86 protein-coding genes, 1 rRNA gene and 4 pseudogenes are annotated in these 99,123 nt (G+C 72.6%); 33 read left to right on the forward strand and 58 right to left on the reverse strand.

All coding sequences use genetic code 11. The features are described 5' to 3' along the window. Positions 1-31 precede the first annotated feature (31 nt). From ACFWIA_RS18905 to ACFWIA_RS18915, 3 genes are all read right to left on the reverse strand, one after another. Positions 32-1,522 (reverse strand): CitMHS family transporter, encoded by a 1,491-nt coding sequence (locus tag ACFWIA_RS18905; RefSeq protein ID WP_387006294.1) that lies wholly within the window; start codon positions 1,520-1,522, stop codon positions 32-34. A 133-nt stretch (positions 1,523-1,655) separates the two neighbouring features. Beyond that, positions 1,656-3,962: a molybdopterin-dependent oxidoreductase gene (locus ACFWIA_RS18910; protein WP_387006297.1), complete on the reverse strand. Its 2,307-nt coding sequence runs from the start codon at positions 3,960-3,962 to the stop codon at positions 1,656-1,658. 233 nt (positions 3,963-4,195) lie between these two features. Continuing rightward, on the reverse strand, positions 4,196-4,753 hold the full coding sequence (locus ACFWIA_RS18915; protein WP_387006300.1) for a hypothetical protein: 558 nt from the start codon (positions 4,751-4,753) through the stop codon (positions 4,196-4,198). Positions 4,754-4,969: 216 nt separating this feature from the next. Between ACFWIA_RS18915 and hmgA the strand changes: the two genes are divergently transcribed. From hmgA to ACFWIA_RS18930, 3 genes are all read left to right on the forward strand, one after another. Then, entirely contained in the window at positions 4,970-6,319 is a 1,350-nt protein-coding gene (gene hmgA / locus ACFWIA_RS18920; RefSeq protein WP_387006303.1) for a homogentisate 1,2-dioxygenase, read from the forward strand. A 77-nt stretch (positions 6,320-6,396) separates the two neighbouring features. Next, positions 6,397-7,155: a GntR family transcriptional regulator gene (locus ACFWIA_RS18925; RefSeq protein ID WP_387006306.1), complete on the forward strand. Its 759-nt coding sequence runs from the start codon at positions 6,397-6,399 to the stop codon at positions 7,153-7,155. A 20-nt stretch (positions 7,156-7,175) separates the two neighbouring features. After that, a complete protein-coding gene (locus ACFWIA_RS18930) occupies positions 7,176-8,399 on the forward strand; it encodes a type ISP restriction/modification enzyme (protein ID WP_387006496.1) in 1,224 nt (407 codons plus the stop codon). Positions 8,400-8,737: 338 nt separating this feature from the next. On the opposite strand, the gene ACFWIA_RS18935 is transcribed toward ACFWIA_RS18930, so the two are convergent. Then, complete coding sequence (locus ACFWIA_RS18935) at positions 8,738-9,007, reverse strand: hypothetical protein (protein WP_387006308.1); 270 nt, start codon at positions 9,005-9,007, stop codon at positions 8,738-8,740. Positions 9,008-9,287: 280 nt separating this feature from the next. Here ACFWIA_RS18935 and ACFWIA_RS18940 point away from each other — a divergent pair, with 280 nt between their 5' ends. Continuing rightward, positions 9,288-10,421 carry a serine/threonine-protein kinase gene (locus ACFWIA_RS18940; RefSeq protein ID WP_387006311.1) on the forward strand — a complete coding sequence of 378 codons (1,134 nt, stop codon included), beginning with the start codon at positions 9,288-9,290 and terminating at the stop codon, positions 10,419-10,421. A 60-nt stretch (positions 10,422-10,481) separates the two neighbouring features. Here ACFWIA_RS18940 and ACFWIA_RS18945 read toward each other — a convergent pair whose 3' ends face one another. Next, positions 10,482-11,300 (reverse strand): SGNH/GDSL hydrolase family protein, encoded by an 819-nt coding sequence (locus ACFWIA_RS18945; protein WP_387006314.1) that lies wholly within the window; start codon positions 11,298-11,300, stop codon positions 10,482-10,484. 364 nt (positions 11,301-11,664) lie between these two features. Between ACFWIA_RS18945 and ACFWIA_RS18950 the strand changes: the two genes are divergently transcribed. Beyond that, complete coding sequence (locus ACFWIA_RS18950; RefSeq protein ID WP_387006498.1) at positions 11,665-12,888, forward strand: DUF5925 domain-containing protein; 1,224 nt, start codon at positions 11,665-11,667, stop codon at positions 12,886-12,888. Positions 12,889-12,966: 78 nt separating this feature from the next. On the opposite strand, the gene ACFWIA_RS18955 is transcribed toward ACFWIA_RS18950, so the two are convergent. Next, the gene (locus ACFWIA_RS18955) at positions 12,967-13,839 is read right to left on the reverse strand and encodes an NAD(P)-dependent oxidoreductase (protein ID WP_387006316.1); all 873 of its coding nucleotides are present in this window, start codon (positions 13,837-13,839) and stop codon (positions 12,967-12,969) included. A gap of 194 nt (positions 13,840-14,033) precedes the next feature. Between ACFWIA_RS18955 and ACFWIA_RS18960 the strand changes: the two genes are divergently transcribed. Further along, positions 14,034-14,615, forward strand: coding sequence for a TetR/AcrR family transcriptional regulator (locus tag ACFWIA_RS18960; protein WP_387006500.1), 582 nt, complete (start codon positions 14,034-14,036; stop codon positions 14,613-14,615). 14 nt (positions 14,616-14,629) lie between these two features. On the opposite strand, the gene ACFWIA_RS18965 is transcribed toward ACFWIA_RS18960, so the two are convergent. Further along, positions 14,630-15,004, reverse strand: a complete 375-nt coding sequence (locus ACFWIA_RS18965; protein WP_387006318.1) for a GntR family transcriptional regulator — start codon at positions 15,002-15,004, stop codon at positions 14,630-14,632. A 141-nt stretch (positions 15,005-15,145) separates the two neighbouring features. Here ACFWIA_RS18965 and ACFWIA_RS18970 point away from each other — a divergent pair, with 141 nt between their 5' ends. Then, entirely contained in the window at positions 15,146-16,060 is a 915-nt protein-coding gene (locus ACFWIA_RS18970) for a GNAT family N-acetyltransferase (protein WP_387006320.1), read from the forward strand. Continuing rightward, the gene (locus ACFWIA_RS18975; RefSeq protein ID WP_387006322.1) at positions 16,041-16,556 is read left to right on the forward strand and encodes a DUF402 domain-containing protein; all 516 of its coding nucleotides are present in this window, start codon (positions 16,041-16,043) and stop codon (positions 16,554-16,556) included. The genes ACFWIA_RS18970 and ACFWIA_RS18975 overlap by 20 nt, the downstream gene beginning before the upstream one ends. Before the next feature lie 6 nt (positions 16,557-16,562). Here the strand turns inward: ACFWIA_RS18975 and ACFWIA_RS18980 are convergent, their stop codons facing one another. After that, positions 16,563-17,570: a HEAT repeat domain-containing protein gene (locus tag ACFWIA_RS18980; protein ID WP_387006325.1), complete on the reverse strand. Its 1,008-nt coding sequence runs from the start codon at positions 17,568-17,570 to the stop codon at positions 16,563-16,565. Between the two features lie 6 nt (positions 17,571-17,576). Next, complete coding sequence (locus ACFWIA_RS18985) at positions 17,577-18,245, reverse strand: HEAT repeat domain-containing protein (protein WP_387006328.1); 669 nt, start codon at positions 18,243-18,245, stop codon at positions 17,577-17,579. Positions 18,246-18,550: 305 nt separating this feature from the next. Between ACFWIA_RS18985 and ACFWIA_RS18990 the strand changes: the two genes are divergently transcribed. Next, positions 18,551-18,691: a hypothetical protein gene (locus tag ACFWIA_RS18990; RefSeq protein ID WP_385495171.1), complete on the forward strand. Its 141-nt coding sequence runs from the start codon at positions 18,551-18,553 to the stop codon at positions 18,689-18,691. A gap of 72 nt (positions 18,692-18,763) precedes the next feature. Here ACFWIA_RS18990 and ACFWIA_RS18995 read toward each other — a convergent pair whose 3' ends face one another. The 4 genes and pseudogenes from ACFWIA_RS18995 to ACFWIA_RS19010 form a co-directional block, all read right to left on the reverse strand. After that, the gene (locus ACFWIA_RS18995; protein WP_387006332.1) at positions 18,764-19,231 is read right to left on the reverse strand and encodes a GNAT family N-acetyltransferase; all 468 of its coding nucleotides are present in this window, start codon (positions 19,229-19,231) and stop codon (positions 18,764-18,766) included. 215 nt (positions 19,232-19,446) lie between these two features. Continuing rightward, a pseudogene (locus ACFWIA_RS19000) lies at positions 19,447-20,928 on the reverse strand (tripartite tricarboxylate transporter permease); the annotation flags it as partial. Position 20,929: 1 nt separating this feature from the next. Further along, a complete protein-coding gene (locus ACFWIA_RS19005) occupies positions 20,930-21,505 on the reverse strand; it encodes a tripartite tricarboxylate transporter TctB family protein (RefSeq protein WP_387006335.1) in 576 nt (191 codons plus the stop codon). Continuing rightward, positions 21,502-22,485 carry a Bug family tripartite tricarboxylate transporter substrate binding protein gene (locus tag ACFWIA_RS19010; RefSeq protein WP_387006338.1) on the reverse strand — a complete coding sequence of 328 codons (984 nt, stop codon included), beginning with the start codon at positions 22,483-22,485 and terminating at the stop codon, positions 21,502-21,504. The genes ACFWIA_RS19005 and ACFWIA_RS19010 overlap by 4 nt, the downstream gene beginning before the upstream one ends. 158 nt (positions 22,486-22,643) lie before the next feature. On the opposite strand from ACFWIA_RS19010, the gene ACFWIA_RS19015 reads away from it, so the two are divergent. Together ACFWIA_RS19015 and ACFWIA_RS19020 are read left to right on the forward strand one after the other, a co-directional pair. Further along, on the forward strand, positions 22,644-23,354 hold the full coding sequence (locus ACFWIA_RS19015) for a response regulator (protein ID WP_385495176.1): 711 nt from the start codon (positions 22,644-22,646) through the stop codon (positions 23,352-23,354). Positions 23,355-23,721: 367 nt separating this feature from the next. Beyond that, positions 23,722-24,759, forward strand: coding sequence for a lytic polysaccharide monooxygenase (locus ACFWIA_RS19020; RefSeq protein WP_387006342.1), 1,038 nt, complete (start codon positions 23,722-23,724; stop codon positions 24,757-24,759). Positions 24,760-25,010: 251 nt separating this feature from the next. On the opposite strand, the gene ACFWIA_RS19025 is transcribed toward ACFWIA_RS19020, so the two are convergent. Then, entirely contained in the window at positions 25,011-26,057 is a 1,047-nt protein-coding gene (locus ACFWIA_RS19025; RefSeq protein WP_387006345.1) for a hypothetical protein, read from the reverse strand. After that, positions 26,054-29,689 (reverse strand): PHP domain-containing protein, encoded by a 3,636-nt coding sequence (locus ACFWIA_RS19030; protein WP_387006347.1) that lies wholly within the window; start codon positions 29,687-29,689, stop codon positions 26,054-26,056. Before ACFWIA_RS19030 ends, ACFWIA_RS19025 begins: the two co-directional genes overlap by 4 nt. Positions 29,690-29,919: 230 nt before the next feature. On the opposite strand from ACFWIA_RS19030, the gene ACFWIA_RS19035 reads away from it, so the two are divergent. The 5 genes from ACFWIA_RS19035 (at position 29,920) to ACFWIA_RS19055 (ending at position 33,885) form a co-directional block, all read left to right on the forward strand. Further along, the gene (locus tag ACFWIA_RS19035; RefSeq protein ID WP_387006349.1) at positions 29,920-30,933 is read left to right on the forward strand and encodes a DUF3533 domain-containing protein; all 1,014 of its coding nucleotides are present in this window, start codon (positions 29,920-29,922) and stop codon (positions 30,931-30,933) included. 69 nt (positions 30,934-31,002) lie between these two features. Continuing rightward, positions 31,003-31,338: a divalent-cation tolerance protein CutA gene (gene cutA, locus ACFWIA_RS19040; RefSeq protein WP_387006352.1), complete on the forward strand. Its 336-nt coding sequence runs from the start codon at positions 31,003-31,005 to the stop codon at positions 31,336-31,338. Positions 31,339-31,444: 106 nt separating this feature from the next. Further along, positions 31,445-32,182, forward strand: a complete 738-nt coding sequence (locus ACFWIA_RS19045; protein WP_387006355.1) for a hypothetical protein — start codon at positions 31,445-31,447, stop codon at positions 32,180-32,182. A gap of 140 nt (positions 32,183-32,322) precedes the next feature. Further along, a complete protein-coding gene (locus tag ACFWIA_RS19050; protein ID WP_387006357.1) occupies positions 32,323-32,499 on the forward strand; it encodes a hypothetical protein in 177 nt (58 codons plus the stop codon). A gap of 162 nt (positions 32,500-32,661) precedes the next feature. Next, the gene (locus ACFWIA_RS19055; protein WP_387006360.1) at positions 32,662-33,885 is read left to right on the forward strand and encodes a helix-turn-helix domain-containing protein; all 1,224 of its coding nucleotides are present in this window, start codon (positions 32,662-32,664) and stop codon (positions 33,883-33,885) included. 131 nt (positions 33,886-34,016) lie between these two features. On the opposite strand, the pseudogene ACFWIA_RS19060 reads toward ACFWIA_RS19055, so the two are convergent. Further along, positions 34,017-34,561 (reverse strand): annotated as a pseudogene (locus tag ACFWIA_RS19060) (NUDIX domain-containing protein). 137 nt (positions 34,562-34,698) lie between these two features. On the opposite strand from ACFWIA_RS19060, the gene cutA (ACFWIA_RS19065) reads away from it, so the two are divergent. Beyond that, positions 34,699-35,025 carry a divalent-cation tolerance protein CutA gene (gene cutA, locus ACFWIA_RS19065; RefSeq protein ID WP_387006363.1) on the forward strand — a complete coding sequence of 109 codons (327 nt, stop codon included), beginning with the start codon at positions 34,699-34,701 and terminating at the stop codon, positions 35,023-35,025. Between the two features lie 30 nt (positions 35,026-35,055). On the opposite strand, the gene ACFWIA_RS19070 is transcribed toward cutA (ACFWIA_RS19065), so the two are convergent. Beyond that, positions 35,056-36,303: a helix-turn-helix transcriptional regulator gene (locus tag ACFWIA_RS19070; RefSeq protein WP_387006366.1), complete on the reverse strand. Its 1,248-nt coding sequence runs from the start codon at positions 36,301-36,303 to the stop codon at positions 35,056-35,058. Positions 36,304-36,590: 287 nt separating this feature from the next. On the opposite strand from ACFWIA_RS19070, the gene ACFWIA_RS19075 reads away from it, so the two are divergent. Genes ACFWIA_RS19075 through ACFWIA_RS19085 form a run of 3 tightly spaced genes read left to right on the forward strand, consistent with a single transcriptional unit; the run spans position 36,591 to position 37,670 of the window. Then, positions 36,591-37,022, forward strand: a complete 432-nt coding sequence (locus ACFWIA_RS19075; protein WP_387006369.1) for a hypothetical protein — start codon at positions 36,591-36,593, stop codon at positions 37,020-37,022. Next, complete coding sequence (locus ACFWIA_RS19080; protein WP_387006371.1) at positions 37,016-37,312, forward strand: hypothetical protein; 297 nt, start codon at positions 37,016-37,018, stop codon at positions 37,310-37,312. The genes ACFWIA_RS19075 and ACFWIA_RS19080 overlap by 7 nt, the downstream gene beginning before the upstream one ends. A gap of 19 nt (positions 37,313-37,331) precedes the next feature. Beyond that, positions 37,332-37,670: a hypothetical protein gene (locus ACFWIA_RS19085; RefSeq protein WP_387006373.1), complete on the forward strand. Its 339-nt coding sequence runs from the start codon at positions 37,332-37,334 to the stop codon at positions 37,668-37,670. 32 nt (positions 37,671-37,702) lie between these two features. On the opposite strand, the gene ACFWIA_RS19090 is transcribed toward ACFWIA_RS19085, so the two are convergent. Next, positions 37,703-38,047, reverse strand: a complete 345-nt coding sequence (locus ACFWIA_RS19090) for a hypothetical protein (RefSeq protein ID WP_387006374.1) — start codon at positions 38,045-38,047, stop codon at positions 37,703-37,705. Between the two features lie 220 nt (positions 38,048-38,267). Between ACFWIA_RS19090 and ACFWIA_RS19095 the strand changes: the two genes are divergently transcribed. Further along, positions 38,268-38,576 (forward strand): chaplin family protein, encoded by a 309-nt coding sequence (locus ACFWIA_RS19095; protein ID WP_387006377.1) that lies wholly within the window; start codon positions 38,268-38,270, stop codon positions 38,574-38,576. A 36-nt stretch (positions 38,577-38,612) separates the two neighbouring features. Further along, a complete protein-coding gene (locus tag ACFWIA_RS19100) occupies positions 38,613-39,920 on the forward strand; it encodes a hypothetical protein (RefSeq protein ID WP_387006380.1) in 1,308 nt (435 codons plus the stop codon). On the opposite strand, the gene ACFWIA_RS19105 is transcribed toward ACFWIA_RS19100, so the two are convergent. From ACFWIA_RS19105 to ACFWIA_RS19150, 10 genes are all read right to left on the reverse strand, one after another. Next, positions 39,892-40,575: a hypothetical protein gene (locus ACFWIA_RS19105; RefSeq protein ID WP_387006382.1), complete on the reverse strand. Its 684-nt coding sequence runs from the start codon at positions 40,573-40,575 to the stop codon at positions 39,892-39,894. The two genes, ACFWIA_RS19100 and ACFWIA_RS19105, sit on opposite strands and share 29 nt — an antisense overlap. Positions 40,576-40,745: 170 nt before the next feature. Further along, positions 40,746-41,654 (reverse strand): S1 family peptidase, encoded by a 909-nt coding sequence (locus ACFWIA_RS19110; RefSeq protein ID WP_387006385.1) that lies wholly within the window; start codon positions 41,652-41,654, stop codon positions 40,746-40,748. 332 nt (positions 41,655-41,986) lie between these two features. After that, a complete protein-coding gene (locus tag ACFWIA_RS19115) occupies positions 41,987-42,823 on the reverse strand; it encodes a DUF1684 domain-containing protein (RefSeq protein WP_387006388.1) in 837 nt (278 codons plus the stop codon). 100 nt (positions 42,824-42,923) lie between these two features. Then, positions 42,924-44,273, reverse strand: coding sequence for an NtaA/DmoA family FMN-dependent monooxygenase (locus tag ACFWIA_RS19120; protein ID WP_387006391.1), 1,350 nt, complete (start codon positions 44,271-44,273; stop codon positions 42,924-42,926). Next, positions 44,270-45,349 carry an LLM class flavin-dependent oxidoreductase gene (locus tag ACFWIA_RS19125; RefSeq protein ID WP_387006393.1) on the reverse strand — a complete coding sequence of 360 codons (1,080 nt, stop codon included), beginning with the start codon at positions 45,347-45,349 and terminating at the stop codon, positions 44,270-44,272. The genes ACFWIA_RS19120 and ACFWIA_RS19125 overlap by 4 nt, the downstream gene beginning before the upstream one ends. A 236-nt stretch (positions 45,350-45,585) precedes the next feature. Then, positions 45,586-46,548 (reverse strand): ABC transporter substrate-binding protein, encoded by a 963-nt coding sequence (locus tag ACFWIA_RS19130; RefSeq protein ID WP_387006503.1) that lies wholly within the window; start codon positions 46,546-46,548, stop codon positions 45,586-45,588. A 134-nt stretch (positions 46,549-46,682) separates the two neighbouring features. Next, positions 46,683-47,435, reverse strand: coding sequence for an amino acid ABC transporter ATP-binding protein (locus ACFWIA_RS19135; RefSeq protein ID WP_387006505.1), 753 nt, complete (start codon positions 47,433-47,435; stop codon positions 46,683-46,685). A gap of 68 nt (positions 47,436-47,503) precedes the next feature. Then, positions 47,504-48,397, reverse strand: a complete 894-nt coding sequence (locus tag ACFWIA_RS19140; RefSeq protein ID WP_387006396.1) for an amino acid ABC transporter permease — start codon at positions 48,395-48,397, stop codon at positions 47,504-47,506. Between the two features lie 91 nt (positions 48,398-48,488). Beyond that, positions 48,489-50,285, reverse strand: a complete 1,797-nt coding sequence (locus ACFWIA_RS19145) for an FAD/NAD(P)-binding protein (protein ID WP_387006399.1) — start codon at positions 50,283-50,285, stop codon at positions 48,489-48,491. After that, positions 50,282-51,142, reverse strand: coding sequence for an amino acid ABC transporter permease (locus tag ACFWIA_RS19150; protein ID WP_387006402.1), 861 nt, complete (start codon positions 51,140-51,142; stop codon positions 50,282-50,284). Before ACFWIA_RS19150 ends, ACFWIA_RS19145 begins: the two co-directional genes overlap by 4 nt. Before the next feature lie 723 nt (positions 51,143-51,865). Between ACFWIA_RS19150 and ACFWIA_RS19155 the strand changes: the two genes are divergently transcribed. After that, complete coding sequence (locus ACFWIA_RS19155; RefSeq protein WP_387006405.1) at positions 51,866-52,831, forward strand: ABC transporter substrate-binding protein; 966 nt, start codon at positions 51,866-51,868, stop codon at positions 52,829-52,831. Between the two features lie 52 nt (positions 52,832-52,883). Here the strand turns inward: ACFWIA_RS19155 and ACFWIA_RS19160 are convergent, their stop codons facing one another. Next, positions 52,884-54,116 (reverse strand): DUF5685 family protein, encoded by a 1,233-nt coding sequence (locus ACFWIA_RS19160; RefSeq protein ID WP_387006407.1) that lies wholly within the window; start codon positions 54,114-54,116, stop codon positions 52,884-52,886. Positions 54,117-54,403: 287 nt separating this feature from the next. Here ACFWIA_RS19160 and ACFWIA_RS19165 point away from each other — a divergent pair, with 287 nt between their 5' ends. Next, positions 54,404-54,853 carry a cell division protein SepF gene (locus tag ACFWIA_RS19165; RefSeq protein ID WP_385495200.1) on the forward strand — a complete coding sequence of 150 codons (450 nt, stop codon included), beginning with the start codon at positions 54,404-54,406 and terminating at the stop codon, positions 54,851-54,853. A 186-nt stretch (positions 54,854-55,039) separates the two neighbouring features. Here ACFWIA_RS19165 and ACFWIA_RS19170 read toward each other — a convergent pair whose 3' ends face one another. Beyond that, complete coding sequence (locus ACFWIA_RS19170) at positions 55,040-56,755, reverse strand: MFS transporter (protein WP_387006410.1); 1,716 nt, start codon at positions 56,753-56,755, stop codon at positions 55,040-55,042. Between the two features lie 502 nt (positions 56,756-57,257). Between ACFWIA_RS19170 and ACFWIA_RS19175 the strand changes: the two genes are divergently transcribed. Continuing rightward, entirely contained in the window at positions 57,258-58,295 is a 1,038-nt protein-coding gene (locus tag ACFWIA_RS19175) for a phosphatase PAP2 family protein (RefSeq protein ID WP_387006413.1), read from the forward strand. 124 nt (positions 58,296-58,419) lie between these two features. Here the strand turns inward: ACFWIA_RS19175 and ACFWIA_RS19180 are convergent, their stop codons facing one another. Further along, positions 58,420-58,635, reverse strand: a complete 216-nt coding sequence (locus tag ACFWIA_RS19180) for an I78 family peptidase inhibitor (protein ID WP_387006416.1) — start codon at positions 58,633-58,635, stop codon at positions 58,420-58,422. A 379-nt stretch (positions 58,636-59,014) separates the two neighbouring features. Here ACFWIA_RS19180 and ctaD point away from each other — a divergent pair, with 379 nt between their 5' ends. After that, positions 59,015-60,772, forward strand: a complete 1,758-nt coding sequence (gene ctaD / locus ACFWIA_RS19185; protein ID WP_387006419.1) for a cytochrome c oxidase subunit I — start codon at positions 59,015-59,017, stop codon at positions 60,770-60,772. Here the strand turns inward: ctaD and ACFWIA_RS19190 are convergent. Beyond that, a complete protein-coding gene (locus ACFWIA_RS19190; RefSeq protein WP_387006422.1) occupies positions 60,705-61,691 on the reverse strand; it encodes a helix-turn-helix transcriptional regulator in 987 nt (328 codons plus the stop codon). The two genes, ctaD and ACFWIA_RS19190, sit on opposite strands and share 68 nt — an antisense overlap. Positions 61,692-61,781: 90 nt before the next feature. After that, the gene (locus ACFWIA_RS19195; RefSeq protein ID WP_387006425.1) at positions 61,782-62,384 is read right to left on the reverse strand and encodes a transglycosylase family protein; all 603 of its coding nucleotides are present in this window, start codon (positions 62,382-62,384) and stop codon (positions 61,782-61,784) included. Positions 62,385-62,946: 562 nt separating this feature from the next. Here ACFWIA_RS19195 and ACFWIA_RS19200 point away from each other — a divergent pair. Together ACFWIA_RS19200 and ACFWIA_RS19205 are read left to right on the forward strand one after the other, a co-directional pair. Next, positions 62,947-63,720: a hypothetical protein gene (locus ACFWIA_RS19200; protein WP_387006428.1), complete on the forward strand. Its 774-nt coding sequence runs from the start codon at positions 62,947-62,949 to the stop codon at positions 63,718-63,720. Between the two features lie 187 nt (positions 63,721-63,907). Continuing rightward, positions 63,908-64,345 carry a hypothetical protein gene (locus ACFWIA_RS19205; RefSeq protein WP_387006431.1) on the forward strand — a complete coding sequence of 146 codons (438 nt, stop codon included), beginning with the start codon at positions 63,908-63,910 and terminating at the stop codon, positions 64,343-64,345. A 40-nt stretch (positions 64,346-64,385) separates the two neighbouring features. Here ACFWIA_RS19205 and der read toward each other — a convergent pair whose 3' ends face one another. The 5 genes from der to aroH all read right to left on the reverse strand — a co-directional run bounded on the left by der (position 64,386) and on the right by aroH (position 68,979). Beyond that, positions 64,386-65,861 carry a ribosome biogenesis GTPase Der gene (gene der, locus ACFWIA_RS19210; RefSeq protein ID WP_387006434.1) on the reverse strand — a complete coding sequence of 492 codons (1,476 nt, stop codon included), beginning with the start codon at positions 65,859-65,861 and terminating at the stop codon, positions 64,386-64,388. A 74-nt stretch (positions 65,862-65,935) separates the two neighbouring features. Beyond that, positions 65,936-66,523 (reverse strand): lysophospholipid acyltransferase family protein, encoded by a 588-nt coding sequence (locus tag ACFWIA_RS19215; protein ID WP_387006507.1) that lies wholly within the window; start codon positions 66,521-66,523, stop codon positions 65,936-65,938. A 71-nt stretch (positions 66,524-66,594) separates the two neighbouring features. Further along, positions 66,595-67,314 carry a (d)CMP kinase gene (gene cmk, locus ACFWIA_RS19220; protein ID WP_387006437.1) on the reverse strand — a complete coding sequence of 240 codons (720 nt, stop codon included), beginning with the start codon at positions 67,312-67,314 and terminating at the stop codon, positions 66,595-66,597. A 211-nt stretch (positions 67,315-67,525) separates the two neighbouring features. Next, on the reverse strand, positions 67,526-68,620 hold the full coding sequence (locus ACFWIA_RS19225) for a prephenate dehydrogenase (RefSeq protein ID WP_387006440.1): 1,095 nt from the start codon (positions 68,618-68,620) through the stop codon (positions 67,526-67,528). After that, positions 68,617-68,979, reverse strand: coding sequence for a chorismate mutase (gene aroH, locus ACFWIA_RS19230; RefSeq protein ID WP_387006443.1), 363 nt, complete (start codon positions 68,977-68,979; stop codon positions 68,617-68,619). Before aroH ends, ACFWIA_RS19225 begins: the two co-directional genes overlap by 4 nt. A 167-nt stretch (positions 68,980-69,146) precedes the next feature. On the opposite strand from aroH, the gene ACFWIA_RS19235 reads away from it, so the two are divergent. Then, entirely contained in the window at positions 69,147-69,851 is a 705-nt protein-coding gene (locus tag ACFWIA_RS19235; RefSeq protein ID WP_387006446.1) for a DNA polymerase beta superfamily protein, read from the forward strand. Between the two features lie 19 nt (positions 69,852-69,870). On the opposite strand, the gene ACFWIA_RS19240 is transcribed toward ACFWIA_RS19235, so the two are convergent. From ACFWIA_RS19240 to ACFWIA_RS19290, 11 genes and pseudogenes are all read right to left on the reverse strand, one after another. Further along, the gene (locus tag ACFWIA_RS19240) at positions 69,871-70,932 is read right to left on the reverse strand and encodes an ADP-ribosylglycohydrolase family protein (RefSeq protein WP_387006449.1); all 1,062 of its coding nucleotides are present in this window, start codon (positions 70,930-70,932) and stop codon (positions 69,871-69,873) included. Continuing rightward, on the reverse strand, positions 70,929-71,693 hold the full coding sequence (locus ACFWIA_RS19245) for an NUDIX domain-containing protein (protein ID WP_387006452.1): 765 nt from the start codon (positions 71,691-71,693) through the stop codon (positions 70,929-70,931). The genes ACFWIA_RS19240 and ACFWIA_RS19245 overlap by 4 nt, the downstream gene beginning before the upstream one ends. A gap of 194 nt (positions 71,694-71,887) precedes the next feature. Further along, positions 71,888-72,973, reverse strand: a complete 1,086-nt coding sequence (locus tag ACFWIA_RS19250; RefSeq protein ID WP_387006454.1) for a pseudouridine synthase — start codon at positions 72,971-72,973, stop codon at positions 71,888-71,890. Beyond that, positions 72,973-73,647, reverse strand: coding sequence for an SMC-Scp complex subunit ScpB (gene scpB / locus ACFWIA_RS19255; protein ID WP_387006510.1), 675 nt, complete (start codon positions 73,645-73,647; stop codon positions 72,973-72,975). The genes ACFWIA_RS19250 and scpB overlap by 1 nt, the downstream gene beginning before the upstream one ends. Positions 73,648-73,652: 5 nt before the next feature. Next, positions 73,653-74,765 carry a segregation and condensation protein A gene (locus ACFWIA_RS19260; protein ID WP_387006457.1) on the reverse strand — a complete coding sequence of 371 codons (1,113 nt, stop codon included), beginning with the start codon at positions 74,763-74,765 and terminating at the stop codon, positions 73,653-73,655. 46 nt (positions 74,766-74,811) lie between these two features. Then, positions 74,812-75,489 carry a hypothetical protein gene (locus tag ACFWIA_RS19265; protein WP_387006459.1) on the reverse strand — a complete coding sequence of 226 codons (678 nt, stop codon included), beginning with the start codon at positions 75,487-75,489 and terminating at the stop codon, positions 74,812-74,814. Beyond that, positions 75,474-76,640, reverse strand: a complete 1,167-nt coding sequence (locus tag ACFWIA_RS19270) for a ParA family protein (RefSeq protein WP_387006462.1) — start codon at positions 76,638-76,640, stop codon at positions 75,474-75,476. Before ACFWIA_RS19270 ends, ACFWIA_RS19265 begins: the two co-directional genes overlap by 16 nt. A 437-nt stretch (positions 76,641-77,077) precedes the next feature. Further along, positions 77,078-78,193, reverse strand: a complete 1,116-nt coding sequence (gene ald / locus ACFWIA_RS19275; RefSeq protein WP_387006465.1) for an alanine dehydrogenase — start codon at positions 78,191-78,193, stop codon at positions 77,078-77,080. Between the two features lie 720 nt (positions 78,194-78,913). Further along, a pseudogene (locus tag ACFWIA_RS19280) lies at positions 78,914-80,924 on the reverse strand (AAA family ATPase); the annotation flags it as partial. A 214-nt stretch (positions 80,925-81,138) separates the two neighbouring features. Next, the gene (locus ACFWIA_RS19285) at positions 81,139-81,765 is read right to left on the reverse strand and encodes an NUDIX domain-containing protein (protein ID WP_387006468.1); all 627 of its coding nucleotides are present in this window, start codon (positions 81,763-81,765) and stop codon (positions 81,139-81,141) included. A 149-nt stretch (positions 81,766-81,914) separates the two neighbouring features. Continuing rightward, on the reverse strand, positions 81,915-83,573 hold the full coding sequence (locus tag ACFWIA_RS19290; RefSeq protein WP_387006471.1) for a CTP synthase: 1,659 nt from the start codon (positions 83,571-83,573) through the stop codon (positions 81,915-81,917). 537 nt (positions 83,574-84,110) lie between these two features. On the opposite strand from ACFWIA_RS19290, the gene ACFWIA_RS19295 reads away from it, so the two are divergent. Both ACFWIA_RS19295 and ACFWIA_RS19300 read left to right on the forward strand, forming a co-directional pair. Further along, positions 84,111-85,913 (forward strand): glycoside hydrolase family 15 protein, encoded by a 1,803-nt coding sequence (locus tag ACFWIA_RS19295; RefSeq protein WP_387006474.1) that lies wholly within the window; start codon positions 84,111-84,113, stop codon positions 85,911-85,913. 92 nt (positions 85,914-86,005) lie between these two features. Beyond that, the gene (locus ACFWIA_RS19300; RefSeq protein ID WP_387006477.1) at positions 86,006-87,658 is read left to right on the forward strand and encodes a PucR family transcriptional regulator; all 1,653 of its coding nucleotides are present in this window, start codon (positions 86,006-86,008) and stop codon (positions 87,656-87,658) included. 7 nt (positions 87,659-87,665) lie between these two features. On the opposite strand, the gene ACFWIA_RS19305 is transcribed toward ACFWIA_RS19300, so the two are convergent. The 5 genes from ACFWIA_RS19305 to ACFWIA_RS19325 form a co-directional block, all read right to left on the reverse strand. Further along, positions 87,666-88,823 carry a glycosyltransferase family 4 protein gene (locus tag ACFWIA_RS19305; protein WP_387006480.1) on the reverse strand — a complete coding sequence of 386 codons (1,158 nt, stop codon included), beginning with the start codon at positions 88,821-88,823 and terminating at the stop codon, positions 87,666-87,668. A gap of 301 nt (positions 88,824-89,124) precedes the next feature. After that, on the reverse strand, positions 89,125-90,852 hold the full coding sequence (recN, locus tag ACFWIA_RS19310; RefSeq protein ID WP_387006513.1) for a DNA repair protein RecN: 1,728 nt from the start codon (positions 90,850-90,852) through the stop codon (positions 89,125-89,127). 359 nt (positions 90,853-91,211) lie between these two features. After that, on the reverse strand, positions 91,212-92,117 hold the full coding sequence (locus ACFWIA_RS19315) for an NAD kinase (RefSeq protein WP_387006483.1): 906 nt from the start codon (positions 92,115-92,117) through the stop codon (positions 91,212-91,214). Continuing rightward, positions 92,114-92,929 carry a TlyA family RNA methyltransferase gene (locus tag ACFWIA_RS19320; RefSeq protein WP_387006485.1) on the reverse strand — a complete coding sequence of 272 codons (816 nt, stop codon included), beginning with the start codon at positions 92,927-92,929 and terminating at the stop codon, positions 92,114-92,116. Before ACFWIA_RS19320 ends, ACFWIA_RS19315 begins: the two co-directional genes overlap by 4 nt. A 7-nt stretch (positions 92,930-92,936) precedes the next feature. Next, complete coding sequence (locus tag ACFWIA_RS19325) at positions 92,937-93,206, reverse strand: hypothetical protein (RefSeq protein ID WP_387006488.1); 270 nt, start codon at positions 93,204-93,206, stop codon at positions 92,937-92,939. Positions 93,207-93,356: 150 nt separating this feature from the next. Between ACFWIA_RS19325 and ACFWIA_RS19330 the strand changes: the two genes are divergently transcribed. Further along, entirely contained in the window at positions 93,357-93,704 is a 348-nt protein-coding gene (locus tag ACFWIA_RS19330) for an SCP2 sterol-binding domain-containing protein (protein WP_387006490.1), read from the forward strand. 130 nt (positions 93,705-93,834) lie between these two features. Here ACFWIA_RS19330 and ACFWIA_RS19335 read toward each other — a convergent pair whose 3' ends face one another. Then, entirely contained in the window at positions 93,835-94,887 is a 1,053-nt protein-coding gene (locus ACFWIA_RS19335) for an HAD hydrolase-like protein (protein WP_387006493.1), read from the reverse strand. Between the two features lie 71 nt (positions 94,888-94,958). On the opposite strand from ACFWIA_RS19335, the gene ACFWIA_RS19340 reads away from it, so the two are divergent. Then, the gene (locus ACFWIA_RS19340; protein WP_387006495.1) at positions 94,959-96,257 is read left to right on the forward strand and encodes a DUF1015 family protein; all 1,299 of its coding nucleotides are present in this window, start codon (positions 94,959-94,961) and stop codon (positions 96,255-96,257) included. A gap of 103 nt (positions 96,258-96,360) precedes the next feature. Here ACFWIA_RS19340 and ACFWIA_RS19345 read toward each other — a convergent pair whose 3' ends face one another. The 3 genes and pseudogenes from ACFWIA_RS19345 to rrf form a co-directional block, all read right to left on the reverse strand. Then, entirely contained in the window at positions 96,361-97,221 is an 861-nt protein-coding gene (locus ACFWIA_RS19345; RefSeq protein ID WP_387006519.1) for a hypothetical protein, read from the reverse strand. A 303-nt stretch (positions 97,222-97,524) separates the two neighbouring features. Next, positions 97,525-98,448, reverse strand: a pseudogene (locus ACFWIA_RS19350) (hypothetical protein); the annotation flags it as partial. A gap of 346 nt (positions 98,449-98,794) precedes the next feature. After that, a 5S ribosomal RNA gene (gene rrf, locus ACFWIA_RS19355) occupies positions 98,795-98,911 on the reverse strand. Positions 98,912-99,123 lie beyond the last annotated feature (212 nt).

Genomic DNA, 99,123 nt, shown 5'->3' on the forward strand with positions numbered 1-99,123 from the left:
CAGGATGCCCCGGCGCCCGCCCGCCGCCGGCTCAGATGATGCCGAACACGAACCCGGCGCCGAGCACCACCAGCGAGGTGAGCGCGGCCCACTTCACGGTGAACCGGGTGTGGTCGCCGAACTCGACCTTCGCCATGCCCACGAGGACGTACACCGCGGGCACCAGGGGGCTCGACATGTGCAGCGGCTGGCCGACGAGGGAGGCGCGGGCGATCTCCAGCGGGGGCACGCCGTGCGCCGCGCCCGCTTCGGCGAGGACCGGGAGGATGCCGAAGTAGAACCCGTCGTTGGACATGAAGTACGTGAACGGGAGCGACAGGAAGCCGGTGACCAGGGCCATGTGCGGACCCATCCAGTCGGGGATGGCCGAGACGACGGCCTTGGCCATGTCGTCGACCATGCCGGTGCCCTGGAGGACGCCGGTGAAGACGGCGGCGGCGAAGACCATGCCGGCGACGTTGAGGACGTTCTCGGAGTGCGCGGCGATCCGGGCCTTCTGGTCCGGCATGTGCGGGAAGTTCACCGTCAGGGCGAGGGCGGCACCGAGCATGAAGAGCACCGGGATCGGCAGCAGCTCCATGATCATGGCGGTCAGCAGGAGGATCGTCAGACCGGCGTTGAACCAGTACAGCTTGGGGCGCAGGGTGGGCCGGTTCGGGTCGAGCACGTGGAAGCCCTCGTGCTCCTCCTCGGCCTCGCCGGCTTCCTCGGCCTCGCCGGCCTTCTTGTCCGGGTCGGCCTTCTTGTCCGGGTCGGCTTGGTCGGTGCCGCCACCCGTACCGGTACCGCTGGTGCCGCCGGAGCGGGTGGTGCCGGAGCCGGCCTTGCCGCTGGTGCCTCCGGCGCCGACCAGGACCTTCTCGTCGGCGGAGCCGGCCTCGGCCTCGATGACCTCGTCGAGGGAGAGGTACCCGAGGCGCTTGCGCTCGCGGCGGCCGAGGACGTAGGCGAGGGCGAAGACGCCGAGCAGGCCCACGGCGAGGGCCGGGATCATCGGGACGAAGATCTCGCTCGCGTCGAGCTTGAGGGCCGTCGCCGCGCGGGCGGTGGGGCCGCCCCAGGGCAGGGTGTTCATCACGCCGTTGGCGGTGGCGGCGATGCCGGTCAGCACGACCAGGCTCATCTTCAGCCGCTTGTACAGCGGGTACATCGCCGAGACGGTGATCATGAAGGTGGTGGAACCGTCGCCGTCGAGGGAGACGATCGCGGCGAGCGCGGCCGTGCCGACGACGATCCGCAGGGGGTCCGCCTTGGCGAACCGCAGGATCACCCGGACGATCGGGTCGAAGAGGCCTACGTCGATCATCACGCCGAAGTACACGATGGCGAACATCAGCATCGCGGCGGTGGGCGCGAGGTCGCCGATGCCCTCGATGACGTAGTCGCCGAGGTTCGCCCCCTGCCCCACCAGTACGCAGAACAGAGCGGGGATGAGGACCAGCGCCGCGATCGGCGAGACCTTCTTCATCATGATCAGGACCAGGAAGGTCGCGATCATGGCAAAGCCGAGGATGGTCAGCATGAGTGGATTACCTAACGTTCGTCCTTGAACCGTGTGGCTCTCTCACCAGGGCCTGCGGTCAGCGTGACGTTAGGTCGCGGGGGAATGCGTTAACAAGATGTTGACATGAGAGCAATATGCGCGAAAGTCCCGGTCATGAACAGATGGCGGTGAGACGCACGGGAACGGCGTTGAGCACGGCGGTTCCGGACAGGGGGTCGAGCAGGCTTCCGTCGAGGAGTTGGTTGACGTTGACGCCGGGCATCGCGGCGGCCACCCGCAACCGGGTGCCCGGGCGGTCATGGCCCCAACCGCGCGGCAGGCTGACCACTCCGGGACGGACCGAGTCGGTGATCTCCACCTGTGCGGCGACCTCTCCCCCGGAGCCCCGGACCCGGACCCGGCCCCCTTCGGCGAGGCCGAGCCGCCGGGCGTCCTCCGGGTGCACGTGCAGGGTGCAGCTCTGGGAGCCGCCGCCGAAGCCGGGGACGTTGTGCAGCCAGCTGTTGCCGGAGCGCAGGTGGCGCCGGCCGACGAGCACGAAACCGCCCGGTCGGTCGTGTCGGGCCAGGGCGAGGCGGGTCAGGTCGGCGGCGATCGGCGGCGGCAGCAGCTCCACGCGTCCGCTGCGGGTGGCGAGCGGCTGCGGCAGTCGGGGGCGCAGCGGGCCCAGGTCGACGCCGTGCGGCGCGTCGAGCAGCCGGCGCAGGGTGAGGCCGCCGGGGCGGGCGCCGAAGCCGTCCCCGTAGGGGCCGAGGCGCAGCATCAGGTCGAGGCGCCGTTCGGCCCCGCCCTCGCCGTCCAGTTCGGCGGCGAGGGCGTGCGGGTCACGGCCGTGGACGGGGCCCGAGGGGTCGGCGACGGCCTGGACGAGGGCGCTGTCGACGACGCAGGCGTCCACCTCCGAGGGGTCGGCGCCGTGCAGTCCGGTGGCGGCGAGGACCAGCCGGGCGTGGATCTCGGTCTCGGCCATCGCCCCGGCGTCCAGCGGGACCGCGGGGCGGCTGTAGCGGGCCTGGTTGCGCACGGCCAGCATGTTGAAGGCGAAGTCGTAGTGCGGGGTGCGGGAGGGCCGGGGCGGGGGCAGGACGACATGGGCGTGGCGGGTGGTCTCGTTGAGGTACGGGTCGACGCTGACCATGAAGTCGAGTCCGGCGAGCGCCCGGTCGAGGCGGTCGCCGTCGGGGGCCGAGAGGACGGGGTTGGTGGCACTGGTGACCAGGGCCCGCAGGGGGCCGCCGCCGAGGCCGCCGGGCACGCCCGCACCGGGGGTGTCGATCTCCTCGGAGAGCGCGGCGAACGGCAGCTCCCCCTTGACCTCGGGATGTCCGCTGACCCGGCTGCGCCACCGGCCGAGGGTGAAGCCGCTGCCGGGTCCGACGGGGCGCGGCGGCCGGTCGGTGGCGGACTGCGGGAAGAGCACGCCGCCGGGGCGGTCGAGGTTGCCGGTCAGGATGTTGAGGACGTCGACCAGCCAGCTCGCGAGGGTGCCGAAGAGGACGGTGCTGCTGCCGATCCGGCCGTACACGGCGGCGGTCGGCGCCTGGGCCAGCTCGCGGGCCAGGTCACGGATCGTCCCGGCCGGTACGTCGCAGGCGTCGCTGACCGCTTCGGGGGTGAACTCCACCAGGGCGCGGCCCAGTTCGGGCACCTGGGCGACATGGGGGGCGAGGTCGCGCAGGTGCACGCGGTCCTCGGCGAACAGGACGTTCACCATGGCGGCGAGCAGCAGGGCGTCGGTGCCCGGGCGGATGGCGACGTGCCGGTCGGCGAGTCGTGCGGTGCTGGTGCGGCGCGGGTCGATCACGGTGAGGGTGCCGCCGCGGGCCCGTAGCGCTTCCAGGCGGCCGGGGAAGTCGGGTGCGGTGCACAGGCTCCCGTTGGACTCGACGGGGTTGGCGCCCAGGAGCAGCAGGTGGTCGGTGCGGTCGAGGTCCGGCACGGGGATCGCGTGGGCGTCGCCGTAGAGGAGTCCGCTGGAGACGTGTTTGGGCATCTGGTCGAGCGTGGTGGCCGTGAACAGGCTGCGGGTCCCGATGCCGTTGACCAGCAGCGGCGGGTACAGGACGCCGGCGACGGTGTGGACGTTGGGATTGCCGAGGACCACGCCGACCGCGTTCGGCCCGTAGGTCTCGATGACCGGCCGCAGACCGGCGGCGACGGCGTCGAACGCCTCGTCCCAGCCGGTTTCCGTCAGCCGTCCGCGGCGGCGCAGCAGCGGCCGGGTGAGCCGGTCGGGGTCGCCGTCGACGCTGCCGAACAGGGCGCCCTTCGGACAGATGAAGCCGTGGCTGAAGACGTCGTCGCGGTCCCCGCACGCCCGGGTGACGGCGGTGCCCTCGATGGTCAGGGCGAGCCCGCAGGTCGCTTCGCAGAGGGGGCAGACGCGCAGGGCGGTCCGGGTGGTGCCGGACGGGGAGGAGGCGGAGGGCGTTAAGGGCGCAGAGGGCGCTGAGGACATCGGGACTCCACGGTGCGTGACGGCACTCGGCACGGAAGCGATCCCCTTGAGCATACCGACTGGTATGGACCATGGGGAGGTCACGCCACACCCTTCCCGGCATCCTCACGGATGGCACAAGTACCCCATGGATAGGTGCAGTTGATGATGCATCACGCGATCCCGGGCGCGCTCGGATCGTCCGCGGACGGGCAGCGAACCGTGCGCGGACCGGCGGCCCGAGCAGGGGCGGCTCAGCCGGCGGGAGCGTCCTTGCGCGGCGCGAGGGTCACCCGGGCGACGTCCTCGACGGCCTGCCCGTCCACGGCCCACACCGTGCCGTCGTCCGCGTGCAACCGGACGGTCAACTCGTGCGTGCCGCGCCCCAGGGAGGCGGCGGACAGCCGGTACCGGGGTTGGTGCAGTCGGGCCAGCCGACGGCCCTCCAGGTAGAGGACGGCGTACCCGCGGCCCGTCGTCGCGGCGCTGCCGGTGCCGCTGCGCTCCGCGCTGAAGCGGAAGTTGGTGACGGTGAGCCGGACGTCCCAGTTCTCGGCGGCGCCCGGTCGGACGGCGATCCGCACGTCGGGGGCGCCCTCCCGGTCGACCTCACGGAGTTGGTCCCCCGTCGCATCGCTCGTCGAGAGGAGTTCCCCCACCGGGGACGGCGTCAAGGAGTGCGCGTCGCCGCCCCGGGAGGAGCTTCCGCCGTCGCAGGCCGCGGCGGCGACCAGGGCGCAGCAGAGGAGGAGCGCGCACGCGCCCCGGCGCGCGCGCACACGGGTGGGGACCGGTTGCTGAGGTGACGCCATGGCACCCGAGCCTAGGCGACGCGCCGCCGGCGGGATCGGACAGGGTGCACGCCCCGGACCGCCCCCCGCCGACCGGCCCCCGCCGATCGGCCCGCCCTCTTCGACCCGCTCGGCCGAACCGCTCCGGGCGGTGCACGACCCGACGCCCCTTCGCCCTTGCGCCACGGGGAACCGAATCCTACGGTGATGCATAGGAATAGCTACGAGGGAGCGCCGATGAGCGGTGACACCGCCCGGAAGACCGCCGAGAGCCTGACCTATGCGACCGGATTCGGTAACGAACACAGCAGCGAGGCGGTCGCCGGCGCCCTGCCGCTGGGCCGCAACTCACCGCAGCGCGGCCCGCTCGGGCTGTACGCGGAGCAGCTGAGCGGGAGCGCCTTCACCGAGCCCCGCGCGGACAACCGGCGCACCTGGCTGTACCGCATCCGCCCGTCCGCCGCCCACCCCGCGTTCACCCGGGTCGACAACGGCGCGCTGCGCACGGCGCCCTTCACGGAGACGGTCCCCGACCCCAACCGGCTGCGTTGGGACCCCCTGCCCGAACCGCCGGCCGGAACGGACTTCCTGGCCGGCCTGTGGACCCTCGGCGGCAACGGCGACGCCGCGAGCCGCACCGGCATGGCCGTGCACCTCTACCACGCCAACGCCCCGATGAAGGACCGGGTGTTCAGCGATTCGGACGGGGAGTTGCTGATCGTGCCCGAGCGCGGCGGTCTGCTGCTGCGCACCGAACTCGGGCTGCTCGCCGCCCGCCCCGGCGAGGTCGTGCTCGTCCCGCGGGGCGTCCGCTTCCGGGTCGAGCTGTTGGACCCGGCGCCCGACGGGGACGGCCCCGCCGCGCGCGGTTACGTCTGCGAGAACTACGGCCGCCCCTTCCACCTGCCCGAGCGGGGCCCGATCGGCGCCAACGGCCTCGCCAACGCACGCGACTTCCGGGCGCCGGTCGCCGCCTACGAGGACGTCGAGGGACCGGTCGAGGTGGTGAACAAGTTCTGCGGCAACCTGTGGACCGCCACCTACGACCACTCCCCGCTGGACGTGGTCGCCTGGCACGGCACCCACACCCCGTACGTCTACGACCTGCGCACCTTCAACGTGATCGGCTCCCTCAGCTACGACCACCCGGACCCGTCGATCTTCACGGTGCTCACCTCGCCGTCCGACACCCCGGGTCTCGCGGCGGTGGACTTCGTGGTGTTCGCGCCCCGTTGGCTGGTGGGCGAGGACACCTTCCGGCCGCCGTACTTCCACCGCAACGTGATGAGCGAGTACATGGGACTGATCGAGGGCGCCTACGACGCCAAGGCCGGCGGCGAGGGCGGGTTCGTGGCGGGCGGCGGGTCCCTGCACAACATGATGTCGGCGCACGGGCCGGACCGGGAGACCTTCGACCGGGCGAGCGCCGCCGCGTTGGTGCCCCAGCGCATCGACGACGGTCTGGCGTTCATGTTCGAGACCCGGTGGCCCGTGGTCACCACCGCGCTCGCCGCCGGGGCGGACCACCTCCAGCGCGGGTACGACGATGTGTGGCATGGTCTGGAGCGCCATTTCAGGAACCCCTAGCGCGCCGCGGGCGACCGCCCCCCGAACGACCCCCGTGTCCTCGTGGGCCGCCGCACCGGACCCGATTCGGAGAAGTCGTGACCGCTTTTGCCCCGGACTCGATCGTCCTGAATCGCAAGCTTCCGCTCTGGTACCAGGTGTCGCAGTCCCTGCGCGCCTCGATACTCGGGCGGGCGCCGGACGCCCCGCTGCGGCTGCCCACCGAGGAACGCCTCGCCGGACACTACGGGGTCAGCGTGCTGACCATGCGGCAGGCCCTCAAGGAGTTGGAGGACGAGGGCCTGATCAGCCGCCACCGGCGGCGGGGCACCTTCATCGAGCCGGCCGCGCGGCGCGGCGCCCCGGTCCGTCTGCTGGGCTCCGTGGACGCGATCGTGGCCCAGCAGTCGGGCATGACCACCCGGCTGTTGGACCACGGGCGGATACCGGTCCCCCATGCGTACGCGGACCGGTTCCCGGGCCTGGACGAGGTCGCCACGTACCACCGGCTGCGCTCCGACGAGGCGACCGGCGAACCCACCAACCACGCGCGCAACTACGTCCGGCCGGAGCTGGCCGAGCGGATGGACCCCGCGGACCTGGAACGCTGGCCCATGACCAAGGTGCTGCGGGACGTGGCCGGCGCCCGGATCGGCCGGATCACCGACACGGTCGAGGCCCGACTGGCCGACCCGGACACCGCACGACTGCTCGACGTCCCGCTGCTCAGCCCGATCCTGCACTACACGGGCGTCACCCACGACGAGGACGGTCGGGTCCTCGACCTCGCCGTCATCCACTACCGGGGCGACCGCTTCTCCTTCACCGTCACCCTGGACGCCCAGCCACCCGACTGACCGACGCCGCCATGGCTAGCATGCCGGGCGTGACGCACACCGAGGAACCGCTGTTGGCGGACCTGATGCCGTGGTCCGTCGCCGTCCCCCGGATCGGCCGGGGCTGGCCCGTGGCACCGGACACCGCGACGCTCAGGGCGCGCTGGGAGGCCCTGGCCCGGGCGGAGGGCGCGGACCGGACGGCCCTGTTCGAGCCCAGCCGGGCCCGCACCCCGCGGTCCGCGGTCGCCCAGCTGCCCGGCCAGTCCACCGGCACCACCCGGCTCGCCCACGCCCCGGGACCGTTCCCGCAGCCGTTGCGCGTATTGCTCGCGCCCTTCGACGAGCAGTGGCTGATCCCCGACCACCGGCTGATCGACGCGGCCCGCCCGGAGTTGTGGCGGGTCGCCGACGCCCGACAACTGTTCGTCCTGGACACCCCGGCAGCAGCGGGTGCCGCGGCCGGGCCAGGTCCGGCGCTCCTGGTCACGGCACGGCTGCCGGTCACCGTGCCGCCGCCCGTCCCCGCGCCCCGCGAGCGCTCCCGCGCCACCCGGGTGCACCCCCTGTTCCGGCGACCGGGCGGAGCCGAGCCCAACCTCGCCCCCGGGCTGTCGGAGCTGCTCGCCACCCGTCTCGGCCACCGCCGCCTCGACCCCCTGGACGTCCTGGCGTGGATCGTCGCCGCCGCCCGTCCGGGGCCGGGGGGCTGCACGGTGCCGCTCACCCGCGATCCGGAGGTCTGGGCACGGGGCACCGGGACGGGTCACCGACTGCTGCGGCTGATGGTCCGCACCGACGGCGACCGACCGCGGCTCCCCGGCGGCAGCCGCCCCTACGTGCGGTCCCCGCTCCCCGAGCGCCCGACCGTCCTGCGCCACGACCCGGACATCGGGAGCCTGGACGTGGACGGGGGGCGGATCTCTCCGGTGCCCGCGGAGGTGTGGCACCTCAGGGCCCAGGGCGTGCGGGTGGTGGAGTCCTGGTTCGGCCGTCGCACGGCGCCGGCACTGCCGGACTCCCTGGCGGCCGTCCGGCCGGCGGCCTGGCCGCAGACGTGGACCTCCGAACTGCTGGAACTCCTCACCGTGCTGGGCCTGCTCGCCGGGTGCGGACCGAGCCGCCCCGAGCCGTTCGGCCCCCGACTGACGGCGGACGAGCTGCGTCGGGCGGGCGTGCTGCCGCCGCCGGACACGGCCCGCCGCCCCGCCTCCGTCCTCGACCACCGCGAGGAGGGCCCGGAGGGCCAGTACGCACTGCTCTGATCCGCACACCCCGGACGCCCGTGGCCACGGGGCGCTACCCGGGCGGGGAGCGGGGGCCGGGGGTGCCGTGTCATCGCGCGGTGCCGGTCCACGCCGGCGGGGCCGCCGGGTCGGTGGGGAGGACCGACGCGGTGCCGAGCGGGTGCGGGTGGACGGCACTCCGTACTGATGAGCGTAGGAGCGCGGGTCCGGCGGAGCTGCCGCCGGCACACGACGGTGCGTAAGGGGTACACAGGGGGCCCGGGCGGGCACGGAGGCGACGCCGCGCACCGTGGGAAGGGCGGTGCCGGGGACGCGCCGGAGGATTCCGACCGCGACCGCCGGGCCCGGGCCGGTGTCTAGTGACCGCCGAAGAGCGAGCGGCGCAGCCGGCGCAGCGGGGCGAAGAGCGAGACGCGTCGCACGCGGGCCTTACGCCCGCTGACCTCGTGGGCGGGCGCGCGCGTCGTCAGTTCGCGCATCAGCAAGGTCGCCTCGGCCGCCTCCCGTTGCGGTATGGCGGGGCCACCCAGCACGGCGAGATGGCGGTCGAGGCGCGAACTGGTCGCGCTGCTCCCGCAGGTGATCGCAGGGACGCGCGCCCTGCTGCGGACTGTCATCGGTTCCATTTTGTCTCCCCACCCATACGAGGGCACCCGGCCCGGGCAGGTTCACCCTATCTCCCCCGCCTGACACTCGTGTATACCGCCCGGGGCACTCACCTTCCGGGAGGCGGCGCCGACCGGGTTCGACGCCGCCCCTCCGGTCGCACCGGCCGCACCCGTCCCACCGGTGCGCGGGTCCGGTCGAGCGGGACGACGGGAATCCGTTCGAGGCAGTTCAGGGGGGTCGCAACGGGCCGGGGCTGGGCTACTTTGTGAGCGTCGGACACTGCGAAGGGGGACTCCGGTGAGCCGGGAACCGAACGACGCAGGACAGGGGAACCCGGGCGCGACGGACGGCGGCGAACGGCCCCTGGTCGCCGGACGCTACCGGTTGTTGTCACCGCTGGGCGAGGGCGGGACGGGCACGGTGTGGTTGGCCCGTGACGAGGCCCTGCGCCGGGAGGTCGCCGTCAAGGAGGTGCGGGCGCCCGCGGGGCTCACCGTCGCGGAGGTGGAGCAGCTCCACGCCCGGCTGGAACGGGGCGCCTGGGCGGCGGCCAGGATCTCGCACCGCAACGTGGTCAGCATCCACGACGTGGCGGTGGAGGACCGCCGCCCGTGGATCGTGATGGAACTCGTCCGCGGGCTGGCCCTGTCGGACGTGCTGGTCGCGGAGGAGCGGGTGTCGCCGCAGCGGGCCGCCCGGATCGGCGCCGAGGTGGTGGGCGCGTTGCGGGCCGCGCACGACGCGGGGGTGCTGCACCAGGACGTCAAGCCGGCCAACGTCCTGCTGGCCAGCGACGGTCGGGTGCTGCTGTCCGACGTGGGGACCGCGACGGCGCAGGGCACCTCGGCGCTGACGCGGGCGGGCCGGATCGCCGGCTCCCCGGAGTTCCTGGCCCCGGAGCGGGTGCTCGGCCGGGACCCGGGCCCGGAGTCGGACCTGTGGTCGCTCGGTGTGTTGCTGTACACGGCGGTGGAGGGACGGTCACCGTTCCGGCGGGACACCGCGCCGGACACCCTGCGGGCGGTGGTGGACGAGGAGCCGGCCCCGCCCCGGACCGCGGGCCCGTTGGCGCCCGTCATCGGGGGGCTGTTGCGCAAGGACCCGGCCGAGCGGCTACCGGCCGCGGTGGCGGAACGCGAGTTGCGGAACATCGCGGCGGGGGGCAGCGGAACGTCCGGCCCGGGCGCTCCCGGTGGAACGTCCGCCGGCTCCGCGCCCCCGGTCGGGTCCGGGCCCGACGGCACCGCTGCGGGCGACGACCGGTCCGGCGCGTCCGGGCCGTCGGTCGCCGCGGGCTCGTACGCCGCGGGGTCCGACGGCACGACGGCGTCGGCCACCCGGGGGCAGCGGCGCGGCGCGGCCTTCGTCCTGCTGGCCTCGGTGGGGGTGCTCGTCCTGGGGCTGGGCGCCTTGGTCCTCGCCCTGCGCTGACCGGGTGGGCCGCGCCCCCGTGCGGACGGGGCGCGGCGCACCGCGGCGGAACCGGGCGGGTCAGGCCGCCGAGTTCAGGGCGGGCAGGTAACCGCGGGACTGTCCAGCCGCCTTGGGGTGGTAGGACTCGCTGATGCTGAGCAGCTTGAGGCTGTGCAGCCAGGCGTCGCCGGAGCAGATCTCGTGTCCGGCGAACCGTCCGGTGACGCCCGCGAAGGTGAAGCCGTGGTCGGCCGCGCGCTTGGCGAGGGCGCCGTTCAGGTGGTCGGAGGCGGAGTTGATGGCGGAGCGCTCCCGCTCGGAGAGTCCCGCGAGGCAACTGCCGCTCAGCTTGTAGAAGCGGGGGTAGCCGAGGACGACGACCTCGGCCCGGGGAGCCCGGTCGGCGATCGCCTCGTAGAGCTCGTCGAGGTGACCGGGCAGCGTGGAGTCCACGTAGCGGCGGGCGGTGGCGATGCGGCCCAGGCAGGAGTTCTCGGATTCGGTGACGCAGGTGCTCATGACGTCGGAGAAGCCCGCGTCGTTGCCGCCGACCGTGATGCTGACGAGACCGGTGCCGGACCCGAGGGGGCCGAGTTGCTTGGTCCGGACATCACCCGTACGAGCGCCCGCGCAGGCCGTGAAGTGGAACGAGGAGGGTGAGTGGGCGGCGGCCCACAGCGCGGGGTAGGCGCGGGAGGTCCGCTTGCAGGAGCCGCTCGCGCCGTCGTAGGCGCCGGCGCCGAGGCCGGAGGAGTAGGAGTCCCCCAGCGCTACGTACCCGGTGGCCGCGGCGCGGGGGGCGGCCTGTGCCGCGGCGGCTCCGGTCAGCGTGAGGCCGGCGGCGACGAGGAGCGAGGTGAACGCGGCCGTACAGGCCGTAAGTCGGGAACGTCTCATGGAACCTCCCTTTAGCAGGATCTCCGCGACGACCGTGCGACCGTGGCATCAGGTGACCAGTCGGGTTGGAAATGTGCATGACAGACTTGTCGGCTTCTTTCCCGGAATCCTCACCAGCGATTCGTCAGACGTTCAATTACCTTCCCCTTTTCGCCATCTGACGTGCCGTCAATGAGGGTGAGTCGGAAGCACGGGCGTCTTCGCAGGGCGGTCGCAGGTCGCTCCGGGCGCCCCTTCACCACCCCCGAGCCCCCTGCGCACCCGCACCCCCGTGCGGGCCGGACGATCCGTCAGGGTGACGACGACGACCGAAACCCGGGTGCGTACGGGCGCGGGGTGCCGGATCATGACGGTCATGTCTGCCATGCCTGTGCGACCGGAGGACACTCTGACGCAGCCGCCCCACCACGACCGACCGCCCGTTCCCGAAGCCGAGACCGCTCCCGTAGCCGTTTCCGAGGCCGCGGCGCCCGTAGCCGTACCCGCCGTCACGCCCCGGAACGTGTTCGCCACCCTCCCCGTCCAGCTGACCCTGAACGACGAGGACAGCCCGTCGGACGTGGTGGACGCCCTGTTCCTGGGGCGGTTCACGACCGGCGAGCAGCCCCATGCGCGCCGTACGGGGATCGAGCGGGTGCGCGCCGGTGCACCGCTCATGCCACCGGGCGCGACGGTGGTGCGCGCCACCCGCGGCGACGACAACCGGAGCAACACCCTCGCGGTGGGCGACGGCTGGACGCTGTTGGCCAGCCGTTGGCGGCAAGGTGCCGACGTGTCGGTGACGGCGACCAGCGCCGAACTGGCCGACCACGTGATGAGCCTGGCGACCGAGGGGGCGACCGACGAACCCGAGCCGCAGCCGGAGACCGTGCCCATGGGGTTCTGGTACGTGTCCCCGCGCCGGGGCCCGCACCGCACCACCCGCCAGATCTCGGCCCTGACCTGGGCCGAAGCCCGGGCCAACTACACCGCTCCGGTGGCCGAAGCCATGGACGGGCTGATGAAGTTGACCGCCGAGGACGTCACGGGGCGGCTGCTCCTGCTGCACGGGCCGCCGGGCACCGGCAAGACCTCGGCACTGCGCACGCTCGCCCGGTCCTGGCGGGAGTGGTGCCAGGTGGACTGCGTGCTCGACCCGGAGCGGCTGTTCACCGACGTCGGCTATCTGATGGACATCGCGATCGGTGAGGACGAGGGCACGGCGAAGGGCCGCTGGCGGTTGCTGCTGTTGGAGGACTGCGACGAGCTGATCCGGGGCGGGGCCAAGGACTCGGCGGGCCAGGCGCTGTCCCGGCTGCTGAACCTGACGGACGGCCTCCTCGGTCAGGGCCGCAACGTCCTCGTCGGGATCACCACCAACGAGGACCTGGAACGGCTGCACCCCGCCGTGGTGCGTCCGGGACGGTGCCTCGCCCGGATCGAGGTCGGCCCGCTGACCCGCCCGGAGGCCGTCGAGTGGCTCGGCACGGAGGAGGGCGTCGACCGGGACGGGGCCACCCTGGCGGAGCTGTTCGCCCTGCGCCGGGGCAGCGGCCCGACCGAGGTACCGGGCCAGCGCCCCGGCGCGGACGCCGGGCTGTACCTGTAGCCGCGCTTCCAGAGGACGACCGGTGGGACCCGGCAGCCGGGCGGTCCGGGGCGGCACCTGCGCCCCGGACCGGCGGGCTCACGCCTGCGCCCTCTTCTTGAACACCTCCACCAGACTGGTGAAGCTGTCGGCGCCGCGGCCCGCCGCCAGCCCCCGTTCGAACATCTCGTGCACCGCCGCCGGCAGGGTGCTGTCGAGACCGGCGTCCCGGGCGGTCCGCACCACGTGCTCGATGCTGGCGGCGCCCATCGCGAGCCGGTCGACGTCCCCAGGGTGCTCGCCCCGGTCGATCCTGGGGGTGTAGAACTCCAGGAACTGGCCGACGTCCGCCGCGTCCCGGGCGATCGGCAGCAGTTCCTCGGCGGTGACGCCGTGGGCCTCGGCGACCGCGACCGCGTGCAGCCAGCTGAGCATCGTCGTCCAGAAGACGTCCATCTGGAGCTGGTAGAACAGCGCCGCCCGCCCCGGGTCCTCCCCCAGGAAGTCGGTGCCGGTCAGCACCTCCAGGGTGGCCTTGTGCTGCTCGAACACCTCGCGCGGGCCGCTGTAGAAGGTGGACGTCCCCGGCTGTCCGACACCCGAGGGCGGTACCTGTACACCACCCGTCAACTGGACGCCGCCGCGCTCCGCGACCCAAGCGGCGGCTTCCCCCGCCCGCTGCGGAGTGTCCGAGCTGAGGTTCACGATCACCCGCCCGGCGAGCGCGGACTCCGCCCGGCCCAGGATCGCGTACACCGCTTCGTAGTCCGTGAGGCTCAGGACGACGAGTTCGTTCGCCGTGAGCGCCTCCTCGACGCCGCCCGCGAGGACCGCGCCCCGGGCCACCAGTTCGTCGGCCTTGCCCGAGCTGCGGTTCCACACCGTCAGCGGGTGGCCCTCGGCCAGGAACGCCCTGCCCATGGCCTGCCCCATCGGGCCCAGTCCGATGAGGGTGACTGCCTGCTTGCCCATGTCCGTGTCCTTTCCGCCGGCGCGTGCCGGGTACGAGTGACGCAACCGAATCGAGCGGACGAGCGCTCTAGAACGAACGCTCTATCCAGTAGGACGGTAGCAGCTTCTAAAGCGAGCGTTCTACTCGGTACACTCGTCGGGTGAAGACGACTGGCGCGAAGACGACGAAGACGGCCGCGGGGGACGCTTCCCCGGTGAAGCCGGGCACGGGACTCGGCACCCGGGAGCGGATCGTCCGGGCGGCCTCACACCTGATGCAACGACAGGGCTACGACGGCACGGGGATCAAGCAGATCTCCGTGGCGGCGTCGGCCACGCTCGGCTCGGTGTACCACTTCTTCCCCGGCGGGAAGCAGGAGCTGGCGGTCGCCGCGATCGGCCACGGCGAGCAGGAGTTCGCCCACGAACTGGAGCACTGGCTGGCCGCGGAGGCCGATCCCGCCGCGGCCGTCGTCGCCTGTGCGAACAACCTCGGCGTCGGGCTACGGGACTCCGACTGGGTGGACGGGTGCCCGGTCACCTCCACCGCCCTGGGGACCGCCGGCCGGGCTCCCGACATCCAGGAGGCGGCGGCCCGTGCGTTCGCCCGCTGGCGCGGGCTGGTCGCCGCCCGGCTGCGGGCGGCCGGGTTCGCCGAGGACGTGGCCACGGAGCTGGCGTACACCGTGATCAGCACCCTGGAGGGGGCGGAGTTGGCGGCCCAGGTGGAACGGAGCACGACCCCGTTGGAGGTGGCGGGGCGCCACCTCGCGCGGCTCATCGACCTCCACCGCTGACCGGGCGCGGCGGGTCAGCGCCCGTAGACCGCGCGCAGCGCCTCCCGGACGGCGCGCAGGGCCTCGGATTCGGGAACGCCGAGCCGCAACGCCCGGTCCGCGTAGGTCCGGGCGGCGGCCGCCGTCTCCCGGGTGGCGGCGTCGCCCGCCGCGGCGATGAAGGAACCGAGGCGGCCCCGGGTCTCGATGACCCCGTCGGACTCCAGGGCCCGGTACGCCTTGGCCACCGTGTTCACGGCGAGTCCCAGCTCCTGGGCCAGGCCGCGGACGGTCGGCAGCTTGTATCCGGTCGGCAGGTGGCCGGACCTCGTCTGGTCCGCGATCTGCGCGCGGAGCTGTTCGAAGGGGGCCGTGCCCCCGGCCGGGTCGATCACGATCGTCAACGTCACCCGGTGATTCTCCCGCAGCGGGCGCACCGAAGCGCCGGTACGCCCGGTCGGCGTGGCCCGGGGCCGCGCGCCCCGGCCGCCAGGGCCTGCGGGCGGGAAAATGAGGGGCGCGCCCCGGGGCCGCGAACCTAGCGTGTGGGCATGACCACTGTTGTACGTCCGTTCCGCCCCGAGGACGCCGAGCACTTCGCTCGGGTCCGTCAGGCAGCCGTCCCCTTCCTCTTGGCCACGGCCGGGTCCGTGGCCTTCGACGTCAGCCACGCCCACCCGGACGCGCACTACCACCCGTTGGTCGCCGAGCAGCACGGGGAGATCATCGGCACGGTCCAGGTGGGCGTCGCCCATGAGAGCCCGACACCGGGGCAGGGCTTCGCGAACGTCTACGTCCACCCGGAGCGACGCGGCCGGGGGGCCGGAACGCTGTTGGTGCGGGCCGCCGAGGAGCAGCTCGCCCGGGTCGGGGCGACGGCGGTGTACACCTGGGTCCTGGACGAGCCGGAGAACCGCGCCTTCGCCGAGCGGCGCGGCTACCGTCCCCGCCGCAGCGCGCACTTCCTCCGGCTGGACCTCGACGCGCTCCCGCCCCGGCTGCCCGCGCCCGAAGGGGTGGAACTGCGTACGGCGGCCGACTTCGAGGACGACCCGCGCCCGGTGTTCGCGCTGGACGCGGAGTGCACGGAGGACGAGCCCGGCGACATCGGCGCGAACTTCTCCGACTACGAACAGTGGCTCCGGGACACCTGGCACCACCCCCTGATGGACCGGAAGCTGACCACGATCGCCGTCGTGGACGGGCGTCCGGTCGCCTTCACCGCCGCCCGTACCGACGGGAAGAGCCGGTACGTCACGGCCATGACCGGCACCGTGCGCTCCCACCGGGGCCGGGGCCTCGCCAAGGCGGTCAAGAACGACTCCCTGCACCGGGCGCGGGCGGCCGGGTTCACCGAGGCGTTCACCGGCAACGACACCGACAACGCCCCGATGCTCGCGGTCAACACGTGGTTCGGCTACGCGGTCTGCGCCACGGAGGTGCGTCATGTCCGCGACCTCGGCTGAGACCCACGAGGGTGCGGGGACCGTCGAGGTCGTGCTGGTGAAGAACGGCCGCACCAAGATCCGCTACCCCGCCCGGCGGCTCGCCGACGACGGGGACCGAGTGAGTGTGCGGGCCCCCTGGGCGGGCGAGGGCGTCCGCGACTTCGGCTTCGTCCGCTTCGAGCCCGGCGACGTGTTCACCGAGCACTACTGGCGCACCCGGTGGTACGCCGTGAAGGAGGTGCGCACCGGCGCGGGCGTCCTCAAGGGCTGGTACTGCGATGTGACCCGGCCCGCCGTGGTGTCCGCCGACGAGGTCGTGGTGACCGACCTGGACCTCGACCTGTGGGTCGGGGCCGACCGCTCGGTCGTCCTGCGGCTGGACGAGGACGAGTTCGCCGCCAGCGGGCTCGCGGCCTCCGACCCCCGGGCGGCGGAACGGGCGATGAACGCCCTGGACGAGTTGGAACGCCTCGCCCGGGAGGACTCCGACGGGTTCACCGCCCTGTTCCGGTAGGGCCGGTCACCGCGGGTCGCGCAGGCCGAGGACGTACGCCGCGGTCAGCGCGACGGCCCGGTCCGCGTCGTGCGACAGGTCGGCGAGGGCGCGGGCCGCGGTGGTGCCCGGGATGTCGGCGAGCGCCTGGGTCAGCCGTCGCCGTACGGCGGGGTCGGCGGTGCCGTGGGCGAGCCGGTCGACGAGCCCGGTGGCGATCCGGTCCGCCCACCCGGGACGGCTCGCCAGGGCGCTCAGCGCATCGGCCGCGTCCACGTCGTTCACCTCGCCGACGACCAGGTCGAGGAGCGTCGGCACCGCCTCGGTCACGCCGCGTGCCCCGAGGGCCAGGGCCGCGTACCTGCGGACCACGGGGTCGGGGTGGGCGAGGGCGTCCCGCAGCAGGGCGGTCGCCCCGTCGTCCGGGATCTCGGCGAGCGAGCGGACCGCGCGCTCGCGCACCTGCGCCGCCGAGGAGTCGAGCCCCTGCGCCAACAGGAGCTCGACTCCGTCACCGGCCGAGCGCGCCAGGGCCCAGCGGAGGGCCCCGGCGACGTTCGCATCCGTTTCGCTCAGCACCGCCTCCACCAGTGATTCCACCGGCGCCGGAACCTCCTCGGTGGCGGACAGGGCCGCGCGCTGGCGCTTGCCCGCGCTCTTCGACCCCAGTGCCTGGAGCAGGGCGACGGTCTGGAGGACGTCCTCCCAGGCGGCGGGTTCCGCGGCGTCGATCCGACGGAGTCGGGTGAGCAGTTCCGTCTCGTCGGCGATGCGTTCCCGGGTCTGGCGGACCAGGTCGGCGACGAGGTCGGCGGGCGTGAAGTCGGGATCGTCCAGCGCCCGGGCGACCTCCTTCAGCGACAGCCCCAGGGACCGCAGGCTCTCGATGTGGAAGATCCGCCGGACGTCCTCGCCGGAGTACTCCCGGTAGCCGGCGCCGGTACGGCCCGTCGGTCGCACCAGGCCGAGCGCGTCGTAGTGCCGGAGCATGCGGGCACTGACCCCGGACCGTCGTGCCACCTCGCCGATCAACACGGCCGCTCACCCCTCCTGGCTGGTCGGGCCCAGGGCGACGACGCGCTTCGCCTCCTCGATCGCGTACGCGAACCCGGCTTCCGGGTCCCGCAACAGCCGTTCCGTGGCGAGTGCGTGCGCACGCACCCGGGGGTCGAGGTCCGTCGTCGCGGCGCGCACGGTCGGCACCATCGCCTCGCCGAGCGCGATCAGCGCCCGACTGAGGCTCAGCTGCGTCTCCCGCCCACCGCGCCCGAGCTGTGTCGACAACACTACGGCCAGCGCGGTTTCCGCACCTTCGGGCACGAGCACGACGGCCGTCCGCCAGGCGGTCCGCGCCACCTCGTCGTCGGTGTCGGACAGCAGCGCCCGGGTGATCGCCGGCCAGGTCCGCCGGTCCCCGATCTTGGACAGCGTGTGCAACGCCTGGCTCCGGGCCTGTGCGCGCTCCGAACCGAGTTCGTCGAGCAGCTTGGGGACCGTCGTGGTCGCCGGGTGCCGGGTCAGTGCCCAGGTGAGCATGTCGCGCACGGGGAAATCGGGTTCGACCGCGCACCGTTCGACGAGCGTGTCGACGAACTGCGGGTCCGGGGCCGAACCGACCTCCAGCGCCGCCCGCAGCCGTACGGACGGGCGGTCGTCCTCCAGCGCCCTCAGGGCGCGCATCGTGGTCGTGTCCGGTGTCGACGGGGTCATCGGAACCACCTCCTCGGCTCCAGCGAAGACCTTGTCACGGTGTCAGGGTCAAGCGGTTCCCCACGGTCCTGAATCTCGAACGCTCCTCCATACCGTCGTCCCACGGCACAGACGGGCCCCGCTAGGGGCGCGAGGAACTGCGCGGGCGCCCCCAGCGCACCCGCAGGCGGACCGTGCGGAGGGCGCCCGGAGCGTCCCGTGGGGGTGACGTCGGCCACTGATATCGCGGCGCCGGTGAGTCACCCTCCCCCAACGGGTCTAGCACCGCGGGATCGCGGGAAGAGGTAGTCCCCAAGGAGGCAGTCATGCGCCGAGTGACCGTGCAGAAGTCGCCGAGCAGGACCAGCACCCGTCGCGGGCGGCGGCGGGACGAGAGCGAGGAGCTCCCCAGGGAGCGTCCGGAGATCCGCAAGGACGTCCAGCGCATCTGGTGGCCCGAGGGGTGACCCGGTGCGGTGCGCCCGCGCGGGGCGTACGAGAAGTGCCCGGCACCGTAACCCGGTGCCGGGCACTTCGTCTCAGCCGAACCGCTTGCGGTAGTGGTAGCGGTCGTAGTGGCCGTCCAGCCGGCGGCCCATGAACGCGTACCCGTACCGCGGATAGAGCTTCTGGTTCTCCCACATCTGGGCGTGGGTGTGGAGCCGCACCTCGGGAAGACCGAGGTCACGGGCGTGGGCGTCGACGAAGTGGAGCAGTCGGCGGCCCACCCCCAGGCCGTGGGAGTCCGGGTGGACGGCGATGTTGTCGAGGTGCAGGTGGTCCTCGTACGGGACGAGGACCACCAGACCGAGCACGGGCTCCCCGGTCACGAAGACCTGGCCGGCGGCGATCTGCGCCGCGTGGTCGGCCTCCATCGGGGCGGGTCGTCGACCGATGCGTTCGACGTAGGGGGCGTAGGCGGCGTCCGTCACGGACTTCACCGCGCCCGCGTCGACCGGTGTCGCCCTGCGGATGGCTTCGTGGAGGGGGAGCCGTGTCTCGGTCATGGCCGCACGCCGCTTCCCTTCTCTCCGGAGTCATCGGGACCGTCGCTGCCGTCGGTGCCGTCGCTGCTCTGGGTCGTGTCCGTGGCGTCGAGGGTACCGGGGGTGTCGGCGCCCTTCGTGCCGGCCGGGGCCTCGGGGGCCTCGGCGTCGTCCTGACGCTCCGCCTTGGCGCCGACGGTGACCGGGGCCTTCGCCGCGACCGGTGCCGCGGTGGCGGTCCGGCTGCGGATCAGCTTGGCGATCAGCGGCCAGGCGAGGATCAGCAGGATGATCGCGTACACCGTCACGGAGAACGGCGTGTTGACCAGGCCCGAGACGCTGCCGTCGCTGATCTGGAGCGCCCGGCGCAGCTGCTGCTCGGCGTTCGGGCCGAGGATGACGCCGATCACCGCCGGGAGCACCGGCAGGCCGTAGCGGCGCATTCCGAAGCCGAGGAAGCCGATGAGCAGCAGGATCACCAGGTCCAGCGACTCGCCACCGACGGCGTACGCGCCCAGGGCGGCGAAGAAGAGGATGCCGGAGTAGAGGTACGGGCGCGGGATGCGCAGCAGCTTCGCCCACAGCGGGGCGAGCGGCAGGTTGAGGGCGAGCAGCAGCACCATGCCGACGAAGAGGGAGGCGATCAGGCCCCACACCAGGTCGGGCTCGCGCTCGAAGAGGAGCGGGCCGGGCTGGATGCCGTACTGCTGGAAGGCGGCGAGCATCACCGCGGCGACGGCGGTGGTGGGCAGGCCGAGGGTGAGCATGGAGACGAGCGTTCCGGCGGCGGAGGCCGAGGCCGCCGACTCCGGTCCGGCGACGCCCTCGATGGCGCCCTTGCCCCACTCCTTCTGGTTCTTGGACAGCTTCTTCTCGGTGACGTACGACAGGAAGGTCGGGATCTCGGCGCCGCCCGCGGGGATCGCCCCGAACGGGAAGCCGATGAACGGACCGCGCAGCCAGGGCTTCCAGGTGCGCTTCAGGTCGTCGCGGCCGAGCCAGGGGCGGCCGACGGGGATGGGCTCGGTGGAGCCGCGGCGCAGGTGGGCGGCGACCCACAGGGCCTCGCCGATCGCGAAGAGTCCGACCGCGACGATGACCACGTCGACGCCGTCGGCGAGGTGCAGGGAGTCGAAGGTGAGGCGCTGCTGGCCGGTCATCCCGTCGAGGCCGACGAGGCCGATGGTGAGACCGATGAGCAGGGAGGCGAGACCGCGGATGCGGGAGGAGCCGAGGACGGAGGTGACGGCGATGAACGCCAGCACCATGATGGCGAAGTAGTCGGGGGCGCCGATGTCGACGGCGAGTTCCGCGACGGTGGGTGCGAGGGCGACGAGCAGGGTGGTGCCGATCAGGCCGCCGGCGAAGTGGCCGATGGCCGCTGCCGCGAGGGCTTGTGAGCCGCGCCCCGATTTCGCCATCGGATTGCCCTCCATGGCCGCCACGACGGCCGCGCTCTCACCTGGGGTGTTGAGCAGGATGGAGGTGGTGGAACCGCCGAACATCGCACCGTAGTAGATGCCGGCGAACATGATGAACGCGCCCGTGGGGTCGAGTCCGTAGGTGACGGGGAGGAGCAGGGCGACGGCCATGGCGGGGCCGATGCCGGGCAGGACGCCGATGGCGGTGCCGAGGAGGACGCCGATGGCGGCCCAGAGCAGGTTGATCGGGGTGAGCGCGGTGCCGAACCCGTCGATCAGGGAGTTGAAGGCGTTCATCTCACAGCACTCCCATCAGGGGGCCGCCGGGCAGCGGGACGCCGAGCAGGCGGTCGAAGATGATGAAGGCGGCGAAGGAGAGCCCCGCGGCGATCAGTGGGTCGCGATGGAAGTGCCGGCTGCCGAGGGCGTAGGCCGACCCCCAGAAGAGCAGGGCACCCGCGATGGGGAACCCGATGGGTTCGATGAGGACGGCGGTGGCGAGGAAGACGCCACCGAGCAGCAGGACCGTGCGCCAGTCGGCGGGCTCGCTGAGGTCGATGTCCTCGCCGCCCTCGGCCTCGCCGTGGCCGCCGCGCAGGACGTCTATGGCGAGCAGGACGGCGATCACCAGCAGGCCGATGCCGACCACGATCGGCACGGTCTTGGGGCCGATGGGCCCGCGCTGGGCGATGTCGACGTCCATGGTGAGGGCGTCGGTGAGGACGAGGCCGCCGAGGGCCAGGAGGAGGACGCTGACGCCCAGCTCGGAGTGCTCGCGCAGCCAGGAGCGGCGGCCCGGCTCCTGCCCGGCGGGCGTGGTGGTGGCGGAGCCCTGAGCGGGGTCAGGACGGCCGGGGGGTTCGATGGTCGTCACAGTCCCAACTCCTTCAGTACGGAAACGACCCGCTTGTCCTGGGCTTCGAGGAACTCACCGAACTTGTCGCCGGTGAGGAAGGCGTCGTGCCAGCCGTGCTTCTTGAGGGACGCCTTCCACTCCTCGGAGGCGTGCAGCTTCTCGATGAGGGCGATGAGCTTGTCGCGCTGGGCGTCGGACAGCCCGGGCGGGGCGACGATGCCGCGCCAGTTGGTGAAGTCCATGTCGTAGCCGGCTTCGCGGAGCGTGGGGGCGTCGAGGCCGTCGACCCGCTCGGGGCCGGTGACCGCGAGCAGCCGCAGCTCGCCGGACTTGATCTGGTCGAGGTACTCGCCGACGCCGGAGACGCCGAACCCGACCTTGTTGCCGAGGATGGAGGCGAGGAGTTCGCCACCGCCGTCGAAGGGGATGTAGTTGACGTCCTTGGGGGCGATGCCCGCGGAGCGCGCCATCAGCATCGGGGCGAGGTGGTCGGGGCCACCGGGCGAGGAGCCGCCGCCGACGGGGAGCTTGCCGGGCTTCTCCTTCCAGGCGTCGACCAGTTCGTTGATGGTCTTGTAGGGCGAGTCCTTCGAGACGACCACGACGTCCGGCTCTTCGGTGAGCCGGGCGATGGGAGTGACGTCGGCGAGGGTCTTGGGCGCGTCGTTGGAGCGGACGGCGCCGACGACGCCGAGGCCCATCGACATGGCGAGCTTGCCGTTGCCGTGCTCGCTGACCAGTCGGGCGAGGCCGACGGTGCCGCCCGCGCCGGGCAGGTTGAACACCTCGATGCCGTGGCTCAGACCGGCGTCCTCGGCGTTCTTGGCCGCGGTGCGCGCCGTGATGTCGTAACCACCACCGGGGGTGTTGGGGACCATGAACTGCAGTCCCGGGATCTTCGTCCCGGTTTCGGAGTCACTGCCCGTGGTGATCAGCGGTGGCCCGACCAGGACCAGTACCGCTGCCCCGAGCAGGGCTAGAGGAGTGCGCAGGCGCACCGTGCCACCACCTGTTCGTCAAGAGAGGCGATTGGGAGAACCTCACACCGTTTTTATCTGTGAGGTGGCCCACATGTTGCCTGCGCGTTAAGAGGCTGTCTCTCTTCCGCAACCAACGAACGTTGTGGTCCTTGTGGTCACACGCTTAACCTGCGGCGATGACGAAAGTACTGGTAGTGGACGACGACTTCATGGTCGCGAAGCTGCACAGCCGGTACGTGTCCGAAATGGCGGGATTTACGGTAGTAGGGGTTGCACACAACGGTACGCAGGCGTTGCGCTCCGTGGAGTCCCTTCGGCCCGATCTCGTCCTTCTCGACGTGTATCTGCCGGACATGGACGGCATCGGCGTGCTGCGCGGCATCCGGGCGGCCGAGCAGCGCGACCCGGAGCGGATTCCGGTGGACGTCCTGTTCATCACGGCCGCGCGGGACGCCGGAACGGTCCGTGCGGCGTTGCGGGCGGGGGCGCTGCACTACCTGATCAAGCCGTTCGAGCGGAGCACGCTCCAGGACCAGCTGCGGCACGTGGCCGCGGTGCGGGCCCGGCTCGCCGGACTCGACCAGGCGCGCCAGGAGGACGTGGACGAGCTGTTCGGCAGCCGCCCGCCGGGGTCCCGCGAACAGCTGCCCAAAGGGCTCGCGGTGCCCACCGCGGATCTGGTGGAACGGACCCTGCGCGCGCACCCGGGAGGACTGTCCGCCTCCGAGTGCGCGCGGGAGGGGTCGCTGTCCCGGGTCAGCGCCCGGCGCTACCTGGAGTACTTCGCGGAGACGGGACGCGTCGACGTGACCCTGCGCTACGGCGGCGCGGGTCGTCCCGAGCGCCGCTACCAGTGGATCGAGCGCCCCCGCCGCGCACGCCCCTGATCTCCGGCGGGCCCGGCCGCCGACTCCCCGCCACCCCGCGCGACGGGACGGGCGATCGCCCCGACGGGGCCCTGAGCTGCACCAGAAGGCCCTGCGGCGGCTTGCGGCAGGGCCGGAGCCATGCCTTCCGGCGACATCCTGTCGTCATCCGGACGTCACACCGCCGTGAGGATTCGGACGTATCAGGACGCGATCTGAGCGCAGTCCGATGCCCCCCTTAAGAGGGCCATAAAGATCACCCGGAGTGCTCTCAAGCAGCGGTTCCCCGGGCATCGAACGGCTAGCTTTCCTCTTGCCCGGGAGTCACGTACACCGCCCGTACGCCTCCCGGGCTCCCCCCACTTGAGGAAGACTGAGGAGACCGTCCATGACTGCTCGTCGCACGGCCGCCGCGATCGCCGCACTCGGTGTCGCGCCGCTCGTTCTCACCGTCCTGAACGCCTCCCCCGCGGCGGCTCACGGTTCCATGAGCGACCCGGTCAGCCGGGTGTCCGCCTGCTTCGCCGAGGGCCCCGAGAGCCCCGACACCGCCGCTTGCAAGGCCCTCGTCGCCTCCACCGGCACCCAGCCGCTGTACGACTGGAACGAGGTGAACATCGCCAACGCGGCCGGTGCGCACCGCCAGATCATCCCCGACGGCAAGCTGTGCAGCGCCAACCGCTCGAAGTACGCCGGGCTCGACGCCCCGCGGACCGACTGGCCCTCCTCCCCGTTCAAGTCGGGCAACCAGACCTTCAAGTACCGGGTGACGGCCCCCCACAAGGGCTCCATCGAGCTGTACATCACCAAGGTCGGTTACGACGCCACCAAGGCCCTCAAGTGGTCCGACCTCGAGTCGCAGCCCTTCGCCACGGTGACCAACCCGCGCCTGGAGAACGGCTCGTTCATCTTCGACGGGAACGTCCCCCAGCGTTCCGGCCGTCACCTGATCTACTCGATCTACCAGCGTTCGGACTCCCCCGAGGCGTTCTACACCTGCTCGGACGTGGTGTTCGGCAACTCCGGCGGGGCCGCTGCCGGCCCGGTCGCCTCCGCGCCCAGCGACAAGCTGATCGAGAAGGAGCGCGACCAGTCCACCGTGGAGCACAACGGTCACGGTGACATGGCGCCCGAGGGCAAGGGCGGCAAGGAGGCCAAGGGCGGCGCGGTCGCCAACGCCTCGGCCACCGACGGCCCGGGTTCGGTCTCCGCCGTGGAGAGCGGCGGCGCCCAGGGCACCGCTCCGAAGGACTCCGGCGTCAAGGCGCAGGGCAGCTCCACGGAGAACCTCGCCGAGACCGGCGGCACCAGCACCACGCCGTACATCGCGATCGGTGGTGCGGCCGTGCTCGGCCTCGGCGCCGCCGGTCTCTTCGCCTCCGCCCGCCGCCGTGCGGCGACGGGCGGCGGTCGCAGCGGTCGCTGAGGGACGACCGCCGCGCCGGGTGGCCACCTCCGGGGTTGGGATGTTTACCGGGTGGGGTGGCCGCTCACCAAGCGGCCACCCGGAGCCATGTGCCGGAGCGAGGGGGAGGTCCCACTCGCTCCGGACACTAACTGAAGACAACTGAAGACAGTTGTGCACTCCGTCGGGGTGGCGCGCGCCCGGTCCAGGCGCTCGCCACCCCGACGTGCGTGGTGCGCTCCCGTCCGACCCACCGGGTGCCGCCCCGCACGTCACGCGGCGAGCGTCCCCGGCAGCACCGCACGCGGACCGAACTTGGCCCGGGCCCGGTCCGCGACCTCCTCGATCCGGCGGATGCGCTCGTCGGCGGGATCGAGACTGAGTTGGTGTGCGGCGCTCTCGACGGGCGCCAGCCCCTCGGCCCGCAGGGCCAACCCCCTGACCCTGGCCCGCTGGAGCCCGAGTGCCCCGTACGTCCGGTACGCGGCGTCGGTGAGCGCCGCCGAGTGCGCCGTCGGCTCGGGGAGCGCCCGGGTGCGCGTGGTCCCGGGTCGGGCCGCCGGATCGGTCCGGGACCGGTCCGCGTACCGGACGGTGAGGGTCAGCGAGCGGCACACCAGTCGTTCGGCGCGTAGCCGGGCGCCCAGCTCCCCGGCGAGCGAGAGCAGGGCGTGCCGGTGCCGGGCGGGGTCGATCTCGTCGCGGTCGAAGGCGCGGTCGGCGGCGATCGAGCGGGCCGCCTCGTTCGGCACCACCCGGCCCCGGTCGATGCCGTGGGCCCGTTCCCGCAGTTCGCGCCCGGCGCGGGCACCGACGAGCCGTTGCAGGGTGGCGGGTGGTGCCGCGGCCACCCGGTCGACGGTGTCGAGACCGTAGGAGCGCAGGGTGCGCACGGTCGCCGCGCCGACGCCGGGCAGTTCGCCGACCGGCAGTCCGGCCAGGAACTCCCGTACGGCGTCCGGGTCCCCGGGCACCGCGAGGGTGGTGCCCGGCACGGCCGCGGCAGCGGCCATCCGGGCGAGCATCGGGCCGGGACCGGCCCCGATCGTGCAGTCGACCCCGTGCAGGGCCAGCGCCCGGACCCGGATCACCGCCGCCAGGTGGACGGCGTCCCGGCCGAAGTAGCGTTCGGCGCCCCGCAGGTCGACGTACGCCGCGTCGGGCGGGGCCGCGGCCACGACGGGACTGACCGTGCCGAGCAGGGTGAGCAGCGGCGGGAGCGGGACCCCGGCCGCGGCGCCACGCCGGGCGTCCGGCCCGGGGAGCCGGAACCGTACGTACAACACGCCCGAGCCGTGGATGTCCCTGACCGTGTTCATCCCGCGCTCCCGGGGCTCTGGTGCCACAACTTCCTGACGGGGTCCCGCGTTCCGTGCGGCCCCTTCGTCACGTCCTCGCCCGCCGGGCGCAGATCGGCCCAGGGGTGCATCTCGTACCCGGTGGACATCCTGATGCGACGCTCGCCTTCGAGGGCTTCGGGCTCGGGTACGGGGGCGGCCAGGTGCCGGGCCACCGCGTCGAGGCCGTCCCGGTCGCGCACCTCCATCAGGTCGGCGAGGTTCCAGGCGGCCGAGCCGACCACGCTGAGGCTGCGCGGGCCCCGGCGCTGGACCGTGCCCCGGACCAGGAGCAGCCAGGAGTGGAAGACGGTGTGTGCGCACGCCTCGTGGGAGTCGTCGAAGAAGGCGAGGTCCACCAGGCCGGTGCCGTCGTCCAGGGTGGTGAAGACGACCCGCTTGCCGGAGCGGATCGGCGGGGTCTGGGTGGCCACCTTGGCGCCCGCGACCAGGACCGTCTCCCCGTGCCGGGCGGACCGCAGCCGCCGGGCGGACCGTACGCCCAGCTCGTCCAGGAAGGACCGGTGGTCGTCCATCAGGTGGCGGGACGCGTCCATCGACAGCACGCCCAGTTCGGCGCTGAGCCGTTCCGTGTCGTCCAGGTCGGGCAGCCCGGCGGCGGCCGTGTTCCGGCCGCCCGCGAGCGGCAGCTGTTCCCCGTACGCGCCCCGGGCGCCGCGGTGGAGTTCGGCGAGGTGGAGTTGGAGGTCCCGGCGGTTCGCACCGAACGCGTCGAGGGCGCCGACCTGGGCGAGACGACGCGCCAACGGGCGGCTGGGGCGGGCCCGTTCCCAGAAGTCGAGGAGGGAGGCGTACGGTTGCCCGCCGGCGATCCGCGTGGCTTCGGCCTCGCTGATGCCGTGCACGTCGAGCAGGGCGAGCCGCAGCCCCCAGCGCTCCGCACCCTCCCCCGAACCGGACACCAGTTCGATTCGGTGGGCGACCGCCGAGGCGTTCACGTCCAGCGGCAGCACGGGCACCCCGCGCCGCCGGGCGTCCGCGAGCAGCAGCCGTTTCGGGTACATCCCCGGGTCGTGGGTGAGCAACCCGGCGTAGAAGGCGGCCGGGTGATGGGCCTTCAGCCAGGCCGACTGGTAGGTGGGAACGGCGAAGGACACCGCGTGCGCCTTGCAGAAGCCGTACGAGCCGAACGCCTCGACGATCTCCCAGGTCCGGGCGATCACTTCGGTGGCGTAGCCGCGTTCCGCCGCGCGCTGCGCGAACCAGAAGCGGATGCGCCCCTGCGACTCCGGGTCCGACAGCCCCCGGCGCACCCGGTCGGCCTCGCCGCGCCCGCAGCCGGTCATGACGTCCACGATGTCGATGACCTGTTCGTGGAAGACGACGACCCCGTACGTCTCCTCCAGGGTCCCTTCGAGGTCGGGGTGGGGGTAGCGGACCGGGGCCCTGCCGTGCCGGGCCTCGATGAAGGGCCGGACCATGTCGGCGGCCACCGGACCCGGCCGGAACAGCGAGATGTCGACCACCAGGTCGTGGAAGGTCGCGGGCTGGAGCCGCCCCACGAGATCGCGCTGGCCCGGCGACTCGATCTGGAAGCACCCGAGCGTCTCGGCGGAGCGGATCAGCTCGTACGTCGCCGGGTCGCCGGGCCGCACCACCTGCGGGTCGTCCAGGTCGACGCGCACCCCGGTGGCCCGCTCGACCTCCCCGACGGCGTGCGCCATCGCCGACTGCATCCGCACTCCGAGCACGTCCAGCTTGAGCAGCCCCAGGTCCTCCACGTCGTCCTTGTCGAACTGGGACATGGGGAAACCCTCGCCGCTGGTCGGCACCACCGGGGTGCGGGCGCGCAGGGTGGCGTCCGAGAGGAGCACCCCGCACGGGTGCATGGCGACCCCGCGCGGGAGCGCGTCGAGCCCTTCGACCAGGTCCCAGAACCGGCCGTACGGGCCCGGCTTCCCGGCCGGACCGCCCCCCGGCCCGGGGCCGGTCGCCGACCGTTCCGCCCGCGCCCGCAGCTCCCGGGCCAGCTCCCGCAGCTCCGGCAGTTCGTCCAGGGCGGCCCGGGCGTCACGGGCCCGGACGTGGGGGAACGCCTTCGCGATCCGGTCGATGTCGGCGGGGTCCACGGACAGGGCGGCGCCCACGTCCCGGATGGCGTGCCGGACCCGGTAGGTCTCGGGCATCGCGACCGTGGCGACGCGCTCGGCGCCGAAGCGGCCGATGATCGCCCGGTAGACGTCGAGCCGGCGGGCGGACTCCACGTCGATGTCGATGTCCGGGAGGACGAACCGCCGCTTCGACAGGAAGCGTTCCATCAGGAGGCCCTGCTCCACCGGGTCGGCGTGCGCGATGCCCAACAGGTGGTTGACCAGCGAGCCCGCGCCGGAACCCCGTGCGGCGACCCGGACCCCCAGGGTGCGCACGTCGTCGACGACCTGGGCCACGGTGAGGAAGTACGGGGCGAACCCGTGGTGGGCGATGATGTCCAGCTCGTGGTGCGTCCGCTCCCAGTACGCGCGCGCCCGCGGCCCCCGGTCGTAGCCGCGCAGGACCAGGCCCGCCGCCGCCCGGGAGGCGAGCACCCGCTGCGCGGTGCGGCGGCCGGCGCCCACCACCTCCGGTTCGGGGAAGTGGACCGAGCGCATCCCGAGGTCGGCGCCCGGATCGACCCGGCACGCGTCGGCGGTCGCCCGGGTCTGCTCCAACAGCCGGTGGGCCGTGTCACGGCGGAACCCGGCGGCCTCCACCACCCGCTCGGCGGCGGCCAGCATGGCGGTCCCGTCCTTGAGCCAGCGCTCGCCCCCGTCCGGTTCGCCCAGGGCGCCGACGGGCACCAGCAGCCGGGCCGCGTCCAGGACGTCGGCGAGGGGGCCCGCGCCCGGGTCGGCGTAGCGGACCGCGTTGCTGAACACGGGGCGCACCCGCTGCTCGGCGGCGAAGCCGACGGTACGGGCGGCCAGCCGCAGCGAACCGGGACCGGTGCCCCGACGACCGTGCCAGACGGCTTCGAGCCGCAGGTCGTCCCCGTACAGCTCCCGCCAGGGCACGAGCAGCCGGGCGGCCCGGTCGGGGCGTCCGGCGGCGAGGGCGCGCCCCACGTCGGAGTCGGGGCCGAGCAGCACGGTCAGCCCCTCGGCGGGGAGCGCGGAACGACCGAGGAGGGGGCGGTCGCCGTCCGTGGCGTGGGCGGCGGTGACCAGTCGGCACAGTGCGGCCCAGCCGGTGGCGCCGTCCCGGGCGAGGAAGGTGACGCGGGGCGCGGACTCGTCGACGAACGCTCCGCCCCGGACCGGGGTACGGCGCGGAGCCCCGGCCCCCGCCGCACGTCCGGGTACCGCCGTGCGTTCAGATGCCGCCGTGCGTTCGGACGCGGACGCGGGCACGGGCTCCGGTGCGGCTTCGGGGGTGCTCCCGGCCGGGGGGCGGGCGCCCGCCCCCCGGACCGCCAGCTCCACGCCGAACAGCGGACGGACCTCGGCCTTCTCGCACGCCTTGGCGAACCGGACGCTCCCCGCGAGGGTGTCCCGGTCGGTCAGGGCGAGGGCGTCCATGCCGCGCTCGGCGGCCCGCTCGGCGAGCCGTTCCGGGTGGGAGGCACCGTACCGCCGGGAGAACCCCGAGGCGGTGTGCAGATGCGTGAACCCTGGCATCCGCGCCTCCTGGTGTTCCGGTACTCGTTCCGCTTGTCCGCTTCCGTCTCCGTTCCTCCGCCGCGCCGGTCGCGCCCCCGCTTCCCACCATAGACCACTTTTCGAACGTGCGTACGATAAGCGGAAGGGGGGCGGCCCCCGCGGGCTCGGGTCGCTCCGGGCTCGTGCTCCGTCCGCCATTCGGCCGTGTCCCACCTGCGGAAGCAGCCCCCGGGCCGGACCGTGAGGGCATGCGCTTCGTCGACGAACTGAAGAGCGCGGTGACCCCGCGCGCGGCCCTGTTGGTGGTCGGCGTGGTGGCCCTGCAACTGCTCTTCATCACCTCCTACGTCGGCGCCCTGCACCACCCGAAGCCGACGGACGTCCCCTTCGCCGTCGCAGCACCCGCGGCGGCGGCCGACCGCACCACGGCCCGACTGTCCGCGCTCCCCGGCGACCCGCTGGACACCCGGACGGTGCCGGACGCCGCGGCGGCCCGGAACCAGGTACTCGACCGGGAGGTCTACGGCGCCCTCCTGGTCGATCCGACGGGCCGGACGGACACCCTGCTGGTCGCCTCGGGCGGCGGGGCCGCACTGTCCACGACCCTGGTCAAGCTGGTCACGGAAGCGGTGGAGGCCGAAGGGCGCACGGTGCGCACCGAGGACGTGGCGCCCGCCTCACCCGAGGACTTCGAAGGGCTGTCGTCCTTCTACCTGGTCGTCGGCTGGTGCGTCGGGGGCTACCTCTGCGCGTCGATCCTCGCGATCAGCGCGGGGGCGCGTCCCGCCAATCCCACTCGGGCCGTGATCCGGCTGGGGGCGCTGGCCCTGGCCTCGCTCGCCGGCGGGATCGGGGGCGCGGTGATCGTCGGCCCGATCCTCGGCGCGCTCCCGGGCAGCACCTTCGCCCTGTGGGGGCTCGGCGCGTTGGTGACCTTCGCGGTCGGCGCGGCGACCCTGGCGCTCCAGGGCCTGACGGGGATCGTGGGCATCGGGCTCGCGATCCTGCTCGTGGTGATCGCGGGCAACCCCAGCGCGGGCGGTGCGTTCCCGCTCCCGATGCTCCCCCCGTTCTGGCAGGCAATCGGCCCCGCCCTCCCGCCGGGCGCCGGCACCTGGGTGTCCCGCTCCATCGCCTACTTCCACGGCAACGCGGTCACCGGGCCGTTGCTGGTGCTGTCCGCGTGGGCCGTGGGGGGCTCGGCGGTGACGATGCTGACCGCGGTCCGCCGCCCGCGCCCCGCACCTACGCCCGCCGAATAGGTACGGGGAAGCGCTACGCCATGAGGGAGCTGGGTAGGGTCACGGGACCCGTACGGAGGAGGCCCCGCAGTGGCAACGGACGTCGTGATCGCGCAGACCACCATCGACGACGAGACCAAGGCCGAGGAGTTGGCACGGGGGGCCGTCGACGCCCGCCTCGCCGCATGCGCACACATCGACGCCCCGTTCACCGCCATCTACCGGTGGAAGAACGAAGTGGTCCGGGAACGCGAATGGCGCATCTCCTACAAGACGACCCGCGAACGCCTACCCGAACTCGCGCGATGGGTGGCATCCACCCACCCCTACGAGGTCCCCGAGTGGATCGTGCTCCCCGTCGAAGACGGCTCACCGGCGTACCTGTCCTGGGTGGCCGAGGAGACGACCCCGGACGTGAAGGACTGAGCCCCCCTCAGACCCGCGACACCCGACGGTGGGAGCACGCTTCCGTGCGGTCGGGAGCCGGAAAAGTCTGAGCGCCGAGTGACGGCGCGGCGTAGGCTCCGGCGCTGTGGACCTGCGAACCTTCGCTTTCGATGACCGGCCCGACCTGCACGAGCAGGCTGAGGAGATCTTCAGTGCGGGCTGGCCCGAGTTCATCTTCCACGACCCCGTTGCTGACCAGCAGATGGACCGGGTCCGGCAGTGGTTCGGGGATCTGAACCTCCTTCTGGTCGACGGTGAGGACCGGATCGTGGCCGGCGGGTGGGGCGTCCCCCTGCGCTGGGACGGGTCGCTCAAAGACTTGCCCGGCGGTTACGACGAGTCGCTGGTGCGGGCGGTCGCCCTGCACGAGGCGGGTGGTCCAGCCGACACCTTGGTGATTGCCGCGGCTCAGGTGCGTGAAGACCTCCAGGGGCGCGGCCTGGCTCCTGAGATGCTCGGACTGCTCAAGTCGGCTGGGGAACGAGCCGGTCTGGCACGCGTCATCGCCCCGGTGCGGCCGACGTCGAAGGCACGCTATCCCCTGATCCCGATGGACGAGTTCATGAGCTGGACCCGGGCGGACGGCGCTCCGTTGGACCCGTGGCTGAGGACTCACCATCGCATGGGCGCCCGTTTGCTGCGTGCCGCAGAACGCTCCATGGTGATGACGGGCTCGGTCACCGACTGGGAGGGGTGGGTGGGGTTCGCCCTCCCTGCGTCCGGAAGCTACGTGGTCCCGGGAGCCCTCGCGCCACTCACCATCGATCGCCTCACCGACCGGGGCGAGTTGGTGGAGCCGAACGTGTGGGTGCAGCACCGCTGAATTGCCGTGTTCCCGGAGGTCGAACCTTCCGGGTGCCTCGACCGGGGCGGAAGGGTTGTCTTGCGCCGAAGTCCAGCCCTCTGCCGCGCATCCCCTTACCGTGGCGGGAGGAGCACTTGCAGGTGAGGAGAAGGCCAGTCATGTACGTCATGCGTGACCATCCGGAGGGTGGTTTCTACATCGTGCACGGGACGAGTGGACACCTCGCCCACATCGATCGTGACGGGCATCAGACCGCAGCGATCTTCGAGGACCGGGCCGAGGCGGAAAGGTGCGCGGACGCCCTCAACGTGGCGGAGGAGGAGAGGTACTGGTGACACCAGTCCGCTCGTCCATCTGCCCTGGGCCGGCAGGGCGAGCCCGATTTCGTTAGGCCCGGGTGTCGAACGGGCGCCGGAGCCGATGGGCCCGGCAACGCAGCACGTCCCAACCGGGCGTTGACGGTACCGTTTTGATGTCGAGTCAGAACGGAGCCCCTCATGCCCGCGACCCCCGACAAGTCCCCCCTCACCTTCGGCCAGCGCCTCCGCTCCCACCGCGAACGGTCCGGGATGTCCCGGCCCGTCCTCGGCGGTCTCGTGGGACGGTCCGCGGAATGGGTGAAGGCCCTGGAGAACGGACGACTGCACCTCCCCCGACTACCGCTGCTCCTCCGCCTGGCCGAAGTGCTCGGCATCGACGACCTCGCCGAACTGACGGGCGACGAACGGGTATCGGCAGCCACCTACACCAAGGCCGCGCACGCGAGCCTGCCCGCGGTACGGGCGGCACTCACCACTTTCCGATTCGCGGCGGCCGACGAAGCACCCGAACCCGCCGAGGCCCTGGAGTCGCGCGTACGACACGCCTGGCAGCTGTGGCACGGCATCGGAGACCACCGCACCAAGGTCGCCACGCTGCTCCCGGCCCTCATCACTGACTGCCGGCACGCGGTCCGCGGCCTGGAGGGCACCGCCCGTCGCCGGGCGCTCGCCGCACTGGCCCAGACCTATCACCTCACCCAACTCTTCCTCAGCTTCCAGCCCGCGCCCGAGTTGGTGATGCTGGCCGGCGACCGCGCCATGGCGGCTGCCCAGGACGCGGACAGCCCGCGCTCGATCGCCGTCGCCGCCTGGTACATGAACCACGTGTTCCGGGACGCGGGGGAACGTCACGAGGCCCGCGTCGACCTGGCCATGCAGGCGGCGGACCTGCTCGACCCCGACCGGCGACCGGAAGACCTCGCCCGATGGGGGCTGCTGCACCTGGCAGTGGCGCTCTCCTTCGCCAAGATCGGCCGCCGGGGAGACGCCGAACGCTTCTGGGACCGCGCGGGCGACGCCGCCCGGCGCTTGGGCGAGGACTACACCCACCCCTGGCTCATCTTCGGGCGCCGCACGGTCGACGCCTACGCGGTCACGATGCACGCGGACCTGGTCAGCCCCGGCCAGGCCGTCGACGCCGCCACCCGCATCGACCTCGCCCCCGTGCCGTCAGCCACCCGCCGGGCCTTCCACCTGATCGAGTCAGCACGTGCGTACCGACTCCAGGGCGAGGACATCGCGGTGCTCCATCTACTCAAGAAGGCGCAAGCGACATCCCCGGAGACGGTGCGGTTCAACACCTTCGCCCGCCCCACCGTGACCGACCTCGCGACGGGAACGAACGCGATGATCCGGGACGACGCGCGGGTCCTGGCCCGACAGATCGGCATACCTGCCTGACGGGTACGGGCAACGGGGTACAAGAGGTACCCGTCTTGGCCCGTTTTCGCCCGTGGTCCTGTCTGCAACGCCTGGCACGGGGCAAGGTTGCCGTTCCTGGAACGGCCCAATGCGGGTAAGCCCCGCGGCACTCAGCCGGGTGTGTGCCGAACACGCAGGTGGTGGAGCATCAGCAGCGCAGCAACCGCGTTCGCGGACCGGACCTCACCACGCGCGATCAACTCCGGAACCCGCTCCAGGGGCACCCACTCCCGACGCGCGGATTCGAACGCGTCCTTCGGGTGACCCATGTACTCAGCGGTGTCAGACCAGTAGATGCGATGGTGCGAGGTGGAGATCCCGGGCATCGGGTCGATCGCCAGCAGGAGCCGCATCGGGCCGGGACGCCAGCCCGTCTCCTCCTCGAACTCCCTGGCTGCCGCGGCGGCAGGGGCCTCACCCTCACCGGTGCCACCGGAGGGAAGCTCCCACCCCCAGACGCCGGTGATGAACCGGTGCGCCACAACAACAGTGCTTCGTTGCGCTCGTTCACCACGGTGGCGACCGCGACCGGCCGCACACGAATCACGGTGTGGTCCAGATGGCGACCGTCGGGCAGTTCAACGTCCGCCATGTTCACCGTGACCCATCGGTTTTCGTACACGGTGCGCTCGCTGAGGGATTTCCACTCGGACACTCGGTACTGCCTTCCTCTGGGAGGTGCTCAGCCACCCCACCACACGGGTCCGATGCGGTCGCCGCGGGGCGGGCGCCGCGCTCCGTCATGTCGAGAACTGGGTAGGGTCACAGGACCCGTACGGAGGAGGCCCCACAGTGGCAACGGACGTCGTGATCGCGCAGACCACCATCGACGACGAAACCAAGGCCGAGCAACTGGCACGGGGTGCCGTCGACGCCCGCCTCGCCGCATGCGCACACATCGACGCCCCCTTCACCGCCATCTACCGATGGAAGAACCAAGTGGTCCGGGAACGCGAATGGCGCATCTCCTACAAGACAACCCACGAACGCCTACCCGAACTCGCACAATGGGTGGCATCCACCCACCCGTACGAGGTCCCGGAGTGGATCGTGCTCCCCATCGAAAGCGGATCGGACGCGTACCTGTCCTGGGTCGCTGAGGAGACGACTCAGGCGTAATGGGAATGGGCCCCGCCCGTGTGGGCCCACCTACGCTGCCAAGGACTGGAGATCACGGCGAAGGTCTCGTTCACTGTCCGGCAACTGGTCAGCAACGAGTTGCGCGCGGGACCGGCCCATGGTGTTCAGTCGCGCGGCGGCTGTGGTGGCGAAGTCGCGGGCGACCTCTACACCGTGGTCGGTGACTCCGCCGTGAAGGAGCGCCCCAGCGACGTCACCCAGGATCACGACGCCCGCGTCGAGGCGATCGTTCCCAAGTCGACTAGTGGCCGCCGCCGCGACGTCGGATAGGTCCGGGTGACTGAGCCGTCCGTAGGTCGATAGGACGAGCGAGTCGAGTCGGGCAGGCGTCATGAAGCGCACCCAGGGCTGCTCGACCGTGTGGTCACCGTAGTCGTAGGCGACTTGGGCCCGGTCAATCGCGCGGAGGGCAGACTTGGTCTCACCGATCGCGGCGGCCTCTTCCGCGTACCGTCCGTGGATCCAGGCTGCGGCCGTGGCGGTGCCTGGACCTCGAACGTCACTGGCCGCCTGGTCAAGAATCTGCATCGCGTGTGCCGGGTCGGCTCCGTAGCTGGCGTATGTGAGGGCCAGCGCACGCAGGGGCGGGTGCCCAGCGACTTCAGCGCACTCGGTGGTGACCTGGTAGTACGCGCTCGCCGCCTGGTGGTCGCCCATGTCCCACGCCAACCATCCAGCTAGCGCCGCAGTCTCCCCGGCCGCAATCGTGAGTGTGGCTCCGTGCTCACCAGCACGGCCGAGCACACAGGTGAGGGCATCCAAATGCTGCTCCACGTGCCGGCGCAGCTGTTGCGCTGTCAGTGTCAGCTCACTGATGTGCAGTGCCCCAGCTCGGTGGGTGAGCGCCTGCATCGCCTCGGTGTCGATCTTGGATCCCCGGCGCAGTGCATGGGCGAGCCGTCCCCAAGGCTCCGCCGCTGCGGCGGCACCGACCACGGCACCGCCCATCAGTGCTGTCCGTCGTTTCATCTCGTCTTCTTCTCCCTCCTCCCAACAAGCTCGCTGCCGGCGTAAGGCACGGGCGGAGGCTGCCGCCCGCTGAAGCTGTTCAGGAGGCACCCCGCACGCAACCGCAATCCGCGCGACGGTGTAGTCCGTCGGGATGTTCTGGTCGTGTTCGTATCGGTTGATCTCACGGCGGGTCAGTGTGGCGCGGCCCGAGACCGCGTTGACCGCCTCGGCCTGTTGGTCCTGCGTCCGGGCTGCCTCCGCCCGAAGGCGACGGAGAAGCTGACCGAACGTCTCGTCAGAGGGCATAACCGCATCATGGCGGCCCTTTCCCCCTCTGTTTCCCCCTGACGAAGAAATTCCCCCGGCCAGATCCCCTGTGCGGAACGGGGGCACGCACGGTTCGATCTCTCAAGAACGGAGGTCAGGCCACCGGCCCGCCATACCCAAATTGCGCAGGTCATCGCCTCCCCTCTCACTCCAGGTACGTCGTATGAGGGACACCTCTTCCAGTACAGCGCTACCTGACCCAGATACGACAGACCCCGGCGACCACATGAACGGCCCCGGGCATGGCCGACTGCGCAGGAGTCGACGTGAAGCACAACACAAGCTCCGATGTGACCACGGCAGAGGAGGAAAAACTCTTCACGGAGCCACACCTCTTGTCCGACCGCCTGACCGCATGGGCCCGTACCCGGGACACGGGCGAACGTGCCGCGGTTGCCGCGCTGCTTCAGGAGAGCGACGTCCTGGCTCGGGAGGACATACGGGACTTGCTCGTCATCGACACCGGGAAGCGTGCGTACTGCGACTGGCCGCGGTTCGAGGGCCAGTACCGTACGGTCCTCGTCCTGGACACGAGTGAGCGTGCGTTCCTGGATCTCGTCGTGGCGGTGGGGTTTCCGCGGCTGGTGCCGTTGTGGCAGGTGGAGAACCTGGGCGAGCGGCGCCTAGTGATCGTCCTGCGTGCGTTGGCTGCGCTGGCCGGGGTGGACACGATCGCGGTGGGTACGCGGGCGTGGTGATGCTCTGCGTGCGGTGCCTGTTGGTGGTCCGCGTGGGCGAGGCGTACGACTCGCAGCTGCGTCGGTCCACGGTCGGCGCCCTGTACACCGCGTACGTCCACCTGGAGTGCACCGTCCCGGTGTCCGCCCGGGCCACCTCGGCAACGGAACGCGAATCCGCCACGCCCCCCCGGCGACACCGAGGCCCGGCAGGCCGCGCCGTGAGCCCCCGCACCGAACAGTTCCTGTACGTCCTGACCCTCGCCGGACTCCTCGGCGCCCTCGCGTACGGCATCACCACCACCCGCTGAACCACCCACGAGGACACCGATGATCCACACCCGTACCCGTACCGCCCGCGCGTACTGCGCGCGCTGCACCGAGCCCATCCGGTGGTGGCAACGCCAGGTCAGCAAGCTGCGCTTCTCCCCGTCCGGGCCCGGCACCACCGTGCACCTCCACCGCCGCTGCCTCCCGGACGCGATTCCGTGCGCACCGTGCGTCAAGGCCCGCATCTTCGGCACCGACCACCACGACTGCCACATGCGGGCCCCGGGCACCCACCGGGTCCGCCACGGCCGGGCCACGCTGAACCTGAACCCCCGCAACCGCCCGCAGCCCTGCCCGTGCACCTGCCGGAACCGGGCACGAGCACGAGCGCGAACGTGATGCTGCGCCGTCCGGCCGGGTCCAGGGGAACCTCAGGGCTTGACGTCCGGCACCGGCGCGGGCAGCCCCTCGTACCAGCCCTCGGCAGCCAACCAGAAGACGACCAACGCGGCGAGGACCGTCACGCCCCGCCCCGCGGCACCCGCAGCGGACAGCCGCAGCCCACCCGCACGCGGCAGCCACCAAGCACCGAGCGCGCAGCAGATCCCGGCCAGGACCGTCAACGGCAGTTCCGCGTAGAGCACGCTCCAGTCCGGCCCGCTCGCGGATCCGGCCCGCGCCCGCACCTCCGCCCCCGCGGCCCAGGCGACCAGACCGGTGAAGGCACCGGTCAGAGCCGTCAGCGAGCCGGTCAGCACTTCAGCTTTCTCCCTCATGGCCCGATTGTCACACCCTGGAACTACGCGCTGTTGACCACCCGTCAACAGCATTGGTCGTCCTGCTCCGAACGTCGGAACTCGCGCGTACCCCAGCGCGCCTACGTGTCGGGAGCCGGGATTCCTCGTTGGGGGAGTGCGGCCCGGGTCCGTCCGGCCGGCGGGTGGGTGCTCGGGCACCGCGATGCGGTCCCGGGCTCCCGGACGAAGGAGGAACGCGATGGGTGCTGGGGTGCGGAGCGCGGACGGCGGTGCGGGACGTATGGGTGCGCGGGCCGCGGTACTGGGTGCGGTGGCCGGGGTGGCCCTGCTGCCGGCCGGTGCCGCCCACGCGAGCCTGATCGGGATCGGGAACGCGGTGTTCGGCAACACCTGCGTCAGCCAGGGCAGTGCTCGGGCCGACGGGTCCACGGTGGCCGGGAGCGGGGTGGGGGGCGGCAATCAGACCGGATTGCCGTTGAGCCTGTCGCGCAACCAGTGCGGCAACAGCGGCATCGTCTGCACGGCCCTGATCAGGCCGAGTGTGTGAACGGTCGGTGAGCGGCGGGGGCCAGGAGGGACGAGAGTGAGCGAGACGGTGGCGGGGGCTCCGGTGCGGGAGCGGGCGGTGGACGCCCTGTTGGCGCTGAGCGGGCGGACCCTGCCCCTGCTGCGCGAGTGGGTCGGCTCGGAGCCGGACTGTGGCACGGCACGGGCGCTCCTGGCACTGGCGACAGGTGACTGGTGGGAAGAGGCCGTGCTGAAGGAGCAGCTGGTGATCGCGCACCGGGACGCGCTGGCCGTCGGTGAGCGGGAGGCGAGTCTGGTGTACGGGGTGTTCCTCCACACGCACCGGCAGTACCGGCTGACGGCAGATCATCTGGTGGGTCACTTCGACCGGTGGCCCGGCGATGAACTGGCCGGATTGATGGTGGGGGCGTTCTCCTCCTGCGGGGACGCCGCCTACCGTGCGCACGGCGACGCCCTGGTGGAGCAGCAGTCGGCGGTGGCGGGTCCGGACAGTTGGCCGTGGACGAGTTGGCTGGCCTCGACCAGGGCGGAGCAGGGCCGGGTGCGTGAAGCCCACGGCCTGGCCGAGTACGCACTGGAGCTGCATCCCCGCTCGGGCGTGGCCGCGCACGCCCTCGCGCACGCCGAGCACGAGTTGGGGAGCGGGCCCGCTTGCACTGACTTCCTGGACCGGTGGCTCGCAGCGGACCCGCAGGCGGTGCAGTCACGGCATCTGAACTGGCACGCCGCACTCCAGTCCCTCGCGTGCGGCGACTTCCCCGATGCGCGCCGGCGGGCGGACACGGCACTCGCGGATACGGACGTCGGCATGCGGGCCGCGACGAACTGGCGTCTGTTCCTGATCGGACAGTCACCGGCCGGTCGTAGCGATCCGGACCGGGTCCGGGAACTGCTCGCCGCGCCGGGCGGGACGGCGGAGGTCTTCCACACCTTCAACCTGGCGCTGGCCCTGGCCGTGGAGGCCGCCACCGACGACCTGTACGTCCTGGCCCGCCGGGCCGCCGCCGACGAACGCGCCGACTTCCGCGAGGTCCTGGCCCCTGTCGTACGGGCTCTGGCGGAGATCACCGCGGGTCGCCCCCGTGTCGCGGTGGACCTGCTGACCGGACTGGGCGGCGCGTCCGAGCGGATCGGCGGAGTACGGGTCGAACGCGAGATCATCCAGGACACCCTCGCCCGTGCCCTCGTCGATGCCGGCGAACCCGCGCGCGCCGCCGACCTGCTGCGCCACCGCACCACCACCCGCCACCACCACACCTACGAGGACCTCCTCCTCGCCGCCCGCGAGCCCGGCGCGCCCCCATCGGCCGCCGGCACCGCACGGGCCGTCCCGGTCAGCGCGCCCCCTTCAGCAGGTTCATGACCCGCTCGTGGCAGTCCCCGGCGCCGTCCAACACCCTCACCCGCATCGCCAGTTCCTCGACCTCGTGGACGAACAGGTCGGTGAATTCGCCCGCCTCCACCGTGTCGTACGCACCGGACGGGATCAGCGGGAAGCCGGCGCCGTACCGGTGCAGGGAGAAGTCGGCGTCCTGCACGAAGCCCAGCCTGGTGAGGAGTTCCAGCGCCCCGGCATGGGTCGACCAGCCGAAGACCGTGCCGTCGGCGAGGACGATCCGGTAGTCGACGGCTTCGACGACGGCCTGCTGACGGCCGCCGTTGAGGATGCCGACCCGCCAGGTCCGCTCCTCGGAGCCGAGGGTGCCCGGCCCCCAGCCGGAACGCCAGCCGAGCGCGGGCCGCACGGCCAGTGCGTACTGGGTCCGGGCGAGCACCGCCGCGACGGCCACCGCGAGCAGGCTGCCGAGCGGGTTCATGTCCATCAGGCGCAGCCGCCAGGGCCACTGGGTCGCCAGTTCGCCCGTCACGTTGGAGCGGACGACCTCCCACACCAGGACCAGGGCCAGGACGACCAGCAGCACGATCGGCGCGGTGAACAGCGCCGGGCTGCGCCGCACCAACCGTTGGCCGTCACGTTCGTCCGGCGTTCCCGGTCCGCGCGCGCTGTCGTTCGGCATGACGGTGCCCTCCCCCTCGGTCACCGGTGCACCGACCGTCCGGCGCCCGGTCCTCCCCCGCCCCGGTGCGGGCCCCTGCCGCACGACGAGCCCCCGCCGGGTCGCGACGGGGGCTCGTGATCCTACGGAGTGCGGTCCGGGCGGCGGAAGGTCCCGCCGCCCGGAGGGGGTCACCCGATGGTGAGGCCGTAGGCGTTGAGTGCTTCGACCACGGGCTGGAAGAAGGTCGTCCCGCCGGAGGAGCAGTTGCCGCTGCCGCCGGAGGTGAGGCCGTAGGCGGTGGTTCCGGCGTAGAGCGAGCCGCCGGAGTCGCCGGGCTCGGCACAGACGTTGGTCTGGATCATGCCGTAGACGATGTCTCCGCCGCCGTAGTTGACGGTGGCGTTGAGGGCGGTGACCCGACCGCTGTGCAGACCGGTGGTGGAGCCGCGCCGGTAGACCGTGGTGCCGACGGTCGGGTTGGCGGCGCGGGTGATGGTCTGGCTGCCGACCGCGCTGGGCTTGGATATGGAGGTGTTGGTGTAGCGGACGAGCCCGTAGTCGTTGACGGGGAAGCTCGACCCCTCGGTGGGTCCGAGGACGGTGGTGCGCGAGGAGTTGGAGTACCAGTTCGTGGCGCCGTCGGTGCAGTGCCCGGCCGTGACGAAGTACTGGGTCGTCCCGCGGCGGGCGTTGAAGCCGAGCGAACAGCGCCAACTGGTCGCGTAGGTGGCGTCGCCGCCCGAGATCAGCGGGGCGAACGTGCCCTTGACCCGTTTGACGGTGATCGCTCCGGCAGCGTCACCGGCCGCCTTCTTGATCTTGGCGATCTCGGCCGCGGAGACCGTGCTGTCGACGGTGACCGCGACGCGGCCGGTCGCCGGATCGACCGCCCAGGCGGTGCCGGCGACGTCCGCTTCGAGCACGGAGTTGCTGGCCTTGGCGAGGGCGACCGCGTCGTACGTCCCCGTGGTCCCGGCGCTGGCGGAGCCGGCCGAGGGCACGGCGAGCGCAACGGCGGCCACGAGTCCGGTCGCGATGGCGGTGAGCCGGGTTCGTCTCTTCGTGGTGGTGCGGAGGGTGGTGCGCTTGATCCTCACTTGTCGTTCCTCCCGAGGGAAGCCAGGGGGCCCGCGTGGGGTGTTGAGGGCCCGTGAGGCGCAGTCGGGACACGACCGTTCCAGATGCGAATATGCCGTGCCCCTGACAAGCGCTGGTCGGGAGTATTCCGAGACCGGGCAGGTCGGAACAAGGGCACCTTTCGGCCGTGCGGATGGACACTGACGGACGGGAGCGCCCCGGCGCCGCCCCGCGCCCGGGGCGCCCCGGCGTCCCGTGATCGCACGGCACCACCGGGTGCCTGCGCCCACCGTCGGCAGCCCTCCCCCTCCGTGTCGTCCGTGCTGGTCGAGGCCGTTCAGGGGGAGCCCCCCTAGTGACCCACGGGGTTGCGTTCACCCGCCACGACCGCCAGCGGAAGCGTGTTGCCGGGCGGCGGGAAGGGGCAGAGGAAGTGGTCCGCGAAGGCGCACGGGGGAAGGAGCGCACGATTGAAGTCCACCGTCGTGCGCCCCTCGGCGTCGGGCGCCCGGGGACGCAGGAACCGGAAGCGGTAGCTTCCGCCCTCCTCCGGGGCGTTACCGCTGGTGGCATCGGCGAAGACGGCCCACAGCGAACCGTCGGGCTCGATGCCCACCCGGAGGGTGTGCTCGGTCCCGTCGAGGTCGAAGGCGAGTTCTCCGTCCAGCGCCAGCCCCCTCCGGTGCCCGTCCACGTTCTCGACCTGGACGCTGTGCCGGTCCCCGGCGTACGGGGTGAACCGTCCGGGCACCGACCAGCGGTCGGCGTAGGCGGCGGCGTCGATCCCGCGGAACTCCGCGCGCGACTCCGATGCCGGGTCGAAGTCCCGCACCGCCCACAGCCCTTCACGTGCGAGAACGACGAACCGTCGGCCTCCCAGCGCCACCCGGGCCGCATCGGGTCCGCCGGTGTCCGCGGTCAGCCGCACCTCCCCGGCGAACGGCCGTCCGTCGAGGAGGAGCCCCTCCTCCCCCGTGGCCGTCAAGACGACCGCCGAGCCGTCCGCCGCGGTGGTCCACCGCCCCGGAATGGCCGGAACCAGACCCTCCGGATGGTCCGAGAGCCAGTGCGTGCCCCGCAGCGCCAAGGGGCCGTAGGGCGCGGCGATCGCCTCCGTCCGCTGTGCGTGCCACCGCTTCCACTCCTGCTCGGCGTCCACCGTCCCGGTCCGCCGGTTGCGGTCACCCATGCCGTTCTCCCTCGTCGTGGCTTCGTCGTGGCTTCGTCGTGGCTTCGTCGTGACTGCGCGCGTCGGCTCCTCGGTTCCCGCACCGCGCGCGGCGCCCCGGTCAGGAGGGCACCGCGGCGGGCACCCGCAGTCCCAGGTGGGAGCGCAGGGTGGTGCCCGTGTAGGCGGTCCGGAAGGCGCCGCGCTCCTGGAGCAGCGGGACGACCCGGCCGACGAACTCGTCGAGCCCGCCCGGGGTGAGGTGCGGGACGAGGATGAACCCGTCGGCGGCCCGCGCGTCCACGAACTCGATGAGCTGGTCGGCCACCGCCGAGGGCGTTCCGACGAAGGACTGCCGGCCGGTCGCCTCCAGCACGGTCTGCCGGAGCGAGAGGCCCTTCTCCTCGGAGAGGGCGCGCCACTTCGCGGCGAGCGCGAGCGGGTCGCCCGGTGCCACCCGCCCCTGGACCAGGGTGGAGGTGGGGTCGGGGTCGATCGTCGGCAGCGGGCCGTCCGGGTCGTGGTCGGTCAGGTCGACCCCCCAGACCAGTTCCAGGGTGTGGATCGCGTTCTGCGGGGAGAGTTGCTGCTGTCGGATCTCGACCGCGCGTTCCTGGGCCTCGGCCGCCGTGTCGCCGAGGACGACAGTGACACCCGGCATGATCTTCAGATCGTCCCACTGCCGGCCGTACCGGGCGAGACGGCCCTTCACGTCGTCGTAGAAGGCACGACCGGCTTCCAGGGTGCCGTGTCTGCTGAAGATCACGTCCGCTGACGAGGCGGCGAACTCCCGTCCCTCGGCGGAGTCCCCGGCCTGGATCACCACGGGGTGTCCCTGCGGGGAGCGCGGCACGGTGAACTGGCCCGCGATGTCGAACTGCTCGCCCCGGTGGGTGAAGGGCCGCGGGGTTCCGTCGGGTGCCCACGAGTCCCACAGTTCGCGCGCGGTCGCGACGAACTCGGCGGCGCGGGTGTACCGGTCGGCCCGGTCGAGGTAGCCGCCGCGCCGGAAGTTCTCCCCGGTGAACGCGTCCGAGGAGGTGACGACGTTCCACGCGGCCCGGCCGTCGCTGAGGTGGTCCAGGGTGGCGAGCCGACGGGCGAGATCGAAGGGCTCGTTGAAGGTGGCGTTCACGGTCGCCGCGAGCCCCAGCCGGTCGGTCACGGCGGCCAGCGCGTTGAGCACCGTGATCGACTCCGGACGGCCCACCACGTCGAGGTCGTGGATCGCGCCCTTGTGCTCGCGCAGCCGGAGCCCTTCCGCGAGGAAGAAGAAGTCGAGCAGCCCCTCTTCGGCGACCCGGGCCAGGTGCTCGAAGGACGAGAAGTCGATCTGTGACTTCGACTGCGGGTCGGACCAGACGGTGGTGTTGTTGACGCCCGGGAAGTGGGCGGCGAGGTGGATCTGTCGATGGGGACGGCCGGTGCTCCCCGGGCGTGCGGGGTGGCCGTCGCGGACGTCGTCGGTCATGAGGAAGCCCCCGTGCGTGCGTAGCGGTTGGCGGGCCGCGCGAGTCCCAGGTGCTCCCTGAGCGTGGTGCCCGGGTAGAAGGTGCGGAACAGGGCCCGGTGTTGGAGCAGCGGAACCGTTCCGTTGACGAGGCGCTCCAGGTCACGGCGCGGCTCGATCGGAGTGAGGTGGAAGCCGTCGGCGGCTCCCTGGGCGTGCCAGGCGGCGATGAGGTCGGCGAGGTCGACGGGGCCGCCCCGGTAGAGGGGGCCGTGCGGGCTGGGGCGCGGGCCGCCCCCGCCGTGGCCGGGCTCGGCGGCGTACTCGCCCTCGCCGAGGTCGATGGTGAGGGCGGCGAGGACGCGCAGGGCGGCGGGGTCACGACCGTGGGCGACGGCTGCGGCGCGTAGTTCGCTGCGCAGGGCCGCGCTGTGTTCGGGTCCCGCCACCCGGATCAGCGCCACGTCGGCGTGGCGGGCGGCGGTGTCCCGGGCGACGGGTTCGGTCGCGTCGACGACGATGACGGGGTGGCCCTGGGGCGGCCGGGGCACGATCGAGGGCCCCTTCACGGAGAAGGTGTCGCCCTCGAAGTCCACGTAGTGCAGCTTCTTGCGGTCGATGAACCGGCCGGTCGCCGTGTCGCGGATCTCGGCGTCGTCCTCCCAGCTGTCCCACAGCCGTCGGGACACCTGGGCGACCTCGCCGGCCTCCCGCCACAACCGGTCGGCGGGCGCCGCGTCCCGGCGCCCGAACAGTCGGGCCTCGGCCTCGCCCGCCGAGACGTCGGGGCGCCAGCCCGCCCGCCCCCGGCTCACCCAGTCGAGGGTGGCCACGGCCGCCTGCACGTGGAAGGGCTCGGTGTGCGTGGTGGTCACGGTCGGCACGAGCCCGATGCGGCCGGTGACCGGCGCGAGCCGGGCGAGTACCGCGAGCGCATCGGGGCCGGGGCGCCCGAAGGAGTCGTCGAGGGTGAGGAAGTCGAGGGCGCCGCGTTCGGCGAGCCGCGCCAGTTCGGCGTGGGGCCGCGGCTCGAACGCCCCGGGGAGGTCGATGGCGGCGGCCAGGTGCAGCAGTCCCCGGCCGGGGGAAGCGGTCATGCGGACGGACCCTTCTGGTGGGGGTGACGAGGTCGGTACGGTCCCTGGTCTCGGTGGCGCGCGCCCTGGTCGGGGGCGGGTCGACGACTCGGGGGACGGTGCGGTCGGTCATCGGGGGTACGGATCGGGGGTCAGGGATCAGGGGGCACGGGGTCAGGGGGCACGGGGTCAAGAGACGGAGGGCGGAAGTCGAGGGCCAGGAGGCAGGGGCGGCGGCGCGGGGTGTGGTCGTCGGGTCAGGGTCGGGGCAGCCCCTCGGGGTTGATCTCCGACTTCTCGATGGCCTCGCCGGACAGCCCCCACCGCTTCAGCACCTTCGCGTAGGAGCCGTCGGCGATGACCCGGTCCAGCGCCGCGGCGTACGCGTCGACCAGGCCGCTGTCCTTCTTCGTGGTGGCGGCGATCTTGCCCTGGAGGTCGCCCCCGGCCCCCGACAGCGTCCCGATGACCTCGCTCTGGCCGGCGGACTCCACGTGGTAGGCGACGGTCGGGTTGGGGCCGAGGTAGCCGTCGATCCGTCCGGACTGGAGGGCGAGGTAGTAGTCGGTGTCCTTCTGGAAGTACTTGATGGAGACGGGTTCGCGGCCCGCCTTCTCGTTCCGTTCGCTCCAGTCGACGAGGATCTTCTCCTGGTTGGTGCCGGAGGAGACGGCGATGGTCTTGCCCGCCACGTCCTCGGGCCCGTCCACCTTCCAGCCGCTGCCCTTCTTCGCCTCGAACGCGAGGTTGTCGAGGCGGTAGGTCGCGAAGTCGTACTTGTCCTTGCGTTCCTCGGTGACCGTGACGTTGGAGAAGACCGCGTCGAACTTCCCGCTGTCGAGGCCGACGAAGAGGTTCTCCCAGGAGACGATCTGCCCGTCGAGCTCCAGCCCGAGGGTGTCGGCCACCAGGGTCGCGAGGTCGATCTCGGAACCGATGCGGGTCTTGTCGTCGGTCGCGAAGAAGCCGAGCGGGGGTGCCGCGTCGGCGCTCAGACCGGTCCGTAGGACGCCGGCTTCCCGGACCTCCTTCGGCACCAGGGCCGCGATCCGCTCGTCCTTCTCCGCCCGGACGCGGTCCTGCTCGGGGCCGATGTTGATGTTGCCGACCCGATTGCCCTTCGCCGAGCCGGCGTCGGTGGACGTCGAGGGGTCGTCGCTCCCGCAGGCGGCGAGCAGCGGTGCCGTCAGCAGGACGGCGGCGGGCAGGACGGCACGCAGGCGCCACGGCGACCCAACGGCCGCAGTGCTGTCGGTGCTCGGGACGGTGGGGCGGGGGCGGGACGGCACGGTGCGCTCCTGGGCTGGGGGATCGGAGAGATCGAAGGGGTCGGGACGGGCGGGGGCGGCGGGGGTCACAGGACCTTGGACAGGAAGGCGCGGGTGCGCTCGTGCCGGGGGGCGTCCAACACCGCGGCGGGCGGGCCCTGTTCCACCACCCGGCCCTCGTCCATGAACACGACGGTGTCGGCGACCTCGCGCGCGAAGCCGATCTCGTGGGTGACCACGATCATGGTGGTGCCCTGGTGGGCGAGGTCCTTGATGACGTCGAGCACCTCGCCGACCAACTCGGGGTCGAGCGCGGAGGTGGGCTCGTCGAAGAGCAGCAGCCCCGGTCGGAGGGCCAGCGCGCGGGCGATCGCGACCCGCTGCTGCTGTCCGCCGGAGAGTTGCGCGGGGTAGGCGCCGGCCTTGTCGGCGAGGCCGACCCGGGCGAGCAGGCGCTCCGCGGTCGCGACGGCCTCCTTGCGGGGTCGCTTCAGCGCGGCGAGCGGGGCCTCGACGACGTTCTCCAGGGCCGTGAGGTGCGGGAAGAGGTGGAAGTTCTGGAAGACGAAGCCGATCCGGGTGCGCTGTTTCAGCACCTCCCGCTCCCGTAGCTCGTACAGCTTGTCGCCGGAGCGCCGGTAGCCGATGAGGGAACCGTCGACGCTGATCCAGCCGCTGTCGACCTTCTCCAGGTGGTTGATGGTGCGCAGCAGGGTGGATTTGCCCGAGCCGGAGGGCCCGAGGATCACCGTCACCTCCCCCGTGCCGACCTGGAGGTCGATGCCGCGCAGCACCTCCTGTGGCCCGAAGCTCTTGTGGACGCCTCTGATGTCGACCATGACGTCCCGTGCGGGGTCCCCGGCTCCGGGTGTCGTGGACGCGGGTGCGGAGGCGGGTACGGGCGCGCTCATCGCGTGGCCCCCTTCGAGAAGTACCGTTCGACGTAGTGCTGGAGGACGGTGAGCACGGTGGTCAGCAGGACGTACCAGACGGTGGCGACCATGAGCAGCGGGACCACCCGTCCGTTGCGGCCGTATATCACCTGGACCTGGTAGAACAGCTCGCCGATCGCCATCACGGAGACGATCGAGGTGCCCTTGAAGAGGGAGATCACCTCGTTCGCGGCGTTGGGCAGGATCGACCGCATCGCCTGGGGCAGCACGATCCGGCGGATCTGGCGCAGTCTCGGGATGCCGAGGGCGGCGGCTGCCTGGAGCTGTCCGCCGTCCACGGAGAGGACCCCGCCGCGGACGATCTCCGCGGCGTACGCGGCCTGGTGCAGGGCCAGCCCGAGCACCGCCGCGCTCATCGCGCCGACCAGGCCCATGGTGTCGAAGCCGAAGAAGCCGGGACCGAACGGGATGCCGAACCGCAGTTCCTCGTACAGGTAGGCGAGGTTGAACCAGAACAGCAGTTGCACGATCAGCGGGATCGAGCGGAAGGCCCAGATGTAGGCGAAGGCGACGGCCTTCAGGAACGGGCTGGCCGACAGTCGCATGAAGGCCAGCACGATCCCGACGGCGAAGCCGAGCGCGGTGCCGTAGAACGTGAGTTGGAGGGTCACCCAGACCGCTTGGAGGACCACCTCGGCGGTGAAGAACTCGGCGAAGACGCCCCATTCCCAGCCGGCGTTGGTGACCAGTCCGTGGACGAACTGGGCGAGGAGCACGGCGGTGACCGTCACGGCGACCCAGCGCCAGGGGTGGCGGACGGGCACCACCGTGAGGGAGCCGAAGTCGTCGGTGGGCGGGGTCGGTCCGCGGGCGGTCGAACCGAGCGGTGGATCGCTGGTCAGGGACATGGGGGATTCCTCTGAGCCTCGGGTACGCGCGTGCGCACGGGGTCGGGCAGGGCACCGGCGGGCCGGGGACGGGGCCGTCGGGCGGCGTCCGTCAGGCGGCGGTGCGACAGGACAGGTCGCGCAGGAAGGCGAGCACGGTGCGCGCCGTCGCGTCGTTCTGCCGGAAGGCGGGTCCGCCGGTGCGCGGCCGGGTGAACGCCCCGGCGCCCCCCGCGTCGGTGTGCGGTCCGAGCGCGAACCGTCGTGGGTGCGGCACTCCGGCCCGGTCCAGGACCCGGCCGTCCGCGGGGTCGACGGCGAGCAGTCCCGCCGGGGTGGCCCGGGCCCCCTGTGCGTGCAGGTGGCGCAGCAGCGGGTCGGTGGTGCCCCGGAGGGTGGGCTGCGGTAGCCGCGCCTCCACCAGGGCCCGGGCGGTGACCAGGTGGCCGGGGACCGAGGGGCTGTGTCCCTGGAAGGCGCCGTCCTCGACGGTGACGGACATGCCGGCGCCGAGGAAGCGGACGACTCCGGCCCGGGAGAGGGCGAGGAGTTGACGCAGTCGGGGTCCGGGCGGTCCGGAGGCGAGGTAGCTGAAGAAGCCGTGCCACCAGGTGCCGAGGTCGCCGAGCCTGGTGAGCTGTCCGTAGACGGAGAGGAGGGCGAGGAAGACGGCGAGGTCGGGGCTGTGGGCGGGGTCGTGGCGGCGGGTGAGGTCCGCGCGGACGTAGGCCCGCAGACCGTCCTGGAGCGCGTCGGCGTTCGGGTAGCGCAGCCCGTCGAGCGGCCGGTCGAGGGTCGCGAGGTCCAGCCGGTCGGCGGGGTCGGGCACCGAGGAGGCGACCAGGGCGGCGAGTTCGGGGCTCAGCGGATCGGCAGCCGCGTACTTCTCCTCGAAGTCGGCCCAGGCGGTCCGGGTGCGGTCCGGGTGCCCGGTGAAGAGCCGGTGGTAGTGGGCGAAGCCCAGTTCCTTGTCCACGAGCGGCCAGACGTCGCGGGTGAAGTCGGGGCCGCCGGGGCGGGCGAGCAGCTCGTCCACCTCCGCGGGTCCGAAGAACCGGGGCAGCGGCGGTCGTTCCCCGGTCCAGGCGTAGCCGATCTTCGAGTGGTACGGCACCCCGCGGCGGGAGCCGACGTGCAGCACGGGTTCGCGGCCGGAGGGCAGGTAGGTCAGCTCCCCGCCGGGGCCCTCCCGGTACCGTCCGCCGCGGCCCTCGGTGAGCAGCACCATCAGATCGACGAAGGCGAGCCCGAAGCCGCGGACCAGGACCGGTTCGCCCGCCGCGAGGCCCGACAGCTCGGTGTCGGCGGTGTAGTCGGGCGGCAGGTGGACCAGGCCGTGCCGGGCGGCGTGCGCGGCGAGTTCGCGCTGTTCGGCGTCGGGTTCGCTGCCGACGTGGCCGAGGGCGAGGACGACCAGGTCGGCGGTGAGCGGTTCGGCGCGGCCCTCGATCCAGACCTGTTGGCGACCGCCGCGCGGGCCGTGCAGCCGGATCGCCCGGTACGGGTGGTGGTGGACCCGGACGCCGGGGGGCAGTGCGGCCACCGCCCGCTCGTACACCCAGCGCAGGTACGCCCCGCCGAGCCGGCGCCCGGGGAAGTGGGTGCCGTCGACGCCGGCCCATTCGTGCAGGGTGGGCCCGGGGCTGACGGGCCCGTCGAGGGTGACGCTCTCGTCGGTGAACATGGTCACGTCCTCGGCCATGGAGTTCATCCACAGCAGCGGGGACTGCTCCTGTCGCCAGATCCGGCCGCCGCCGGGCGGGTGCGGGTCGACCAGGTGGATGTCGAGTTCCTCGGGCGTCCGGCCGGGGGAGGCGCCGGGCCACAGGGCGGGGGCGTTGGCGGCGATGCGTTCGAGCAGGCCGGTGGCCCGGGGGCCGGCGCCCACGACGACCAGGCTCGCGTTCATCGACCGGCCTCCGTCCCGCGGGCGTAGTGCCGTTCCACGTAGTGCTGGCCGATGCTGAGCACGGAGGTGACGACCACGTACCAGAGGGTCGCCACGAGCAGCAGGGGGATGACCTGGTAGGTGCGGTGGTAGACGAGTTGCACCGAGTGGAGGAGGTCGGCGACGGCGATCACGGAGACGATGGAGGTGCCCTTGAGGGTGCCGATGAGCATGTTCCCGGCCGGGGGCACGATCGCGCGCATCGCCTGCGGCAGCACGATCCGTCGCCAGCGGCGGGTCCGGCTGAGCCCGAGCGCCTGGGCCGCCTCGATCTGGCCCCGGTCGACGGAGAGGATGCCGCCGCGGACCACCTCGGCTGCGTACGCGGCCTCGTGCAGGGTGAGTCCGATGATGGCCACGGTGACGGGGTCCAGCAGGTCGACGGTCCGCACCCCGAGGATCTGCGGGTACAGGGCGCCGATGTTGAACCAGAACAGCAGTTGCACCAGGATCGGCATCGAGCGGAACAGCCAGACGTATCCCCAGCTCACCGCCCGTAGGACGGGATTGTCGGACAACCGCAGCACGGCGAGGACGGTGCCGAGGGCGAAGCCCAGCACCATCACCAGGGCGGTGAGCCACAGGGTGAGGCCGAGCCCGCGCAGCACGGACGCGGTGGTGAAGTACTCGCCGACGACGTCCCATTGGAAGGCGTCGTTGCGCACCACGGACCGGACGGCCAGGGCGAGCAGCCCGACGAGGACGACAGCGGTGACCCACTGGCCGATGCGGGGGCGGCGCACGATCCGTACGGAGGCGGCGGGTTCGCCGGGTCGGTCGGGAACGGGGGGGCTCTTGTCGAGCGTGGGCAAGGACATGCGAAGGCTCCGCGGGCACGGGAAGTCGGCACGGACTGGCCTTCACACGGGAGCTGGACCGAGCCCCTCAGCAGCGGTCACATTCCCAAGACGCCTTGAGATTACGGGGCTTGGCGCAGGCACTGTCAAGGGTGTCCATACTGTGGGCGGTGCGTCTCAAGTCGGTTGACGCAGAACCGGATGCCTGTTCCACTTGTGTGCATGCATCCGCAGCAGTGGCTGGTCACGCGCTCGCACATCGACTTCGGTCGTGTGTGGTCGGCGTCTTGTTGAACTGACCCCGCGCTGCCCGGCCCCGCGCGTGTGAGCGCACCGGCCGATCCGCGTTCTCCCAGGTGACGGCGTGTTCGTCCGCGTAGGCGGCGACCCCGGACCGTCGCCAGCTCCGCGCCCGTGCGGCCGTCTCGCGGCGCCGCGCCCCCCGCGCTGACCCACCCCCGCACCTCCCGTTATCGCAGGGCCTTCACACGCACCCCCAGCTCATCCCCCTCGCTCCAGCGTTCCTCGCCGTTCCCGCTGATCCCGCCGTTCCCGCCCTTCCCGTTGCTCGGCCGTGTCCGCAGCGCCCGCGACCCGCACCCGTCCACCGCGTTCCCCCAGGTGACGCGGGGTCGGTGGCGCGGGCCGCGCGGGCACCGACCGGACCTCCGCGCCACGGACCTCCCCCACTTCTCACTCTTCGGACATCCGTCTCATTTGCCGGTTCTTGGAGAACGCCACGCCATGAGTACGTCCACGCTGCCCCGACACCGCAGTCTCGTCACGTTCGCGTTGATCACCGCCACCGCACTGACGGTCACCTCGTGCGGAGCGGGTGAATCGACGGGCGAGGAGCCGAGCGGTCGGGCGGGTGCCGTGCAGAACGCCGCGCTGCCGACCCAGGACGTGGTGTCCGGGCTGGAGGAGGTGCCGGCCGTCTCGGCGCTGCTCCCCGAAGCGGTCAGGGAACGCGGCTCGCTCACCCTCGCCCTCAGCGTCGGGGGCAACCCTCCGGGCAGTTCGTACCTGAAGGACGGCAAGACCCTCGCGGGCCAGGACGTCGACTTCGCGTACGCGGTGGCCGAGGTGCTCGGCATCGAACTCCAGCGCGAGGTGGCGAGCTTCGAGGCGATCCTGCCCGCCCTCGGCAGCGGCAAGTACGACATCGGGACCGGCAACTTCGGCGTCACCGACGAGCGTCGCAAGACCATCGACTTCGTGACGTACATCAACGACGGCCAGGGCTTCGCCACCCGCGCGGACAGCACCCTCCCGAAGGTCACCGACCTGGTGCAACTGTGCGGACGGAAGGTCGCCACGGGCGCGGGCACCACCTTCGAGGCCACGCTCCAGGACGGCGAGCAGCGGTGCGAGGACGCGGGCAAGGAACCGTACGAGGTCCAGACGTACGGTGACCAGAGCGCCATCTGGTCGGCGCTCCAGCAGGGACGGGCCGACGTGGTGATGAGCACCATCAACGGGTTGCGCTACGCGGTGGCGCAGCAGAAGGGGTTCGCGTTCCTGAACGAGTACCACCGTCTGGACGTCGGCTTCGCCTTCAAGAAGGGCACCCCGCTGGCGCCGGCGTTCCGGGCCGCGGTCAACGAGCTGATCGAGAACGGCACGTACGACCGCATCCTGGCGAAGTGGGGCACCACCGGTTCCGCCCTGAAGTCTTCGGAGATCTCCCCGCCCGAGGCGAAGCGCTGAGCGCCCCGGGCGTCCCGCCGACCGTCGGCGGGACGCCGGTGACCGCCGACGGTCAGCAGTTGCAGCCGCAGTCGCAGGACCCGCACCCGCACCCGTCGCAGCAGCCGCAGCAGTTGCCGCAGTCGGAGCAGGTTCCGCAGTCGCAGTGGTTGCACCAGCCCTGGCGGCGCTCCCTGGACCACGGGTCGTCGTGATCGCAGCACAGTTGACACGTACAGGCGAGCCCGGCCCACACCAGACAGCCGGCGACCGTCCCCCGGCGGTCCCGGTGCGGCGGCAGGGGCGGTCGGGGGCCGCCCGGGGCGCCGGGACCGCCGGGGGCGTACGGGCCGCCGGGGGCGTACGGACCCCCGGGCCCGTGCGCGGCTTCGGCGCCCGGCGCCCACAGCACCTCGGAGGCGGAACCGCCCGGGGCCGGGTGGGAACAGGCACGCACCCCGAAGGCCCGGTCCACGGAGTCCCGCAGCTCGTGGACGAGTAGCCGGTGGGCGAGCCGCCCGTCGGTGAAGTCGACTTCGCGCAGGGCCAGCCGTATCCCGCGCAGGGCGTCGTCGGCGAGGCGTCGAGCCTCGACGAGGTCGGTACCGGTGGCGGCGAGCGGGTTCCAGGCACCGGACGCGGCGTCGGCTTCGCGGTCCTCGACGGCGTCGAGGAGATGGGCGAGGCGCCCGAAGAAACGTCCCGCCTCGGCGAGCGGCACGGCGTTGTGCGGCCGGCCCGCGAGCACGGAGGTGTGCGCGAAGGCCGCGGCGGTGGCGGTCTCGGTCGGCTCGGTGACGCTCAGCAGGGGGGTGCCGGGGCCGGCGAGCGCCTCGATCCCCGGCTGCCGGTCGACCGCGTCCACCAGCACGGCGGTGTCGAATCCCACATGTGCACCGGTTCGCGCACCCGCTTTGCCCCAATGTGTCGCGACACGCCTGGCTGCTGCCGCCAGGGGCCTGCGCGCCAACAGACCGTCACCGTCGAGGGCGTGATCGCGCACCTTGGCGGCGGCGAGCACCAGCGAGACCGCGGCGGCGAGCCGGGCACCCTCGCCCCGGGCGACGGACGCGCCCCGCATCCCGCGCAGCGGACAGGGGCCCGCCCGGCGCCGCCCCTGCGCACCGGGCTCGACCTGAGCCTCCGTCAAGACCGAGACCAACAGACCGTCATAGTTCGTGACGAGTCGGGCGAACTGCCCGTGATCCCTTCGCAGCGACAGGCACAAACCGCACAAATGGGCCATCCATGCGGAGCTGAGCTGCTCCCCCAGACGATGACGACACGGCCTGACTATCCCGAACATGACGATCTCTCCCCCGCCGTACGACCTTTCGGCCCGGCATGCTAGCGGGACCTGCGTTCACCCGGACGCCCCGACCGTCACCCAAACGCCGCGAGAAATCATATTTCACTCACAGTCAGCAGCGTTGTTCCGCAAGACCCTTGGAATCAAGGGACCACAACCGATTTGCTGTGCACCAGTACCGTCACGAAAAGCCCGCGCGGTCACGTTCCCCTTGGCGCGTTGTCAGCATCATGGTCGACCATAGGGGACGGAACCACGCAAGACCGCTGTGAGAGGAGGCGTCCATGGGATCGGTGCGCAAGGCGAGTGCCTGGCTTGGCCTCGTCGACGACAACGATGACGAGCGTTACTACGACCGCTACGAGCACGACACGGATGACGCGACCGAAGGCCACGGCAACGCCTGGGTGACCGATCCGCGCGTGCAGGTGGCTTCGGACACCGCCGAGGAGGGCGGACGCCGGATCGGCACGGTCACCCCGGACAGCTTCCGGGACGCCCGGGCCATCGGCGAACTGTTCCGGGACGGCGTCCCCGTCATCGTCAACCTCACGGCCATGGAGTCCTCCGACGCCAAGCGCGTCGTCGACTTCGCGGCCGGGCTGACCTTCGGGCTGCGCGGCTCCATCGAGCGCGTGGCCACCCGTGTCTTCCTGCTGACGCCTTCGCACACCGAGATCGTCAACGGTGAGGCACCGAGCCGTCGGGCCGACAACTTCTTCAACCAGAGCTGAGGCAAGGCCGCTCACCGGCGCGGCCGGGGCGCCACGCCCGGCCCGGGCAACCGCCCGGACCGGCACCGCAGGGCCGCAGGGCCCCGTCGCGGTAGGCGTCGAGCCCGGTGAGCGCCTTGCCCAGGACGGGACGACGGCCCCCGTACCCCGCCGCAACGGGACCGCGACGACGGCAGGTCCGACCGCTCAGACCACCGCGTCGGCGGAGGCGCGGGACGTGGCGGCAGCCCGGGGCTGGGGCACTTCGGCGCCCACCGCGGGACGGCAGGGTCCGGTGCCCGGATCGGGGCAGTCCACCGCCACCCGGGGCAGCCGCAGCGCGGCCAGTGCGCCGAGCAGCAACAGGACCGCACTCACCACCAGGGTCAGGTGCAACCCGGTCACGAAGGAGTCGCGCGCGGCCTCGCGCAGACCCTGACCGGCCGCACCACCGAGCCGGTCGGACACCTCGTACGCCTCGCCCAGCGAATGGCTCGCCGCCTCCCGCGCACCGGAAGGCACCCCCGCCGCGCCCGCCACCCCCTGCCCGTAGGCGGCGTTCATGACGCTGCCGAGCAGGGCGATGCCGATGCCGGCACCTAGCTGGTACGAGGTCTCCCCGATGGCCGCGGCGCCCCCCGCCCGCTCCGCCGGGGCCTCCGCGAGCATCGACTCGTACGCCCCGAAGAGGGTGGTCTCCAGACCGAAGCCGAGCATCAGGAACCCGGCGAGGAGCAGCCCGCGGTTGTCGTGGTGGCCCATGAAGGTGAGGGTGAGGACCGCGACGGCGGTCAGCACGAAGCCGAGCGCGACCATCGTCCGCGGCCCCAGCCGCCGCAGCATCCGTGCCCCGGCGAGACCGGCGGCCATCGCGGCGACGGTGAGCGGCAGCAGCCGCATCCCCGTTTCCAGCGGGGAGAGGCCGAGGACGAGTTGCAGGTACTGGGCGGCGACGAGTTCCAGCCCGACGAGGGCGAGCATCGCGAGGACGATGCAGCCGACCGAGGTGCTGAACGCCGGCCGGGCGAACATGCCCAGATCGACGAGCGGGTGCCGCCGGGCCCGCTGGCGCCGCACGAACGCGAGGAGCAGGGCGGCCCCGCCGAGCAGCGGCAGCAGGGTGAGCAGCCCCTCGGCGTCCGGGCCGGCCGCACCGCTACCGAGCCGCTTGACCCCGAGCACCAGGGCGAACAGTCCGGCGGCGGCCGTCAACGCACCGGCCACGTCCCAGGGTCCGTCCTGCCCACCGGTGGACTCGGGCAGGAGCAGCCGTCCCACCGGGAGGCTGACCAGCATCAGCGGGATGTTGATGAGGAAGACCGAGCCCCACCAGAAGTGTTCGAGCAGGAACCCGCCGAGCAGCGGGCCGAGCGCCGCGCCCACGGCGGCGACCGCGCTCCAGACGCCGATGGCGAGGGCGCGCTCGCGCCGGTCGGGGAAGACCTGCCGCAGGATCGACAGGGTGGCGGGCATGATCATCGCGCCACCGACCCCGAGCAGCGCGCGGGCCGCGATCAGGACGCCCGCCTCGTCGGCGAGGGCGGCGAGGGCGGAGGCCACGCCGAACAGCGCGTACCCGAAGAGGAGCACCCGGCGTCGACCGATCCGGTCGCCCAGGGTGCCGAAGAGGATGAGCAGGGCGGCGCAGACCAGGGGGTAGGCGTCGACGATCCACAGCAGTTCGACCCCGCTGGGCCGCAGGTCCTCGGTGACGGCGGGTACGGCGACGTGCAGGACGGTCGCGTCGACGGCGACGAGCAGCAGGCTGGTGCACAGGACGAGCAGGACGAGCCAGCGGTTGGCGTCGCCGCCGGGGCCGCGGGTCGCATCGAGTGCGGCGCGGAAGCGGTCGAGGTGCGCCCCGGCGCGGGGGCGGGGGGCGTCCGCGGGTCCGCGCGCGGCGGCCGTGGTCGTCCCTGGCATGCGGTACCTCCCGGTGGTCTCTCGCACGCGGCGGGCCTGCGGGCGGGGCGTCCCGCGGCGTCGGGGTGGGGAGGTCCCCGTTCGGGCCGCACGAGGCGAGTGAGCCGCAAGCGTACGCGAGTCAGTACGGAGGCGAGTGGCGGGCCTGTCGCATCCCCGCCCGGGTCGCTGTGGGGTGTGCCACAGACGGGTCGCCCGCCCCCGACCACCCCCACCGATCACGCTCCGCGTACACTCCGTCACGTTCGGCGAGACGGCAACTCGCGGGCCGTGCGGGCCCGTTGGCGCTCCGGGAATTCGACCCGGGCCCACCGAAGGGGAATTGGACCTCCTCCATAAAAACCGCCCGGGATAGGCGGTGCGGAAATGGATGAGAACTCCTTCATGAAATAGGAGCGGCCCCGCATTGCCTCGCCCCACTGAGAGGAATGCCACATCACATGGTCATCACAAAGCGGGGGATTCGACCTGACCGACGGTGGGCCCCTGTAACGTCGATTGGGTGCGTACCGAACGAAACCTCACCCGTCTGGACCGGGTGTTCGCCCGCCTGGACCGTGAGCCGGAACGGCCGGCCCATGTCCGTGCACCGGAGATGAGCCGGCACAGGATCGTCCTGTTCTCGGCGACCCTGGCCTTTTACGTGGCGATCATCGTCGCGGTGCTGACCACCTCGTGGTTGGTCCGCCTCGACTGGCAGGTCATGTTCTTCCGGCCCTACCAGCAGTGGCCCGAACTCCACCCGTTCCTCGACTACTACGTGGTCCTCGGGCAGCGCGGCCCGACCGCGGTGATGGTCGCGGCGTGGCTCGGCTGGCGGTCGTGGCGGCAGCACACCCTGCGCCCGATGCTCACGCTCGGCCTGTCGCTGCTCCTGCTCAACGTCACGGTGGGCGCGGCCAAGTTGGGCATGGGCCGGCTGGGTCCGCACTACGCGACAGCGATCGGCTCGAACGAGATGTGGCTCGGCGGCGATATATTTCCCTCCGGCCACACCGCCAACGCCGTGGTGACCTGGGGCATCCTCGCCTATCTCGCCTCGACGCCGAGGGCCCGCCGCTATCTGTCGGCACTGTCCGCGGTCGTTTCGCTCGGTGTGGGCATGACCACCGTCTACCTCGGTACGCACTGGCTGAGCGACGTCCTACTCGGCTGGGCCGCCGGGCTGTTGATCCTGTTGGCGCTGCCCTGGCTCGAACCGTTGATCGCCCGTGTCGAGGCGTGGCTGTTCGCACAGCGCGACCTCTGGCGCGTCCGGCGGGCCGGCCCCCGCGCCACGAGCGGCGACGCCCCGCCCGTCCCGGTGGGCACACCGAGCACGGTGGGCGGTACCCGCACCATCCCGGCGCCGAGCGCGCCCGGGGGTGCGGGGAAGGTGCCCGGCCGGGAGCCCGCGTGGCCCACGCCCGGCGGGCACGCACCGCGCCCCGACCGCGCGCCGGTCACCCCGGTCGGCGGGCGGCGGGCGCCCCACCACCCGGACCGGGCGGCCGACTCCGTCCCGGCGGGCTCACCGTCCGCCCCGTCCTCCGGCCGCTGATCCGACCGCGGGGACGGTACGCACGCCCCCCCGACACCGCCAAGGCCCCGGCTCCGCAAGGAGTTCCGGGGCCTTCGCGCATCGTCGTGCCGGTGCCTTCCCGCCGCCCGGCACCCGGGCCGGGTCAACCCTTCCAGCAGCGGCGCACCACACCGTCGACGACCTCGAAGTTCAGCCGTCCGAAGCGGTACTCCATGGTGATGAACGCGCCCGGTTCCAGTGCGCGCACCGAGGACCAACCGCGCTCGCGGGCGAGCAGTTCGGCGGATTCGGTGCCCAGGCCCACATAGGCGGCCGGGTCGTCCCGGGGCTCTTCTGGCTGTCGCAGAGGGGGTTCCATGCCCGCCACGTTAACCGCGGGGGGCCTGCCGCGGCCCGCCCCCGGGTCACGCTTTCGTCACAGGATCACCGTCCTGTTATGCGTTTCCCCGACTCACACGAACGAGCGGTCTTCCCTCCTCCGCATTCACTCCCCGATGTCATGCAGCACCCTTTTTCGAAGCAGGAGGAACGCAAGGGAAAACCTCCGGAGCAATTTCGTTCAGAATCCGTTAGATCTTTCCTGTTCTCCCGCTGGCACTTCATCGGAAAAGCCGATGGAGCGACGGAGCTTCACGCTTTCCCTCCACCACACACCGATACCTTCGCCCCGTGTGGCAGACCTCCCCCGGATCACGAGCGGCCGGCGCGGAGCGCGGAGATCCAGGGAGGCACGGTCGATGGCGACCGGAAGCACACCAAGGGCTGAGGAGCCGCCGGGCGGCGGCGCAGCGACCACGGCGCAGCCCGCCCCGGAGGCGGTGGACGTCGGCGCCCTGCGCGCCGGGCGCCGCGGCGCGGTGGTCGTGGACTGGCTGACCACCACCGACCACAAGAAGATCGGTCACCTCTATCTGATCACGTCGTTCGCGTTCTTCCTGATCGCCGGTCTGATGGCGCTGCTGATGCGGGCGGAACTCGCCCGCCCCGGCACCCAGCTCGTGTCGAACGAGCAGTTCAACCAACTCTTCACCCTGCACGGCACGATCATGCTGCTGCTGTTCGCGACCCCGACCTTCGCCGGATTCGCCAACGAGATCATGCCCCTCCAGATCGGCGCACCGGATGTGGCCTTTCCCCGGCTGAACATGCTCGCCTACTGGTTGTTCCTGTTCGGTGGGTTGATCGTGCTCGGCTCCCTGCTCACGCCGAGCGGCCCCGCGGACTTCGGATGGTTCGCGTACGCCCCGCTCAACAGCGCCACCCGCACCCCCGGAATCGGCGCCGACATGTGGATCATGGGGCTGGCGCTCGCCGGATTCGGAACGATCCTCGGCGCGGTGAACTTCCTGACCACGATCATCGCCATGCGGGCACCGGGCATGACGATGTTCCGGCTGCCCGTCTTCACCTGGAACGTGCTCTTCACGTCGATCCTCGTCCTGATGGCGTTCCCGGTGCTCGCCGCGGCGCTGCTGGTGCTGGAGGCCGACCGGCGCTTCGGCTCGGTGGTCTTCGAAGCGGCGAACGGCGGGGCGCTGCTGTGGCAGCACCTCTTCTGGTTCTTCGGGCACCCGGAGGTCTACATCATCGCCCTGCCGTTCTTCGGGATCGTCACGGAGATCATCCCGGTCTTCAGCCGCAAACCGGTCTTCGGCTACGCGACGTTGGTGGGCGCGACGATGGCGATCACCGGTCTGTCCGTGGTGGTGTGGGCGCACCACATGTTCGCGACCGGGGCGGTGCTGCTGCCGTTCTTCTCCCTGTTGTCGTTCCTGATCGCGGTGCCGACCGGGGTGAAGTTCTTCACCTGGGCGGGGACCATGTGGAAGGGGTCCCTGTCGTTCGAGGCGCCGATGCTCTGGGCCACCGGCTTCCTGGTGTCCTTCCTGTTCGGCGGTCTGACCGGGGTGATCCTGGCCTCCCCGCCGCTGGACTTCCACGTCACCGACTCGTACTTCGTCGTCGCGCACTTCCACTACGTGGTGTTCGGGACGGTGGTCTTCGCGACGTTCGCCGGGTTCCACTTCTGGTGGCCGAAGTTCACCGGGAAGCTGCTCGACGAACGGCTCGGCCGCATCCACTTCTGGACCCTGTTCACCGGCTTCCACCTGACGTTCCTGGTGCAGCACTGGCTCGGCGCCGAGGGCATGCCCCGGCGCTACGCGGACTACCTCGCCACCGACGGGTTCACCGCGCTCAACACCCTCTCCACCATCGGCGCCTTCCTGCTCGGCACCTCGACCCTGCCGTTCCTGTACAACGTGTGGCACACCGCCCGCCACGGCGCGCGGGTGACCGTGGACGACCCCTGGGGCTTCGGGCGGTCCCTGGAGTGGGCGACCTCCTGTCCGCCGCCCCGGCACAACTTCCGGACCATGCCGGTGATCCGCTCCGAGTCACCCGCGTTCGACCTGCACCACCCCGAGGTCAACCGGCGGACGGAGGACCCGCCGGCCGGTCGAGCGCCCGCGACAACCGGTCGCGGACCACGCTGATCGCCTCGGTGAGTTCCACCGGTTCCAGCACCTCGAACTCCAGGCCGATGAGCACCACATGGATCACCAGGACGTCCACGCTCGCCGCCCCGGTGCGCAACAGACAACTCGTCGGCCCCTCCCGTTCCAGGACGCCGTCCGAAGGGGAGACCCGCTCGGCGGCCACCTCGTAGGGCACGCACAGGCGGATGACGGCTCGTTCCGCGTACGCCCGGGTGGAGACGCCCTGCGCCACGTAGGCCGCGAGGTCGTCGGCGGGCGGGGTGCGCGGGGGGAAGCGGGGCCCGTGCGGCGGCTTCGGGACGATGCGGTCGACGCGGAAGGTGCGCCAGTCCGCACGGTCCACGTCCCAGGCCACCAGGTACCAGCGGCGCTCGGTGCACACCAGGCGGTGCGGTTCGACGGTCCGCCGGGAGGTGCTGCCCGCGTGGTCGCGGTAGGCGAAGCGGAGGCGTTCCGCGTCCCGGCAGGCGCCGGCGAGGTCGGTGAGCACGGCCGGGTCGACGGTGGCGGCGGGTCCGCCGCGCAGCATCGGCACGGTGAACCCGGTGAGCGCCCCGACCCGGCGGCGCAACCGGTGCGGCAGCACCTGTTCGAGTTTGGTGAGGGCGCGTACGGAACTCTCGCCGATGCCCTCGACGCCCTGCCCCGCCGCGGTGCGCAGGCCGACCGCGATGGCGACGGCCTCGTCGTCGTCGAGCAGCAGCGGCGGAAGTTCGGCGCCCACCCCGAGTTGGTAGCCGCCGCCGGTGCCGGGGGTCGCGTGGACGGGGTAGCCCAGTTCCCGCAGCCGGTCCACGTCCCGGCGGACGGTGCGCGAGGTGACGCCGAGCCGCTGTGCCAGTTCGGCCCCCGACCACTCGCGGTGGGCCTGGAACAGGGACAGCAGGCGCAGCAACCGGGCCGAGGTCTCCAACATGGCTCCGAGTCTGCCAGGCAGGGGGAACCGGGAGCGCGGCCCCGCCTCCGAGCCCTGGAGCGGGGCCGCGCGTACCGGTCGGGCGGCGGGTCAGACGTCGAGCCGCTGCCCCGGCACGATCAGATGGGGGTCGGTCCCGATGACGTGCCGGTTGGCGGTGTACAGCGCGCGCCAGTCGGTGTGGTGCCGGGCCGCGATCGTGCTGAGCGTGTCACCGCCTCGGACGGTGTACCCGCCGCGGACCTCCGGGTGCCGGGGGCCGCGCACCAACGGACTCCCGGCCTTCCGGGGTGCGGGGGTGGAGGTCGGGGGTGCGGGTGCGGCGACCGAGGGGGCGGCGCCGCTGGCCCCGGCCCGGGCCGAGCACACGGGCCAGGCGCCCCAGCCCTGGCCCCGCTGGACCTTGGTGGCCACGGCGATCTGCTGGGCCCGGGTCGCCCGGTCGGCGGTGGGGGCGTAGGCGGTGCCGCCGTAGGCGCGCCAGGTGCTGCCGGCGAACTGGAGCCCGCCGTAGTAGCCGTTGCCGGTGTTGATCGACCAGTTGCCGCCGCTCTCGCACCGGGCGATGCGGTCCCACACTCCGCCGTCCGCGGCGTGTGCGGTGCCGGCGGTGGCGAGCAGCGCCAGGGGGGCGAGGAGCACGGCCCCGGCGAGTACGGCGGTCCGACGGGCGGTCACGGGATGTCCGGACATGAGGTTCCCTCTCCGACAACCCGGGTCCCCCGGATGCACCGGCGTGCTCCGCACGTGGGGCGCGGAGCGTGCCGGTCCACCCCGTCCGCCGCCCGGCGCGCTGGGCGCCGGGCTCGCCGGTGGTGCGGCCGGCGGACGTACCCGAGTGGTGCTCGGTGCACACGGCCGAGGAATCTAGGGAGGGGGACGGCGCGGCATCAAGCATCGGCCCGTCGGGGCAGGCCAGTCACCGTTTACCCTGGGTAGCGGCCAATTCCGGTCACCGCCTTCATCATCTGATGTCAGGATTTCCCGCCCACCCGGCCCATCTCCCTGTGACTCAGTTCACCGACTCAACTCCATTGGCACCCCATGGAGTTGACTGTGCGTAGCCGAATTCCCCCGTCAACTCACGCTCCGCTCGGGTTGGTTCGATTCCGTTGCTCTTCGGGCGTGACCATGCCCACAGCTTCCCCGTTGTCCCTGACATGAGCCGGGGACCACTCGGCCCACCGGCCGGGAACCGCCCGGATCGGGCCGGGAGCAACCCGGCATCGCACGCACGAGAACCGAGGAGCCCCCCGTGCCGCGCATGCTCGACGTCAGCGATGACGTACGCGCCGAGATCGGTGATGCAGAAGCCGACCGGCTGCTCGCCGGTGAGAACGCCCCGGGCGGCTACGACTGCACGTCCTGCCGCACCCCGGGCGACTCGGAGCGGGAACGCACCAGCACCGTCCTGTTCATCGGCGAGGAGACCGCGGTGCTCGCCTTCGCCCACGCCACGTGTCTGCCCTCGCAGATCGTCCGGGTCAACGAGGAGGAACTCAAGGGAGCCGTCCGCTCCATCACCGGCGCGGAAGCCGACCCCGGCGCCCCCGAACAGGCCGTGCTGGGCATCACCAGCGGCCTGGTCCTCCTCGCCGGGGAACTCCACCCGGCGCTGGTCGTCGAACCCACCGCGCCGATCGCCCGGGCGGGCACCCCGGGCGAGCACGGCGACGAGTTCCTGCCCCTGCTGGTCGAACAGGGTTTCCACCCCGTGACCAGCGTGGACACGGTTCCGGCGGTCCTGCGGGGCTGGTCGGTGCTGCTGGCGATGGGGCAGCTGCACGCCGTGCTCCAGCCCGGCCCGAGCGGCGGCCAGCCGGTCGCCTGGTGGCAGGCGCACCAACCACTCCAGGTCACCGAGGGCTGGCGGACGGCCGCCAACAAGGCGCAACAGGTCCTGGTGTTCGCCGCACCGGTCGGTTCCATCGGCCGGCAGCCGCGGGAGGACCTCCTGCGCGACGCGCTCGACAAGGCCGCGGCGAACGGCCGGCTGGTCGCCGGCACCATGCCGCTCGCCGGCACCTGAGCACCCCGTTCCCCGGTGCGGCGCCTCCCGCACCGGGGAACGGTCGCGGGTCACCGCGGACCGCACCCGGTCACGACCGGCGAAATCGGGAACTCCGGCCGCATCCGTCGGAGCCCGGTGTCGTTGGCAGTTCGTGTACACCTACGACCCCACCCACCGTCCCCGCCACCCGAGCCCCATCCCGTCCATGCGTCCGGCACGGGAACTCCCGGGCGGCGCGTCGGCCACCCCGATCTACGACGCGCTGTACGCCGAGTACCGCAGGTTGTTCCGGGCCCTGCCCGGTGACCACAGCGGCGAGGAGGGGCTGCGGTTCACCGCCTTCGGCACGGGTCCGCGCGGGTCACTGCCCGATCGGTACGGCTCCGGCGCGTACGGCTCCACGCCCTCGGGGATGACGGGTGGGCTGTCGTCGGGTGGGCACGGGTCGGCCCAGCACGGGGCCGCCCATCCGGACGCACGCCACTCCCCCGGCTACGACCCGGGCCCCCGGTACGAAGCCCGACCGGGGCCCGACCGGACCGCCCCGGCCCATCCCACCGGGATGGTGCCGGTCTGGCAGACCGGCGGGCGGCACGGCTCGCACCTCCCGGCGCTGCCGCCCGCCCGGCGTCGGGAGCCCTGACCGCACGGGGCGTGCCGGACACGGCTCCTGCTTGCGTCCGCTACTTCTTGCGTCCGCGCTTCTCGCGCACCCGGACGGAGATGTGGATCGGGGTCCCCTCGAAACTGAACTCCTCGCGCAGTCGACGCTCCACGAAGCGTCGGTACCCGTGCTCGATGAAGCCGGAGGCGAAGAGCACGAACCGGGGGGGCTTCGTCCCGGCCTGGGTGCCGAACAGGATGCGGGGCTGCTTGCCGCCGCGGACGGGGTGCGGGTGCGCGGCGACGAGTTCGCCGAGGAACGCGTTCAGCCGACCGGTGGGCACCCGGGTCTCCCAGCCCGCGAGGGCCGTCTCGATCGCCGGGACCAGCTTCTCCATGTGCCGGCCGGTGCGAGCGGAGACGTTCACCCGGGGGGCCCAGGCGATCTGCGCCAGCTCGGTCTCGATCTCGCGCTCCAGGTAGTAGCGGCGCTCCTCGTCGAGGGTGTCCCACTTGTTGAAGGCGACGACGATCGCGCGGCCGGCCTCCACCGCCATGGTGACGATGCGCTGGTCCTGGACGCTGATGGTCTCCGAGGAGTCGATGAGGATCACCGCGACCTCGGCCTTCTCCACGGCCGCCGCGGTGCGCAGCGAGGCGTAGTAGTCGGCGCCCTGCTGGAGGTGGACCCGCTTGCGGATGCCGGCGGTGTCCACGAACTTCCAGGTCTTGCCGCCGAGCTCGATGATCTCGTCCACCGGGTCGCGGGTGGTGCCCGCCATCTCGTTGACGACGACCCGCTCCTCGTTCGCCACCTTGTTCAGCAGGGACGACTTGCCGACGTTGGGGCGGCCGATGAGCGCGATGCGCCGGGGACCGCCGAGCGCCGTGCCGAAACGCTGTGCGGGTGCCTCGGGCAGCGCCTCCAGGACCGCGTCGAGCATGTCGCCCGTACCACGGCCGTGCAGCGCCGAGACGGGGTGCGGCTCGCCGAGGCCGAGGGACCACAGTGCGGTGGCGTCGGCCTCGCCGCTGGGGCCGTCCACCTTGTTGGCGCACAGCACCACGGGCTTGCCGGCCTTGCGCAGCAGCCGGACGACCGCCTCGTCCGTGTCCGTCGGGCCGACCGTGGCGTCCACCACGAAGACGACCGCGTCGGCCGCCTCGATCGCGTACTCCGCCTGGGCGGCCACGGAGGCGTCGATGCCGAGCACGTCCTGCTCCCAGCCGCCGGTGTCGACGACCTTGAAGCGGCGGCCGGCCCATTCGGCCTCGTAGGTGACGCGGTCCCGGGTCACCCCGGGACGGTCCTCCACCACGGCCTCGCGGCGGCCGATGATCCGGTTCACCAGGGTCGACTTGCCGACGTTGGGGCGACCGACGACGGCGAGGACCGGCAGGGGGCCGTGTCCGGCCTCCTCGATCGCGCCCTCGACGTCCTCCAGGTCGAAGCCCTCTTCGGCGGCGAGCTCCATGAACTCCGCGTACTCGGCGTCGCCGAGCGCCCCGTGGTCGTGCCCGTCGCCCGTGCCCTCGGAGGGAGTGTGCTGGTTCATGAAGTCCGTACCTTCGTTCATCGTGGTGATCGGTGGACCGACCCGTTCGGGGTGATCCACTACTCAAGTGTCGCCTAGCGGCCGGTGAGCCGCCTGGCGTTTTCCAGGTGGGCGGTCAACTGTTCCTGGATGCGCCCGGTCGCCGCGTCCAAGGCGGTGCGGGTGCGCCGTCCGCTGCCGTCGTCGGCCCGGAACGCCTCGCCGAAGACGACGTCCACCCGGCTGCGCAGCGGGGGCAGCCCGGGTATCAGCCGGCCCCGGCGCTCGGTGCTGCCCAGCACCGCGACCGGGACGATCGGCGCGCCGCCCCGCACCGCGAAGTACGCGAGCCCGGCGCGCAGCGACGCGAAGTCGCCGGCGCCCCGGGTGCCCTCCGGGAAGATCCCGAGGGCGCCGCCCTGCTCCAGGACGCCGAGCGCCCGGGTGATCGCGGACCGGTCGGCGGTGGAGCGGTCGACCTTGAGCTGGCCGATGCCGTCCAGGAAGGGGCCGAGCGGACCCACGAACGCCTCCTGCTTGATCAGGAAGTGCACGGGGCGCGGTGCGGTGCCCATGAGCATGGGTCCGTCGATGTTGTGGGAGTGGTTGACCGCGAAGACGAGCGGGCCGGTCACCGGGACCTTCCAGGCGCCCAGGACCCGCGGCTTCCACAGTCCGTACATCAGGCCGACCCCGATCCGGCGGCCGATGTCGGCGCTCCGGGTCGAGGGGACCCGCGTCGTCGACGCGTCCGTCACCGGCCCGCCCGCTCACCGTCGACGAGCACCTGAGGGCCGCGCCGGTCCTGGACCAGGGTGACCACGCACTCGATGACCTGCTGGAGCGTGAGGTCGGTGGTGTCGACCTCGACGGCGTCGGCGGCCTTGGCGAGCGGCGAGGTCTTGCGGCTGGAGTCCGCGGCGTCCCGCTTGACCAGGGCCTCCTGGGTGGCCTTGACGTCGGCGCCCTTCAGCTCGCCGCTGCGCCGGGCCGCACGGGCCTCCGGGGAGGCGGTGAGGAAGATCTTCAGATCGGCGTCGGGCAGGACGGTGGTGCCGATGTCCCGGCCCTCCACCACGATGCCGCCCGCGGCGGACGCGGCGATGCTCCGCTGGAGCTCGGTGATCCGGGTGCGGACCTCGGGCACCGCGCTGACCGCGCTGACCTTCGCCGTGACCTCCGGGGTGCGGATCGGCGCGGACACGTCGGTGCCGTCCACGGTGATCGTCGGGGCCGCCGGGTCCGTGCCGGACACGATCTCGGGCTTGTCCGCGACCGCGGCGACGGCCGCCGGGTCGGTGACGTCGACGCCGTGGTGCACCATCCACCAGGTGATCGCCCGGTACTGAGCGCCAGTGTCGAGGTAGCGCAGGCCCAACTGGGCGGCGACGGCCTTGGAGGTGCTGGACTTGCCCGTGCCGGACGGACCGTCGATCGCGACGATGACTGCGGTGGTTCCGGCGACGGTTTCCACGGGGCACCTTCCAGGGGTGGGGCATGACGGGGCGGTCCGGGCCCGCGAGGGCCCCGGACAAGGTTACTTGTTCCGACGGGGCCGCCCGGACCGGTGCCCGCCCCCGGAACACCGCTCGGCCGGAGCCCCGCGGTCCGGGTCGGGAGGGTGGGGCCGGGTCCTGGGCGGGAGGGTGGCCGGGCCGCCGGGACGCGGCGGCCCGACCACCCGGCTAGGGGCGGATCGACCAGCCGCGTTCCCGCAGCGCCGCGGTCAGCGCGGGCGCGGCCGTCGGGAGGACCACCAGTTCGACGAGGCCCTCCTGCCGGCCGGTGGCGTGCTCGATCCGTACGTCCTCGACGTTCACTCCGGCCGCTCCCGCGTCGGCGAAGATCCGTGCGAGCTGCCCCGGCTCGTCCCCGATCAGCACGACCACGCTCTCGTAGACGGCGGGCGCGGTCCCGTGCTTGCCGGGGACCCGGGTCTGTCCGGCGTTCCCCCGCCGCAGCAGGGCCTCGATCCCGGTGGCGCCCTCGCGTCGCTTCTCCTCGTCCGCGGACTGGAGGGAGCGCAGGGCACGGACGGTGCCGTCGAGGTCCTCGGCGACCTCGGTGAGCAGGTCGGCGACCGGGCCGGGGTTCGCGGACAGGATGTCGATCCACATCCGGGGGTCGGAGGCGGCGATCCGGGTGACGTCACGGATGCCCTGGCCGCTGAGGCGCACCGCGGACTCGTCGGCGTGCTCCAGTCGGGCGGCCACCAGGCCCGACAGCAGGTGCGGCATGTGCGACACCAGCGCCACCGCGCGGTCGTGGGCGTCGGCGTCCATGACCACGGGCACGGCCCGGCACAGGGCGACCACTTCCAGCGCCAGGTTCAGCACCTCGGTGTCGGTGTCCCGGGTGGGCGTGAGCACCCAGGGGCGCCCTTCGAAGAGGTCCGCGGTGGCGGCGAGCGGGCCGGACTTCTCCCGTCCGGACATGGGGTGGGTGCCGATGTAGCGGGCGAGGGCCTCGGGAGCGGTCCCGAGGGCCTCCAGCTGGCGCCGGGGACCGCCCTTGACGCTGGCCACGTCGAGGCAGCCGCGGGCGGCGCCCCGCCCCAGGACGTCCGCGAGGGTCGCGGCGACGTGGGCGGGCGGCACCGCGACGATCGCGAGGTCCACCGGGCCGGCCGGCGGGCCGTCGGTGCCGGCGCCGAGCGCGGCGGCGGTCCTGGCCTGCTGGGAGTCGTGGTCCACGAGGTGGACGGCCACGCCGCGGCCGGTGAGGGCCAGGGCGATGGAGGTGCCGATCAGGCCGGTGCCGATGACGAGTGCGGTTCTCACTGGGCGATGTCCTTGCGCAGGGCCGCCGCGGCCCCCAGGTAGACGTGGGAGATCTCGGAGCGGGGCAGATCGGTCTCGATGTGCGCGAGCACCCGGACCACCCGGGGCATCGCGCCTTCGACGTCGAGTTCCTGGGCGCAGATCAGCGGGACGTCGACCAGGCCGAGGCCGCGCGCGGCAGCGGCGGGGAAGTCGCTGTGCAGGTCGGGGGTGGCGGTGAACCAGAAGCTGATCAGGTCGTCCGGGGTGAGGGCGTTGCGTGCGAGGATCGCCTCCAGCAGTGCGGCGACGCGCTCGCGCATGTGGTCGGCCTCGTCGCGCTCCAACTGGACGGCCCCCCGGACCGCTCGTACCGCCACCGTCTTCCGCCTTCCGCTTGCGAACCCTCCGTAGCGCCGCGCTGGACGCGGGTACGCCGACGGTGCCCAGCCTAGCCAGCGCGACGGGGGTGCACGTGCGCCGCCCGGGTTCCGGGGCGGTCGGAAATTCCCGGAAGGCCGGCCAGGGGCGCCCGTACGCTGACGGCATGGCTCCCGAGGAACTGGTCCGTCACCACACGATCTACTCCTGTGTCACGGGTTCGCGGGCCTTCGGTCTGGCCACGGACGCCAGCGACACGGACCGGCGCGGGGTGTTCGTCGCTCCGACGCCGTTGTTCTGGCGCTTCGACAAGCCGCCCACCCATGTCGAAGGACCGGGCGAGGAACAGTTCGGCTGGGAGCTCGAACGGTTCTGCGAGCTGGCCCTGCGGGCCAACCCGAACATCCTGGAGTGCCTGTACTCGCCGCTCGTGGAGTACGCGGACGGGACCGGGCGGGAGCTGCTCGACCTGCGCGGGGCGTTCCTGTCGCGGCGGGTCCACGAGACGTTCACGGGGTACGCGACGGCGCAGCGGGCCCGGCTGGCGGCGGACGTCCGCCGCCACGGCGCCCCGCGCTGGAAGCACGCCATGCACATGCTGCGGCTGCTGCGGTCCTGTCGGGACCTGCTGCGCACCGGCACGCTCACCCTCGACGTGGGCGAGGAGCGCGAACGGCTGCTCGCGGTGCGGCGGGGCGAGGTGCCCTGGGCCGAGGTGGAGTCCCGGATGGGCCGTCTGGTCGACCGGGCCGCCGCGGAGCTGCCCCGCAGTCCGCTGCCGCCGGAGCCCGACCGGGCCCGGGTCGAGGCGTTCCTGACGGCGGTCCGGGCGCGTTCCGCACACCTCGCGGTGGCCCCGGCGGGCCGCTGACCTGCGCAGCGCGCCCGTCTCAGGCGTCCCAGAGCGCTCCGAAGGCGAGCAGTTCGTCCCGGTGCTCCAACCGGTCGACCCAGGCCGTGGGCCAGACGTCGGCGCCGAGGTGGGCGCCCGCGAACGCACCGGTGAGGCAGGCGATCGAGTCCGAGTCGCCCGAGGTGCAGGCGGCCCGGCGCAGGGCGGTGAGCGGGTCACCGGGGAAGAGCAGGAAGCAGAGCAGCGCGGTGGCGAGGGCTTCCTCGGCGATCCAGCCCTCCCCCGTGACGAGACAGGGGTCGGTCTCCGGTGAGGGGTCCCGCAGTGCGTCGCGGAGCCGGTCGAGGACGGCTGAGCACTCGTCCCAGCCGCGGGCGATGAACTCCTCGGGCGAGGCGTCCCCGGCCCGTTGCCACAGGTCGCCGAGCCAGCGCTGGTGGTAGCGGGTGCGGTTCTCGAAGGCGTACGAGCGCAACCGGCCGACCAGCCCGGTGGGGTCCGCGCCATGTGCGAGGAGCCGCACCGCGTGGGCGGTGAGGTCGCTGGCGGCGAGCGCGGTGGGGTGGCCGTGGGTGAGTGCGCCCTGGGCCTGGGCGAGGCCGGCCCGTCGCTCGTCGTCCAGCCCGGGCAGCAGGCCGACGGGGACGACACGCATGTTGGCCCCGCAGCCCTTGGAGTGGAGCTGACTGGCGTCCTGCCAGGGCCCGGTGCCGGATTCGAGCAGGGCGCAGGCGGTCAGACAGGTGCGGCCGGGGGCGCGGTCGTTGTCGGGCGACCGGTACCAGGCCACGAACTCGTCGCGGACCGGGGCCAGCGTCCGCGCGGGGTCGAGGAGGGTTCCGTCGCCCGCCCTCCACAGGGCCCGGGCGAGCGCGAGGGTCATCTGGGTGTCGTCGGTGACGAAGGCCGGCGACGGCAGCTCCATCGACCGCCAGGGTCCGCACTTCGCCAGGATGGACGGGACGTCGTGGAACTCGGTGGGGAACCCGAGCGCGTCGCCGAGGGCGAGGCCGACGAGGGCCCCGGTGGCGGGGCGCCCGGCGCGGACCGGGCCGGGGCGGACCGGGGTGGGGGACGCGGGGGTCGGTGAGGTGGTCATGCGGGCCGTCCTTCCGGGCGCAGCAGGGGTGGGTACGGTGCGGTGGCCGTGCCGGCGCGGTAGAGCGCGGCGGGTTTGCCCCGGCCTCCGGTGAGCCGGGCGGCACCGGTGACGGCTTCCACGAAACCGGGCGTGGCGAGGACCTTGCGACGGAAGTTGGCGGGGTCCAGCGGGGTGCCCCACACCGCTTCGTACACGCGCCGCAGCTCGCCGAGGGTGAACTCGGGCGGGCAGAAGGAGGTGGCGAGCGAGGTGTGCTCCAGCTGGGAGCCGATGCGTTCGCGGGCGTCGGCGAGGATGCGGTCGTGGTCGAAGGCGAGCGGTCCCGGGCGTCCGGGGGGCGTCCACCGGGCGCGCCGGGCGTCGTCGCCGCCCCGTGGTTCGGGCGGATCGGGGACGAGCGCGGTGTAGGCGACGGAGACGACCCGCATCCGGGCGTCGCGGTCGGGTTCGCTGTAGGTGTGCAGCTGTTCGAGGTGGAGTCCGGCGACGGTGTCGGCGGACAGTCCGGTCTCCTCGGCGAGTTCCCGGCGGGCGGCCCGGCCGGCGGACTCGTGGGGCAGGACGAAGCCCCCGGGGAGGGCCCAGCGCCCTTGGTGGGGCTGCTCGCCGCGCTCGACCAGCAGGACGTGCAGGGCGGCGTCGCGGACGGTGAAGACGGCCAGGTCGACGGTGACGGCGAACGGTTCGAACGCGTGCTTGTCGTAGCCCTCGGGAGCCCGGCCGCCGCCGGCCCGTTCCCCTGCGGGGTGGGTGCTCATCGCTCTTCCTCCAGGCGGTCGCCGCGTCGCGGGTCCGTCACGACCGGGGTCGGGCGGCGCCTCGGAGCCACCCCTTATTGGTCACTCAGACTATAAAGAGGGGGGCGGTGTGCACAAGCCCCGATCGGGGCCGGACGCACCGAGGCCGGGCCCGGAAACTCCGGGCCCGGCCTCGGTGGCGGAAGGGGCGTCGCCTACAGGTCGACCTCGTTCATCAGCATGCCGACCTCCGTGTTGGACAGCCTGCGCAGCCAGCCGGACTTCTGGTCGCCCAGGGTGATCGGCCCGAACGCCACCCGGACCAGCTTGTCCACGGGGAACCCGGCCTCGGCGAGCATCCGGCGCACGATGTGCTTGCGCCCCTCGTGCAGGGTCACCTCGACCAGGTAGTTCTTGCCGGTCTGCTCCACCACCCGGAAGTGGTCGGCGCGGGCGTAGCCGTCCTCCAGCTGGATGCCGTCCTTGAGCTGCTTGCCCAGGTCGCGCGGGATGGGGCCGACGATGTGCGCCAGGTAGGTCTTCTTGACGCCGTACTTGGGGTGCGTCAGGCGGTGCGCCAGCTCACCGTGGTTGGTGAGCAGGATCACGCCCTCGGTCTCGGTGTCGAGCCGTCCGACGTGGAAGAGCCGCGTCTCCCGGTTGGTGACGTAGTCGCCGAGGCACTGCCGGCCGTCCGGGTCCTCCATCGTCGACACCACGCCCGCGGGCTTGTTCAGCGAGAAGAACTGGTACGACTGCGTGGCCACGGTGAGCCCGTCGACCTTGATCTCGTCGTTCATCGGGTCCACGCGCAGCCCCTGCTCCATCACGATGGAGCCGTTGACCTCCACGCGCGCGTTCTCGATCAGCTCCTCGCAGGCGCGGCGCGAGCCGTACCCCGCGCGGGCCAGCACCTTCTGCAGCCGCTCGCCCTCCTGCTCGGCGCCGGGGAACGTCTTGGGGGTCTGGACCTGCTTCTTCTCCGCGTAGCGCTCCCGGTTGCGCTCCTCGGACCGTACGTCGTACTCCCGGGAGCGCCCCGGCGCCGTGCGGTCGCCCCGGCCCTGGGCGGACTGCTTGGGACGGCCCTTGGCGCCCCCGCGCGCCGCGGCGCCGCGGCCACCCCGCGCGCCGTCGGGGCCCCCGCTGCCGGAACCGCCGGCACCGCCGGACGCGCCTGTCTGGTGACGGCGCTCCTCAGGGCGGGGCCGCCCGGCACGCTTCTGCTTGTCGTCGCGCCCATTGCCCGCGCCGCGGGGGTTACCGCGTCCGCTGTTCCTGTCGCTGCCGCTGCTTCGCATCAAAGTTCCGTCTTGTCGTCTGCGTCGAAGGTCCCGGAGTCGGGAGCGTCCGGATCGAACGACGGTACGCCCTCCTGCGTCTCGGCCTCGATCGCCTCCGCCTCGGGGAGGAAGGGCGCGAGCTCCGGAAGCTCGTCCAGGCCGCGCAGGCCCATCCGCTCCAGGAAGTAGTTCGTCGTCCTGTACAGGATCGCACTTGTTTCGGGTTCCGTGCCCGCCTCCGCCACCAGCCCGCGCTGGAGGAGGGTCCGCATCACCCCGTCACAGTTCACGCCGCGCACCGCGGAGACCCGGGAACGGCTGACCGGCTGTCGGTACGCGACGACCGCGAGGGTCTCCAGCGCGGCCTGGGTGAGCCGGGCGTGCTGGCCGTCCAGGACGAAGCCCTCGACCGCCGCCGCGTACGCGGGCCGCGTGTAGTAGCGCCAGCCGCCCGCGACGAGGCGCAGCTCGAAGCCGCGGCCCTGGACCGCGTACTCGTCGGCCAGCTCCCGCAGGGCCTCGGCGACCTGTCGTCGGGGGCGCTGGAGGACCTTCGCCAGGTGCTCCTCGGTGGCCGGCTCGTCGACCACCATCAGCACGGCCTCCAGTGCGGGTCTCAGGTCCAGTCCTGCGACCTCCCCCTGCGTCGTGGGGGCGCCGGCCCCGCCGTCACCCTGGCCGTCGCCGCCCAGCTCGTTCACCGCGCACTCTCCGCCGTCCGGGCGCCGGGCTGTTGTCCGGCACCTGTGTCGTCCCGGTCCGCACCGCCGTGTTCGGGGTCCGTCGCGGGCCGGTCGAACTCGTCGGTGACACGGGGCCCGCCGTCCCCGTCACCGCCCGTCCAGCTCACCACCAGCTCGCCGAGCGCCCGCTCCTGGTCGAGCGCCACGGCCTTCTCCCGGTACAGCTCCAGCAGGGCCAGGAACCGCGCCACCACGGTGAGCGTGTCCCCGGTGCCCTCGATCAGCTCCGCGAAGCTCGCCCGGCCCCGCTCGCGCAACAGTGCGACCACGACCGCGGCCTGTTCCTGCACGCTGACCAGCGGGGCGTGGATGTGGTCGACGTACACCTGGGGCTCGGGCCTCGGTTGCATGGCCTTCACGGCGAGCCGCGCGAACCCCTCGGCACCGATGCCGATCACCACGTCGGGCAGCAGCTCGGCGTGGTGGGGCTCCAGGCCGACGGTGCGCGGCCAGCGCCGGGCCTCCTGCTCCAGGCGGTCGCCGAAGAGGTCCGCGATCTGTTTGTACGCGCGGTACTGGAGCAGTCGCGCGAAGAGCAGGTCACGGGCCTCCAGCAGGGCGAGGTCCGCCTCGTCCTCGACCACGGCGGTCGGCAGCAGCCGGGCCGTCTTGAGGTCGAGCAGGGTCGCCGCGACCACCAGGAACTCGGTGGTCTCGTCCAGGTCCCAGTCGGGCCCCAGCCGCCGGATGTACGCCATGAACTCGTCGGTGACGGTGGACAGCGCCACCTCGGTCACGTCGAGTCGGTGCCGTGAGATCAGTTGCAACAGGAGGTCGAACGGACCCTCGAAGTTCGCCAGCCGGACCTGGAACCCGCCGTCCTTCGCGGCTCCGACGCTCTCGCCGGGCGCGTGATCCGTGTCGGGCTCCGTCCGGAGAGCCGTGCTCGTTCCGGCGGTGATGTCGTTCTCGTCCGCGCCCGCGCCTGCCCGGAGCCCGTCCGCTCGTCGGGACTGCCCGGCCGACTCGGGCCGTACGGACTGCCCGGCCGCTACGGGCTGCTCGGACCGTACGGACTGCTCGGAACCCGTGTCCGCGGGCCCGGCCGCTTCCGCCGTGGTCCCCACCCCGCCCCCGGGGCCCTTACCCAGTACGCGTCGCCCCCGTCGAGGGCTAGCGCCCACGGAGCCGCCGCACCAGGATGCTCGCGTCACCGCGCGATTCGAGGTCGGCGAGCACGACGGCCACCGCCTCCCGCACGATCCGCCCCCGGTCCACCGCGAGCCCGTGCTCGCCCCGGAGCACCAGCCGGGCGTGCTCCAGGTCCATCAGTTCCTCGGCGGAGACGTACACGGTGATCTTCTCGTCGTGTCGCTCCCGGCCGCTGGGCCGTCGGGTCGCCGACCGGCCCCGCCGTCGGGACGTCCCGGCCGCGGCGCCCGGCTGTGCGCCCCGTGGGGAGCCCGTGGACCCGCCCGGGGTGCCGGCGGTGCCCTCCGGGGCCGTACGGCGTCCGGCGGGGCGTACCAGCGGCTGGTCCACGGCGTCGGAGGAGCGCTCGGTGCCGCGTTCGGAGGTCCGGGCCCGGGAGTCGGCCGCATCGGCCTCCGCGACCGTGTGCTCGTCGTCCCCTTCGGCGGGCGCCGGTGCCTCCCGGCGCCCGGGGACCTGGGTCGCCGACCGGCGCGCGGGGGCCGTCTCCTCGACGGCGGCCTCGTCGCCGGCGGCGGCCGGTGGCGGCACCCGGGGTTCACCGCTCGTCGGGCGCCGGGGGGAGGACGCCTGGAGCGCCGTCCCCCCGGTGGTGCGGAACAGCTCGTCGGCGCCGGGCAGACTCACTCGGCGTGACACCGGGCGAGCACCTCCCTGGCGAGCTGGCGGTAGGCGGCGGCACCGACGGAGTTCGACGCGTACGTGGTGATGGGCTCACCGGCGACCGTGGTCTCCGGGAAGCGCACCGTCCGACCGATCACGGTGTGGTAGACGTGGTCGTCGAACGCCTCGACCACCCGGGCCAGCACCTCACGGCTGTGCACCGTGCGGGAGTCGTACATGGTGGCGAGGATGCCGTCGAGCTCCAGTTCCGGGTTCAGCCGCTCCTGGACCTTCTCGATCGTCTCGGTGAGCAGGGCGACTCCGCGCAGCGCGAAGAACTCGCACTCCAGGGGCACGATCACCTTGTGCGCCGCGGTCAGGGCGTTCACCGTCAGCAGGCCGAGCGAGGGCTGACAGTCGATCACGATGTAGTCGTAGTCGGCCATCAGCGGCTTGAGCGCCCGCTGGAGCGTCGACTCGCGGGCCACCTCGGAGACCAACTGCACCTCTGCCGCGGACAGGTCGATGTTGCTGGGGAGCAGGTCCATGTTCGGGACGGCCGTCTTGAGGAGCACCTCGTCCGCGGCCATCCCCCGCTCCATGAGCAGGTTGTAGACCGTGAGGTCCAGCTCCATCGGGTTCACCCCGAGGCCGACCGACAGGGCACCCTGCGGGTCGAAGTCCACCAGGAGGACCCGGCGGCCGTACTCCGCGAGCGCGGCACCCAGGTTGATGGTCGACGTGGTCTTGCCGACGCCGCCCTTCTGGTTGCACATCGCGATGATCTTCGCGGGTCCGTGCTCGGTCAGCGGGCCCGGGATCGGGAAGTACGGCAACGGCCGGCCGGTGGGGCCGATCCGCTCGCGCCGCTGGCGCGCCGCGTCGGGCGCGAGCGTGGCCGCGTACTCCGGGTCCGGCTCGTACTCCGCGTCCGGGTCGTAGAAGTGCCCTTCGGGCAGGTCGTCGTAGTCGGCGAAGTGGCTGTCGCCGCTTCGGCCGCCGGCCATGGCGTTCACGTAAGGGCCATCCATGCTCTGGTGTGCTGTCTGAATCCGCTGAGGACTCTGCTGGTGGGCTGCGAAGGTGCGGACAGCGACCGAGCCGACAGCCTCGAACCCCGAGGGGCCCCGGCCCCGTACGGGGGCCCCTGGTTGACCACCCCCGGGAGTAAATGTCGACTCATTCACAAGTCGTCTTACCTCCTTGGTGACCAGGAAACTTCTAGATAGGTCAGCGTGGCACCATGCCGACGTTTGGCGACTCTATGGCGTGTCACCGCTCCGCAGCAACACAATCCACCGGACCCGACACGATGTGTCGGCATCGGAACCCGCCCCTGTCAAGGGCGTACGGCGTGCCGTCGACGCCTTTCCCGGGTGTGCGAATCGGTTAAAGGGTTACGTTCGAGGCGAGTTGAGCACGATGTCGACACGCCGTGTACGAACACGACCGTGCGGTTCGCACAGTGGCGCGATCCACATCGACCCGAAAATCGACATACGTACGGCCGGACCTTGTCGACAAGGTCCGGCCGTACGCGTGAGCTTGGGCGTCGCCCGTTGACCGGCGGCGTCCCGCGCCCCCGACCGCCGGGCCGGGCCGGGCGCGGCGCGGGAGCCTGGACTCAGCCCAGCAGGGAGGCGAGTTCGAGGTGGTCGAGGCCGTGGGCCTCGGCGACCTCGCGGTAGACGACCTTGCCGTCGTGCGCGTTGAGGCCCTTGGCCAGCGCCGGGTCACGGCGCAGCGCCTCGACCCAGCCGCGGTTGGCCAACTCCACGATGTAGGGCAGCGTCGCGTTGGTGAGGGCGTAGGTGGAGGTGTGCGGCACCGCGCCGGGCATGTTGGCCACGCAGTAGAAGACCGAACCGTGCACCGGGAAGGTGGGTTCGGCGTGCGTGGTGGGGCGCGAGTCCTCGAAGCAGCCGCCCTGGTCGATCGCGATGTCGACAAGAACACTTCCCGGCTTCATGCGCGACACCAGCTCGTTGGTGACCAGCTTGGGGGCCTTGGCGCCGGGGATGAGGACGGCACCGATGACGAGGTCGGCGTCGAGGCACGCCTTCTCCAGCTCGAAGGAGTTGGAGACGACGGTCTGGATCCGGGTGCCGAAGACCTTGTCGGCCTCCTTGAGCTTGTTGATGTCCCGGTCGAGCAGGGTGACCTGGAAGCCCATGCCGATCGCGATGGTGGCGGCGTTCCAGCCGGAGACGCCGGCACCGATGACGACCGCCTTGCCGGCGGCGACGCCGGGGACCCCGCCGGGCAGCACCCCGCGACCGCCGCTGGGGCGCATCAGGTGGTAGGCGCCCACCTGCGGGGCGAGCCGGCCCGCGACCTCGGACATCGGCGCGAGCAGCGGCAGGGCACGGTTCGGCAGCTCGACGGTCTCGTACGCGATGGCCGTGGTGCGGGAGTCCACGAGGGCGTCCGTGCACTCCTTGGAGGCCGCGAGGTGCAGGTACGTGAAGAGCGTCTGGTCCTTGCGGAGGCGGTGGTACTCCTCGGCGATGGGCTCCTTGACCTTGAGCAGCAGGTCAGCGGCGGCCCAGACCTCGTCGGCCGTGTCGAGGATCGCCGCACCGGCGGCGACGAACTCGGCGTCCGTGATGGAGGACCCGACTCCGGCGTTCCGCTCGATGACGACCTGGTGGCCGTTGCGGACCAGCTCATGCACTCCGGCGGGGGTGATGGCGACGCGGAACTCGTTGTTCTTGACCTCGCGGGGGATGCCGACCTTCATCGTCGATCACGGTCCTTGGCTCAGAGGGTTTTCGGGGCAACGCACTACGGACCCGGATGCACACGGGCATACCGGAAGGCACCACGAAACACGCGGGCAGAGCCAGTCTAATGAAGGATTTGTCGCTGTCTAGCCTTCCAAAGCATCAATCCTTTCCGGGTGCACTACGGATTTCGTAGGCTGAGGCGCTGTTTCCCTCTGAAGGATCATTCGCCGAGGCCGTTCCGGCGGGCCCCTTGCCGAGGTGCACGGGGGGCTCGTCCCCGGCTCCCGGCCGGGCGGGGGCGCGCCGCTCGGCCGCGGTGGGCGCCGTGCGGCGGGCGGTCGACGGGCGGCCCTCGACCTCCGTGGGCCGCCGACCGGAATCCGTCGCCGGACGGCCGGCCGGGGCCTGCGGCCGTTCGACGGGGTCCGCGTCCGCCGGGTGCGCCCCGCCCGTGGCGGGCGCAGCGTCTCCGGTCCCGGCCCCGGCGACGTCGATGGCCTGCGGGTGGTCCCCGGCGGTCGGGGCGCCGTCCCCGGTGGCCGAAGCCGGAGCAGGGGCTGAGGCAAGGGCAGGGGCCGAAACCGGTGCTGGGTCCGGGGCCGGGGTGGACATCGAAACCGGGGCCGGGTGCGCGGCGGCCTCCGTCGCGTCGTCGCCGGCGTCCGCGCCGCCACCGTCCGGTGCGGAGCCGCGCCGGGCCGGGCGGTACGCGGCATCGGGGCCCTCGGGGCGATCGGGGTCCTCCCCGAGCATCCGGTCCGCGGCGCTGCGGTGCAGCCGGGCGGCGGAGGACTCGCCGAGCCGGTCCAGGGTGTCGGCGAGCCGGAGCTGCAACGCCGCCTGGAGCCGGACGTCCTCGGCCCGCCGGGCCCATTCCACCGCATCGCGGCAGGTGCGCAACGACTCCTCCGGGCGGCCCGCGTACTCCTGCACCCGGGCCAGCTCGCTCAGCGCCCGTGCCACCGCGGACGTGTCGCCGGCCCGCCGGTGGCCGGAGACCGCCGACCGCCAGTTGCGCATGGCGTCCCCGTAGCGGCCGGCGTAGGTCTGGACGCCGGCGATCCGGCCGTGCAGACGGGCCGCGTCCTCCCGCTCGTCGCGGGCGAGCCGCTGGGCGAGGGCCCGCCCGTACCAGTCGGCCGCCCGGTACCAGTCGCCGAGTTCCTGATGGGCGCCGCCGACGGATTCCATGGCCCGCCCGGTGGCGTACGGGTCGCGGGCCCGGCGCCCGGCGTCCAGCGCGGCCCGGTAGCGGACCAGTGCCTCCCGGGTGCGGCCCGTCTGGGCGTCGAGGTCGGCGAGGTTCAGCAGGGCGGCGGCCTCTTCCCGCGGCAGGTCACGGCGCTCGGCGACGTCCAGGACGAGTCGGTGGATGCCGTACAGGTCGGCGGCGGCGGAGACGGCGCCCTCGTGCGCCACCAGCGCCCGGGTCAGTGCGGCCATCAGCCGCCGCGCGAGGGTGTCCAGCTCGCCGTCGGCGACGGCCGCGCGGGCGGCGGCGAGCAGGGCGGGCCGCCGGATGCGCAGCCAGTCGGCGGCGGCCCGGGGGGTGGGGAAGCGCAGGGCCCGCGGAAGGCCGGCGAGCCGGCTCTGCGCCAGGGCGTCGTCGGTCTGGGTGATCGCCCGGCAGGACTGGAGGAGGCGCACCGTGCGCTCCAGCATCCGGGCCCGGGCGAGTTGGATCTCGCCCGGCCGGTCCTTGGTCTCGCGGAGCGTGCGCAGCAGCGGGACCAGGCAGTCGGGCACCCGGTACTGCGGGAGCGGTGAGGGCAGGCGCCGCAGCATCCCGAGCGCGGTGAAGTCGTCGAGCAGCGCGCGGGCGGCGGAGACCGAGCAGCCGGCGAGCGCGGACGCGGTGTGCGGATCGGCGAGGCCGTCGGGGGTCAGGCCGAGCAGTCGCAGTATCCGGGCCGAGGGGGCCGGCAGTGCCTCGTAGGCGTGCAGGAAGACCCGGGTGAGGGCGGGGCCGTCGTCGGCCCGGGCGCGCAGCTGTTTGGCGAGGTCGGCGACGGACACCTTGGGCCGGGCGGCGAGCCAGCCGCCGGCGAGGACGAGCGCGGCGGGTTGGGCGCCGCACTCCTCGACCAGCCCTTCGGCGGCGTACGGGTCGACGGTGACGCGGACCGAGCCGGTCCACTGGGTGAGGAGTTCCACGGCGGACTTGGTGTCGAGACCGCCGAGGGTGCAGGGCCGGACGTCGGCGAGGCCGGTCAGCGGGCCCTCGGTGACGGCGAGCAGCAGGCTGTGCGGGGCGGGCGGAAGGAGTTCGTCGACCTGTTCGGCGTCGGTGGCGCCGTCGAGGAGGAGCAGTGCGCGACGATCGGCGAGGGCGGCGCGCAGATCGGCCGTGAGGTCGTCGGCGGGGGCTCCCGCGGGCGCGGGGGCGCCGAGGGCGTCGAGCAGGACGCGGGCGACCCGTTCGGTGGGCACCGGGGTGCCGTCGGCGTCGGCGAGCCGGGCCCGCAGCACCCCGTCGGGGTAACGGTGGGCGACCTGGCGCACGAGTTCCTCGGCGAGCGCGGTGCGCCCGGAACCGGGGCGGCCCGCGATGAGCAGGGCGCGGGCGCTGGGCGGTTTGGTGCCCGCCAGGGTGTCCAGGCCGGCGCGTTCGATGTCGGCCCGGAGTTCCTTCAACTCCCTCGTACGACCGAGGAACTGACTGTCCGTGGGGGCGGTCGCGGACGCCCGGGGCCGTCCGTCCGCGGACAGCCCGGTACCGCTGGTGTCCACCGCCTGGTCCGTCACGGGCCACACTCCCGTTCCACTGCGCGCAGGTGCCCGCCGGGGCTCCGGACGGGGTGCTTTCAGAGCCTAGTTCACGCTCTGCGACGATCGCCGGGGAGCACGGCGGGTGGGGCGCGCAGGTCGCCCGATCGGATCATCTGCCGATCGGGCCGTTCGGGTGGGGGCGGTACCGGTCCGACGGGCCGGGGCGGCGGGGCACCGCCCCGGGCGGGCGTCAGACCTCGAACGGGCGGGCGGGCCAGGGGGCCTCGGCCGGGCGCAGCGCGTCGAGGCCGTCCCCGGCGCGGGCGGCGACCAGCGACAGCACGCCGACGACCAGGCAGTTGTTGTGGAGTTCGCCGGCGAGGACCCCGCGGGCGAGCTCCGCGAGCGGTACGGAGGTGATCGTCATGTCCGTCTCCTCGTGCTCGACGGCGTACCGCTCGCCCTCGGCCTCGGACAGTTCCCGGGCGAGGAAGATGCGCACGGACTCGTCGCAGCCGCCGGGCGTGGTGTAGACGTCGGTGAGGACCCGCCAGTCCTCGGCCTTGACGTGGGCCTCCTCGTAGAGCTCCCGGCGCGCCGCGTGGAGCGGGTTCTCGCCGGGGATGTCGAGGAGTCCGGCGGGGATCTCCCACAGCCGCTGCCGTACGGGGTGTCGGTACTGACTGATGACCGTCACGCGGTCCTGGTCGTCGAGGGCGAGGACCGCGACCGAGCCGGGGTGGACCTGGTAGTCACGGCGGACGACGGTCCCGTCGGGCATGACGACGTCGTCCGTGCGGACCGAGGTCTTGTTGCCGGTGAACGGGGTGTCGCTCGCCCGGATCTCCCACTGCTCCGGGGTGTCCTTGATGGTCATCGCCGTGTTCCTCCCGCGCCTGCGCCTGTGTCGAACGAACGGGGCGCGTGCCGTGAAGGCACGCGCCCCGGTTGTTCACCGTATCGCCTGTGATCGTCGGTGCCGGCCGACCCCCGGGTTCCCCGGTGGGGGCGGGCCCGGGTCGCCGGCTACTTGGCGGTCTTGCGCTCCACGGCCGCCTTGACCAGACCTGCGAACAGGGGGTGCGGGCGGGTGGGACGGGACCGCAGCTCGGGGTGCGCCTGGGTCGCCACCAGGTAGGGGTGCACCTCGCGGGGGTACTCGACGTACTCCACGAGCTTGCCGTCCGGGGAGGTGCCGGAGAACTGGATGCCGGTCTTCTTCTCCAGCTCGGCGCGGTAGGCGTTGTTCACCTCGTAGCGGTGGCGGTGGCGCTCCTCCACGTACTCCTTGCCGTCGTACACCTCGCGCACGAGGGAGCCCTCGGCCAGCTTCGCCGGGTACATGCCCAGGCGCATGGTGCCGCCCATGTCGCCCTCGCCGGCGACGATGTCCAGCTGCTCGGCCATGGTGGAGATCACCGGGTGACCGGTGGCCGCGTCGAACTCGGTGGAGTTGGCGTCGGCGATGCCCGCGAGGTTGCGGGCCGCCTCGATGACCGTGCACTGGAGGCCGAGGCAGAGGCCGAGCAGCGGCACCTTGTTCTCGCGGGCGTACTGGATCGCGCCGACCTTGCCGCTGACGCCGCGGTCGCCGAAGCCGCCGGGGATGCAGATCGCGTCCACGTCACCGAGCTGGCGGGCGGCCTCGGCGGGCGTCCGGCAGTCGTCGGAGGTGACCCACTTGATCTTCACCCGGGCCTTGTTGGCGAAGCCGCCGGCGCGCAGCGCCTCGGTCACCGAGAGGTAGGCGTCGGGCAGGTCGATGTACTTGCCGACCAGGGCGACGTTGACCTCGTGGTCGGGGTTGTGGACGCGGTCGAGCAGGTCGTCCCAGAGCGTCCAGTCCACGTCGCGGAACGGCAGGTCCAGCTTGCGGACGACATAGGCGTCCAGGCCCTCGGTGTGGAGCACCTTGGGGATGTCGTAGATCGACTTCGCGTCGATCGCGGCGACGACGGCGGCCTCGTCCACGTCGCACATCAGGGAGATCTTCCGCTTGATCGCGACGGGCACCTCCCGGTCGGCGCGCAGCACGATCGCGTCGGGCTGGATGCCGATGTTGCGCAGCGCGGCCACGGAGTGCTGGGTGGGCTTCGTCTTCAGCTCGCCCGAGGGGCCGATGTAGGGCAGCAGCGAGATGTGGACGACGAAGACGTTGTCCCGACCCACCTCGTGGCGGACCTGGCGGACCGTCTCCAGGAACGGCAGCGACTCGATGTCGCCGACCGTGCCGCCGACCTCCGTGATGACGACGTCCACGTCGTCGGTCGCCATCCGGCGGATGCGGTGCTTGATCTCGTTGGTGATGTGGGGGATCACCTGAACGGTGTCGCCCAGGTACTCGCCCCGCCGCTCCTTGGCGATGACCTGCGAGTACACCTGTCCGGTGGTGACGTTCGCCGAGCCGTCGAGGTCGACGTCCAGGAAGCGTTCGTAGTGCCCGATGTCCAGGTCGGTCTCGGCTCCGTCGTTGGTGACGAAGACCTCACCGTGCTGGAACGGGTTCATCGTCCCGGGGTCGACGTTCAGGTAGGGGTCGAGCTTCTGCATGGTGACCCGCAGACCCCGCGCTTTCAGCAGCGCGCCCAGGCTGGAGGCCGACAGGCCCTTGCCGAGGGAGGAGGCGACACCTCCGGTGACGAAGATGTGCTTGGTCGTCGGGGACGTCGCGGATCGATTCGGCATGGCCAAGAGGGGGCTCCCGTGGTCGCTGTCTGAGATGCGGATCGGCGCCCGGCCCGGAAGAATCGGGTGGTGCCTGCACTGCGGTTCGGGGGTCTCGTCGCTGTCGCTGCGGACTCCCACGAGCCCACCGGTCCACGGGGTACCAGCGTATCAGCGACCCCGGGCGACTGCGCCCAGCCACGGTGCGCGCCCGGGCGACCGCAGAGGGGCCGCAGAGGAAACCGTCGGTGCCGTTCCGGTGGCGGCGCCGTCACCAGAGCACCACCGAACCCTCGTACCGCGTGCACCACGGTGGTACGAGACGCCCCAGGGGCTCACTCGCTTGGCGCAAATGCGTTCACCTGAGCGGGACCCGCAACCCCTGAGCGCGTCGTATCCTCGTCGGACATTGCTGCCGAGCCAGGCCGGCAAAACGGCACCACCCCAGCCCGTCCCCGGTACCACGAGCCCGTCGGCACGCCCTTGACTGGATCATCTTGACCGCACGGCCAGCCCCGCTCGGGGCCCCGGCCGGCGGCCGTTCGACTGGAGTTGCACGTGGCCGGGCGCATCGAGGATTACGCACTCATCGGGGACATGCAGACCGCCGCCCTGGTCTGCCGGGACGGCACGGTGGACTGGCTGTGTCTGCCCCGCTTCGACTCCCACGCCGTCTTCGCGGCCCTCCTCGGAACCGAGGAGCACGGTTTCTGGCGGCTCGGTCCCGCCCACGACACCGATCAGCCGCCGCCGGCGGCGACCCGACGCACCTACCGGGGCGACTCGCTCGTCCTGGAGTCCGAATGGGACACCCCGCAGGGCACGGTCCGCGTGACGGACTTCATGCCGCCGCGCGACGGAGCCCCCCAGGTCATCCGCATCGTCGAGGGCGTCACGGGCAGCGTTCCCGTGCGTTCCGCCCTGCGGATGCGTTTCTCCTACGGCAGGATCGTGCCCTGGGTGCACCGCGTGGGGGACCGCACGGTCGCCGTCGCGGGCCCCGACTCGGTGTGGTTCGACACCGACGCGGAGACCCACGGCGAGGACCTGACCACCTACTCGGACTTCACCGTCGCCGCCGGGGAACGGGTCGCCTTCACCCTGTCCTGGCAGCCGTCCCACCGGGAGGCTCCCTCCCGTCCGGACCCGGAGGCGTCCCTGGAGGCGACCACCGAGTTCTGGCGCGAGTGGGTCGCACACTGCACGTACCACGGCCCCTACCGGGAGGCCGTCATCCGCTCCCTGATCACCCTCAAGGCGCTCACCTACGCGCCCACCGGCGGCATCGTCGCCGCCCCCACCACCTCCCTGCCCGAGGAGATCGGCGGCGTCCGCAACTGGGACTACCGCTTCACCTGGCTCCGCGACGCCGCCATCACCCTCTCCTCGCTGCTGCGCACCGGCTACCGCGAGGAGGCCCGCGCCTGGCGCGAGTGGCTGCTGCGCGCCGTGGCCGGCGACCCGGAGAACCTCCAGATCATGTACGGCATCGCGGGCGAGCGGGAGCTCGGCGAGAGCGAGCTGGACTGGCTGCCCGGTTACGAGGGCTCCACCCCGGTCCGGGTCGGCAACGGAGCGGCCCACCAGCTCCAGCTGGACGTCTACGGCGAGGTCACCGAGGCCCTCCACCTCGCCCACATGACCGGCCTGGCCCGCAACGACTACGCCTCCCTGCTCCAGCTACGGCTCATCGGCTACCTGGAGCAGCACTGGTCGGAGCCCGACGAGGGCATCTGGGAGGTCCGCGGACCGCGCCGCCACTTCGTCCACTCCAAGGTCATGGCCTGGGTCGCCGTGGACCGCACCATCAAGCTCATCGAGTCCGGCGACGTCGAGGGCCCCGTGGAGCGCTGGCGCCAGCTGCGCGACGACATCCACCGCGACGTCTGCGAGAAGGGCTACGACAAGGAACGCAACACGTTCACCCAGTCGTACGGGTCCCGCGAACTCGACGCCTCGCTGCTGCTCATCCCGCAGATGGGTTTCCTGCCGCCCGACGACAAGCGGGTCATCGGCACCATCGAGGCCATCCAGCGCGAGCTGTCCACCTCCGACGGCTTCATCCTGCGCTACCCCACCTCGGGCGAGGACGCCGGCGTCGACGGCCTCGCAGGGGACGAGGGCGCCTTCCTCGCCTGTTCCTTCTGGCTCGCCGACGACCTCGCCATGATCGGCCGGGTGGACGAGGCCCGGAAGCTCTTCGAGAAGCTGCTCGCCCTCCGCAACGACCTCGGCCTCCTCGCCGAGGAGTGGGACCCCCGTCTGCAACGTCAGGTCGGCAACTTCCCGCAAGCTTTCAGCCATGTTCCGCTGATCGACACCGCCCTGCGGCTCACCGCCTCGGGCGCCTACGGCGGCTAGCCGGACCGTGGGGGCCGTCGTCCGCGGACGGTGGCCCCGCCCCGGAGCGGGCCCGGATGCCGGGCCCGCCGACGGGCGGGTAGCGTCCCAGCATGGACAGTCAGGACGGGTCGGGCACCCAGGGCGGAATCACCGTACGGCGGGCACTCGAACTACCGGGCCTGCGCGGCGGGCTCCCCGAGGTGGTCGCCTGCGCCGACCGGTTGAACCGCACCGTCCGCTGGGTGCACGCGGGCGAGGTGCCCCACATCGCGTCCCTACTCAAGGGCGGCGAACTGCTGCTCACCACCGGTCTCGCCCTCGGTACCCGGCCCGCCGAGCAGCGGGCCTTCGTCCGCGAGCTCGCCGAGCGGGGCATCGCCGCCCTCGTCGTCGAACTGGGCCCCCGCTTCACCGTCCTGCCGGCCCCCCTGGTCGAGACGGCGCGCACGGTGGGACTCCCCCTGGTCCAGCTGCACCGCGAGGTGCCCTTCGTGACGGTCACCGAGGAGGTCCACACCGAGATCGTCAACGGGCACTACGCACTCCTCCAGCGCGCCGAGGAGGTCGCGCACCGCTGCACGCGGGCCCTGCTCGACGGCGGCGGGGTCCCCCGCGTGCTGCGCATCCTCGCCGGGTTCAGCGGCAATCCGGTCTTCTTGGAGACCCCCGACGGACGACTGCTGTACGCCGCCGGCCCGGACACCGGCGGCACCGACCCGCTCCAGGTGTGGGAGAAGCTGCGCGGTGCCCGCCGCGCGCGCACGCAGGGCCCGCCGGTGGGTGCCGTCGTGGTCGACGTGCCCGGCGCCGGGTCGGGCCCGGGTCCCGGCGCACCGCGGGCCCGGCTGGTGGTGCTGCCGGTGACCGCCGCGCCCGCCCCCGTCCACCGGATCGCGGTGGAACGCGCCGCGGACTCCCTCGCCGTGGTCCTGATGCAGGCCCGGCAGGAGGAGGAACTCACGGCCCGCGGGCGCGGCGACTTCCTCGCCGACCTCGCCGAGGGCCGCATCGCGCCCGGGGACGCCCCGGACCAGGCCCGGGTGCTCGGCTTCCGGCCCGGGGACGCCCCGCTGGTGCCGGTGGTGATGCGGTTGCCGGAGGGCGGTGGGCTCGGCACGGGCGGCGGCTGGGCGGTGCTGGCCCGCGCGGTCGCCGAGGAGGTGGCCGCCGTCGGCGTGCCGGTACTGCTGGGCGTGCGTCCGGTGGAGGGCCGGGTGCCGCTGCTCGTCGCCCCGCGGGCCGCCGAGGAACGGGAGGCGGTCGCCGACCGGATCGCCGCGGCCCTGCGCGCGGGCGTCGAACGGGCCGGGCTCCACCACGCGGGCACCAGGACGCCGATCGTGGTGGTCGGCGCGGCGGGCGGCTGGGCGGCTGCCGCCGCGGGGCTGCGGCACGCGGCGGAGACGGCGACCGCCGCCCAGGGGCTCGACGACCGCCCCTGGTACGACGCCCGGCGCCTCGACATCGACCTGTTGCTGTGGCGCCTGCGCGAACACCTGGACCTCGCGGCGTTCGTGGACCGGGCCATCGGCCCGCTGCGGGAACACGACGGCCGGGCGAAACCCCCGCTGCTGCCGACCCTGGAGAGCTACCTCGCGCACGCGGGTCGCAAGGCGGAGACGGCCCGCGAACTCCACCTCAACCGCCAGACCCTGTACAACCGGCTGGCCCGGATCGGTGAGCTGCTCGGCACCGACCTCGACGACCCGCAGACCGTCCTGGCGCTGAGCCTGGCGCTCCGGGCCCGCCGGCACCTCGGGTGAACGGGCGTCAGCGCAGCAGCAGGGGCCGGGTCAACTCGTCGTACACGCTGAGCACCTGGGCGACCGTCTCGTCCTCGGTGGGCCAGGTCGCCGCCTGCGCCAGCCCCCGTTCCCGCAGCCAGGCGCGCCGGGTGCCGTCCGCCAGTACCCGTACGACGGCCTCCCCGAGGGCCACCGCGTCGCCGTAGGGCACGAGCTCCGCCGCTGCGCCGACCAGTTCGGGCGTCCCGCCGACCGCGGTGGCGACCAACGGCACCCCCGCGCGCAGCGCCTCCTGCGCCACCACGGACCGTGCCTCCCACCGGCTGACCGACAGGGCGGCGTCCGCGCCGGTGAGCAGGGCGGCCACGTCGTCCCGCCGCCCGAGCAGCCGCACCGGCAGCGACTCCGTCTCGATCCGCCGCTGGAGCGCACCCCGCAGCGGCCCCTCCCCCGCGACCACCAGGAGGGGTACGGGGTCGAGCCCCATCCATGCGTGCGTGGCGTCCAACACCGTGTCGTACCCCTGGTGTCGGTCCAGCGGTCCCACGGCGACCAGCAGCGGCCGTTCCACGGCGCCGAGTTCCGCGCGCGCCTTCTGCGGCGCGACATCCGACGCGTCCGCCTCGTCCGTTGCGTGCGAGTGCGCTCCCTCGTCGGCCGTCCGCCGCCGCACGGGGGACGCCACTGCCGCGAGCCGGGCGTCCCGGGCACCGTGGTGCCTGGCCCTGTCCACTAAGTCGCAGCAGGTGGCGAGCACCACGGACGCCGACCTCGCCACCCGGCGTTCCACCAGCTGCACGGCCCGGGCCCGCGCACCCCGGGTGGGAGCCCGCCCGTGCCAGGTGACGACGAGCGGCAACCGCCAGCCGCTGAGCGCGAGCGCGGCCCGCAGCCCGGCGGTCAGTCCGTGGGCGTGCACCAGGTCCGCTTCCGCGCAGAGCGCGCGCAGCACCGCCACGGACGCGGGATCGCCCCGGCGCGGCAACGGCACCTGCCGGGCGCCCACGGAGTCGAACGCGTACGCCCTGCCCACCTCCGCGGGGGCGCACACGGTCACCCGTACGCCCCGCGCGACCAGCCCCGCCGTCAGCGCGTGCACGTGCGCACCGCTCTCCGCGTTCCCACCGCCGAGCACTTGCACGGTGCGCAAGGGCGTCTGGCCGTGGGGCGCGGGGCTGATCACCGGGGCGGAACTCCTGTTTCGGCTGGTGACGGCCCCAGGGGCACGTCACGGGGGAACACGGCGGAACGTACGGCAAGTCGTCGGGAGGAGCAGGTCGTCGAAGAAGAGGTGCCGCGCCAAGGATGCCATCCCGTACGAGCGTTCCGTCACTGCTCGACTCCGGGAGGTGGCGACGTCGAGGTCACGCCGAACACGTTCACCCTTTCAGGTGCCACCCGCCGCCCACCCGAGCCATGCCCCCGCACCGTCCGCCCCCGCCCGGCCCCGGTCCGCTCTCCGTTCGGGGCCGCGGGCGATTCGCTCAGGCGTCCGCGCGCGCGGTGGCGAGGAGTTCCTCCGCATGGGCGCGGGCCGTCTGGGAGTCCTCCTGCCCCGCGAGCATCCGCGACAGCTCCCGTACGCGGTCCTCGCCCTCGAGGACCTTCACCCCGGAACGCGTGACGGAACCGTCGCTGGTCTTCTCCACCAGGAGCTGCCGGTCCGCGAAGGCCGCCACCTGGGGCAGATGGGTGACGACGACGACCTGCGCGGACTTCGCCAACCGTGCGAGCCGCCGCCCGATCTCCACCGCCGCCTTGCCGCCGACCCCCGCGTCCACCTCGTCGAACAAGTACGTCGGCACCGGGTCCGTACCGGCGAACACGACCTCCACGGCGAGCATCACCCGGGACAGTTCACCGCCGGATGCGCCCTTGGCGATGGGCCGGGCCGGGGCTCCGGGGTGCGGTGCCAGCAGCAGTTCCACCTCGTCGGTGCCGGCCGGCCCGTACGCGACGGTGCGGCCACCGACCTCGACGCCGTCCGGGTCGTCGGTCTGCCGGATGTCGACGTGCACGCGGGCGTGGGGCATCGCCAGCGACGCCAGTTCGGCGGTCACGGCGGCGGCGAAGCGGGTGGCGGCCTCCTGCCGGGCGGCGGTGAGGGCGCCCGCGAGGCCCGCGACCTCCACCCGCAGCACGTCGCGCTCCGCGGTCAGCTCCCCGATCCGGTCGTCGTCCCCGTCGAGTTCCAGGAGCCGCGCCGCGCCCTGCTCCGCCCAGACCAGCACGGACGCGACGTCCTGCTCGGCGCCGCCGTACTTGCGGGCGAGCAGTCCGAGGGCCGCGCGCCGCTCCTCGACCGCGGCGAGTCGCAGCGGGTCCGCGTCCAGGTCACCGGCGTACCCGGCGAGTTCGCCCGCGACGTCACCGACGAGGATGCCGATCTCGCTGATCCGGTCGGCGAGGTCGGCGAGCGCGGGGTCATGGGAGCGGACGGCCTCCAGGGCGCGGTGCGCGCCCGCCACGAGGGTGGCGGCGTCGATGCCCTCCGGGTCCTCCGGGTTCCCGACGAGGGTGGCGTGGCCGGCCGTCGCCGCGGAGGCCAACGCCTCGGCGTGGCCGAGCCGCTCCGCCTCGGCGGCGAGTTCGACGTCCTCGCCCGCCCGGGGCGACACGGCGGCGATCTCGTCCAGGCCGAACCGCAGCAGGTCGGCCTCCTGGGCGCGTTCCCGGGCCCGGGTGGTCAGCGTGTCGAGTTCCCCGGTGAGGGAGCGCACCCGGCGGTAGGCGGTGGTGTACCGGGCCAGCGGCAGGGCGACCGCGTCGCCCGCGTACCGGTCGAGGGCCTGGCGCTGGCGGGAGAGCTTGAGCAGCCCCTGCTGGTCGGTCTGTCCGTGGACGGCGACGAGGTCGTCGGCGAGCTCCGCGAGCAGTCCGACCGGGACGGACCGCCCGCCCAGATGGGCCCGGGACCGCCCTTCGGCGGAAACGGTACGGCTGACCAGCAGGACGCCGTCGTCCACCTCCGCCCCGGCGTCTTCCGCGCGGGTCACCGCGGCAGCGCCCGGGGGCACGCTGATGCGACCCTCCACGACCGCCGACTTCGCGCCGATCCGCACCAGGGCCGGGTCCGCGCGCCCGCCGAGCAGCAGGCCGAGGCTCGTGACCACCATCGTCTTGCCCGCGCCGGTCTCGCCCGTCACGGCGGTGAAGCCGGGCGACAGCTCGACCACCGCGTCGTCGATGACCCCGAGCGACCGTATCCGCATCTCCTCCAACACGGACACGACCTTACGAGGTCTCGGCCCCGGTGTGCGACGGCCCCCGCCCCGGTTCGCTGAACCCGCAGGTGAAAACGCAGGTGGACCCGCAGGTGACGGGCACCGCCGAGGAAGCGGCTGTCACCCCTGGGAGTGGCCCGGACGGACGGCACGATCCGCGCGAAGCCGACGCCCTGCGGTTTTCCTCAGTCAGGTTGTGCGGCGCACCTCATGGAGAGGGGGCCGGGCCGGGCCGCAGTCTGGAACGCATGAGCACGCACCCGGCCCGAACGGCCCACCGGTCCCCCGTACGCCGATCCACCTCGAACAAGGACGAGGACGGGTACGGGGACGGCCGGGGGCGGGGGTCACTGCGGTGCGCCCCGCCACCCCGAGACGGGCAGGGCGAACTTCGCGACGAGACGATCGGTGAACGACGCGTGGTGCAACCGTGCGAGACGCACGGGCACCGCGCCCCTCCGCACCTCGACCCGGGCGCCGGGCGGCAGTTCGACGGTGCGCCGACCGTCGCACCACAGGACGCCCTGCGGGGTCCGCGGCTGCACCTCCACGGCGAGCACCGAGTTCGGGGAGGTCACCAGGGGCTTGGCGAAGAGCGCATGGGCACTGATCGGCACCATGAGCAGCGCCTCGACCTCCGGCCACACCACGGGCCCGCCCGCGGAGAAGGCGTACGCCGTGGAGCCGGTCGGCGTCGCACAGACGATGCCGTCGCAACCGAAGCCGGTGACGGGCCGCCCGTCGACCTCCAGGACCACCTCCAGCATCCGCTCCGGGGAGACCTTCTGGACGGCCGCCTCGTTCAGCGCCCAGTCGGTGTGCACGACATCGCCGTTGCGGTGCACGACGACGTCGATCGTCATGCGCTCCTCGACCTCGTACGCACGGGTCACGACCCGGTCGACGACCTTGTCCAGGTCATCGCGTTCGGCCTCGGCGAGGAAGCCGACCCGCCCGAGGTTGACGCCGAGCATCGGAACCCCGGACGCGCGGGCGAACTCGGCCCCCCGCAAGAGGGTCCCGTCACCGCCGAGCACGATCAGGAGCTCGCACCCGTCGAGGGAGGCCGGCGTCGCCTCCTGGACCAGTTCGACCGACGGGGGCAGCGGCAGATCGGTGGCCTCCGCCTCCAGCACGCGCACCCGCAGCCCGGCGCGCAACAGCCCTTGGACCACGAGTTCGGCGCTACGGATGGCGGCGGGCCGCCCGGTGTGCGCCAGGAGGAATACGGTACGAACTCGGCTCTGTGTCAACGCGGTCCTTCCGCCACTGCACGGTCAACGTCCGCGGGATCGAGTTCGGGTGCCCCGGCCCGCAGCCACAGAAAGTACTCGACGTTCCCCGACGGCCCGGGCAGCGGGCTGGCGGTAACTCCCCTTACGCCCAGATGGAGTTCGGCTGCCTGCCGGGCCACCTGGCGCACCGATTCGGCACGCAGTTCGGGGCTGCGGACCACGCCTCCGCTGCCCAGCCGCTCCTTGCCCACCTCGAACTGCGGCTTGACCATCAGGACGAGGTCCGCGTCCGGTGCGGCGCAGCGCGCGAGCGCGGGCAGCACCAGACCGAGCGGAATGAAGGAGAGGTCCCCCACCACCAGGTCCACGGGCACCCCGTCGATCGCCTCCACCGTCAACTCGCGGACGTTGGTGCGGTCCTTGACCGTGACCCGCTCATCGCTCTGGAGGGACCACGCCAGTTGTCCGTAGCCGACGTCGACGGCGACGACATGAGCGGCCCCCGCGCGCAACAGCACATCGGTGAAGCCGCCCGTGGACGCGCCCGCGTCGAGTGCACGCCGTCCCTCGACGACCAGCCCCTGCGGTACGAAGGCCTCGAACGCCCCGGCGAGCTTGTGCCCGCCGCGCGAGACGTACTCGGGATCCTTGTCGTCCTGTTTGACGACGATGGCGGCGCTGGTCTCCACCTGGGTGGCGGGCTTGATCGCGGTCCCGCCGCCGACGGTGACCCGCCCCGCGGCGATCAGCTGACTGGCGTGTTCGCGCGAGCGGGCGAGCTTGCGGCGGACCAGTTCGGCGTCGAGTCGGCGGCGTGCCACTCCTGCCACGTTCGGTTCAGCTCCTGTGGTCGTACGAGGGTGCCGGTTCCCGCTGGGGTGCGGGGACCGGTGGGCCGGTGCGGTCGTCGAGTGCGGTCAGCGTGTCGCGCAGGCCCCGGTGCACATCCTCGTACACCTCCAGGTGACCGTCGGTGGCGAGGTGGTCGACGTCGGCCAGTCGACCGAGCCGGGCGTCGACCCCCGGGTGCCCGGTGGCCGTGCGGTCGACGCCGAGCGGCACGGGGTCTGCCGGTGCTCCGGGAGCCCGGAACTCCGGATCCTGCACCCGGCCCTCGGGCCGGGAAGACGGGCCCGGCGCACCGGGAAGCCCACCGGAACCGGCCGTGGGATCCGGCGGCCCGGTTACCGAACGAGGCGCAAAGTCGCTGCTCATGCCCCGACGCTACCCCGAAGGAGTGGGGTACGGTCGGTCACGATGGCGACGATCGAGGAGTGCCGTGCCGCACTCGACACACTCTCGGACAATCTGGCGACCACGGACGGCGGCGTCCGCCGCATGGCGGCGCTGGACCGTTCATTGACCTGCCACATCAAGGATCTCGACACGACGTTCGTCGGGCGCCTGGGCGGCGGTCGGATCGAGGTGCTGGACACCGTGCGCGGACGGCCCCCGGAACGGGCGCAGATCCGCCTCACCATGGCGGGCGACGACCTGGTGGCGCTGGTCGACGGCCGGCTGAACTTCGCCAAGGCCTGGGCCTCGGGTCGCATCAAGCTGGAGGCCGCCCTCAAGGACCTGCTGCGCCTGCGCACCCTGCTCTGAGCCCCCCGACGTCCACGGCTCCCGGACCCTCTGAGGCCCCGGACGTCGTACACGGACCGCACCACCGCGTACGACGTTCCGGGTCGGCGGACGGACGGCCCCGGGAGCGGGGGTCACTCCGCCCGGTCGCTCACAGCCCCACCTGGGCCAGTGCCTTCTCGCCGTCCAGCTCGCAGGCACCTTCACCGGCGGCGGTCCACGCTGCGGCGCACAGGGCCCGCAGCCCGTCCAGTGCCCCGGCCGACGCCTCGTCCCCGCCGGAGACCTCCAGACACTCCGGTCCGGCCCAAGCGGTCCAGGCCCCGCACCGGAAGGCCGCCGGCCCGGCACCGTCCACGGCGGTGACCTGCGGCTGTCCGGTCAGCAGACCCCGCAGATCCGCGTCGACGTAGGTGGGGCGGTGGGCCGGCGGCGCAGCGAGCAGACGGGGCCCGTCGGTCACCCCGGTCAGGACGAGCAGCGAGTCCACGTCCCCGTTGAAGGCCCCTTCGATGTCGGTGTCCAGTCGGTCTCCGACGACGAGCGGACGCCGGGCGCCGGTCCGCAGGACGGTCTCGCGGTGCATGGGGGGCAACGGCTTCCCCGCCACCTTCGGATCGGCGCCCGTGGCGATCCGGACGACCTCCACGGCCGCGCCGTTGCCCGGCGCGATGCCGCGCCCGCTGGGGATCGTCAGATCCGTGTTCGACGCGTACCAGGGCACCCCGCGTGCCACCGCGTAGCTCGCCTCGGCGAACCGGCTCCACGGCAGGTCCGGCCCGCCGTAGCCCTGCGCGACCGCCACCGGGTCGTCGTCGGCCGAGTCCACGGGCGTCAGGCCCCGCTCCCGGAGCGCGACGCGCAGGCCCTCGCCTCCGATGACCAACACCCGTGCGCCCGCCGGCACCTCGTCGGCGATGAGACGGGCGACCGCCTGCGCGGAGGTGATGACGTCCGCGGCCGTCGTCGGTATGCCCAGTTCCGACAGGTGAACGGCGACCGCGTCCGGGGTGCGCAGCGCATTGTTGGTCACGTAGGCGAGCCGCATGCCGCCCGTGCGCGCCGCGTCCAACGCGTCCACGGCGTGGGCGATGGCGCTGCCGCCGGCGTACACCACCCCGTCCAGGTCCAAGAGCGCGGTGTCGTACGCCTCGCTCAGCGGGCGTTCGCTGACCGCTGGCCGGGTCCTGGTGGTCTGACTCATCGCGCATCGCTCCTCGTCGGTCGTACTCCCCCGATCATCCCCCACACCGGAAGCGGACTTACGATGCCTCAATGGATGACGCGGGTAGCGGGCGACCTCAGCCGGACGACCAGACGGCCCGGGGCCTGGACCTGTCCCCCTTCCGGGGCGTGCGGTACGTTCCCGACCGGGTCGGCAGCCTGGCCGCGGTGACCTCTCCCCCGTACGACGTCGTGGTGCGCCCCGACGGACTGCACCACCTGGAATCGGCCGACCCGCACAACGTCGTCCGGCTGATCCTGCCCCAGGCCGTGTCCCCGACCGCCCGTACCGAACGCGCCGCCGACACCCTCGGCCGCTGGCTGGCGGACGGCGTCCTCGCCGCCGACCCGGTACCCGGCCTCTACGTGTACGAACAGCAGCACGGCGACCACCTCCAGCGGGGCGTCATCGGTGCGCTGCGCCTGTCCGAGGCGTCCGAGGGCGTGGTCCTGCCCCACGAGGACGTGATGGACCCGGTGGTGGCCGACCGTGCGGCCCTGATGCGCGCGACGAACGCCAACCTCGAACCCCTCCTCCTCACCTACCGGGGCGGCGAGGACAGCGGCGGCACGGCGACCGTGATCGATCGCGTGAGCGAGCGGGACCCGCTCCTGACGACGACCACGGAGGACGGCGTGCGGCACCGCCTGTGGTCCGTCACCGCCCCGGGGGAGATCAAGGAGATCCGCGCGGACCTGCTCCGTCACCAGGCCCTCATCGCGGACGGTCACCACCGCTGGGCCACCTACCTGCGCCTACGGACGGCACACCCCTCGCCGAGTCCCTGGGACCACGGCCTGGTCCTCCTGGTCGACACCGTCCGCTACCCCCTGCGGGTCCGCGCCATCCACCGGCTCCTCCACCGGCTTCCCGTTGCCCGGGCCCTCACCGCGTTGCAGGGGCACTTCCGGGTGCGCACCGTCCCCGGGCCCCTCGACCACGCGATGGCGGCGCTCGGTACGGCGACGGCTGAGGGCAACGCGTTCCTGCTGACCGGCGACGGGGCCTTCCACCTGGTGGACCGGCCCGACCCCGGTCTGCTGTCCCGGACGGTCCCGGGGGACCGGCCTGCGGCCTGGCGCGGCCTCGACGCGACGGTGTTGCACTGCGTCCTGCTCGACCACGTGTGGGGCGTCCCCGACAGCCCCGAGCAGATCGCCTACATCCACGACACCGCCGCGACCGTGGCCAAGGCGGAACGGGACGGCGGAACGGCGGTCCTGCTGCACCCCGTCCACGAGGACGTCGTTCGGGAACTCGCCCAGCAGGGCGTCACGATGCCGCGCAAGTCGACCTCGTTCGGACCGAAGCCCGCCACCGGGCTGGTGCTGCGCGACCTCGGCCTCTGACCCATCACCCGGCGGGCGCCGGAAATGCAGAAGGGGGGCGGATTCCGAAGAATCCGCCCCCCTCTGCCTCACGTCCGCGTTCGGACGCAGGTACTCCGGGACGTCACTCGGAGTCCCGCGTCCCGCCTTCGGTACCGGGCTCGTCGGAGCGGTCCTCGGTGTCGCTGCGCTCGGCCTCGTCGTCGCCTTCGTCGTCGAGGGCGGGGGCGTCGGCCTCCGTGTCGTCGTCGCTCAGGTCATCGTCCACCGTTGAGCTCTCGGTGTCCTCGGCAGCCTCGGCGCTCTCGTCCAGGGCGTCCACGAACTCGACGCCGTCCAGCTCCGCGAGCCGGTCCGAAGCGTCGGTCGTCCCGTCCTTGTCCGACTCGACGGCCTTGGCGAACCACTCGCGTGCCTCGTCCTCGCGCCCTGCGGCGAGCAGTGCGTCGGCGTAGGCGTAACGCAGTCGAGCGGTCCACGGCTGAACCGAGTGCGAAGCCAGTTCCGGGCTCTGCAAGGTCACGATGGCCGCGTCGATCTGTTCGAGGTCGCGCCGGGCACCCGCCGCGACCAGACGCATCTCGACCTGTCCCGCCTTGTCGAGCTTCTGCACCTCGGGAGCCCCGGCCATGTCGAGCGCCTTCTCGGGCCGACCCAGGCCACGCTCGCAGTCGGCCATCAGCGGCCACAGCTCGGCGTTGCCGGTCATCCGCCGCGCGGCCCTGAACTCGGCCAGCGCCTCGGTGTACTTCTGGCTGGCATAGGCCGCGAACCCGGCCGCCTCACGGACTGCGGCGACCCGGGACGCGAGTCGGAGGGCGATCCGGGAGTAGGCGTAGGCCGCCTCGGGGTCCTCGTCGATCAGACGGGCGACCATCACGAGGTTGCGCGCGACATCGTCGGCGAGCGTCTTCGGCAGGCTCTGGAGCTCCTGCCGGACGTCCTTGTCGATCTCGTCGCCGGTCACGTCCTCGGGGATGGGCAGCCGCTTGATCGGCTCGCGATCACGCTCACGGTCCTCGCGGAACCGGCCGCCGCCCCGGCGGTCGTCATCGCCGCGCCGGTCGTCGCGTCGGTCGTCGCGGCCCCCGTACCCGCCGGGCCGCCCGCGGGTGTCGTCCCGCCGCGGTCCACGTGCGCGGTCGTCGCGCCCGCGGTCGTCACGGCCACGGAACCCACCACGGTCGCCGCCGGGGCGCGAGTCGTCACGACGGAAGCCGCCACGGTCACCGTCACGACCACGGTCGTCGCGGCGGAAGCCGCCACGGTCGTCGTCGCGACGGAACCCACCGCGATCGCCGTCACGCGCGCGGTCATCGCGGCGGTCGTCGCGGCGGAACCCGCCGCGATCACCGGTGGGACGCGAGTCATCACGACGGAACGACGGACGGTCACCGCCCTCACGCCCACGGTCATCCCGACGATCGTCACGACGGTCATCGCGACGGAACCCACCACGGTTCTGGTCGTCACGGCGGTCATCGCGACGGAAGCCACCGCGGTCGCCGCCGGGGCGGGAGTCATCGCGACGGAACCCACCACGGTTCTGGTCGTCACGGCGGTCATCGCGACGGAAGCCGCCACGGTCGCCGCTGGGACGCGAGTCGTCGCGACGGAAGCCACCGCGGTCGCCGCTGGGACGGGAGTCATCGCGACGGAAGCCGCCGCGGTCGTCGTCACGACGGTGGGTCGGACGGTCACCGTCACGGCGGAACCCACCGCGGTCACCAGTGGGGCGGGAGTCGTCACGGCGGAACCCTCCGCGGTCACCGCCACGGTCCCGGTCATCGCGACGGAAGGGCGGACGCCCCCCACGATCACCACCCGACCGGTCATCCCGACGATCGTCGCGACGGAAACCGCCACGGTCACCGTCACGCCCGCGATCGTCACGGCGGTCGTCGCGGCGGAACCCGCCGCGGTCACCGGTGGGACGCGAATCATCACGACGGAACGACGGACGGTCACCGCCCTCACGCCCACGGTCATCCCGACGATCGTCACGACGGTCATCGCGACGGAACCCACCACGGTCACCGCTGGGACGCGAATCATCACGACGGAAGCCGCCGCGGTCGTCGTCACGACGGTGGGTCGGACGGTCACCGTCACGACGGAAGCCACCGCGGTCACCAGTGGGGCGGGAGTCGTCACGGCGGAACCCTCCGCGGTCACCGCCACGGTCCCGGTCATCGCGACGGAAGGGCGGACGCCCCCCACGATCACCACCCGACCGGTCATCCCGACGATCGCCCCCACGGTCGCGATCGGAGGGGCGGCCCCGGTCATCGCGGCCTCGGCCCCAGTCGTCCCGTCGGCCGGCCCCACCACGGTCGTTGTCACGCCGGGGTGCGCCGCGGTGTCCCCCTCGGTCGCCGCTGTCCCTCCGGTGCTGGTCTCGCTCCGGACGGTCGTCGGGAGAGTTGGTGGACATCGGTGACTCCTGTCTTCGGTACCGCAGTCATTCTCGCGCAGCCGTATGGCCGCCGCTCCTCGGAAAAACAAAAAAGGACCCCTGGCCCCAGCATGAACGCTGGGACCAGGGGTCCTCAAAGATTGTTCGGCGGTGTCCTACTCTCCCACAGGGTCCCCCCTGCAGTACCATCGGCGCTGAAAGGCTTAGCTTCCGGGTTCGAAATGTAACCGGGCGTTTCCCTCACGCTATGACCACCGAAACCCTATCAGTCACCCCGCCATACGACGGAGTTCGAACAGGGCTCAGCGAACAAGCACACTCTTCAATTGATTAGTGATGCCGTTCAACCAGCACAACTGTTCGTTGTCTGAGAACAAACACAGTGGACGCGAGCAACTGAGGACAAGCCCTCGGCCTATTAGTACCAGTCAACTCCACCGGTCACCCGGCTTCCATATCTGGCCTATCAAC

Origin of the sequence: Streptomyces sp. NPDC127068, assembly GCF_042724695.1 — a bacterium.
Taxonomy (GTDB): domain Bacteria; phylum Actinomycetota; class Actinomycetes; order Streptomycetales; family Streptomycetaceae; genus Streptomyces.

Bases quoted from the DNA above. Each gene is read 5' to 3' on its own strand.
- ACFWIA_RS18905 (WP_387006294.1), bottom strand. From the start codon at position 1,522: ATGCTGACCATCCTCGGCTTTGCCATGATCGCGACCTTCCTGGTCCTG.
- ACFWIA_RS19205 (WP_387006431.1), top strand. From the start codon at position 63,908: ATGCGTCCGGCACGGGAACTCCCGGGCGGCGCGTCGGCCACCCCGATC.
- ACFWIA_RS18995 (WP_387006332.1), bottom strand. From the start codon at position 19,231: ATGACCGAGACACGGCTCCCCCTCCACGAAGCCATCCGCAGGGCGACA.
- ACFWIA_RS19245 (WP_387006452.1), bottom strand. From the start codon at position 71,693: ATGAGCACCCACCCCGCAGGGGAACGGGCCGGCGGCGGCCGGGCTCCC.
- ACFWIA_RS19150 (WP_387006402.1), bottom strand. From the start codon at position 51,142: ATGTCCTTGCCCACGCTCGACAAGAGCCCCCCCGTTCCCGACCGACCC.
- ACFWIA_RS18915 (WP_387006300.1), bottom strand. From the start codon at position 4,753: ATGGCGTCACCTCAGCAACCGGTCCCCACCCGTGTGCGCGCGCGCCGG.
- ACFWIA_RS18945 (WP_387006314.1), bottom strand. From the start codon at position 11,300: ATGAGACGTTCCCGACTTACGGCCTGTACGGCCGCGTTCACCTCGCTC.
- ACFWIA_RS18950 (WP_387006498.1), top strand. From the start codon at position 11,665: ATGCCTGTGCGACCGGAGGACACTCTGACGCAGCCGCCCCACCACGAC.
- ACFWIA_RS19170 (WP_387006410.1), bottom strand. From the start codon at position 56,755: ATGCCAGGGACGACCACGGCCGCCGCGCGCGGACCCGCGGACGCCCCC.
- ACFWIA_RS19025 (WP_387006345.1), bottom strand. From the start codon at position 26,057: ATGAACACGGTCAGGGACATCCACGGCTCGGGCGTGTTGTACGTACGG.
- ACFWIA_RS19125 (WP_387006393.1), bottom strand. From the start codon at position 45,349: ATGACCGCTTCCCCCGGCCGGGGACTGCTGCACCTGGCCGCCGCCATC.
- ACFWIA_RS19160 (WP_387006407.1), bottom strand. From the start codon at position 54,116: ATGTTCGGGATAGTCAGGCCGTGTCGTCATCGTCTGGGGGAGCAGCTC.
- ACFWIA_RS18990 (WP_385495171.1), top strand. From the start codon at position 18,551: ATGCGCCGAGTGACCGTGCAGAAGTCGCCGAGCAGGACCAGCACCCGT.
- ACFWIA_RS19165 (WP_385495200.1), top strand. From the start codon at position 54,404: ATGGGATCGGTGCGCAAGGCGAGTGCCTGGCTTGGCCTCGTCGACGAC.
- ACFWIA_RS19340 (WP_387006495.1), top strand. From the start codon at position 94,959: ATGGATGACGCGGGTAGCGGGCGACCTCAGCCGGACGACCAGACGGCC.
- hmgA (WP_387006303.1), top strand. From the start codon at position 4,970: ATGAGCGGTGACACCGCCCGGAAGACCGCCGAGAGCCTGACCTATGCG.
- ACFWIA_RS19180 (WP_387006416.1), bottom strand. From the start codon at position 58,635: ATGGAACCCCCTCTGCGACAGCCAGAAGAGCCCCGGGACGACCCGGCC.
- ACFWIA_RS19290 (WP_387006471.1), bottom strand. From the start codon at position 83,573: ATGCCGAATCGATCCGCGACGTCCCCGACGACCAAGCACATCTTCGTC.
- ACFWIA_RS18935 (WP_387006308.1), bottom strand. From the start codon at position 9,007: ATGGAACCGATGACAGTCCGCAGCAGGGCGCGCGTCCCTGCGATCACC.
- ACFWIA_RS19145 (WP_387006399.1), bottom strand. From the start codon at position 50,285: ATGAACGCGAGCCTGGTCGTCGTGGGCGCCGGCCCCCGGGCCACCGGC.
- ACFWIA_RS19155 (WP_387006405.1), top strand. From the start codon at position 51,866: ATGAGTACGTCCACGCTGCCCCGACACCGCAGTCTCGTCACGTTCGCG.
- ACFWIA_RS19285 (WP_387006468.1), bottom strand. From the start codon at position 81,765: ATGACCATCAAGGACACCCCGGAGCAGTGGGAGATCCGGGCGAGCGAC.
- recN (WP_387006513.1), bottom strand. From the start codon at position 90,852: ATGCGGATACGGTCGCTCGGGGTCATCGACGACGCGGTGGTCGAGCTG.
- ACFWIA_RS19030 (WP_387006347.1), bottom strand. From the start codon at position 29,689: ATGCCAGGGTTCACGCATCTGCACACCGCCTCGGGGTTCTCCCGGCGG.
- ACFWIA_RS19050 (WP_387006357.1), top strand. From the start codon at position 32,323: ATGTACGTCATGCGTGACCATCCGGAGGGTGGTTTCTACATCGTGCAC.
- ACFWIA_RS19335 (WP_387006493.1), bottom strand. From the start codon at position 94,887: ATGAGTCAGACCACCAGGACCCGGCCAGCGGTCAGCGAACGCCCGCTG.
- der (WP_387006434.1), bottom strand. From the start codon at position 65,861: ATGAACCAGCACACTCCCTCCGAGGGCACGGGCGACGGGCACGACCAC.
- ACFWIA_RS19235 (WP_387006446.1), top strand. From the start codon at position 69,147: ATGGCTCCCGAGGAACTGGTCCGTCACCACACGATCTACTCCTGTGTC.
- ACFWIA_RS19085 (WP_387006373.1), top strand. From the start codon at position 37,332: ATGATCCACACCCGTACCCGTACCGCCCGCGCGTACTGCGCGCGCTGC.
- ctaD (WP_387006419.1), top strand. From the start codon at position 59,015: ATGGCGACCGGAAGCACACCAAGGGCTGAGGAGCCGCCGGGCGGCGGC.
- ACFWIA_RS19135 (WP_387006505.1), bottom strand. From the start codon at position 47,435: ATGGTCGACATCAGAGGCGTCCACAAGAGCTTCGGGCCACAGGAGGTG.
- ACFWIA_RS19250 (WP_387006454.1), bottom strand. From the start codon at position 72,973: ATGCGAAGCAGCGGCAGCGACAGGAACAGCGGACGCGGTAACCCCCGC.
- ACFWIA_RS19035 (WP_387006349.1), top strand. From the start codon at position 29,920: ATGCGCTTCGTCGACGAACTGAAGAGCGCGGTGACCCCGCGCGCGGCC.
- ACFWIA_RS19070 (WP_387006366.1), bottom strand. From the start codon at position 36,303: ATGCCCTCTGACGAGACGTTCGGTCAGCTTCTCCGTCGCCTTCGGGCG.
- ACFWIA_RS19140 (WP_387006396.1), bottom strand. From the start codon at position 48,397: ATGTCCCTGACCAGCGATCCACCGCTCGGTTCGACCGCCCGCGGACCG.
- ACFWIA_RS19095 (WP_387006377.1), top strand. From the start codon at position 38,268: ATGGGTGCTGGGGTGCGGAGCGCGGACGGCGGTGCGGGACGTATGGGT.
- ACFWIA_RS19020 (WP_387006342.1), top strand. From the start codon at position 23,722: ATGACTGCTCGTCGCACGGCCGCCGCGATCGCCGCACTCGGTGTCGCG.
- ACFWIA_RS19090 (WP_387006374.1), bottom strand. From the start codon at position 38,047: ATGAGGGAGAAAGCTGAAGTGCTGACCGGCTCGCTGACGGCTCTGACC.
- ACFWIA_RS18930 (WP_387006496.1), top strand. From the start codon at position 7,176: ATGCCGGGCGTGACGCACACCGAGGAACCGCTGTTGGCGGACCTGATG.
- ACFWIA_RS18910 (WP_387006297.1), bottom strand. From the start codon at position 3,962: ATGTCCTCAGCGCCCTCTGCGCCCTTAACGCCCTCCGCCTCCTCCCCG.
- ACFWIA_RS18975 (WP_387006322.1), top strand. From the start codon at position 16,041: ATGTCCGCGACCTCGGCTGAGACCCACGAGGGTGCGGGGACCGTCGAG.
- ACFWIA_RS19190 (WP_387006422.1), bottom strand. From the start codon at position 61,691: ATGTTGGAGACCTCGGCCCGGTTGCTGCGCCTGCTGTCCCTGTTCCAG.
- ACFWIA_RS19055 (WP_387006360.1), top strand. From the start codon at position 32,662: ATGCCCGCGACCCCCGACAAGTCCCCCCTCACCTTCGGCCAGCGCCTC.
- ACFWIA_RS19330 (WP_387006490.1), top strand. From the start codon at position 93,357: ATGGCGACGATCGAGGAGTGCCGTGCCGCACTCGACACACTCTCGGAC.
- ACFWIA_RS19195 (WP_387006425.1), bottom strand. From the start codon at position 62,384: ATGTCCGGACATCCCGTGACCGCCCGTCGGACCGCCGTACTCGCCGGG.
- ACFWIA_RS19015 (WP_385495176.1), top strand. From the start codon at position 22,644: ATGACGAAAGTACTGGTAGTGGACGACGACTTCATGGTCGCGAAGCTG.
- ACFWIA_RS19120 (WP_387006391.1), bottom strand. From the start codon at position 44,273: ATGACCGACGACGTCCGCGACGGCCACCCCGCACGCCCGGGGAGCACC.
- ACFWIA_RS18955 (WP_387006316.1), bottom strand. From the start codon at position 13,839: ATGGGCAAGCAGGCAGTCACCCTCATCGGACTGGGCCCGATGGGGCAG.
- ald (WP_387006465.1), bottom strand. From the start codon at position 78,193: ATGAAGGTCGGCATCCCCCGCGAGGTCAAGAACAACGAGTTCCGCGTC.
- ACFWIA_RS19105 (WP_387006382.1), bottom strand. From the start codon at position 40,575: ATGCCGAACGACAGCGCGCGCGGACCGGGAACGCCGGACGAACGTGAC.
- ACFWIA_RS18985 (WP_387006328.1), bottom strand. From the start codon at position 18,245: ATGACCCCGTCGACACCGGACACGACCACGATGCGCGCCCTGAGGGCG.
- ACFWIA_RS18970 (WP_387006320.1), top strand. From the start codon at position 15,146: ATGACCACTGTTGTACGTCCGTTCCGCCCCGAGGACGCCGAGCACTTC.
- ACFWIA_RS19240 (WP_387006449.1), bottom strand. From the start codon at position 70,932: ATGACCACCTCACCGACCCCCGCGTCCCCCACCCCGGTCCGCCCCGGC.
- ACFWIA_RS19215 (WP_387006507.1), bottom strand. From the start codon at position 66,523: ATGTACGGACTGTGGAAGCCGCGGGTCCTGGGCGCCTGGAAGGTCCCG.
- ACFWIA_RS19115 (WP_387006388.1), bottom strand. From the start codon at position 42,823: ATGGGTGACCGCAACCGGCGGACCGGGACGGTGGACGCCGAGCAGGAG.
- ACFWIA_RS19300 (WP_387006477.1), top strand. From the start codon at position 86,006: ATGGACAGTCAGGACGGGTCGGGCACCCAGGGCGGAATCACCGTACGG.